General features: G+C 57.8%; 95 protein-coding genes, 4 tRNA genes and 1 riboswitch (1 of these 100 running past the window's edge). Of the genes, 36 read left to right on the top strand and 63 right to left on the bottom strand.

The window, feature by feature from the left end:
- Positions 1-185 (bottom strand): twin-arginine translocation signal domain-containing protein (locus tag ACN0RV_RS11805; RefSeq protein ID WP_417347794.1); only part of this gene is annotated, 185 nt, incomplete at its 3' end.
- 272 nt (positions 186-457) lie between these two features.
- Between ACN0RV_RS11805 and ACN0RV_RS11810 the strand changes: the two genes are divergently transcribed.
- The gene (locus ACN0RV_RS11810) at positions 458-1,384 is read left to right on the top strand and encodes a LysR family transcriptional regulator (RefSeq protein WP_417347795.1); all 927 of its coding nucleotides are present in this window, start codon (positions 458-460) and stop codon (positions 1,382-1,384) included.
- Between the two features lie 22 nt (positions 1,385-1,406).
- On the opposite strand, the gene ACN0RV_RS11815 is transcribed toward ACN0RV_RS11810, so the two are convergent.
- The 3 genes from ACN0RV_RS11815 to ACN0RV_RS11825 all read right to left on the bottom strand — a co-directional run bounded on the left by ACN0RV_RS11815 (position 1,407) and on the right by ACN0RV_RS11825 (position 5,478).
- Positions 1,407-2,045, bottom strand: coding sequence for a hypothetical protein (locus tag ACN0RV_RS11815; protein WP_417347796.1), 639 nt, complete (start codon positions 2,043-2,045; stop codon positions 1,407-1,409).
- 131 nt (positions 2,046-2,176) lie between these two features.
- Complete coding sequence (locus ACN0RV_RS11820; RefSeq protein WP_417347797.1) at positions 2,177-3,157, bottom strand: MDR family oxidoreductase; 981 nt, start codon at positions 3,155-3,157, stop codon at positions 2,177-2,179.
- A 488-nt stretch (positions 3,158-3,645) separates the two neighbouring features.
- Complete coding sequence (locus tag ACN0RV_RS11825) at positions 3,646-5,478, bottom strand: DUF885 domain-containing protein (RefSeq protein WP_417347798.1); 1,833 nt, start codon at positions 5,476-5,478, stop codon at positions 3,646-3,648.
- A gap of 311 nt (positions 5,479-5,789) precedes the next feature.
- Between ACN0RV_RS11825 and ACN0RV_RS11830 the strand changes: the two genes are divergently transcribed.
- From ACN0RV_RS11830 to ACN0RV_RS11840, 3 genes are read left to right on the top strand one after another with little or no spacing between them, the layout of a single operon-like run.
- Entirely contained in the window at positions 5,790-7,016 is a 1,227-nt protein-coding gene (locus ACN0RV_RS11830) for an efflux RND transporter periplasmic adaptor subunit (protein ID WP_417347799.1), read from the top strand.
- Complete coding sequence (locus ACN0RV_RS11835) at positions 7,016-10,156, top strand: efflux RND transporter permease subunit (protein ID WP_417347800.1); 3,141 nt, start codon at positions 7,016-7,018, stop codon at positions 10,154-10,156. The genes ACN0RV_RS11830 and ACN0RV_RS11835 overlap by 1 nt, the downstream gene beginning before the upstream one ends.
- Positions 10,153-11,553: an efflux transporter outer membrane subunit gene (locus ACN0RV_RS11840; RefSeq protein WP_417347801.1), complete on the top strand. Its 1,401-nt coding sequence runs from the start codon at positions 10,153-10,155 to the stop codon at positions 11,551-11,553. Before ACN0RV_RS11835 ends, ACN0RV_RS11840 begins: the two co-directional genes overlap by 4 nt.
- Here ACN0RV_RS11840 and ACN0RV_RS11845 read toward each other — a convergent pair.
- The 3 genes from ACN0RV_RS11845 to ACN0RV_RS11855 all read right to left on the bottom strand — a co-directional run bounded on the left by ACN0RV_RS11845 (position 11,541) and on the right by ACN0RV_RS11855 (position 14,275).
- Positions 11,541-12,752, bottom strand: a complete 1,212-nt coding sequence (locus ACN0RV_RS11845) for an MFS transporter (RefSeq protein ID WP_417347802.1) — start codon at positions 12,750-12,752, stop codon at positions 11,541-11,543. The genes ACN0RV_RS11840 and ACN0RV_RS11845 overlap by 13 nt on opposite strands.
- 22 nt (positions 12,753-12,774) lie before the next feature.
- Entirely contained in the window at positions 12,775-12,954 is a 180-nt protein-coding gene (locus ACN0RV_RS11850; RefSeq protein WP_417347803.1) for a hypothetical protein, read from the bottom strand.
- Between the two features lie 199 nt (positions 12,955-13,153).
- Positions 13,154-14,275, bottom strand: coding sequence for an endonuclease/exonuclease/phosphatase family protein (locus tag ACN0RV_RS11855; protein WP_417347804.1), 1,122 nt, complete (start codon positions 14,273-14,275; stop codon positions 13,154-13,156).
- A 148-nt stretch (positions 14,276-14,423) separates the two neighbouring features.
- Between ACN0RV_RS11855 and ACN0RV_RS11860 the strand changes: the two genes are divergently transcribed.
- Positions 14,424-16,019 (top strand): ABC-F family ATPase, encoded by a 1,596-nt coding sequence (locus tag ACN0RV_RS11860; protein WP_417347805.1) that lies wholly within the window; start codon positions 14,424-14,426, stop codon positions 16,017-16,019.
- A gap of 88 nt (positions 16,020-16,107) precedes the next feature.
- Here the strand turns inward: ACN0RV_RS11860 and ACN0RV_RS11865 are convergent, their stop codons facing one another.
- Together ACN0RV_RS11865 and ACN0RV_RS11870 are read right to left on the bottom strand one after the other, a co-directional pair.
- Entirely contained in the window at positions 16,108-16,569 is a 462-nt protein-coding gene (locus ACN0RV_RS11865) for a glycine zipper family protein (RefSeq protein ID WP_417347806.1), read from the bottom strand.
- A gap of 223 nt (positions 16,570-16,792) precedes the next feature.
- Positions 16,793-17,722, bottom strand: coding sequence for a LysR family transcriptional regulator (locus tag ACN0RV_RS11870; protein ID WP_417347807.1), 930 nt, complete (start codon positions 17,720-17,722; stop codon positions 16,793-16,795).
- Between the two features lie 84 nt (positions 17,723-17,806).
- On the opposite strand from ACN0RV_RS11870, the gene ACN0RV_RS11875 reads away from it, so the two are divergent.
- Positions 17,807-18,250: a PACE efflux transporter gene (locus ACN0RV_RS11875; protein ID WP_417347808.1), complete on the top strand. Its 444-nt coding sequence runs from the start codon at positions 17,807-17,809 to the stop codon at positions 18,248-18,250.
- A 482-nt stretch (positions 18,251-18,732) separates the two neighbouring features.
- Positions 18,733-19,344, top strand: coding sequence for a chromophore lyase CpcT/CpeT (locus ACN0RV_RS11880; protein ID WP_417347809.1), 612 nt, complete (start codon positions 18,733-18,735; stop codon positions 19,342-19,344).
- A gap of 47 nt (positions 19,345-19,391) precedes the next feature.
- Here ACN0RV_RS11880 and ACN0RV_RS11885 read toward each other — a convergent pair whose 3' ends face one another.
- Complete coding sequence (locus ACN0RV_RS11885) at positions 19,392-20,009, bottom strand: response regulator transcription factor (protein WP_417347810.1); 618 nt, start codon at positions 20,007-20,009, stop codon at positions 19,392-19,394.
- Positions 20,010-20,151: 142 nt separating this feature from the next.
- On the opposite strand from ACN0RV_RS11885, the gene ACN0RV_RS11890 reads away from it, so the two are divergent.
- Positions 20,152-21,939 carry a sensor histidine kinase gene (locus ACN0RV_RS11890; protein ID WP_417347811.1) on the top strand — a complete coding sequence of 596 codons (1,788 nt, stop codon included), beginning with the start codon at positions 20,152-20,154 and terminating at the stop codon, positions 21,937-21,939.
- A 63-nt stretch (positions 21,940-22,002) separates the two neighbouring features.
- On the opposite strand, the gene ACN0RV_RS11895 is transcribed toward ACN0RV_RS11890, so the two are convergent.
- Genes ACN0RV_RS11895 through ACN0RV_RS11915 form a run of 5 tightly spaced genes read right to left on the bottom strand, consistent with a single transcriptional unit; the run spans position 22,003 to position 26,807 of the window.
- Complete coding sequence (locus tag ACN0RV_RS11895; RefSeq protein ID WP_417347812.1) at positions 22,003-22,584, bottom strand: hypothetical protein; 582 nt, start codon at positions 22,582-22,584, stop codon at positions 22,003-22,005.
- Between the two features lie 13 nt (positions 22,585-22,597).
- Positions 22,598-23,953, bottom strand: coding sequence for a hypothetical protein (locus ACN0RV_RS11900; protein ID WP_417347813.1), 1,356 nt, complete (start codon positions 23,951-23,953; stop codon positions 22,598-22,600).
- 28 nt (positions 23,954-23,981) lie between these two features.
- On the bottom strand, positions 23,982-25,103 hold the full coding sequence (locus tag ACN0RV_RS11905) for a hypothetical protein (protein WP_417347814.1): 1,122 nt from the start codon (positions 25,101-25,103) through the stop codon (positions 23,982-23,984).
- 15 nt (positions 25,104-25,118) lie between these two features.
- Complete coding sequence (locus ACN0RV_RS11910) at positions 25,119-25,808, bottom strand: hypothetical protein (RefSeq protein ID WP_417347815.1); 690 nt, start codon at positions 25,806-25,808, stop codon at positions 25,119-25,121.
- A 12-nt stretch (positions 25,809-25,820) separates the two neighbouring features.
- Positions 25,821-26,807: a hypothetical protein gene (locus ACN0RV_RS11915; RefSeq protein ID WP_417347816.1), complete on the bottom strand. Its 987-nt coding sequence runs from the start codon at positions 26,805-26,807 to the stop codon at positions 25,821-25,823.
- Between the two features lie 208 nt (positions 26,808-27,015).
- Here ACN0RV_RS11915 and ACN0RV_RS11920 point away from each other — a divergent pair, with 208 nt between their 5' ends.
- The 6 genes from ACN0RV_RS11920 (at position 27,016) to nrfD (ending at position 33,804) form a co-directional block, all read left to right on the top strand.
- Positions 27,016-27,807 (top strand): ETEC_3214 domain-containing protein, encoded by a 792-nt coding sequence (locus ACN0RV_RS11920; protein ID WP_417347817.1) that lies wholly within the window; start codon positions 27,016-27,018, stop codon positions 27,805-27,807.
- 24 nt (positions 27,808-27,831) lie between these two features.
- Entirely contained in the window at positions 27,832-29,196 is a 1,365-nt protein-coding gene (locus tag ACN0RV_RS11925) for a transglycosylase SLT domain-containing protein (RefSeq protein WP_417347818.1), read from the top strand.
- 208 nt (positions 29,197-29,404) lie between these two features.
- Positions 29,405-29,698: a DUF3144 domain-containing protein gene (locus ACN0RV_RS11930; protein WP_417347819.1), complete on the top strand. Its 294-nt coding sequence runs from the start codon at positions 29,405-29,407 to the stop codon at positions 29,696-29,698.
- Positions 29,699-29,995: 297 nt separating this feature from the next.
- Positions 29,996-32,275, top strand: coding sequence for a thiosulfate reductase PhsA (gene phsA / locus ACN0RV_RS11935; RefSeq protein ID WP_417347820.1), 2,280 nt, complete (start codon positions 29,996-29,998; stop codon positions 32,273-32,275).
- Between the two features lie 12 nt (positions 32,276-32,287).
- Positions 32,288-32,860: a 4Fe-4S dicluster domain-containing protein gene (locus ACN0RV_RS11940; protein ID WP_417347821.1), complete on the top strand. Its 573-nt coding sequence runs from the start codon at positions 32,288-32,290 to the stop codon at positions 32,858-32,860.
- Positions 32,857-33,804: an NrfD/PsrC family molybdoenzyme membrane anchor subunit gene (nrfD, locus tag ACN0RV_RS11945; RefSeq protein WP_417347822.1), complete on the top strand. Its 948-nt coding sequence runs from the start codon at positions 32,857-32,859 to the stop codon at positions 33,802-33,804. Before ACN0RV_RS11940 ends, nrfD begins: the two co-directional genes overlap by 4 nt.
- Before the next feature lie 293 nt (positions 33,805-34,097).
- Here the strand turns inward: nrfD and ACN0RV_RS11950 are convergent, their stop codons facing one another.
- Positions 34,098-35,069, bottom strand: coding sequence for an alpha/beta hydrolase (locus tag ACN0RV_RS11950; protein ID WP_417347823.1), 972 nt, complete (start codon positions 35,067-35,069; stop codon positions 34,098-34,100).
- 73 nt (positions 35,070-35,142) lie between these two features.
- On the opposite strand from ACN0RV_RS11950, the gene ACN0RV_RS11955 reads away from it, so the two are divergent.
- Complete coding sequence (locus ACN0RV_RS11955; RefSeq protein ID WP_417347824.1) at positions 35,143-35,451, top strand: NGG1p interacting factor NIF3; 309 nt, start codon at positions 35,143-35,145, stop codon at positions 35,449-35,451.
- Positions 35,452-35,457: 6 nt separating this feature from the next.
- On the opposite strand, the gene ACN0RV_RS11960 is transcribed toward ACN0RV_RS11955, so the two are convergent.
- Positions 35,458-35,961: a CBS domain-containing protein gene (locus ACN0RV_RS11960; protein ID WP_417347825.1), complete on the bottom strand. Its 504-nt coding sequence runs from the start codon at positions 35,959-35,961 to the stop codon at positions 35,458-35,460.
- Between the two features lie 221 nt (positions 35,962-36,182).
- Between ACN0RV_RS11960 and ACN0RV_RS11965 the strand changes: the two genes are divergently transcribed.
- Together ACN0RV_RS11965 and nadE are read left to right on the top strand one after the other, a co-directional pair.
- The gene (locus ACN0RV_RS11965) at positions 36,183-37,088 is read left to right on the top strand and encodes a LysR substrate-binding domain-containing protein (protein ID WP_417347826.1); all 906 of its coding nucleotides are present in this window, start codon (positions 36,183-36,185) and stop codon (positions 37,086-37,088) included.
- Between the two features lie 249 nt (positions 37,089-37,337).
- Positions 37,338-38,168, top strand: a complete 831-nt coding sequence (gene nadE / locus ACN0RV_RS11970; RefSeq protein ID WP_417347827.1) for an ammonia-dependent NAD(+) synthetase — start codon at positions 37,338-37,340, stop codon at positions 38,166-38,168.
- Positions 38,169-38,214: 46 nt separating this feature from the next.
- On the opposite strand, the gene ACN0RV_RS11975 is transcribed toward nadE, so the two are convergent.
- The 3 genes from ACN0RV_RS11975 to ACN0RV_RS11985 all read right to left on the bottom strand — a co-directional run bounded on the left by ACN0RV_RS11975 (position 38,215) and on the right by ACN0RV_RS11985 (position 42,319).
- Positions 38,215-39,291, bottom strand: coding sequence for an alkene reductase (locus tag ACN0RV_RS11975; protein WP_417347828.1), 1,077 nt, complete (start codon positions 39,289-39,291; stop codon positions 38,215-38,217).
- Positions 39,292-39,483: 192 nt separating this feature from the next.
- Positions 39,484-40,731, bottom strand: coding sequence for a diaminopimelate decarboxylase (gene lysA, locus ACN0RV_RS11980; RefSeq protein WP_417347829.1), 1,248 nt, complete (start codon positions 40,729-40,731; stop codon positions 39,484-39,486).
- A 1-nt stretch (position 40,732) separates the two neighbouring features.
- Positions 40,733-42,319: a Na+/H+ antiporter NhaC family protein gene (locus ACN0RV_RS11985; RefSeq protein WP_417347830.1), complete on the bottom strand. Its 1,587-nt coding sequence runs from the start codon at positions 42,317-42,319 to the stop codon at positions 40,733-40,735.
- 92 nt (positions 42,320-42,411) lie between these two features.
- Positions 42,412-42,610: riboswitch (Lysine riboswitch) on the bottom strand.
- Positions 42,611-42,864: 254 nt separating this feature from the next.
- Between ACN0RV_RS11985 and ACN0RV_RS11990 the strand changes: the two genes are divergently transcribed.
- On the top strand, positions 42,865-43,806 hold the full coding sequence (locus tag ACN0RV_RS11990) for a YeiH family protein (protein WP_417347831.1): 942 nt from the start codon (positions 42,865-42,867) through the stop codon (positions 43,804-43,806).
- On the opposite strand, the gene ACN0RV_RS11995 is transcribed toward ACN0RV_RS11990, so the two are convergent.
- The gene (locus ACN0RV_RS11995; protein ID WP_417347832.1) at positions 43,783-43,935 is read right to left on the bottom strand and encodes a hypothetical protein; all 153 of its coding nucleotides are present in this window, start codon (positions 43,933-43,935) and stop codon (positions 43,783-43,785) included. The two genes, ACN0RV_RS11990 and ACN0RV_RS11995, sit on opposite strands and share 24 nt — an antisense overlap.
- A 398-nt stretch (positions 43,936-44,333) precedes the next feature.
- Between ACN0RV_RS11995 and ACN0RV_RS12000 the strand changes: the two genes are divergently transcribed.
- Positions 44,334-45,239 carry a manganese-dependent inorganic pyrophosphatase gene (locus ACN0RV_RS12000; protein ID WP_417347833.1) on the top strand — a complete coding sequence of 302 codons (906 nt, stop codon included), beginning with the start codon at positions 44,334-44,336 and terminating at the stop codon, positions 45,237-45,239.
- 64 nt (positions 45,240-45,303) lie between these two features.
- Here the strand turns inward: ACN0RV_RS12000 and ACN0RV_RS12005 are convergent, their stop codons facing one another.
- On the bottom strand, positions 45,304-46,173 hold the full coding sequence (locus ACN0RV_RS12005; RefSeq protein ID WP_417347834.1) for a hypothetical protein: 870 nt from the start codon (positions 46,171-46,173) through the stop codon (positions 45,304-45,306).
- A gap of 223 nt (positions 46,174-46,396) precedes the next feature.
- Here ACN0RV_RS12005 and ACN0RV_RS12010 point away from each other — a divergent pair, with 223 nt between their 5' ends.
- Positions 46,397-47,671: an O-acetylhomoserine aminocarboxypropyltransferase/cysteine synthase family protein gene (locus ACN0RV_RS12010; protein WP_028109490.1), complete on the top strand. Its 1,275-nt coding sequence runs from the start codon at positions 46,397-46,399 to the stop codon at positions 47,669-47,671.
- Positions 47,672-47,719: 48 nt separating this feature from the next.
- Here ACN0RV_RS12010 and ACN0RV_RS12015 read toward each other — a convergent pair whose 3' ends face one another.
- The 3 genes from ACN0RV_RS12015 to ACN0RV_RS12025 all read right to left on the bottom strand — a co-directional run bounded on the left by ACN0RV_RS12015 (position 47,720) and on the right by ACN0RV_RS12025 (position 49,298).
- On the bottom strand, positions 47,720-47,935 hold the full coding sequence (locus tag ACN0RV_RS12015) for a hypothetical protein (RefSeq protein ID WP_417347835.1): 216 nt from the start codon (positions 47,933-47,935) through the stop codon (positions 47,720-47,722).
- 149 nt (positions 47,936-48,084) lie between these two features.
- Entirely contained in the window at positions 48,085-48,828 is a 744-nt protein-coding gene (locus ACN0RV_RS12020; RefSeq protein ID WP_417347836.1) for an outer membrane protein OmpK, read from the bottom strand.
- 221 nt (positions 48,829-49,049) lie between these two features.
- Entirely contained in the window at positions 49,050-49,298 is a 249-nt protein-coding gene (locus ACN0RV_RS12025) for a hypothetical protein (protein ID WP_417347837.1), read from the bottom strand.
- A 537-nt stretch (positions 49,299-49,835) separates the two neighbouring features.
- Here ACN0RV_RS12025 and ACN0RV_RS12030 point away from each other — a divergent pair.
- Together ACN0RV_RS12030 and ACN0RV_RS12035 are read left to right on the top strand one after the other, a co-directional pair.
- Positions 49,836-50,981 (top strand): efflux RND transporter periplasmic adaptor subunit, encoded by a 1,146-nt coding sequence (locus tag ACN0RV_RS12030; protein WP_417347838.1) that lies wholly within the window; start codon positions 49,836-49,838, stop codon positions 50,979-50,981.
- Between the two features lie 12 nt (positions 50,982-50,993).
- Positions 50,994-54,143 (top strand): efflux RND transporter permease subunit, encoded by a 3,150-nt coding sequence (locus tag ACN0RV_RS12035; RefSeq protein ID WP_417347839.1) that lies wholly within the window; start codon positions 50,994-50,996, stop codon positions 54,141-54,143.
- A gap of 293 nt (positions 54,144-54,436) precedes the next feature.
- Here the strand turns inward: ACN0RV_RS12035 and ACN0RV_RS12040 are convergent, their stop codons facing one another.
- A complete protein-coding gene (locus ACN0RV_RS12040) occupies positions 54,437-55,138 on the bottom strand; it encodes a tellurite resistance TerB family protein (RefSeq protein ID WP_417347840.1) in 702 nt (233 codons plus the stop codon).
- Between the two features lie 328 nt (positions 55,139-55,466).
- On the opposite strand from ACN0RV_RS12040, the gene ACN0RV_RS12045 reads away from it, so the two are divergent.
- Positions 55,467-57,179, top strand: coding sequence for a hydrogenase maturation protein (locus tag ACN0RV_RS12045; protein WP_417347841.1), 1,713 nt, complete (start codon positions 55,467-55,469; stop codon positions 57,177-57,179).
- 124 nt (positions 57,180-57,303) lie between these two features.
- A complete protein-coding gene (locus tag ACN0RV_RS12050) occupies positions 57,304-58,032 on the top strand; it encodes a GTP pyrophosphokinase (RefSeq protein ID WP_417347842.1) in 729 nt (242 codons plus the stop codon).
- Positions 58,033-58,041: 9 nt separating this feature from the next.
- On the opposite strand, the gene ACN0RV_RS12055 is transcribed toward ACN0RV_RS12050, so the two are convergent.
- The 7 genes from ACN0RV_RS12055 to ACN0RV_RS12085 form a co-directional block, all read right to left on the bottom strand.
- The gene (locus ACN0RV_RS12055; RefSeq protein WP_417347843.1) at positions 58,042-58,521 is read right to left on the bottom strand and encodes a L,D-transpeptidase family protein; all 480 of its coding nucleotides are present in this window, start codon (positions 58,519-58,521) and stop codon (positions 58,042-58,044) included.
- 45 nt (positions 58,522-58,566) lie between these two features.
- Entirely contained in the window at positions 58,567-59,187 is a 621-nt protein-coding gene (locus tag ACN0RV_RS12060) for a PolC-type DNA polymerase III (protein ID WP_417347885.1), read from the bottom strand.
- Between the two features lie 68 nt (positions 59,188-59,255).
- Complete coding sequence (locus ACN0RV_RS12065; protein WP_417347844.1) at positions 59,256-60,155, bottom strand: YjjW family glycine radical enzyme activase; 900 nt, start codon at positions 60,153-60,155, stop codon at positions 59,256-59,258.
- Complete coding sequence (locus tag ACN0RV_RS12070) at positions 60,146-61,693, bottom strand: YjjI family glycine radical enzyme (RefSeq protein ID WP_417347845.1); 1,548 nt, start codon at positions 61,691-61,693, stop codon at positions 60,146-60,148. The genes ACN0RV_RS12065 and ACN0RV_RS12070 overlap by 10 nt, the downstream gene beginning before the upstream one ends.
- Before the next feature lie 122 nt (positions 61,694-61,815).
- Entirely contained in the window at positions 61,816-63,768 is a 1,953-nt protein-coding gene (locus tag ACN0RV_RS12075; protein WP_417347846.1) for a DNA topoisomerase III, read from the bottom strand.
- Positions 63,769-63,840: 72 nt separating this feature from the next.
- Positions 63,841-64,599, bottom strand: coding sequence for a TetR/AcrR family transcriptional regulator (locus tag ACN0RV_RS12080; RefSeq protein ID WP_417347847.1), 759 nt, complete (start codon positions 64,597-64,599; stop codon positions 63,841-63,843).
- Between the two features lie 197 nt (positions 64,600-64,796).
- Positions 64,797-66,434, bottom strand: a complete 1,638-nt coding sequence (locus ACN0RV_RS12085; RefSeq protein ID WP_417347848.1) for a methyl-accepting chemotaxis protein — start codon at positions 66,432-66,434, stop codon at positions 64,797-64,799.
- A 445-nt stretch (positions 66,435-66,879) separates the two neighbouring features.
- Here ACN0RV_RS12085 and ACN0RV_RS12090 point away from each other — a divergent pair, with 445 nt between their 5' ends.
- The 3 genes from ACN0RV_RS12090 (at position 66,880) to ACN0RV_RS12100 (ending at position 71,628) form a co-directional block, all read left to right on the top strand.
- Positions 66,880-68,283, top strand: a complete 1,404-nt coding sequence (locus ACN0RV_RS12090) for a wax ester/triacylglycerol synthase family O-acyltransferase (RefSeq protein ID WP_417347849.1) — start codon at positions 66,880-66,882, stop codon at positions 68,281-68,283.
- Positions 68,284-68,390: 107 nt separating this feature from the next.
- Positions 68,391-71,207 (top strand): hypothetical protein, encoded by a 2,817-nt coding sequence (locus tag ACN0RV_RS12095; protein WP_417347850.1) that lies wholly within the window; start codon positions 68,391-68,393, stop codon positions 71,205-71,207.
- Between the two features lie 64 nt (positions 71,208-71,271).
- Positions 71,272-71,628: a hypothetical protein gene (locus tag ACN0RV_RS12100; protein ID WP_417347851.1), complete on the top strand. Its 357-nt coding sequence runs from the start codon at positions 71,272-71,274 to the stop codon at positions 71,626-71,628.
- Positions 71,629-71,672: 44 nt separating this feature from the next.
- On the opposite strand, the gene fabV is transcribed toward ACN0RV_RS12100, so the two are convergent.
- The 8 genes from fabV to tig form a co-directional block, all read right to left on the bottom strand.
- Positions 71,673-72,875, bottom strand: a complete 1,203-nt coding sequence (gene fabV / locus ACN0RV_RS12105; RefSeq protein WP_417347852.1) for an enoyl-ACP reductase FabV — start codon at positions 72,873-72,875, stop codon at positions 71,673-71,675.
- A 201-nt stretch (positions 72,876-73,076) separates the two neighbouring features.
- Entirely contained in the window at positions 73,077-74,921 is a 1,845-nt protein-coding gene (locus tag ACN0RV_RS12110; RefSeq protein ID WP_417347853.1) for a SurA N-terminal domain-containing protein, read from the bottom strand.
- A 95-nt stretch (positions 74,922-75,016) separates the two neighbouring features.
- Positions 75,017-75,093, bottom strand: a tRNA-Asp gene (locus ACN0RV_RS12115).
- Between the two features lie 44 nt (positions 75,094-75,137).
- On the bottom strand, positions 75,138-75,410 hold the full coding sequence (hupB, locus tag ACN0RV_RS12120) for a nucleoid-associated protein HU-beta (RefSeq protein ID WP_028109509.1): 273 nt from the start codon (positions 75,408-75,410) through the stop codon (positions 75,138-75,140).
- A 294-nt stretch (positions 75,411-75,704) separates the two neighbouring features.
- Positions 75,705-78,053 carry an endopeptidase La gene (lon, locus tag ACN0RV_RS12125; RefSeq protein WP_417347854.1) on the bottom strand — a complete coding sequence of 783 codons (2,349 nt, stop codon included), beginning with the start codon at positions 78,051-78,053 and terminating at the stop codon, positions 75,705-75,707.
- A gap of 154 nt (positions 78,054-78,207) precedes the next feature.
- Positions 78,208-79,488 (bottom strand): ATP-dependent protease ATP-binding subunit ClpX, encoded by a 1,281-nt coding sequence (gene clpX / locus ACN0RV_RS12130; protein WP_286340055.1) that lies wholly within the window; start codon positions 79,486-79,488, stop codon positions 78,208-78,210.
- A gap of 72 nt (positions 79,489-79,560) precedes the next feature.
- On the bottom strand, positions 79,561-80,178 hold the full coding sequence (gene clpP / locus ACN0RV_RS12135) for an ATP-dependent Clp endopeptidase proteolytic subunit ClpP (protein ID WP_028109512.1): 618 nt from the start codon (positions 80,176-80,178) through the stop codon (positions 79,561-79,563).
- Positions 80,179-80,269: 91 nt separating this feature from the next.
- Positions 80,270-81,580 carry a trigger factor gene (tig, locus tag ACN0RV_RS12140; protein WP_417347855.1) on the bottom strand — a complete coding sequence of 437 codons (1,311 nt, stop codon included), beginning with the start codon at positions 81,578-81,580 and terminating at the stop codon, positions 80,270-80,272.
- A 407-nt stretch (positions 81,581-81,987) separates the two neighbouring features.
- Here tig and ACN0RV_RS12145 point away from each other — a divergent pair, with 407 nt between their 5' ends.
- Positions 81,988-82,281, top strand: a complete 294-nt coding sequence (locus ACN0RV_RS12145; RefSeq protein ID WP_286340058.1) for a hypothetical protein — start codon at positions 81,988-81,990, stop codon at positions 82,279-82,281.
- Between the two features lie 250 nt (positions 82,282-82,531).
- Here the strand turns inward: ACN0RV_RS12145 and ACN0RV_RS12150 are convergent.
- The 3 genes from ACN0RV_RS12150 to ACN0RV_RS12160 form a co-directional block, all read right to left on the bottom strand.
- A tRNA-His gene (locus tag ACN0RV_RS12150) sits at positions 82,532-82,607 on the bottom strand.
- Between the two features lie 8 nt (positions 82,608-82,615).
- Positions 82,616-82,692 (bottom strand) — tRNA-Arg (locus ACN0RV_RS12155).
- A gap of 167 nt (positions 82,693-82,859) precedes the next feature.
- Positions 82,860-82,936, bottom strand: a tRNA-Pro gene (locus tag ACN0RV_RS12160).
- A gap of 303 nt (positions 82,937-83,239) precedes the next feature.
- Here ACN0RV_RS12160 and folD point away from each other — a divergent pair.
- Entirely contained in the window at positions 83,240-84,094 is an 855-nt protein-coding gene (folD, locus tag ACN0RV_RS12165) for a bifunctional methylenetetrahydrofolate dehydrogenase/methenyltetrahydrofolate cyclohydrolase FolD (RefSeq protein ID WP_417347856.1), read from the top strand.
- 78 nt (positions 84,095-84,172) lie between these two features.
- Here folD and cysS read toward each other — a convergent pair whose 3' ends face one another.
- Positions 84,173-85,546 (bottom strand): cysteine--tRNA ligase, encoded by a 1,374-nt coding sequence (gene cysS, locus ACN0RV_RS12170; RefSeq protein ID WP_417347857.1) that lies wholly within the window; start codon positions 85,544-85,546, stop codon positions 84,173-84,175.
- Positions 85,547-85,712: 166 nt separating this feature from the next.
- Here cysS and ACN0RV_RS12175 point away from each other — a divergent pair, with 166 nt between their 5' ends.
- The 3 genes from ACN0RV_RS12175 (at position 85,713) to ACN0RV_RS12185 (ending at position 87,749) form a co-directional block, all read left to right on the top strand.
- Positions 85,713-86,207, top strand: coding sequence for a peptidylprolyl isomerase (locus ACN0RV_RS12175; RefSeq protein ID WP_417347858.1), 495 nt, complete (start codon positions 85,713-85,715; stop codon positions 86,205-86,207).
- Positions 86,197-86,955 carry a UDP-2,3-diacylglucosamine diphosphatase gene (locus ACN0RV_RS12180; RefSeq protein ID WP_417347859.1) on the top strand — a complete coding sequence of 253 codons (759 nt, stop codon included), beginning with the start codon at positions 86,197-86,199 and terminating at the stop codon, positions 86,953-86,955. Before ACN0RV_RS12175 ends, ACN0RV_RS12180 begins: the two co-directional genes overlap by 11 nt.
- 194 nt (positions 86,956-87,149) lie before the next feature.
- Positions 87,150-87,749 (top strand): Yip1 family protein, encoded by a 600-nt coding sequence (locus ACN0RV_RS12185; RefSeq protein ID WP_417347860.1) that lies wholly within the window; start codon positions 87,150-87,152, stop codon positions 87,747-87,749.
- Positions 87,750-87,820: 71 nt separating this feature from the next.
- On the opposite strand, the gene purF is transcribed toward ACN0RV_RS12185, so the two are convergent.
- The 10 genes from purF to fabB form a co-directional block, all read right to left on the bottom strand.
- Positions 87,821-89,335: an amidophosphoribosyltransferase gene (gene purF, locus ACN0RV_RS12190; RefSeq protein WP_417347861.1), complete on the bottom strand. Its 1,515-nt coding sequence runs from the start codon at positions 89,333-89,335 to the stop codon at positions 87,821-87,823.
- Positions 89,336-89,389: 54 nt separating this feature from the next.
- Complete coding sequence (locus ACN0RV_RS12195; protein WP_417347886.1) at positions 89,390-89,878, bottom strand: CvpA family protein; 489 nt, start codon at positions 89,876-89,878, stop codon at positions 89,390-89,392.
- 134 nt (positions 89,879-90,012) lie between these two features.
- A complete protein-coding gene (locus ACN0RV_RS12200) occupies positions 90,013-90,588 on the bottom strand; it encodes an SPOR domain-containing protein (protein WP_417347862.1) in 576 nt (191 codons plus the stop codon).
- Positions 90,589-90,591: 3 nt separating this feature from the next.
- Positions 90,592-91,845: a bifunctional tetrahydrofolate synthase/dihydrofolate synthase gene (gene folC / locus ACN0RV_RS12205; RefSeq protein WP_417347863.1), complete on the bottom strand. Its 1,254-nt coding sequence runs from the start codon at positions 91,843-91,845 to the stop codon at positions 90,592-90,594.
- Positions 91,845-92,711 (bottom strand): acetyl-CoA carboxylase, carboxyltransferase subunit beta, encoded by an 867-nt coding sequence (gene accD, locus ACN0RV_RS12210; RefSeq protein WP_028109524.1) that lies wholly within the window; start codon positions 92,709-92,711, stop codon positions 91,845-91,847. The genes folC and accD overlap by 1 nt, the downstream gene beginning before the upstream one ends.
- A 224-nt stretch (positions 92,712-92,935) precedes the next feature.
- Positions 92,936-93,727, bottom strand: coding sequence for a tRNA pseudouridine(38-40) synthase TruA (gene truA, locus ACN0RV_RS12215; protein WP_417347864.1), 792 nt, complete (start codon positions 93,725-93,727; stop codon positions 92,936-92,938).
- Between the two features lie 269 nt (positions 93,728-93,996).
- Positions 93,997-95,826 (bottom strand): FimV/HubP family polar landmark protein, encoded by a 1,830-nt coding sequence (locus ACN0RV_RS12220; RefSeq protein WP_417347865.1) that lies wholly within the window; start codon positions 95,824-95,826, stop codon positions 93,997-93,999.
- Positions 95,827-95,955: 129 nt separating this feature from the next.
- The gene (locus tag ACN0RV_RS12225) at positions 95,956-96,972 is read right to left on the bottom strand and encodes an aspartate-semialdehyde dehydrogenase (protein WP_417347866.1); all 1,017 of its coding nucleotides are present in this window, start codon (positions 96,970-96,972) and stop codon (positions 95,956-95,958) included.
- Positions 96,956-98,101: a 4-phosphoerythronate dehydrogenase gene (locus tag ACN0RV_RS12230; protein WP_417347867.1), complete on the bottom strand. Its 1,146-nt coding sequence runs from the start codon at positions 98,099-98,101 to the stop codon at positions 96,956-96,958. Before ACN0RV_RS12230 ends, ACN0RV_RS12225 begins: the two co-directional genes overlap by 17 nt.
- A gap of 103 nt (positions 98,102-98,204) precedes the next feature.
- Entirely contained in the window at positions 98,205-99,425 is a 1,221-nt protein-coding gene (fabB, locus tag ACN0RV_RS12235) for a beta-ketoacyl-ACP synthase I (protein WP_417347868.1), read from the bottom strand.
- A gap of 125 nt (positions 99,426-99,550) precedes the next feature.
- Between fabB and mnmC the strand changes: the two genes are divergently transcribed.
- Positions 99,551-101,506: a bifunctional tRNA (5-methylaminomethyl-2-thiouridine)(34)-methyltransferase MnmD/FAD-dependent 5-carboxymethylaminomethyl-2-thiouridine(34) oxidoreductase MnmC gene (mnmC, locus tag ACN0RV_RS12240; protein WP_417347869.1), complete on the top strand. Its 1,956-nt coding sequence runs from the start codon at positions 99,551-99,553 to the stop codon at positions 101,504-101,506.
- A gap of 78 nt (positions 101,507-101,584) precedes the next feature.
- On the opposite strand, the gene ACN0RV_RS12245 is transcribed toward mnmC, so the two are convergent.
- From ACN0RV_RS12245 to prmB, 7 genes are all read right to left on the bottom strand, one after another.
- Positions 101,585-101,857 (bottom strand): YfcL family protein, encoded by a 273-nt coding sequence (locus tag ACN0RV_RS12245; protein WP_417347870.1) that lies wholly within the window; start codon positions 101,855-101,857, stop codon positions 101,585-101,587.
- 9 nt (positions 101,858-101,866) lie between these two features.
- Entirely contained in the window at positions 101,867-102,979 is a 1,113-nt protein-coding gene (locus tag ACN0RV_RS12250) for an ATP-NAD kinase family protein (RefSeq protein WP_417347871.1), read from the bottom strand.
- Positions 102,980-103,232: 253 nt separating this feature from the next.
- Positions 103,233-103,760: an elongation factor P hydroxylase gene (locus ACN0RV_RS12255; protein WP_417347872.1), complete on the bottom strand. Its 528-nt coding sequence runs from the start codon at positions 103,758-103,760 to the stop codon at positions 103,233-103,235.
- Position 103,761: 1 nt separating this feature from the next.
- Positions 103,762-104,928 carry an MFS transporter gene (locus ACN0RV_RS12260; protein WP_417347873.1) on the bottom strand — a complete coding sequence of 389 codons (1,167 nt, stop codon included), beginning with the start codon at positions 104,926-104,928 and terminating at the stop codon, positions 103,762-103,764.
- A gap of 6 nt (positions 104,929-104,934) precedes the next feature.
- Positions 104,935-106,140 carry an MFS transporter gene (locus tag ACN0RV_RS12265; protein ID WP_417347874.1) on the bottom strand — a complete coding sequence of 402 codons (1,206 nt, stop codon included), beginning with the start codon at positions 106,138-106,140 and terminating at the stop codon, positions 104,935-104,937.
- Positions 106,137-107,237, bottom strand: a complete 1,101-nt coding sequence (gene aroC, locus ACN0RV_RS12270) for a chorismate synthase (RefSeq protein WP_417347875.1) — start codon at positions 107,235-107,237, stop codon at positions 106,137-106,139. Before aroC ends, ACN0RV_RS12265 begins: the two co-directional genes overlap by 4 nt.
- A 31-nt stretch (positions 107,238-107,268) precedes the next feature.
- Positions 107,269-108,192, bottom strand: coding sequence for a 50S ribosomal protein L3 N(5)-glutamine methyltransferase (gene prmB, locus ACN0RV_RS12275; protein WP_417347876.1), 924 nt, complete (start codon positions 108,190-108,192; stop codon positions 107,269-107,271).
- A gap of 207 nt (positions 108,193-108,399) precedes the next feature.
- On the opposite strand from prmB, the gene smrB reads away from it, so the two are divergent.
- On the top strand, positions 108,400-108,930 hold the full coding sequence (gene smrB, locus ACN0RV_RS12280; protein WP_417347877.1) for an endonuclease SmrB: 531 nt from the start codon (positions 108,400-108,402) through the stop codon (positions 108,928-108,930).
- Here smrB and sixA read toward each other — a convergent pair.
- A complete protein-coding gene (gene sixA, locus ACN0RV_RS12285) occupies positions 108,904-109,377 on the bottom strand; it encodes a phosphohistidine phosphatase SixA (protein ID WP_417347878.1) in 474 nt (157 codons plus the stop codon). The two genes, smrB and sixA, sit on opposite strands and share 27 nt — an antisense overlap.
- Before the next feature lie 373 nt (positions 109,378-109,750).
- On the opposite strand from sixA, the gene ACN0RV_RS12290 reads away from it, so the two are divergent.
- The gene (locus ACN0RV_RS12290; protein ID WP_417347879.1) at positions 109,751-112,534 is read left to right on the top strand and encodes an insulinase family protein; all 2,784 of its coding nucleotides are present in this window, start codon (positions 109,751-109,753) and stop codon (positions 112,532-112,534) included.
- Positions 112,535-112,674: 140 nt separating this feature from the next.
- Positions 112,675-115,343 carry the 5' portion of an EAL domain-containing protein gene (locus ACN0RV_RS12295; RefSeq protein WP_417347880.1) on the top strand. The gene runs 1,612 nt beyond the window's last position, so 2,669 of the gene's 4,281 nt are visible here — the first part of the coding sequence; its start codon is at positions 112,675-112,677; its stop codon lies beyond the right edge, outside the window.

Consider the following 115,343-nt stretch of genomic DNA (forward strand, 5'->3'; position numbering starts at 1 on the left):
GCTGCTTCGATGCCTGCGGCCAGACCGGCGAAGCCGGAGCCGATAATGGCGATTTCTACAGTCTCGTCCCACTTCACACCTTTGGCGTTGACAGAGGCCGCCATGGCAGGCGCTGCCATTACTGCACCCGCTGCACCCAGCCCTTTAATGAAGTTACGGCGTCCTAGCAGATTAACTTTACTCATCTGGTTCTCACCCTTGTTTGGTTATCTCGGGGCCAGTGTAAAAGTGGAACCAGTTCCAAAACGGGAGGATCTGTTATTTCTTACTAAAAGAGTTTGAACCTTTTGAAAAATAGAGAGACCAATCAAATTTATAAAGAGAATATATATATTCCATCCTCTTTTGGAACCCATTCCAAACTAAATTTCAGCTCATGTTTTTCCCCTTGAAAAGAATCATTACTTTCTTTCCCCTGATATTGTGTCGTCAACAACAGCCAAAATAACGGAAGACAATGGAACTAGAAGAGTTGTACCGGCGCGACCTCAGTCTGCTTGTCGCCCTTCAGGTACTGATAGAGGAGGGCAGCGTGACCCAGGCCGCCAAACGTCTGCACCTGAGCCAGTCTGCCACCAGCCGGGTGCTGGCCAGGTTAAGAGAGATGCTGGGGGATCCGCTGTTTACCCGGGTAGGAACCCGACTGCAGCCCACTCAGTTCGCCCTGGATTGCCAGCAGAAGTTGCAGGCGCCCATCGCTGAGCTGAGTCATCTGCTCTCCCCCAGGGTATTCGACCCGGCGCAGTGCCAACAGACCTTCACCATTGCGGTAACCGACTTTGCCCTGCAGGCTCTGATGCCCGCCATCCTGGAACGGCTCTACACCGAGGCGCCAGATGTGAACCTGGAAGTGCTGCCGGTACAACACAGGGATCTGAAAACCCAGCTGGGCAGTGAAGGGGTGGACCTGGCCATCTGCCGGGCGCCAGGAAAGAGCGCCCCTCTGATGAGCCGCAATTTGGGGCTGGTTGGCCTACGGGCCGTGGTGGCCAAAGAACACCCTCTGGCCGATGCCCTTCTCGAGCCGGATCATTTCAGAGAATACCCGTCCGCCGTAGTGGCAGTGAGTGACGGCGTGAAAGCTCTGATGGACGATGCCATGGCGGGCCTGAGCGACCACCGGATGCTGCTGCGTACCCCAAGTCTGGGCAATGCCCTGGTGCTGCTCAAACATCAGCCACTGCTGCTGACCCTGCCCTCTGGGCTGGCCGAACAGGCGGGGGTGCAGCATGATCTGGTGGTGAAGCCCCTGCCCTTCCCCCTGCCTCCCATCGACTACCACCTGTTCTGGCACTCCCGCACCGGTGAGGACCCGGCCCAGCGCTGGCTCAGAGAGTTGATCACCGATGCCACCTCTCCCCTGCTGGATGGCCAGCTGAGCTGATCTCCCATGCACCCTCCCGCTATCAGCGAGAGGGGCCGCTCCCCGGCTGGGTCATCATCATCAGAAAACCGCAAAACGCCGCGTTACTGGATTGAAGAGATGGGGATACCATCTGTTTCATCGCCAGTATCTGTTTTCGATAATTGAGATAAAACTCGTAAGTCGGAGCAGGCTTATATTCCAACCCCTTGAGATCAAAGTAACGGATGACCCCTTTCGCTGTGGTGGGCTTAACAAACACCTCTTCATCGGGGGCGTAATAACAGGGCAATATGGTCATCAGCGACCATTTGGCCAATTTAGCGGGCCTGAGCAGGTCCAGCATGATATTAAACCCATACTCCTTGTCCCCGTGCAGCATATCCCGTAGCGCCAGGGCATAACTCTCACGCTCCTGATGGGTCATCCCCTTCACCCAATCCCTTAGCCTGGGTTTTTCGAACACAGACACCATGGAAGAGCGGGTTATGGTCTTGACCATATTCTCTGCCACCAATTGAGGTTGAGCGAAACATTCCGGGGCGAAGAACTCCTGGGATTGTTTTACCCGAAGGGCCATCTGGTGCTTTTTCCCCAGCTTCACCAGTTCAGGCTCCGCAAACCCGTCCGGATACACCGATAGAAACTCACTCTCCACAGCTTTTAATCTCTGCTTGTTCACCGAAGTCTCCTCCCTGTTCACTGGCTTTACTCTATACCATTCAGAGCACGGAAGGCCTGGTGAGGCCCGACAATCAGGCATAAAAAATCCGCCCCAGGGGGCGGATCACGATCTCTGGACGGAGATCAAAATCAGAGGGTAATGATCACTCGACCGGTTACCTGACCACGCACAATCTTATGGGCGTAATCGGCTACCTGTCCCAGGCCAATGCTGTGGCAAGCCTGCTCGTAGAAAGACTCAGGCAGAATATCCAGGGCCTTCTTCCACGCAGCCAGTCGCTGATCATAGGGGCAGGCCACGGAGTCCACCCCCTGAAGACGCACATTGCGCAGGATGAATGGCATCACTGTGGTAGGCAACAGATGACCACCAGCCAGACCGCAGATTGCGGCGGTGCCGCCGTAATTTACCTGAGACAGGGCATGAGCCAGTACCTGACTGCCCACGGTGTCCACGACACCGGCCCAACGCTGGCGCTCCAGCGGGCGGGCCTGAACTTCCAGCTCACTGCGCTCAATAATCTCTTCGGCACCCAACTGACGCAGCAGCTTGGCGTTCTCTTCGACGCGACCGGTGGAAGCCACCACTTTGTAACCCAGCTGTGCCAGCAGGGTCACGGCCACAGAGCCCACGCCGCCACTGGCACCGGTCACCAGCACTTCGCCGTCTTCAGGCTTCACACCACCATCCAGCAGGGCCTGAACACAGAGCATGGCGGTCAGGCCGGCGGTACCGATCATCATCGCCTTGTTGGCGTCGCAGTTGGCAGGCATGGGTACCAGCCAGTCCGCCTTCACGCGCGCACGCTCCGCCATGCCGCCCCAATGGCGTTCACCCACCCCCCAGCCAGTCAAAATGACCTGATCACCCGCTTTGTAACGCTCGTCACTGGACTCGATGACCCGACCAGCAAAATCGATACCCGGCACCATGGGGAAATCCCGAATGATTTTGCCGGTGCCAGTCACAGCCAGACCATCTTTGTAATTAAGAGAAGACGCTTCCACCTCGACCAGTACATCACCTTCAGGCAGATCGCTCTCCTGTAGCTGTTGAATCTGGGCTTTGGTGGTTTTCTCCTCCTGGGTCAGGACAAGCGCATTAAACATAGTGGGATTCCTTTGAGAAATAAGATCGCTTAAGACGATGTTTGGATAAGCTTAAGACAGATATAGGTGCAAAAAAACTGAATTCACTGCATATCTCCCATGCATATAACGCCAATCTTTCAGGTCGTGATCCCGATAGCAATGGGACTTTAGCCACAGAGACATTGCTCACGGATTGAACCACATTCCATAACGCCAACTCACTCACAAATCATAGTCACCCAAGTTGAATCTGATTTTTTTCGTACAGTTTCCGACCAGGCTCTCACTTTTTGTCCCCGGCCAGCGAGCATAGATGACAAGCGTAAGCCGCACCCTGTCTGGAAATTACACATCGCAAATAAATGACATAGCCACAGGATCACCACAACAACCGTAATATCAGGTTGAAACTTTTATCGGTTAATCACGCATTGCGGCACCCTGAGCAGGTTAAGCTTCACTCAAGCCGAGTAAGGTCTGAGCCGCTGCTCGGCCGAGTTGCCAGTTCAGTTCACCGCCAGCGACCGTTCCCGGGCAATGTAGTCATTCACCAGGCGATCGAGAATGTCCAGCGGCAGGGCGCCATTACGAAGTACCACATCGTGGAACGCCGCCAGATTAAACTGCTCGCCCAGGGCCTGCTGAGCCCGATGGCGCAGCTCCAGAATCTTCATCATCCCCACCTTGTAGGCGGTGGCCTGACCGGGCATCACGATGTATCGCTCCACCTCGGCGATGACATCAGACTCTGCCATGCCGGTGTTGGCCAGCATGTAGTCAATCGCCTGCTCCCGGGTCCAGCGCTTGGCGTGCAGACCGGTGTCCACCACCAGACGCACGGCGCGGAACAGTTCGGCCTGCAGCCTGCCCAGGTTATCCAGAGGTTGCTGCTGAAAGCCCATCTCCCAGGCCAGTTGCTCAGCATAGAGGGCCCAACCCTCGACATAGGCGGTAAAGGGGGAGACACGGCGGAAAAAGGGCAGCCCCTCCAACTCCATGGCGATAGCGATCTGGAAGTGATGACCGGGAATTCCCTCATGGTAGGCCAGAGTGCGCATGGAGTAGGTGGGAGTGGCCTTGATGTCGTAGAGATTGGCGTAGAAACGCCCGGGACGACTGCCATCCAGGGCGGGCTGCTCATAGTAGGCACCCGGTGATGTCTTCTCCTTAAACGCCGGAATCCGCTTAACTTCCATCCCCACCGCAGGACGAAGGTTGAATGCCTGGGCTATGCCGGCATCGATCTCATCCAGGATGCGTTGATAGTCTTCCAGGATCTGCTGACGCCCCTGGTCAGTATCCTGGTAGTAGAAGCGAGAGTCGGAGGAGAGGGCTTCCATGGCCGCAGCAAAACCAGCCTGAGTATCGACCCCCTCAGCGGCCAGTATCGCCATCATTCGCGACTGAATGCGATCCACCTCAGACAGGCCCAGGTTATGAATCTCACCGGCACTGTAATCTGTGGTGGTAAACAGCCTCAGCGCCGCCTCATAGGCTTGCTCGCCCTGGGGGAGGCACCACAATCCAGCGTCCTCTCCCGCCTTGCCGTGCAACTGCTCGAAGTAGGCGATAAAGCCGTGGTAAGCCGGGTACACCCGATGTTCAATTCGCTCCTCGGCCCCCGCCAGCAAGCCCTGTTTCTCCTCCTGTGGCAGCCCATCCACCTTGTCCAGCTTCTCGGCCAGGGAGGTGTAGAGGATGTTCTGTGTCACCGGGGTATTCACGAAGCCGCGCATCTCCGCCAAAACCCGGTCAATCACGAAACGGGGGGGAATGATCCCCTTCTCCTCCCGCAGCTTCAGCCCCTCCAGGTACTGGAGAAACTTACGCTCCACCTGCTCCAAACGGGCCAGGTAGTGCTCCGCATCGCCACTGCTGGTCACCTGATGCTTTGACTGCATAAAGCTGGGGAAGGCGCTCTGCACCCCAAACATCTGGTTTACCGGGTAGTTGTGATGACGGAACGTCTTGGCTTCATCCATGAAGTTCAGTAGATAGAGTGCCACCTCCTTGGAAAGGCGGTCCTCATCGCTCAGATCAGCATCTTCGTAGGTCATCAGCACCCGCCGGGCATCCAGGAGGGTATTCAGTTGCTCATCGCTGTGCTCGGGGCTGGTATCATCCAGCCTGGCGTTATGCCCCTTGATACCGACGGACTCGAGAAAGCCCAGGGAGGTGAGGGTTTCCGGGCTGTCAAAGGCCATCTTTACCAGGGTACGGTCAACGAAGTTACGGAATAAGAAAGGTTTCTCGGCATACCACTCATGGGCGGCAAAGGCCCCGCCCAACAGAGTTATCGACAGCAGACCGATCCCGGCCCGCTTCAGCATTTTTTTCATGTCATCATCCCTGAACTGAACCAAGTTTATGCTCAGTCTGCAAGCTATCAGGCCAGAAGGCTCGCTACAATTTGTTTACGTTTCAAAATACTACAGAGTGTCATTAACCAAATCGGTCGCAAAATAGGACGCTGGTAAGCGAGCGGGACCCGCACGACGGACAAACTTGCGAGAGAAGCTGGGTCGAGACTTTAGACGGAATACAGGAATATCCATTGAAATAATAAGTGCTTAAGCTCTAGTATGAGGGTTACATTCTCGCCAGCGACTTTGGCTGGCGACACTCCAAAAAAAGACAGTTGCAGGATGCAATGATGGCTACTCGCTTCCCCCTTTCGCTGACGCTGCTCGCTCTCGCCGCTCTGACCCTGTCCGGCTGCCAGAAACCCCAGGTCACCATCGAACCCAAGCTGGTGGTCGTGGAGGAGGTGCAAACCGCCACGGTGCCCCTCTACGGCAACTATGTGGGGGTCACCCGGGCCTCGCTGGATGTGGAAGTACGAGCTCGAATCAACGGCTTCGTGGAGGAGCGCATCTTCGTCGAGGGCAGTGCCGTTAAGGCGGGAGACCCGCTCTATCAGATCGATGACAAGCCCTACCTGGCGGTGGTTAACCGACTCAAGGCCAAACTGGCGTCCCAGCGCAGCATCTTGGAGAAGGCCCAGCGTGACGCCGACCGGCTGCGCCCCCTCTATGAGCAGGACGCCGCCAGCCAACTGGACTACGACAACGCCCTCTCCGCTTTGTCCCAGGCTAAATCCAACCTGGCCGCCTCCAAGGCGGAGCTGGAAGAAGCCGAGCTGGAGCTGAGCTACACCAAGATCCAGGCTCCCATCGATGGTCTGGTGAGTCGCTCCGAGGTGGACATCGGTGCCCTGGTGGGCAGCCAGGGACAGTCGCTGCTGACCCGGGTGCGCCAGGTGGACCCCATCTACGTCAACTTCAACATGTCGGCCCTGGACTACCTCAACGCCCGGCGGCGCATCGTCAGTGAGCGGGCTAAGCGGGAAGCGGAAACCGAAGGCAAGACCGTCGAAGGCTTCGTGCGCATCACCCTGCCGGACAACAGCGAATACCGCTATTGGGGGGACGTCAGCTTTACCGACCCCTCGGTCAACCCGGACACCGGCACCTTCGAGGTTCGGGCGGTACTGCCCAACCCGGACCGGGAACTGCTCCCCGGCCAGTACACCAACGCCCGCATCAAGCTCTCGGAACTGGAGAACGCCATCGTCATTCCCCAGAAAGCCACCCGGGTGGACCAGGGGGGCGTCTACGTGATGGTGGTGTTGCCGGACAACAAGGTAGAGCGTCGCTTTATCGTCATCGAACATCAGGGTGAGGAGGGCGTGGTGGTCAAGAGTGGCCTGCGCGCCGGCGAGCTGGTGATCATCGAGGGGATGCATAGGGTACAGCACGGTCAGTTGGCCGAGCCCCTGACCGCCGAGGAGTACCAGTCCAGGGAGGATGCCAAGGAGAAAGCCCAGGCCCTGGAGCAGCAGCAGATTGAGCAGCAACAGGCACAGGAGCAGGAGTGATGGCCCAGTTCTTCGTCAATCGTCCGGTCTTTGCCAGCGTCATCTCCATCGTCATCGTCCTGCTGGGACTGGTGGCCATGTTCCAGCTGCCCATCGATCAATACCCCTACATCACCCCGCCCCAGGTAAAGATCTCCGCATCCTACCCGGGCGCCACCTCGGTGACCGCCGCCGAGTCAGTGGCCACCCCGCTGGAGCAGGAGGTCAACGGGGTGCCCAACATGATCTACATGAGCTCCAAGAGCACCAACTCTGGCAGCACCAACGTCACCATCACCTTCGATGTGGGCACCAGCCCGGACCTGGCGGCGGTGGATGTGCAGAACGCCACCCAACAGGCGTTCGGCAGCCTGCCCATCGATGTGCAGACCGAAGGGGTGTCGGTCTCCAAGGAAGCCTCGGTGGAGCTGCTGAAGCTGGCGCTGACCTCTGACGATGAACGCTTCGATGAGATCTACCTGAGTAACTACGCCACCATCAACATCACCTCGGCACTGAAACGGATCCCTGGGGTGGGCCGCACCCGTAACACCGGCTCGCGCAGCTACTCCATGCGCATCTGGCTCAAGCCGGACATGATGGCCGGCTACGGCCTGACCACTTCAGACGTGATTGGCGCCATCAAGGCGCAGAACAAAGAGAGCCCTGCGGGCACCATAGGCACTCAGCCCAACAGCGACCAGCTGTCACTGACCCTGCCCATCACCGCCGCCGGCCGCCTCTCCAATGTGCAACAGTTCAACGAGATCATTGTCCGCGCCGACGCCGATGGCTCACTGATCCGCCTGCGCGACATCGCCCGCATCGAGCTGGGTTCCTCCGCCTACACCCTGCAATCCCAGCTCAACGGCGCCAACGCCACCATCGTCCAGGTCTACCTGCTGCCCGGGGCCAACGCCCTGGAGGTGACCCGCAAGGTGAAGGAGACCATGGCGGAGCTGGCCACCAAGTTCCCCGCCGGAGTGGAGTGGCAGGTGTTCTATGACGCCTCGGAGTTTATCGAGGACTCCATCTCCGAGGTGGTCAAGACCCTGGTCGAGGCGCTGATCCTGGTGGTGGCCGTAGTCTATCTGTTCCTGCAGAACTGGCGCGCCACCCTGATCCCCGCCATCGCCGTACCCGTGTCCCTGATAGGCACCCTGGCAGCGATGCTGGCCTTTGGCTTTACCATCAACACCGTCAGCCTGCTGGCCCTGGTGCTGGCCATCGGCATCGTGGTGGATGACGCCATTGTGGTGGTGGAAAACGTCGAACGACTGATGAAGGAGAAGGGGCTGAGTGCCTCGGCGGCCACCAAAGTCGCCATGAAGGAGCTCTCCGGTGCCCTGGTGGCCACCAGTCTGGTACTGGCGGCGGTGTTTGTTCCCGTCTCTTTCCTGGCTGGGATCACCGGCATCATGTACCGGGAGTTCGCCGTGGCCATTACCGTGTCGGTGCTGCTCTCCACCCTGGTGGCCCTGACCCTGAGCCCAGCCCTGTGTGCCATCCTGCTCACCGCCGAAGAGAGCAAACCCAACGCTCTGTTCCGCTGGATAAACCGGGTACTGGACTCCGCCACCAACCGCTACGTCTCCCTGGTGGGGCTGACCCAGTCTCACGCCAAGCGCAGCTACCTGGCCTTCGCCATCATGGTGGGCGGGGTGTACCTGATCATGAACCAGCTGCCCGCCAGCTTCATGCCGGACGAGGATCAGGGGCGCTTCTTCATCGACATGACCCTGCCCGACGGCTCCACGGTCAACCGCACCCAGGAGGTGCTGAAGAAGGCTGAGCAATACGTGATGGCCCATCCGGCGGTGGCCTACTCCTTTACCCTGGCGGGGGAGAACCGCCGCTCCGGCTCCAACCAGGCCAACGGCCAGTTTGAGGTGATCCTCACGCCCTGGGAGCAGCGCAAAGGCGAGGGGTACACGGTCAAGAAGGTGATGCATCAACTGCAGAAGGATCTGCACCAGGTGCTGGAGGCGGAGTTCAGCCTCTACCTGCCCTCGGCGGTGCCGGGACTCGGCAACGGCTCCGGGGTGGAGATGGAGTTGCAGGACACCTCGGGCACCAACTTCGAGGGACTGATTGAGAACGCCAAGGAGCTGGTGGAGCAGCTCAAACGCCAGCCGGAAGTGTCCCGGGCCGGGCTCTCCCTGCAATCGGCCATTCCGCAGTTGAAACTGTCGGTGGATGAGGCCAAGGCGATGGCCATCGGCGTCACCGTGTCCGACATCTACAGCACCATCAAGACCTTCACCGACTCCTCCACGGTCAACGACTTCAACCTGTTTGGCCGGGTGTACCGGGTGAAGATCCAGGCGGAGCAGGAGTACCGCCAGTTCCCGGACCAGATAAAGGACTTCTATGTGCGCTCCAGCAGTGGCGCCATGGTGCCCATCGGCGTGCTGGCCGAATATGACTACAGCGTGGGGCCGGCGTCGGTCACCCACTACAACATGTTCTCCAGCGCTTCCATCAACGTCACCCCGGCACCGGGCTATGCCACCGGTGATGTGATCAAGGCTATCGAGCGGGTTGCCAAGCCCCTGCTGCCCAACACCTTCCGCTACGAGTGGAGCGGCCTGACCTACCAGGAGGTGCAATCCGCCAACCAGACCGCCGTCGCCGTCACCCTGGCCCTGGTGTTCGTGTTCCTGTTCCTGGCCGCCCTCTATGAGAGCTGGACCATCCCGGTGGCGGTGCTGCTGATCGCCCCGGTGGCCATGCTGGGGGCGGCGTCTGCCACCATGGTCAGTGGCATGGAGAGCAATCTGTTCTTCCAAATCGCCTTTATCGCCCTCATCGGCATGGCCGCCAAGAACTCCATCCTGATCGTCGAGTTTGCCAACCAGCTGCATCAGCAGGGGCGTTCCCGGGTTGAGGCTGCCCTGGAAGCGGCGGCATTGCGTTTCCGCCCCATCCTGATGACCTCCATGGCCTTCATACTTGGGGTGCTGCCACTGGTGCTCTCCACCGGCCCTGGCGCGGTCAGCCGTCAGTCTATCGCCATCCCCATTCTCGGCGGGATGATTCTGGCCACCAGCATCGGCATCGTGCTGGTGCCCCTGTTCTTTGTCACCTGCGCCGGATGGCTGAGATCCCGCAACAGGCCGCCAACGCCTGAGCAGGTACAGACAGAGGAGGCACGCCCATGAGACTGCTGCCCCTGACTCTCGCCCTGGCCCTCAGCGGCTGTGCCGTCGGCCCCGACTATCAGCGCCCGGAGCTGCCGCTGCCGGAGCACTTCGACGCGACACCTGGCGTTGGCGCCCACCTGGGCACCCTGCCCTGGCGCCAGTTCTTCCTCGATCCACAGCTGCAACAACTGATAGACCAGGCGCTGAAGGACAACCTCAGCCTGGAGATCACCCGCTCCAGGCTTCAGGCAGCCCGGGAACAGACCACGGTCACCGACGCCGCCCTCTACCCTGAGCTCAGCCTCGGCCTGTCCGCCGAGCGGGAGAGCGACAGCGGACTGACCAGCAGCGATCCGGAGATCGCCGACACCTTTAACCTGGACGGCATGGTGAGCTGGGAGGTGGATCTCTGGGGCGCCAACCGCCGCCGCAGTGACGCCAGTTACGCCCAGTTGCTCAGCAGCAAACAGCAATTGAACCTGACCACCCTGAGCCTGGTGAGCGACGTGGCCAGCCGCTACTACGAGTGGCTGGACATCGAGCAGCGCTACCGCATCTCCAAAGACACCGCCAGAGTCAGATTGGAGGAGTTGAAGCTGGCGCGGTTAAGGAAAGAGAACGGGGTGATCTCCGGACTGGAGGTGCGTCAGGCTGAGGTGGAGTATCAGTCCGCCCGAACCACCCTGCCCGCTTTGGACTTTGATCGCCACCAGAAGCAGAATCAGCTGAAGCTACTGCTGGGCAGCTACCAGCTGGAGACCCAGTATCAGATGCCACAAGGGCTGTCCGCCCTGGGGATCACCGACGTGCTGGCCATCGGGGTACCGTCGGACATGCTCAGCCAGCGACCCGATGTGGCGGTGGCCGAGCAGCAGCTGATCGCCGCCAACGCCTCTCTCGGAGTAGCGGAAGCGGCCCTGTTGCCCAGCTTCACCATCAGCGGCAGCTATGGCATCGAGAGCGAAAATTTGGGAGACATTCTCGACAGTGAAGGGGTGACCTGGAGTCTGCTTGGTGGCCTCACCCAGCCCCTGTTCAATTCAGGCAAACTCAATGCCCAGAAACGCATCGCCGCCGAAGAGCTAAGGCAAGCGGAGCTGGCCTACCGGGAAACGGTGCTGACCGCCTACACCGAGGTGAGTGATGCCCTGGCCAGTGTCCGCCGCGCTCAGAGCGCCATGGAAGCGCAGCAGGAGCTGGTCAACGCCTCACAGGAGTATGTCCGTCTGGCCAGGCTCAGGTACCTGAACGGGGTGGCCACCTCACTGGATCTGCTGGACGCCCAGCGTCAGCTGTTCAGCGCCCAGCTGGCCCTGAGCCAGCTGCAAAGGGACCAATTGCTGGCCCACATCAACCTCTACCGCGCCCTGGGGGGCGGCCTGGCCGCCGCCCCGGAGCCCACTCAGGCGGGCTGAGGCTGCAGCCTGGTGACAGGCCGGGCGTCGATGGGCAGGTGCAGCAGGGCGGCCGCAAAGGCCAGCACCACGGTGCTCCACCAGATGGGTTCATAGGTGCCGTAGTGGTCGTAGATGCAACCACCGGCCCAGGCCCCCAGGAAACTGCCCACCTGGTGGGTAAAGAACACCAGCCCATAGAGGGTGGAGAGGTAACGGGCACCGAAAATCTGCCTGACCAGGCCTGAAGTCAGCGGCACGGTGCCCAGCCAGCAGAAACCGATGGCGGCACCGAACAGCGAGGCGGTGGCATCGGTGACTGGCAGGGTCACGAAGGCGGCAATCACCACGGTGCGCGCCAGGTAAAGAGCGGTCATCACGTAGCGCTTATCGAAGTGATCCCCCATCAGGCCCCAGAAGTAGGAGCCGAAGATGTTAAAAATCCCCACATAGGCCAGTGCCAGGGCAGCCACCTGGGCCGACAACCCCTTGTCCGCCAGGTAGCTGGGCAGATGGGTGGCGATGAACATCACGTGAAAGCCGCAGACGAAAAACCCCGCATGGATAAACCAGTAACCGCGATGGCGAAACGCCTCTTTCAGGGCCTGTTTCAGGGTCTGGCTGTCCTGGGGTTCGGCCACAGCAGAACCCTCCCCAGAGGCTGGCTTGATGAAGGAGGCAAAGGCCACCATCAGGGTGCAGGCCACGGCGAACAGCTCCATGGTGACCCGCCAGTCGAAGTGGGTCAGCAACGCTTGGGCGCCGGGGATCACCGCAAACATGCCGAAGGAGCCTGCCGCCGTCGTCAGGCCAAACGCCTTGGCCGCGTGCTCGGCGGGCACCGCCCGGGCCACCGCCCCCAGGATGATCACATAGCTGGTGGCACTGAGTCCCAGGCCCACCAGCCCCCCCAGGGAGACATAGAGCCAGTCGGGCTGGGTGGTCAGGGCGGTCAGCAACAAGCCCGAGCCATACGCGATGGCGCCCGCCACAATGATGCGGCTGGGGCCGAATCGGTCTGCCGCCATCCCCACAAAGGGCTGAAAAGCGCCAAACAACAGGTTCTGCAGGGCGATGGCGAAGGAGAAGAACTCCCGGCCAGTGCCAAAATCCATCACCATCGGAGAGAGGAAGATGCCGAATGACTGGCGAATGCCCAGGCTGATGATCAGCACGCCGATGCCCATCCACACCAACAGGGGGAAACGGAAAATACTCATGGTGACTCTACTCCGGCAATGCTCAGTGGTTGTGGTGGTGGTTGGCGTGATGGCCGCTGCCACCGGTGGAGTGGCACCCTGACCCCATCGCCTGACTGGCAAACGCCTCCAGCAGGGGATCGCACCGGTTTACCACAATCAGCACCAGGACCAGCACCAGTGCCATCCGCACTAGCTGCATCAGCAGGGATTGAGAGCCCACAACACCACCTCGACCAAAAAAGTGGGCAAATTCTACGCCTCGGCGCAGGGCGGGGCCATAGGGGAAAGGGGTGAAGATTATGCAACTTAATTATGCATCAGACGCATGGTTGCGATGGTGTTAATGCATAAGTAACAACGAGTTACCTATCTAACTGAATTTGTTAAAGAGAAGGCTTGGGCCAACAGCTGGGGGCGCCTCACTCCAGGCGCAGATCCAGCCACACCAGCCGGTGGTCCGAAGACGCCCCGCGGCCTTTGACCAGATAGGCAAGTTCACTGGCGGACTCAGGCCAGAACACACCGCCGTTCACCACATCGATGCCCGCCCTGGAGGGCAACAGGTAATCCACCCTGGCGCGCCAATCGGCGGTATGACTATGGCCCTGAGGGTTATCCGGTGAGTGCTGGGCGCCCCCCAGGCTGGTGGGCTGCAGATCGCTGTTGATCGAAGGGTGGGTCAGCAGCTGCTCGATGGCCCCGGGCAGAGAGCGTCCCTCAACCGGCGAGGCGTTATAGTCGCCGGCAATGACAAAGGCCGCCTGCTGCGCCAGCCCGCCACTGAGGCCCTGGTCATCCTGCAGATAACCGCTTCGATTGGGGTCCACATAATCTGCCCACAACCGAATCTCATCGAAGTTGCGGGCAGCATTGCGCCGCTCCGGCCCGTCAAACACCGGCGGTGTCGGATGGGCTGCCAGCAGGTGCAGTCGCCTTCCCTTCACCTGGATCGGCAGGTCCCAATGACTCTTGGAGGAGAGCCTGAGCTGGCGCCAGGTCTGCTCGTCATAGAAGGGGGAGCCATCCGGGTGCATGGGCGCCAGGGCGCCTGGCATCTGGTGCCATGGGAATAATCGGAAGCTGCGCACCGAATGGGTGTCGATGGGAAAACGGGACAGCACCAACATGCCGTACTGCCCCGGATAGTGACCAAAACCCCAGGCGTCGCCGCCGGTTCCCGAGGCGGTGCCGTCCCCGTCGATGTCCAGGGGGCTGGGCTCACCGCTGTTCACCGGCGCAGTGTAATAGTGGCGGAAGTGGATGGGCCGCTGACCATTTTGCGACACCGACAGGTAGCGGCGCTGAAACGCCAATGCCCCGCGGCGGGGATCCTTGATGTAATCAAACTCATTGAGCAGCAGGATGTCGGGCCGCACCCGCTGAATGATCTCGGCAATGTTACGGATCTGGCGATGACGACCGGTGCGCAGCCGCTTCTCCAACGCCCTGGGATCAACGGCCGCCTCCCGGTGGCGGTAGTTATCCGCCTCCATGCTGACATTGAAAGTCGCCACCCTCAGGGTGGGGGTCTTAGCGCTCATAGGGTGGTTTGGCCTGCCGGGAGAAAACCCAATGGTAACAAAGTGCTGGTAAAACGATACAGCCAGAGAGGTGCAGAAAACTTGCACAATCCCCATGGGACGGGTAACCTGCGGCGTTTTTTTAATTTTTCACTGGGAAAGCAGCGCCTTGATCATCGCCTCCAACATCACCATGCAGTTCGGGGACAAACCCCTTTTCGAAGACATCAGCGCCAAGTTTGGCGGCGGTAACCGCTTTGGCCTGATCGGCGCCAACGGTGCCGGTAAGTCCACCTTTATGAAGATCCTCTCCGGCGAGCTGGAGCCATCCGCCGGCAACGTCAGCCTGGAAGCCAACACCCGCATGGCCAAGCTGGGCCAGGATCAGTGGGCCTTCGAAGAGTACACGGTAATCGACACGGTGATCATGGGCCACCAGGAGATGTGGAAGGTGAAAGCCGAGCGCGATCGCATCTACAGCCTGCCTGAGATGAGCGAAGAGGAGGGGATGCTGGTTGCCGACCTCGAGGTTCAGTTTGCCGAGATGGATGGCTACAGCGCCGAAGCCCGTGCCGGTGAACTGCTGCTGGGTCTGGGCATTCCCGAGGACCAGCACTTTGGCCTGATGAGCGCCGTTGCCCCCGGCCTGAAGGTACGAGTACTGCTGGCCCAGGTGCTGTTCGCCGACCCCGACATCATGCTGCTGGACGAACCCACCAACAACCTGGACATCCACACCATCCACTGGCTGGAGGAGGTGCTCAACGGGCGCAACTGCACCATGATCATCATCTCCCACGACCGTCACTTCCTGAACTCGGTGTGCACCCACATGGCGGACATCGACTATGGTGAGCTGCGCATGTACCACGGCAACTACGACGAGTACATGACCGCCGCCGAGCAGGCCCGTGAGCGGATGCTGGCAGACAACGCCAAGAAGAAGGCGCAGATCGCCGAGCTGCAGAGCTTCGTCAGCCGCTTCTCCGCCAACGCTTCTAAGGCGCGCCAGGCCACCTCCCGAGCCAAGCAGATCGACAAGATCCAGCTGCAGGAGGTGAAAGCCTCCAGCCGCCAATCTCCCTTCATCCGTTTCGAACAGGAGAAGAAACTGTTCCGTAACGCCCTTGAGGTGGAGAAGCTGTCCCAGGGCTTTGATGACGGCCTGCTGTTTAACAACCTGGAGCTGCGGGTGGAAGTAGGCGAGCGCATCGCCATCATCGGTGAAAACGGCATCGGCAAGTCGACCCTGCTCAACACCCTGGTGGGCCGCATGGAACCCAAATCCGGCACCGTGAAGTGGTCTGAAAACCACAACATCGGCTACTACGCCCAGGAGCATGCCGCCGACTTCGATACCGACCTGAACCTGTTCGACTGGATGGGACAATGGGCCACCGAAGGCGCCGACGAGCAGACCATCCGCTCCTTCCTGGGCCGGATGCTGTTCTCTCAGAACGAAATCAAGAAATCCACCCGCGTCATCTCAGGGGGGGAGCAGGGGCGGATGCTGTTCGGCAAGCTGATGATGCAAAAGCCCAACATCCTGGTGATGGATGAGCCCACCAACCACATGGATATGGAGTCCATCGAGGCGCTCAATCTGGCCCTGGAGAATTACGCAGGCACCCTGCTGTTCGTCTCCCACGATCGCCAGTTTGTCTCCTCCGTGGCCACCCGCATCATCGAACTGAAGGCGGACGGCATCACCGACTTCCACGGCACCTACGATGAGTACCTGCGCAGCCAGGGCGTCGAAGGCTAAAGACAGCTGCCCGGGACGCCTTGTCCCGGGCAACCCTACCCACCCACTTCGAGCATCGGCCTCAGATCCGACGAATGGCGTACCCGCACTATTTTATGGTGTAACTCCGCCCCTCCATGCAAGCCTTGAATGCCCGCTCATACTGGGCCATCTGCCCCTGTTTCTCTGCCTGTTTATCGGCCTGAGCCTGCTGATTGGCGGCTTCAGCCCTGCGTTTCTTGGCACCGCCTCGCATCACGCCCACCGCAGCGCCGATGGCCGCGCCTTCTCCGGTATCACCCGCAATAGCACCAACAGCAGCCCCCGCAGCAGCCCCGCCCAAAGCCCCCCGGGCCCTTTCACCACCCGTTTCCGCCTTGGCCGGAGCCGGCTCACTCGCCAGTTTAACCGGGTCCACGCCGGTGTTGTCGGTCGCCCAAGCCTGGCACTCCATGGTGTCTTGCTTCTGTTGTTCACCACTCTGACCAGCCGCCGGATAGATAATGTAATCCTCAGCAAGACCACCGGCAGAGGGAAGGGTCAATATCAAGACCAAAACGATGCGTTTCATGATCAGCTCCAAAAATAACCAACGCAATGAACAATGATAGCAACCCACTGAATCTGTCCTGAACCTCTATCACATGGGTGTGCTAGGGCATATCGGCCCTCGGCCGACACCCTTCCTGCAAAAGAAAGCCGCACCACACCACAAATTAAAGCATTGATTTATTGTGATTTTGCACCATGACATACGTCATCTTCCTTACCCCAAAAGCCGATATCCATATCTGTCAATTGGCAGCGGCACATCCTGGCTGACGGGCAGAACAATCCCTCCCCGAGTCGACCAATAGCCCTTGAAGCGCCTGCTTCAGCCAGTTCAGGCCCGGGCCACTTTCCGCTCCCGGGCGGGTCACCAGATCCACAGGCACCTGCCACGCCTGAGTATCAAACTCCGGCTCAAGGGGCAAAAGCCGGGAGCCAAACACCGGGTCCTGGGTCAGGTGCTGCGGAATATAGCCCCAGCCGAAGCCACGACTGGCCAGCTCGGCCACCATATAAAAGTTATTGGTGCTCCAGGTATTTGGACTGATGGCGGGAAAATCCACCATCAGGCTGCCGCCGGTGCCCCCGACCAGGATCTGCCGATGCAGACTCAACTTATCCAGAGTCAGAGGCTTCTCTGCAACCAGGGAGTGGGAGGGAGACACCACGGCCACAAAGGGGAGACTGCCGATATAGTTGGCATTGAGCTCTGTCGGATAGGGGATCTGGGAAAACATCAGCCCCAGGTGCGCCCGGCCACTGCCAACCAGCTCGACCACATCCGGGCTGACCGCCGTGAGAAACTCCAGTGAGGTTGAAGGGAAGCGCTCACTGAAACAGGCCAGCACAGACTCAAGACCCGGCATCATCAAGACTTCATCCAGGGCGATCACCAGCTGGCTCTCCTCCCCCAGGCTCAGGCTTTGGGCACTGCTTTGAAGCCGCTGATGATGCAGCATCAGCATCTGTGCCTGCTCAAACAGAGCCTGCCCCTGCTCGGTCAGCACCGGCGAGCGACCGCTGCGATCAAACAGGGTGAGGTTCAGGTCTATCTCCAGGTTGGCAATCCCCTGGCTGACCACAGATTGCGCCTTACCCAGCTTACGCGCTGCCGCAGAGAAAGAGCCCTGCTCCACCGCAGCGATAAACATGCGTAACTGCTCCAAGGTATACATATCTACAAAACCGATAGCTTATAACTTTTACCTATCATAATAAAAAATAGAATAGGCGCCATAGCCCAATTTCAGGAGCCCCATATGTCTACCAAAGAACGCATTCTCCACACCCTGCTGTTCGAAGCCTTCGCCCTGGCGATCATCGTCGGCCTGGTGCCGCTGTTTATGCAGGTGCAAACCCACACCATCGCTGGCATCTCCATCGCCATGTCACTGATTGCCATGGGGTGGAACTACGCCTACAACCTGATGTTCGACAAGATGTTCGGAGAGGATCGTAACGGCCGCTCTGCCCTGGTACGCCTGGGCCATGGGCTGGGTTTTGAGCTGGGCCTGCTGCCCCTGACCCTGCCGGTGCTGATGTGGTCACTGTCCAAAAGCCTGTGGGAAGTGCTGCTGCTGGATATCGGCTTTATCCTGTTCTTCCTGGTCTACGCCATCGTCTTCAACTGGGGTTACGATAAGACCCGCGCCGCCTTGATGACCCGAAACATCAACTGCGAAGCTGCTAAAGAAGCAAGTTAAGCGAAAGCGCCCCGTCCAAGCTCCCAGTTTTGCCGCTCAGCGTGAGCGGCATCACCCCACCCCGAAGCCAGTCAGAATGCGCCTCACAAGAACAGAAAATGACCAATTTTGGCCATTTTCTTTTGTTACTATCCAGTTGTCGTTGCCTGTTTCCAACGATTATGGGTGTCTCTATTGGACCAGGAGTTTTAAGCCTGAACCCATCGAATGACTCTCCCAGGGGCTAATGGAAGTCAGTGAGCCTGATGCCCCGGCATTTTGCCGACCACCATCCTATGTCGTAGGCCAACTTATCATCCACAGGCCGACCGCATACACCGGCAATCCCTTGTTGCTCCAAGCACAGGGGATTTTCTTTTTCTAACCACCGGGTTCTGTGCGCTAAAACTCAAAATTGCATCCAGGGCTCCTCGGCCCCTCTGCAAATTGTCGCATTTATGCAACAATCCTCTTTCATTCCGAAGCGACTCTGTTGGATGGCTATGAGGCTACTGACTTTACTGTTTCTGCTGATTCACCTGATTCAACCCGTCCAGGCCATCGAAGCCAAAGAGCAGTTGGCACAATGGATGACAGGCAGTTACAGCAGCGAGACCCAGTCAAAGGAGCTTCGCAACTACTTCAACCTCAAGCTGCATATCGTCCCCATCTGGACGGAGCGCAGCGACGGCCCCTGGCTCTACTCGGAACACGCCTCCTCCAAAAGACCCGACCGCCCCTTCCGTCAACGGGTGTTGCGTCTTGAACCTACCCCTTCCGGAGTTCTGGTTCACCTGTATGAGTTGCCCACCCCCAAGCACTTCGTCGGTGCCTGGCACTCAAAAGCGCCACTGAAATCGGTTTCCCCGGAGCAACTGCTGCCCAGGCCCGGCTGCAATGTAGCGCTGGTCTATGACCCCAATACTTTAGGCTACAAGGGACGCACCGATTCAGGCACCTGCACCAACCGCATGTATGGCGCCAGCTATGCCCAGACCGATCTGGAGATCTACCCAGATCGCATCATCCGCTGGACCAAGGGGTACGATGACAAGGGACAACAGCTGTGGGGCGCCGCCCAGGGTGGCTACCGGTTCGAAAAGAAAGTCTATTGAAAACGGACACCGCCCCAAAGGGCGGTGTTTTGTACAATTTTTGCTGACTACGACATCTGATCCAAAGAACCCAGCAGGGAGGAGTACTTCAACAGGCCGGCCATATTGCTGGCATGGAGCTTCTTCATCACGTTGGAACGGTGCACTTCGATGGTGCGCACCGACACAAACAGGGTGTCCGCCATCTGCTTGTTGGTGTAACCGTTGATCACCAGGCGGAACACCTGCTGCTCACGCTCGGTAAGATCCTGGAGTAGGGCCAGTTGAGTCAGGTCATGGTGCAGTTTATTGCTGTGGGTCAGTCCGCGCTTTACTGCCTCGAACAGCTCTTTGCCCTGAACCGGCTTTTGGAAGAAATCGAAAGCACCGTTTTTCAGCGCTTCCACCGCCATGGGCACATCCCCATGGCCAGTAAGGAAGATCACCGCCAATGGGCTGTTGGCCTCATTCAACTTCTGATGCAGCTCCTGACCGGTCAGTTCAGGCATGCGGCTGTCGAGGATGACGCACCCGGGTTGACTGAGGTCCACCGCCTCCAGAAAGGCACCACCACCGCTGAAGGCATTGACCTTCAGGCCGTAGCCCTCCATCAGGAAGGTCAGTGAGTCGAGAATCGCCTCATCGTCGTCCACCAGATAGACCATCTCTCCCTGGCTCTGGGTCATACTCTTTCCTCGAATTAGTCTTTTCTCATAGAGTGATATCTCAGATCCGACCAATAAGCGATAGCAAAGTCCCTAACTTTGAGTCGCTTCACATTGAATCCGGCGCCGACTGGCTTATGTTAAAACCATCATGAAATTGAGTTTGGATCAAGCCGTGCGCATCGCCACCCTGTGGATTGGACTACTGAGCCTGTTACTGCTGCTTCCCGGATCACTGCGGGCTGCCGAAGAGGCTGAGCAACACCTCAAGGTCGGCGTCCTGGCCAACTGGGGCTACCTGCAGGCAGAAAAACGCTGGCAGCCGATGATGGACTACCTCACCGAGAAGGTGGACGGTGCTCGCTTCAGTGTGCGCCCCGGCTCCTTCGAGGAGCTGAACGCCGCCCTCGAGGCTGGCGAGATTGAGTTCATCGTCACCAACCCCGGCCAATACCTCTATCTCTCCAACCAGTTCCCTCTCTCCTGGTTGGCCACCATGCGCTCGCGCAAGCACAATGGCGCTACCTACGCCATCGGCTCCACCATCATAGTTCGGGCCGACAGCGACTACCGAACTCTGTATGACCTCAAGGACAAGGTGGTGGCCGCCAGCGGCCGGCATGCCCTGGGTGGCTACCAGGCGACCGTTGGCCTGATGCACAAGCTGGGTATGACCCCTGAGGATTTTTTTAAGGAGGTGAAGTTTCTCGGCTTCCCCCTTGGGCCGCTGATCTTTCAGGTTCGCGACCGCAACATCGACGCCGCCATCACCCCCTTCTGCACCCTGGAGGAGATGGTGGAAAAGGGGGTGATCCGCACCGAGGATTTTCGGGTGATCAACCCCAGTCGCCCCTCCGGCTACGACTGCCAGGTGAGTACCCAGCTCTACCCCAACTGGTCTTTTGCCGCCAGCGAGGAGGTGAGCTACAACCTCACCAAGCAGATCACTCGCGCCCTGTATGAACTGACCCCGGATCACCCTGCTGCCATCCAGGCTGGTACTCTGGGCTGGACCGCACCTATCAGCCAACTCAAGGTGATTCAGCTGTTCTCCAACCTTCACTACCAGAAACAGGAGGTGAGCAAGTGGGACCTGCTGCTGGAGTGGATGGAGGCCAACCGCAAATGGGGGGTAGTATTGGCCCTGCTGTTCGTCATCGCCACCCTGTACCACTTCTGGATTGAGTTTAAGTTCCGCCAGAAGAGCGACACCCTGGTGGAGACCGAAAGGGAGTTGAAGCGTAAAGCGGTACAACTGGAACGACTCCACAGTGCCGCCGTGGTGGGGGAGATTGGTGCCGGCCTGGCCCATGAGATCAATCAGCCCATCGCCGCGATCAACAACTACAGCGAAGGCGGCCTGGTTCGCTTGCGCAGCCAAACCCAGCCGGACACCGAGATGCTGGCCCTGCTGGATAAGATCAACCAACAGTCCCAGCGAGCGGCGTCGGTGGTGCAGCGAATTCGTGGCCTGCTCAAGCGCAGGGAGACGGTACTCGAGCGAGTCAACCTGCTGACTCTGGTGGACGAAGGGCTGTCGCTGATGAAGCTGGAGCTGGAACGCCATAGAGTGCAGATCCGCACCCAGGTCAGCGGTGAACCCTACTTCGCCATGGCGGACAGAGTGGGTATGCAGCAGGTGCTTATAAATCTGCTGAAAAACAGCGTAGATGCGCTGTCTGAACTCACCGACCATGAGGGAATGATACTGGTAGAACTGCAGTTCGATGACCAACAGGTCCATCTGAGAGTGATAGACAACGGCCCCGGCTTCGCCGAAGACCCGCAAACCATGATGGCCACCTTCACCACGACAAAAAGTGACGGGCTTGGCCTAGGCCTGGCCATCTGCAGCGATCTGGTGAAAGCCCAGGACGGCGAATTCTCCATCTGTAATAACTCTGACGGTGAGGGCTGTACCGCAGAGGTGATCTTCAAGCGAGCAGTCTAACTCTACTTGCCTTTGCTGTTATGAAAAGAGCCTGGCTCATGAAGCCAGGCTCTTTTTGTCTTCTCAGGACTCACTTCCCTTTTCCGAAGACTTCAGCTCATCTTTGACGGCCTGAAGCTTAAATCTCTCGAAGATTTCCTTCTCCTCCAAAGGTTCAATGTCTGTCCCCCTTGCTTCCAACAGCTCATCAAACAACTGCTTAGTTGATGCGGCATCTATAGTCACCAAAGCACACAGCTGCTTCTTACTATCGATAGTCGCAAAACTAACCTGCTTCACCATAGCGCCATTGATGTGCGCCTTTGATAATTGCTCGGACACTTGTTCGAAACTACTGCTCGACTTTGCCTCGACGGCGGACTCCTTCTCGACCAAGATCTTCTCAATTGATGCAACTCGAATGTCCAGTTGCTGAGCCAGTGCGATTCTAGCCTGAGCCAAAGCCTCGGAACGGTCGATCTGCATATTGCCTGACCAAGGCACACAGGTTGCTGACGCGATACCATCCTTTTCTACAGGATTAAACACCCAACCGGGCACATTATCATTCTGGTTCAGCTGCTTGTTAATTTCTGGCTCTGACTCCGTAGACGCGCACCCAGATAGAAGCGCCAAGCATACTGACAAAGGTAATATTCTTTTCATATCAAACTCCATTCTAATAACTAATCCTGTAACCATCGGACACTCTTCCTGCCACAAAGTCCTCGGGATACGCTCCTTCAATCGCTACGTTCATTGAGTGGATCAACGCTTTGTTGGATCCAAGAAACCTTAATCTAAAGACGGAGCGACCTTTGTCTTGTCTTTGATCAATGATTTTTAAATCATCAATTTCCGTCAGGACTGTGGGCAGAAGTTCACTTTTTGATAGTTCAGAGGAATTAAAAAACACTTCCCGAATCGGACCTCCGACGTTCACCATTTGAAAGAGAGAGTCGATGACAGAAGCCCTAAGTTTTACAGAACCGGTGTGCGAACCAAAGTGGACTTTTATCAGCTTCAAGGTTAAATCATCACTTTCTAAAGGCAATGATATGAGGCTCGGTGTATTCCTCCAATGGCCATACACATTTCCCCACCTGTCCTTAAAGGTAACGTTCAAGTCCAATTGCCCCAGACCTTCAAAACTGACCACCCTTGAATCGACCTCATATATGAGACTCGCTTCAGCCCTGTTGTCAGTCAGTCTCAGATCCATGCTCGACAGCTGTTTAACCAATTCTAACTTTGCTGACTCTCCTTTCGAGCTTACGAAGATAGACGGATATCCAATGTAAGCGGCGATGCTTTCCTCGATGGAATCAATGTCTCTAAGTGCGATTTCAACTTGTAGGGTCACTTCTTCCTTGTTCACTCCAACCGAGTTTCTGCTGAGTGTGACCCATTGATTGACGCCGCTCAGGTTGGCACTGATGAATTGCTCGAAAAGCCACTCCTTTACCGAGTCACTTTTTCCAGACAAATAGCCCTGCATAGCCTCATCTGATGCCAAAGCTTCACCAATAGCAATACGCATCGCTCTTTGCAGTGCGTCTTTCTCAGCATTAGCTCTGGCACTGACCCCCTTTTCAGGTTGAGCTTCTCCCTCCCCGGTCACGGTGACGATGAAACTTTCGTTGTCCTGATCCCACACAAAATCCTGACTGTCTCCATCCTCTGCATCAAACAAAAGATCCACCTGAATCATTCCGGATACACAGGTCTCGTTCCCCCTGAGGAAGTAATCAGATAACGTCATTTCATCTACGTTAACTGAAACTTGGCTACTCATCCCTGCCCTGTCTAACAAGCTTTCATCAGACAAAACGAAGCCAGTCACCTTCGATTTCAGCTTTTCCAAAGCCCGTGCTTTTGCAGAGTTACCTCGGCCATTGCTGCAGCCATAGCCGACAATAGCTTTCTGATCTCCCGCATTGAGATAGCTGGGGCCATTTCCCAGCATCGCTGTTTCTTGCCAACTAGGTTTGGCAACAACCAGAAAAGGAGCTAATAGAATCAGAGCTGAACTCATCGATTTGCAGCACACTCTACTCATCCCCTTATGTACGAGAGTCAAGGAAGTCCGGTGGAGTACCAACAGATACGGCAAATACTTTGCTCGACTCAGAAGGCTGATAGATAGATTTCTTTGCAGCCTGTCGTATCTTGCGAGCAACCTCAGCCCTCTTCCACTTTATGATTCTTCCATTGGAGCTATGAGAGGATGGCGTTACTGTGGCGACTCCTATGGGTTCAACAAAACCCGCTTCATATTGGAATATAATCATCACTTCATTGGGCAAAATGCCCGCGTTACGACCTCTGTCAAGCGAGAGCCTGTCTCCCTTGAACCCGAGCACCTGAGCCGTCGACGGCATCTCAGACAACAGCCTGGTGATGAGAAGGTCGAAGCCACGTGAAGCCATATCGTTCATTACTGACAGCACATTCTCAGAATCTTCATAGTTAAAACCGGTGTAGTACCTGCCATTAACTTCGGAAAAGACAAGGTCGGTTTTTGCTCTGACATCGGTACCATTAACACGAATTTTGCCAATGTTCGGCGAACTCATTTTTTCTTTGGTGAAGGGGTCGATAACTGATGATGTCATCTCAATGGTATAATTCGCCTGCCCATTGTACTCAGCATAAAAGGTCTCGGCAGTTTTTACCGTGTCTATCTTGAGAATGTAGTCAGGGAAGAGAGGCTTAGATGATTCTGCTCGTTTTGCTACAACTTCAGCACCTTGGTCAGACAAAGCTACAGCCATCTCACTTGCAACAATATTATCTCGCGTTACGATGCGAAATCGATTCAGCCCCGCTATCTGATTTTCAAACATATGAACCATTTTCTGGTTGTTGAACTCAGACAACGCGTCTACACCCTTTCCTCTTCCACTCACTCTATTGTCATCAAAATACATCCTGATGACGGAACGCTTCAGCGGACACTGATCTGATTCGTTGGACACATCAAAAGTGCAATCTTGAAGTCCTTGAGTATCAAAATACGCAGGCACTTCAATATCACTATCCTCAAAATCCTCAGCAGCCCTTGAGATTTTTGCCGTAGAGGGACGGTTGTTAATGTCGACCTTTTTGGTCTGGATGCTTGGGGTTGACGCACAACCGGCGATGAACATCGCCGGCAGTACTACCCAATAAGGGTGAAATTTCATCTCGACTCCCAAAGATTAAAGCTTAATCGATTGCACTTCCTGGAGCTCTTGAGCGATTTTAACCACAGCCTGATCCTTGCTGATCATATCGTTTGCCTTAAGGGCCAAATCGACTCTCTTTTGCGCCGTATCCCAGGCATCATTGATTTCTCCGACTTTCAACAACAAGCTCAGTCCGCTCAGGCTCAGAAAATGACTGGCACCCTCCTCCATCATTTCCGACAGCAAGTAAGCATTTGAGGCAATGTTTGCAGCCAGCTCAATGTTCGCATTGAAGATTTCATCATTAGCCTTGGTGTATCTGACGATACGCTTTCCAATTGGCTCCTCTCCCTCCTTCAGCTGGCTGTCAAACGCCAAAATAGCAGCACTGAGCTCTTCAGGAGACCTACCTTCGTTAGCATGTAAAAATGACTGAACGTCACGATGATCTTCCGCGATGGCTCGGTACTCATCCATCACTTTGTATTGATGCTCAAATACGTCCTTGATAGACACGGTGACTTTATCTATCACAGGGTCAATGGCGGGAACCTCGAATCCCACGGCTTCCATCTCATTATGCAGTTGACCTACATATTCATTTCTATCCATCTTGGCCACTTGCTCGGCAGTTAAGCCACTCTCTGGCTCAGTGGAAGCACAGCCAGAGAGAACCAACCCAAGTGATACCGAGATCAGTAACGCAGATTTCTTAAACATCATCTTTTTTCCTTGCTAGGTTTTAGAGTTAATTTTCATTAGGTGTCTGAATGAGTCCTTGCCAATACTTTCTGTCGCCAGAGTCCAAGCTTTTTTCTTGGCTTCTTCCAAAGATGTTTTAGACTTTTCTAGATATGATTTTTGGTAAGAGCCTACTTGAGTGCCGTCATCACTTAAGAACTGAACCTGAACCCTCAATGCAGCCACATGGGATTTTGAATCACGCCCCTGTGATTGCTTTGCGCTCACCACACAGATCAATTGGTTTGCCGCTTTAGGGCTGTAAGAGAACCCTTCGTCTTTCCACTCATTTTGTAAAGCATCGGACAACGGCTTAAAGTGCTGCATACTTTTTACAGTGATGGATGTCGATGCGATCAACAAAGAAAACTCTTTGGACATCGCACTAAACTTGGCTTCTGATGCCTTCAAACTTGCAGACATCAGGACCAGCGATGGCAATAAAATGCGAATTCTTTCCTGCTGCTCCTTGGCTTCTGCCAATGCAGAAATCCGCCCCAGGCCAGTTAATATTTTGGCTCGTGCTATTTTATCTTCGAAAGTGTCAATGCTTCCGCGTACTGCCTTGGCATTCAGAGCCAGAAACTCGGCTTTATCCACACGAATAAGGAGGTAACTCTTTCCTTCAACTGTTTCCTGATTGATGACCTCTAGATTCCCAAAGTGAAATTCATCCGTTACCGCTACCGACTTTTCTTTGTAGGAACTGTTCCCTTCCCCGCCACTCTTTTCAAGCAGAGTTTCACTTTTACTTTTTACTCTCGTATAAAACTGCTTTGAAACATCAGCTAGAGCATTAACTCTTGACTCAGAAACACTGTCTCCGACACCAACTCCAAACCAGAATCTTTCATCTTGCGAGGGCGGTGAAAGATACCAATCCGGAAAGGAGAAAGCAGGATTGGAATATGAAACCAGATTCATGATCAAGGCAACAAAAATAAGCCTGGAGCATAGGGATTTTGAAGATTTAAAAGACATGCTACCGAACTACCTTCCTGTTGTTCTTGTTAGCGTCATACAACTCTTTGGAGCGCAAGTTACTCTTCCATGACCAACTTGCGTGCTAGAAGCCATGAGCTTCGTTAGATTCGAATCCTATACTTTAGAAAAATTTAAATCAACCTCTTGAACACCAACCAAAGAAGATACATGCTAGTAAAATCATTAACTTCCATCACTAACAGCTATGTCAACCACCGGCGAAGAACGCGATGAAAACGCTGTAAACCAAGGACTGACGGCCATTGGAAGAGCTCGATCAAGCTTTTTGTATCTGATTGGGCTCATGATTGCCTTTGGAAACTGGAATGATACAAAAGAGATATCCATCACAATTTACCAAGTTATTTTAAAGAGTTTTACTCACCAAGTAGAAGAAGCAAAAGTACACTCGATAAATGTAGGGAATTACCTGCCCTATATAGAAAAAAGCCTAGGTCCCCCAAGGGTAATCAAACCATCCAAAAACCACAAAGGAGTTCAGTTTCGTTACTACCACAATGATAAATATTTACTGACGTTAATGGCGCAAGGCGACCGAATCCAAGGCGTGTTAGTACAAGCGATGAATGTTGATAGCCCATTGAACTTAGCGGGCCCATTTGCGCCCACGGTGCCTTATACAAACATAAGACTGTCGACACAAAAATTGTCAGAGATTCCCTTTGAAGACCCAAGAATCAATTATGACAACCATAACCTGACCTACTACATGGAGCGTCATGAGCTGGATAAAAGTGGCATGTTCCTCGCCTTATACCTTGGCAGAACTGAGTATGGCGAAGGTGAGCAAGCACTAGGACGAGCGTTGAGTCAGTTATCCACATCAATAAGCGTCAATCCAGAAAGCAGCTATAAAGCAGTGAGGGACATTCGAGAATCGTTTTCGCCAAACTTTTACTCTATCTCAGAGTTAAGTAGTGAAACCGTTGCGGAATCACTGCTCACAACCCATGAGATTAAAACACTTTTCAAGTAAACACTTCTAGGAGCTCTATCAAGGATGAAAAGCCTATTAAGAAGCTGCCTCACCGCCTATGCCATGGCTGCCTTAGTCACTGCATCAACCGCAGTATCTGCCGATAAGCCCCAGACTTACGAGGAGTATCGTGCGCAGCAGCAAGAAGCTATTAACGCATACAAATCAAAGAGGACGGAGAGTTACAATGCATTCAGGAGTGATTACATAAAGGCCTATGATGAGTACAGGCTGAATCTTCTAAATCAGTGGGATGTAGTCAAGCAAAGCAGCCAGAAAGTACAGGTCAGCTACAGCGAGCAGAATTCAGTGAGAAGCGAAATAGACTTCGAGGGGAATGAAATTCGCATCTCTGTCGTTCACTCATCTGAAGATACACCTTCCACTGACAAGATCGTTAAAGCTTTGGAAGAGGTAGCCAGACAAAGCGTAGCGGAAGCCCTGAGTGCAGATCCAGTAGAATCCAAGCTAAGTAACTCAAAACACCCCGGAGCCACTACCATACCGAGAGCTCCGGCTCTGCATAAAGAAGTATTTGAATCGGAGCAAGCCCCCGGAAAAGCCATAAATGCCATGGTTTCTAAGGCATCAACCACAACCAGAAAAAGAGAGTATAACGCCGAGAATCTGGATGCCATGCTCACGCAAATGTCACCAGAACAACCACGAAATAGCCGAGATATAGAGAGCTCCGAAGGAACACTTACAGGCAATTCATCCGAGGAACTCGAGAAGCGAAAGAAAAAACTCGCCAAAGAGTACAGGAAGAGAGCAGCGGACCCGACAAAAAAGAGTATCACTACTTACTACATTAAAATGCCAGACAGCAATGAGCTCGAGAAAGCCCAGCCTTTCCTTGCTACCGCACAGGAGGAATCAAAGAAGTGGGGTCTGGACCTTAACTTGACCCTGGCCATCATGCGAGCAGAAAGCAGCTTCAACCCGATGGCCCGCTCACACATACCCGCATTCGGATTGATGCAAATAGTTCCTTCAAGTGCCGGGCTGGATGTTAACCAAAAAGTACACCAGCAGTCTTCAATGCCAAGTGCGGATGAACTGTATCAGGCATCTACCAACATCCATTATGGTACTGCCTACTTAAACATATTGAATAGTAGCTACTTAAAGGGCATCAAAGACCCTACCAGCAGGCTCTATTGCGTTATATCAGCCTACAACACCGGCGCAGGAAACGTCTCCAAAGCCTTCACCTACAAAGGTAGAAACGTCAGTGCCGCTGTGAAGGTCATCAATACCATGACCCCAGATGAGGTCTATGACCATTTGATGACCAACTTACCCTATAAAGAAACTCGCACCTATCTCAGGAAGGTCAATAACTATAGAAGTGAATATGCAAATTTAACCAAGGACATAAAGCTATAGTCCATAGCAGGGCAGTGCAGAGATTCCGACCTTTGCACTGCCATAGACTTACTTCAGTAGATGCATCCGCATCGGCCACAACTTGGGCATTCGAGCAGTCCAGACAAGAAAAACAGCCCTCCTCCCAGATATGGCGCTCTGCCATAGCCATTGCCCATAAAACCACGTAATGTTGGCCGTCAACGACACCAAAACGAGTGAGAGTCCCATGTCCGATTCCAACAAGGCGTTTTTCGACCGCGCCAACGCCCATATCCACCTGGCGAATGACCACAACAAGGATCCCGAAATCCAGGCTGGCGAAGTGAGCGCTTCCTTCATGTGGGCTCTGGCCCGTTACAACGCCTGGTTCGGCGCTTCCGGTTTTAACAGCGCCGAGGAGATGACCGTTCGCAAAGAGGAGATGATGGAGTACTACGTGGAAGAGTATCGCAAGATGCTGGAAGCCAACATGAAGGACTACATCGAGAACTTCGACGGCTACATGAAAAATCAGGGCTAAGAACCCTCTCTCGAAAAGCGCCCAGTCGGGCGCTTTTTTGTATCAAGAATCATTCTCTTATCTGCCCCGCTGATATTTTGTGGTTTACCACAATAGACAAACTCCCAATTACTCATCGCTCAAAAATCGAACTGCGAAAGAGATCACAAAGCGTTAACCAATCAGAGTGATATGTGGTTTACCACAATACCGACCCTTGCCTGCCCGTTCGACACTGACCCTGACAACTGAGTATCCCTCCCGCTGATCGCTGCACCCGGTGAGCGGGGAGACCCATCAAAATCCAAAAGGGGAATCATGATGAAACTCGATCGGCGAACCTTTATGAAAGGGGCCGGGGCAAGCACCGCAGGTTGTGCTCTGGCCAGTCTGCTGCCGGGCACCCTGGGCGCCCTTGAGCAGACCGAGCTCAAGGGTTCAGCAATTGAGGTGAAGAGCATCTGTGAAATGTGCTCCACCCGCTGTCCTATCTCCGCCCGCATCGTCAATGGCAAGAATGTCTCTATCCTGGGTAATGCCAACGCCAAGTCCTTCGGCGGCGCGGTCTGTGCCCGTGGCGGCGCCGGCCACAGCCTGCTGTACGATAAGCAGCGCCTGGTGAAGCCCCTGAAGCGCGTCGGTGAACGCGGTGAAGGTAAGTGGAAAGAGATCGAGTGGGATGAGGCCTACGCCCTGATCGCCGAAAAGCTTGGCGCAATCAAAGAGAAATACGGCCCGGAATCCGTCGCCTTCTCCTCCAAGTCCGGCTCCAACCACAAACACCTGTTCCACCTGGCCAAGGCGTTCGGCAGCCCGAACACCTTCAACCACGGCACCACCTGTCCTACCGCCTATAAAATCGCCGCCTTTGCCATTTTCGGCACCAAGATGAAACGGGATCTGGGCAACTCCAAGTACATCATCAACTTCGGACACAACCTCTATGAGGGGATCAACATGTCCGAGACCCGCGGCCTGATGAAAGCCCAGGCAGACCGTGGCGCCAAACTGGTGGTGTTTGAGCCTCGCTTCTCCGTGGTCGCCGACAAGGGTGACGAGTGGCACGCCATTAAGCCCGGTACTGACGTCACTGTGGCCCTGGCCCTGTGTCACGTGCTGATCAAGGACAACCTCTACGATAAGGCCTTCATCGAACGCCACGTGGTGGGCTTCGATGAATTTGCCAAAGAGATGGCCGCCTATACCCCAGAGTGGGCCGAGTCCATCAGTGATGTGCCCGCCGAGGACATTCGCCGCATCGCCCACGAGTACGCCGCCGCCGCCCCCCATGCGGTTGTAGACTTCGGTCACCGTGCCACCTTCACCACCGAGGAGTTCGAACTGCGCCGCGCCATCTTCGCCGCCAACGTACTCATCGGTAACATCGAGCGCAAAGGCGGCCTGTATGGCGGTAAGAAAGCCAAGACCTACAACAAGTTTGCCGGCGCCGATGTCACTCCAGGCCTGTCCAAGCCCAAGGTGGAGATGCCCAAGCCGACCGCCATACGCATCGACATGGTCGACAAGCAGTTCGCCATGCTGTGGTCCAACGGCGGCATCTACCAGAGCATCCTCGACTCCGCTCTGGACGGTGTGCCCTACAAGACCCGCGGCTGGGTGATGAGCCGTACCAACCCGATGCAGACCATGACCGACCGTGCCCGGGTGGTCAAAGCGATGAACGCCATGGATTTCATCGTCAGCTGTGACGTCTATGTCAGCGAAACCGCCGCCTATGCCGACGTGATTCTGCCTGAGTCCACTTACCTGGAGCGCTCCGAAGAGATCTTCGACAAGTCCGGCAAGAGCCCCGCCTACTACGTGCGTCAGCCCGTAGTCGAAACCATTGGCGATACCCGACCCTCCTGGCTGATCTGGAAGCAGGTCGCCGACTCCTTGGGCCTGGGTCAGTACTTCCCCTGGGAGAACATCGAAACCCTGCAACTGTTGCAGGTGAAAAAGGACGCCAAGCTGCTGAATCGCATCAAGCAGGAAGGCTACGTCAGCTTCGGCAAACCTCTGATGCTGCGCGAGCCGGAGATGGTGGCCAACTTCGCCGCCCAGTACGACACCGCCCGTCCGTTGGACGCCGATGGCACCTACGCCAGCGCCATGAAGTTCAAGACCCCCAGCGGCAAGATTGAACTGACCTCCGCCAAGGTGGAGGAGATGGCTCCCGGTCGCGGCATCATCAAGTACCGCGAGGTGAACCTGAAGAAGGCGGACGAGTTGTTCTTCATTCAGGGTAAGACCGCCATCCACACCAACGGCGCCACCCATAACGTGCCCTATCTGGCCAACCTGATGTCCGACAACGCCGTGTGGATCCATCCGCTGACCGCCGGCCTGCTGGGGATCAAGAGCGGCGACGCCATCCGCCTGCACAACGACGTAGGCAGTGAAGAGGGTAAGGCCCTGGTGACCCCAGGCATCCGCCCGGACACCGTGTTTGCCTACATGGGCTTTGGCTCCAAGAACAAGGAGCTGGCTCGAGCCTTTGGCAAGGGCGTCCACTGCGGCAACCTGCTGCCTCATGTCACCGCTCCGGTTGTAGGGATGAACCTGCACACCACCGGGGTGAAAGTGGAAAAGATCTAATCGGAGATGGTCATGAAAAAACGCTATGTAATGGTGCACGACGAGAACAAGTGCATCGGCTGCCAGGCCTGCAACGTGGCCTGCCGCAGTGAGAACAGCATCCCTGACTCGGTGACCCGCCTGCAGGTGCGCATCGAAGGCCCGGTGGGCAACTTCCCCAACCTGGCGTACAAGTACCACCGCGTATCCTGTCAGCAGTGTGAAGACGCTCCCTGCGTCAAGGTGTGCCCCACCGGTGCCGCCTACGTGGGCGACGATGGCATCATCACCATCAACGACAAGAAGTGCGTCGGCTGCCAGTACTGCATCGCCGCCTGTCCCTACAAGGTGCGCTTCATCAACCCGGAAACCCGGGTTCCGGACAAGTGCAACTTCTGTAAGGACACCCGTCTGTCCCGAGGTGAACAACCAGCCTGTGTCAGCGTCTGCCCCACCGATGCCCTGGTTTTCGGCGACGCCGCCGACCCAAGCAGTGAAGTGAGCCGTCTGCTGGACACCCAGCCTAACTATCAAGACAAGGTCCACCTGGGTACCAAACCCCGTGTGTACCGCATTCCCGGCAAGAAGGGAGGGATCAACGCATGAATGTACTCTGGGGATCCATGGAACAATACGATCCGGTAGTGTGGAACTGGATCATCGCGGTCTACCTGTTTATGGCCGGACTCTCCGCCGGCTCCATGCTGGTAGCCATCGGCCTGCGCTGGTACAAGCAGAGCCGCGGCCTGCCCGTTGACGGCTTGCCGGTCATCAAGGCCTCCGCCGTTATCGGTCCGCTGGCCATTGTGGTGGGCATGGCACTGCTGGTACTGGATCTGACAAAACCCTTTGAGTTTTATCTGATTCTCATCAACTACAACCTCACTTCGGTGATGGCTTGGGGTGTGTTGCTGCTGCTGGCCTACATCCCACTGGTGTTCATCTACTCCGCCCTGGTGTTTGAGAAGTCCCTGGTGTCGGCCATGCCGTCACTCAAGGGGATCATGGGCGTGTTCCGTGCCATCGAAGGTGGCCTGAACAAGTTGATCTTCGCCCTGGCCATCGGCGTCGGTGTCTACACAGGCTTCCTGCTGTCGGCCCTGATCAGCTACCCAATTTTGAACACCGCGGTTCTGCCCGGTCTGTTCCTCGCCTCCTCTCTGAGCGTAGGCTCCGCGGGTAACATTCTGGTGGCCACCCTGTTCTTCAGTAAGAAGTCCTCGGACTGCATCGAACAGGTGCACCGCATCGAGTACCCGGTTGCCTTCAACGAAGCGATGCTGCTGGTGCTGCTGTTCGTCGGCCTGAACTTCTCCGGCCCCGCGGCCCAGGCCGCCCTGGCAGCCATCAGTGACGGTACCTGGGCCCAGGTATTCTGGGTTGGTGTGGTCGGCATTGGCCTGGGGGTCCCCGTACTCTCCAGCGTCTTCGCCCCCAAATCCTGGAAACACAGCAAACCCTTCCTGGTGACTGTGGCCAGCTGCACCATCATCGGCGTACTCGCCCTGCGTCACTTCGTGGTCTACGCCGGCCAGATGTACACCAGTTAATCTTCATCCTTGCATAAGCAAAGGGGAGGCGTGAGCCTCCCCTTTTTTGTATCCGTACCGGGAGCGCTGCCTGAGGATAGACAGGCCGTGGACAGGCCGAATCTCAACGACGGCCCCCAGGCTCCAGTACCGACACCCTCTGGTAGTGCACAGAAAAAAATCAGGCTCCCGGACACCATAAAGGTAGAGACACCCAGCATAAACAGCGCTCAGAAGCCCATCCGGGAGAGCAGAACGGCCGCCACCAAAACGAGCAGAGACGCCCATCAGGACAGAGCAATATTGGTAAACAACTAAGGAGTCAAAAGCTGTCTAAGCCAAGCATCGACCACTGGCCGAACGTCCTCGGACACCACTACCCCCATGTGGCTGAGGCCGGGCAGGACCTCAATCTTCGCTTCGACCAGGGGCGCCAGGGTAGGCTGGAACTGCTCGGCAACAAAGGCTTCATCTTCACTGCCCACCAGCAGCAGGGTGGGCTGAGTGATGGCGGCCAGATCCTGTCGGTAATCTCTGGGGGCAAAACCGATCATCAACCGGTAGGAGTAGGTCAGGGTTTCAGTGCCATCACGATAGGGCTCAGGCATATCGAACGCGATGGCCGGCAGATGAGACAACCGATCAATGCCCAGCCTCTGCAACATGCTCAGTCCAATGATTCTCGCGGTATAGGGGCGAGCCCAACCGCCGGAGTTGGGCCGAACCGTTGGTGCGTCGTACCTTAAAAAGGGCGCCAGCAGCAAATAGCCGTCCACCAGGACGCCATACTGGCTCCCGGCAAAGCGAATCGCCAGGCCACCGCCGGAGGAGTGCCCCCCGAGAATCACCCTGGCCCCCGGCTGGTGCTTGCGGATCGCCGCCAGCAGGTCCGCCAGATCATCCTCCAGTTGATTCACATAATCGATGTCTCCACGGCGCATGGGCCAGTCCCCGTGGCCACGAAGGTCTGGGGTGACCACCTGGACAATGCCACTGTCACTCAGATAGCGGGCCAAGGGATAGAGGTAGCGGCTGTGCCAGCCTGAGCCGTGCAACAGCACCAGTACCAGGTCGGAGTCTGCAGGGTAATGCCTATAGCTGAGTGTGGTGCCATCTCTGGCGTCAAAGCTCTGCAACCCAGGCAGGGCAGCGTCGTCCAGCCTGAGCTCATCAAAGGCCAGGGACTCTCCTTCGGTATCAGGTGAAGAGGGCGTGCCCAAGATAACCAGCAATCCGGCCACCATCAGATAGCCACCAATGAAGGTCGCCACAATTCTCAGCGTCATGCCTGACATCTCATTGCTCCCCTGGCGTGTGCTTTACGCTAAAGTATCAAGATACCCCACAGCGAGAAAGACAATGAAGAAACTGGAGTTTTACGTTCCCAAGCCTCACCTTGAGTCAGTGCTGGAAGCGCTGTTCCATGCCGGAGCCGGACGCATCGGCAACTACGACAGCTGCTGCTGGTACACCAGTGGCACAGGCCAGTTCCGGCCCCTGGAGGGGGCCGATCCCTATGTACACAGTGGTGAGCAGGTTCACCGGGAAGAGGAATACAAGGTGGAGCTGGTGTTCCAGGCCTCACTGCAGACCGAAGTGATCTCGGCACTGAAACGAGCCCACCCCTATGAGACCCCGGCGTATCAGGTGCTCAGCATCGAAACCTGATCCCACTCAGTGGGCGGCTCTGCGATAGAGGTGGCGCAGCGCTCCCACAAGATCCCTGCGGCTTACCATCCCCACCAGGTGACCATTGTCCACCACGGGAAAGTGACGGGGGTGCCAGGAGCGCCCCTCACGAGCTCGCTCCTTCAAAGGCATGTTGCTCAGGGTGACGGCACTGCCATTGCCATCGATGGGGTAGAGGGTATTAGGGTCCACGCAGATGCGCTCTGCCAGGGCCAGCAGATCATCTTTCGGCGTCAATACGGTCACCTTACGCTGCATCAACTCGCACACCTGGGCACACTGCTCTGGCTGGTAATCGTGGAGCCACAGATCCAGCAATAGATCATGCTCACTGAGCACACCCACCAGCCGACCATGGGCATCGATAACCGGGGCAGCACCGAGGCGGGCCTCCATCAGCTTATCCAGGGCATCCCCGGCATCGGTATCGGGATGGAGCACGACTTCAGGCTCGTGCATCACATTGGCGACAGTCAGAGATTGGGACATAGGGCACCTCCTGTTGCTGGCGGCACCGCAACTCCCTGCCAGGGCGCCGCTTCCTTTACGACAAATCTCTTTCTATTAACTCTTGTTTTCCCACATATTAGCTCTCATGTGGAGGAATTTATTGATGTGACCTCCAGTTTTATTCAGTGAAATTTATAAAGCCAGTTAACTGTGGTTCAATGCTTTCTGAACTGGACTAACTTCGAACCGGAGCCATCAAGGTGCGTTTCTCTCTCAAGCAGCTGGCGGTATTCAATGCCGTTGCCGACCTCGGCAGTGTCAGTAAGGCCGCTCAGACCCTCTCTTTGACTCAGTCGGCCACCAGCATGTCCCTGTCTCAGCTTGAGAAATCTCTGGGCAGACCCCTGTTTGAGCGCCAGGGCAAACGCATGGTCCTCAGTCACTGGGGCAACTGGCTGCGCCCACGAGCCAAACAGCTGCTGCACGATGCCCGCCAGATTGAACTGGGCCTCTATGACCAGCACCTGATCAGCGGCGAGATCCAACTCGGCGCCAGTCAGACTGCCGCCGAGCACCTGGTTCCGGAGCTCATCAGCCGCATCGACGGCGATTTTCCCGAGATCCGCATCGAGCTGACGGTAAACAACACCCAGAAGGTGATCGAAGGCGTCCTCAGTTACCAGTACGACATCGGCATCATTGAGGGACGCTGCGACGACAGCCGCATCTGTCACGAGGTGTGGTGCGACGACCACTTGGTGATCATCGCCGCCAAGCACCACCCCTTTGCCCGCCAGAAGCAGATCAGCGCCGCCCAGCTGGAGCAGGCCAAGTGGGTCCTGCGTGAGCAGGGAGCCGGCACCCGGCGCATCTTCGACAGCGCCATCCATGGACTGGTCTCAGAGCTGGATGTCTGGCGTGAATATGAACACGTGCCTGTGCTGCGCACCATGGTGACCAAGGGCTACTACCTGAGCTGCCTGCCCTATCTGGACGTGGCCGCCCAACTGGAGAGCGGCGAACTGGTGGCGCTGGAGGTGCCCGGACTGGACATGACCCGAACCCTCTCCTTCGTCTGGCGTGCCGATTCCGCAGACAACCCGGTCCGTGAGTGCATCCGTCATGAGGCCAAACAGCTGCTCTCGCGCCTGCCCAGCGCCCGATAACTCAGTAAAACCCTTGATAAGGCGCATCAATTTTGCTGATGTGGTGCCGCCCACCTTTGTGATCAGCGTCACACCAAGTCATCTTGAAAATGGGCGACAGCGCCCAACAATCCGCACTTGAGCTGCGGGAAACAGAGCCGCGTTCAAGTTCATGCTGAAATCCCCCATTTACCGCGGCACTGATCTTTCACCCCCGGGGTGGCAATGTTAAATTATCTAGCTACTACCAGCCTGCCAACGGAGCACACAGTGAAAGGACAGATCCTACGAGAGATGAAAGTACTTGCGGCCATCGAACCTGAGTTTGAGGTTCAGCGCCGAGTCGCCTTTATCCAGGGGAAACTCAGGGAATCAGGATGTAAGAACATCGTTCTCGGGATCAGTGGCGGTGTGGACTCCAGCGTCACCGGACGGCTGTGTCAGCTGGCGGTTGATGGCCTTAACCAGGGCAAGGAAACCCCGGAGTATCGCTTTATCGCTGTGCGCCTGCCCTACGACATACAGAAAGATGAAGATGAGGCGCAGATGGCCTGCCGCTTTATCCAGCCCAGCAAGCAGGTGGAAGTGAACATCAAGGCCGGTGCCAACGGCATTCACGCCGAAACCCTGGCCGCGGTCACCGCAGCCGGCATCGAGCTGCCCAGCGAAGACAAGGTGGACTTTGCCAAGGGCAACGTCAAAGCCCGGATGCGCATGGTGGCCCAATATGAGATCGCCGGCCTGGTAGGCGGCCTGGTGGCCGGCACCGATCACAGCGCCGAAAACGTCACTGGCTTCTACACCAAACATGGCGATGGTGCCTGTGACCTGGTGCCGATCTTCGGCCTGAACAAACGCCAGGTCCGGCAGATGGCCAGCTACCTGGGAGCCCCGGAGCGCCTGGTGGTCAAGGCGCCCACCGCCGATCTGGAGTGCGACCGTCCCGGCCTGGAAGATGAAGTGGCCCTGGGACTGACCTATGACCAGATTGACGACTTCCTCGAGGGCAAACAGGTGGCAGCGGAGGTGGAAGCCCGCATCATCGGCATCTACAAGGCCACCCAACACAAGCGCCAACCGATTCCCACCATTTACGATTGATACAGAAAAGCCCGCGAAAGCGGGCTTTTTGATGTGCCTCATCCACTCAGGCGATGGGGTAATCGGTATACCCTTCGGCGCCACCGCCATAAAAGGTGGCTTGAGCGGCATCGTCCACCGGTGTCAGCGCCAGCCCCTCCCGGCAGCGACGAACCAAATCCGGATTGGTGATAAAGGGCTGGCCGAAGGCGATCAGATCCGCGAGCCCCCTGCTTAGCATCGCCTGACCACTCTCCAGGGTGTAGTTGCCGGCCACCATGATCGGCCGTGAGTAACGTTCTCGCAGCTGCTCACGGAAGCTGTCCGGCATACCGTTGCCGCCGCCCTCGGACAAGTGCAGATAGGCCAGCCCCAGGGGGGCTAACGCCGCCGCCAGCTTGAGGGTCAGCTCCGGGAGCTCCGGATCCAGCCCGCCACTTCCGCCGACGTAGGGGGAGAGGCGCAGGGCAGTTCGCTCTGCGCCGATCGCCGCGGTCACCGCCTTGATCACTTCCAACAGAAAGCGCTGTCGGTTCTCCTGACCGCCACCATAGCGGTCACTGCGTTGGTTGCTGGAGCGACACAAAAACTGCTCCAGCAGGTAGCCATGGGCACCATGGAGCTCCACACCGTCGAATCCGGCTTCCATGGCATTTACAGCAGCCTGGGTGAAATCGGCGATGGTGGCGTCGATGTCCTCCTGGGTCATGGCTCGCGGCTCACCGGTCTCGATCATGCCAAATCCCCCTTGCGGAAGCGGCCCATATACCCGGTCTGGCACCTTCAGCGCTGAGGGTGACACCGGCTGCTCGCCGGCAATGCTGGCGTGGGAGCGGCGCCCCACATGCCAAAGCTGGATGAAGATCTTTCCGCCTTTGGCGTGCACCTCATCGGTCACCCGCTTCCAGCCATCGATCTGTGCCTGAGTGTAGATCCCCGGGGTTAGCGAGTAACCTCGGGCCACGGTGGAGATGGGCGCCCCCTCGGTGATGATCAGCCCTGCGCCGGCCCGCTGGCCATAGTACTTCATCATCAGCTCGCTTGGCCTGTCTCCGGGCTGGTCGGTGCGGGCGCGAGTCATGGGAGCCATGACAAAGCGGTTGGCCAGCGGGAGGCTTCCCAGCATGAGGGGGGTAAATATCATCCATGTACTCCTTGGTGAGGGTGGGTGCAGCGGCGCTCCGTCATCTGCGGTGACCCTGACGATGTCGCGGCGCGTCCGGGAAAAAACCAGGAGAACGGTACCATCACCCCACTGGTTCGAACAGGGGGGCACACGATCTAAGCGGGAGGGGTTCGACACAAAGCCCGCAGAAGCGGGCTCTTAGGGTCAGCCTCAGACTGGCAGGGTGTGCTCCCCCTGCCACAGCAGCTCCAGGGGTTCCCGCTCACGAATCAGGTGCAACTGCTCGTTGTCCACCATCACCTCGGCCACCCTGGGGCGACTGTTGTAGTTGGACGCCATGGTAAAGCCGTAGGCACCGGCACCACGCACCGCCAGCAGGTCTCCTTCGGCCAGCGCCAGATGGCGCTCCTTACCGAGAAAATCGCCGGTTTCGCACACCGGGCCGACGATGTCGTAGATTCGCTCCTCGTCCGGACGGGGAATCACGGGCACTATCTGCTGGCTGGCACCATAGAGGCTGGGCCTGAGCAGGTCGTTCATGGCGGCATCGACGATGGCAAAATCGCGCTCTTCGCCCTGTTTCAGGTACTCCACCTTGGTCACCAGAATGCCGGCGTTGGCCATGATCGCCCGCCCAGGCTCCAGGATCAGCTTAAGCCGACGGTCGCCCAGGCTGGGCAACAGCGCCTTCACGTACTCGGCGGGGCTGGGCGGCGTCTCGTCGGTATAGGGCACCCCAAGGCCACCGCCGAGGTCCAGATGTTCCAGCTCAATGCCCTGCTCTGCCAACTGGTCCATCAGCCCCAGCAGGCGCTCCAGGGCTTCCACGAAGGGGCGGGCCTCGGTCAGCTGGGAGCCGATGTGGCAATCCATGCCGGTCACCTTGAGGTTGGGCAGCTCATCGGCCCGGCGATAGACCGCCACCGCGCGCTCCCAGGGAATACCGAATTTGTTCTGCTTCAACCCAGTGGAGATGTAGGGGTGGCTGTTGGCATCGATGTCGGGGTTGATCCTCAGAGACACCGGGGCCTGAAGCCCCATCTCGCCAGCCACCCTATCCAGGCGCTCCAGCTCAGATTCAGACTCCACGTTGAAGCAGAGAATGCCCGCTTCCAGCGCCTGGCGCATCTCGGTTTCGGTTTTCCCCACTCCGGAGAACACCACCTTGGCGGGATCGCCTCCGGCCTGAAGCACCCGGGCCAGCTCACCGCCGGACACAATATCGAAACCTGACCCCATGCGGGCCATCAGGTTGAGGATGGCCAGATTGGAGTTGGCCTTCACCGCATAACAGATGAGGTTATCCCGCCCACCCATGGCATCGCTGAAGGCGTGCCAGTGGCGCTCGATGGTGGCCCGGGAGTAGAGGTAACATGGCGTACCGAAACGCTCGGCGGCCTCGGACACCGAAACCGACTCTGCCATCAGCTGTCCGTCTCTGTAGTTGAAGTAGTCCATATCAAGCCCTTTCAGTTTGGTAGTGGTTCTCTCCACCCTCCCGGCGGCGCAGCAGCCCCACCAGAACCATCAGGCCCAGACAGCTGATCAGCAATCCGGCGGCCACAGAGCCAGTAAAGCCCAGTACCAGATAACCTGCCAGGGCCAGACCCGCAGCCATCACCGCATAGGGCAGCTGAGTGGCCACGTGATCCATGTGATGGCAGGCGGAGCCAGTGGAGGAGAGGATGGTGGTGTCGGAGATGGGGGAGCAGTGATCGCCAAATACCCCTCCGGCCAGAGCCGCAGACAGGGCAGGCACCAACAAGGAGGGCTCCAGGGCCAGCGCCATGTTGGCGGCAATGGGCAACATGATGGCGAAGGTGCCGTAGCTGGTGCCGGTGGAGAACGCCGCGGCGGCGGAGATCAAGAACACCAAGGCCGGCAGCAGAGGCTGAGGCAGGCTTTCAGACGCCAGACCCGCCAGGTACTTGCCGGTTTCCAGGTCGGCAATGACCCCGGCGATGCTCCAGGCCATCAACAGGATGTAGACCGCAGGCAGCATGGAGTGCATCCCCTTGATGATGGCGCGGCCAATCAGCGCCGGAGATACCCCTTGGGCAATCATCCCCAGAGCGGTGATCACTATGGTGATGCTGCCTGCGGTCGCCATGGACCAGGCACCGTCGGCATTCTCCAGGGCAGCAATCAGGGCGAAGGGTTCGCCGACGGCCTCCAGCGCCATGTCGCCGGAGAACAACATCAAACCCACCACCAGGCTCACCAGCAGCACCAATGGACCTGCCAGATTCAGCACGGTGCCGCTACGGGCCTGCTCCAGCCCCAAATCTTCTCCGGCAGGGGTACCCTTTTGTGCATCCCAGAGCTCTCCGGCCTGGGCCCGGCGCTCCGCCGCCGCCATGGGGCCGATATCCAGGCGGAAGTAGACCACGCAGAGCAGCAGGGCCAGGGCGGTCAGGGCATAGAGGTTGAAGGGGATCATCTGGGCAAACAGTGACAAGGCAGTCATCTCGGTCAGCCCATGGCTGGCCAGCAGAGCCGCCAGCAAGGACATGATGTAAGCCCCCCAGGTGGAGATGGGGGAGACGACACACACAGGCGCAGAGGTGGAGTCGATGCAGTAAGCCAGCTTTTCCCGGGAGATGCCGTATTGATCGGTCACCGGCCGGGCGACGTTGCCCACCAGCAGGGCATTGAAATAGTCATCGATGAAGATCACCGCCCCAAGGAACAGGGTCATCAGCTGGGCATCGCGACGGTCACGGATGCGGCGACGGGCCCAACGGGCAAAGGCCCGGGTACCGCCGGATACGGAGATCAGCGCCATCAGGATCCCCATGGTCATCAAAAAGCCCAGGGTATACAGGTTCCAGCTGGCGAAGCCGTCACCGTCCCACACCAGGCCGCTGGCTCGGGAGGTCAGTTCAGACAGGACCACCGAGGGAGCAAAATCCGCCAGCATGATGATTCCCAGAAGAATCCCCAGACCCAGGGAGAGCAACACTCTGCGAGTTACAATTGCCAGGCCAATGGCGGCCACGGGAGGCAGAATAGAAAGTGCCGAATCGGCGTAACTGATTAAAGCCATCGTTTCTCTTTGTCTTATAAGTACGATGGAGGCTGCTGACAGTGGCGATGTGCCACGGACGCCACCCACGGGAGAGAAAAGGGGTGACGACGTCCTTCAGTAGCGCTCCACAGTAAATTCAATCCCCAATATCCGTTTGGGATTTACCATGGCAGTGCTGCACCTGTTAGATACAGCCCCAGCGACCGGGGATGACGCCCCTGCCACTTCGGCATCGACTCCTTTCTCTCGACCTCATCGGGTGTCACCCTAATTCGAGATACTGATAGGCGATGCGCCTCTACTGTTACCCAGTGCGGGTAACGATCTGTGTGTTACAGCCTATAACAGAATCTGTTTCGAACGCCAGTAAAAAGTTAAGAAACCGGCATTTAGACCAGTTTCCCGCCCAAAACCCACAAAACAGTCACTTTTAGCCAGAGGAGGTTACATCCCGGCTTCCTGGGCAGATTGAGCATCAGGCAGGGCAAAAAGCGTGATCGGGATCTCGTCACCGTTTGGTCATCCCCTTATACTGAGCGCCTTTCACAGACGAGAGCCCGTTGATGTCACACCCAAGCCCAAAACTGTTCTCCCGGCCCCTGCACGCCCTGTTCTGGCTGACTGCCCTGGTCTGCCTGCTGCCGGTGATCAGTTCTCCCATGGCCTTGGTGTTGGGCATAGTGGCCGCCAGCCTGGGCGCCATCCCCAAGGGGGTGAACACCGGCGCCCTGGCCAAGAAGCTCCTGGCCTTCTCCATCGTCGGCCTGGGTTTCGGCATTCAGTTGGATCAGGCCATCGAAGCCACCCGGGCGGGTCTGGGCATCATCGTCGTCACCATCTTCGGAACCCTGGCCCTGGGCACCCTGATGGCCCGGGCACTGAAACTGGACAGTAAGACCGGTCACCTGATCGCATCGGGCACCGCCATCTGTGGCGGCAGTGCCATTGCGGCGGTGGCCCCTGCCATCGACGCCGACAGCAAACAGGTCTCCCTGGCCCTGGCGACCGTGTTCGTGCTCAACTCCGTCGCCCTGTTCCTGTTTCCCGTAATCGGCCATCTGGTGGGGCTGAGCCAGGAGCAGTTCGGCATCTGGAGTGCCATCGCCATCCACGACACCTCCTCAGTGGTGGGGGCCGCCGGAGCCTACGGGGATCAGGCGCTGATCACCGCCACCACCCTGAAGCTGGCACGGGCCCTGTGGATCATCCCGGTGGCCTTCCTCAGTGCCCTGGCCTTCCGCAGTCAAAGCCGCAAACTCAGTGTGCCGATGTTCATTCTCTACTACTGTGTGGCCATAGGTGTGGCCCATCTGCTGCCGCAGATGGCGCCGGTATGGGAGGGGGTCTTCTGGGCCAGCAAACGCCTGCTGGTGGTCTGTCTGTTCCTGATTGGTTGCGGCATCACTGCCCGCCGACTGAGAGAGGCGGGACCAAAACCGCTGATGTTGGGAGTGGGCCTGTGGCTGGCCATCAGTTCGGTGTCACTCCTCTACCTTCTCGCCTGAGGCACCCAGCACCACTGCGAGCACAGCAACGAAGCCCAGCAGCTCCAGTGTCGCCCTGATCATCCCTTCCGTGGTCAGGGCCACCACCGCCATCAGCGGCAACAGCAACCACAATGCCCCCTGTCTCATTACCCAATCCTCTGCGCATTTTCAGGGGATCATCATGGTATCCAGGCCAGCAGCCATCAAACGCCATTTCGACTGTTATATTCCCAAAAGCTATATAAAACTAAATATTAATAACTACGTGCCGAAGCCGATCTTCGGCTTGAAACCAGCCAGCCCTCCAACATGTTCAGCCTCAGCGCCAGTCCGTAGTCCAAGTAGAAAGGGGGCCTTACGTCATCAGGCTCACCACAACCTGGAATGCGGCGAGCCAAAACGCATCTTTACCGGCCCCAAATTCAGGGAGTCCTAGCTTTAATCCGCCACCGGGCTTTACACACCTGGCGGGGATTTTTATAGTAGCCGCCTCTCTGTCCGGAACTGGCCCGCTGTGGGGCCGAAGTAGTTAAAAGGATCCCCAAATGATCAACGTATTTGGCCATAAGAGCCCTGACAGCGATTGCGTCAGCTCTGCCGTGATTGCCGCCCACTGGCTGACCGCCCGTGGCAAAGACGCCACCCCTTTCCGCCTGGGTGAAGTCAGCCGTGAGACTCAGTTCATCTTCGATTTCGCCGGTGCTGAACTGCCTCCGCTGCTGGAGAAGCCTCTGAAAGGCGAGCAGGTATACCTGGTGGACTTCAGCGAAGCTGAGCAAGCCCCAGATGACATCAACGACGCCGACCTGGTGGGCATCGTCGATCACCACCGCCTGGGCACCCTGACCAGCGCCGCGCCTCTGGAAGCCTGGCTGATGCCTCTGGGTTCCTCCGCCTCCGTGCTGTTCGAGCTGTTCGCCATCCATCAAGTTGAGATCACCCAGCCCATCGCCCGCCTGATGCTGGGTGCCCTGCTGAGTGACACCGTAGGCCTGAAGTCCCCCACCACCACCGACCGCGACGCCGAAATCGTCGAGCTGCTGGCCCCTCTGGCCGGTGTGAATGTGGAGTCCTTCCTGGCCGACCTGCTGGCTGCCAAGACCAATGTCGAAGGCCTGTCCACCGAAGCACTGCTGGACAAGGACGTGAAGAACTACGAGATCGCCGGTAAGTCCACCACCCTGGGTCAGCTGGAGCTGGCCGACTATGGTCAGGTGGAGCACGCTCTCGAAGAGATGCAGGCGGTGATGAACCAGCGTGTGGCCGACAAGGGCCTGGATCTGGCGGCACTGATGCTGACCAACATCCGCTCCGAGGAGACCCGTCTGCTGGTTGCCGGCCCTCTGGCCGACACCCTCAAGGCTGCCAACGGCGACAGCCTGACCTTCGCCGGCTTCCTGAGCCGCAAGAAGCAGATGCTGCCCTGGGTTACCCAGGTGCTGGCCGGCTAAGCCGACCCAAAAACAGAAAACCGGCCATCAGGCCGGTTTTTTTATGCTGTCGCGAAAAGGCTGACTACTCCTTGATGGTGAAAGTCTTATAGCTGTAGTTGCCATCAGGCAGCTTGGTGGCCAGGCCATACTCGCCGTTGGTGAGCAGGGTATAAGCCGCCGGGTCCCCCAGTTGAACCTTCTCCGGGGTATTGAGCTTCCACTCCTGCTGAATCTCCTCCAGCCGTCCCTCGAAGGCCTGAGCCCCCAGCAGGGAGGTGAGCGCCCAGTAGGTGTACTCGGTCACCATGCAACTGTAGTCACAGGTGCTGTCGTCATAGGTGTACCAAGCCCCCTCCGGGTACTTGGCGGGAATGGCGGTAAAACGTCCGCCCCGGGCCTGGTCCATGGCATCGGCAATCTGACTCTCCGGTTTTTCGCCAAAGATCTTGGGGTACACCTGAGAATAACCACCATGAGTGATCAGGTGCAGCACCTCCTCCAAGGTGGCATCGAAAACGCCGGGCTTGGAACCACCGGGATGCACCTCGGCGCCATAGAGATCCTGAACGGTCCCCTGACCATCCAGCTTGTCACCCAACGCCTCCATGTCAGACTCCTTGGGCACCATCACCAGAGTCGCCTTGCTGGCCACCAGCTTCTCCACCACCGCCTCGTTATCCACCAGGCCGTTTTCATCGTTGTCCAGGTACTGGGCCATCACCTGAGCGGCGTGCAACATCTTGGTGCGATCGATGTTCGCCGTGGCCCGAATGGTCACTCCGAATACATCGATGGAGAGGGGAAGGGCTTTCTCCAGAGCAGACTCGCCTGTGGTCGGCGGCGTGGTGCCACCACTGCCGGTGTTGTTATTGCTGTTACTGTTACCACTGCTGCCGTTACAGCCAGCCAGGACCAGGGCGGTCGCCAGGGCCAGAAGGGTCGGTTGCTTCACTGGGGCTCCTTAGTGTCTTAGGTGGGGTCAAACTGAGACTAACCCGCCGCCAGTTGGCCAAGGGTAAGGAGGCGCAACCTGGGGTAAGCAACTGTAAGAAGGAGAGAATGGTTCTGTTTCACCATAATCAGATTAAATAGTTATTTAACCAAAGCGACTATTTATCTGCACCAAGTTGGTGATAAAGTAATCTGTTCATCCCGAAAAAATAGGAAGTAGAAGTATGAAGCTGGAGTCCCTTGCACTGCACCACGGCTACGAGTCGGAAGCCACCACTAAGGCGGCAGCGGTCCCCATCTACCAGACCACCTCCTACACCTTCGACGATACCCAGCATGGGGCCGATCTGTTCGATCTCAAGGTGGCGGGCAACATCTATACCCGCATCATGAACCCCACCACAGACGTATTGGAGAAGCGGGTTGCCGCCATGGAGGGGGGCATCGGCGCACTGGCCCTGGCCTCGGGCATGGCCGCCATCACCTACGCCATCCAGACCCTGTGTGAAGTGGGCTCCAACATCGTCAGCACCAGCCAGCTCTACGGCGGCACCTACAACCTGTTTGCCCACACCCTGCCCAAGCAGGGCATCGAAGTGCGTATGGTGGATGCCAATGACTTCGACGGCTTCGATGCCGCCATCGACGCCAACACCAAGGCGATCTTCTGTGAGTCCATCGGTAACCCGGCGGGCAATGTGGTGAACTTACGGGCTTTGGCGGACATCGCCGACAAACATGGGGTACCACTGATCGTGGACAACACCGTGGCCACTCCCTTCCTGTGTCGCCCCTTCGAGCATGGCGCCCACATCGTCATCCACTCCCTGACCAAGTACATCGGCGGACACGGCACCGCGGTGGGTGGCATCGTGGTCGACTCCGGTAAGTTTGACTGGGTGGCCAACAAGGAGCGATTCCCCATTCTCAATGAACCCGACCCCTCCTACCACGGAGTGGTCTATACCGAGGCCCTTGGCGAAGCCGCCTTTATCGGCCGCTGCCGGGTGGTGCCGCTGCGCAACACCGGCGCCGCCATCTCCCCCCACAACGCCTTCCTGATTTTGCAGGGGCTGGAAACCCTGGGGCTGAGGATGGAGCGTCACTGTTACAACGCCAAGAAGCTGGCGGCCTACCTGTCCGATCATTTCAAGGTGAAGTGGGTCAACTACGCCGCGCTGCCCGCCAGCCCCCATTTCGATAACTGCCAACGCTTCTGTGGTGGCCAGGCGTCAGGCATCCTCAGCTTCGGCATCCGCGGTGGCCGCGAGGCCGGCGCCCAGTTTATCGACGCCCTGCAGATGGTGCTGAGACTGGTGAACATCGGTGACGCCAAATCTCTGGCCTGCCACCCCGCGACCACCACCCACAGACAGCTAAACGAAGAGGAGCTGGCCAAGGCCGGGGTGAGTGAAGATCTGGTGAGATTGTCGGTGGGCATCGAGAACATCGACGACATCATCGCCGATATCTCCCAGGCTCTGGAAAAAGTGGAGTGATACCAAGGTCACTGCGCTGATGACAACAAAGGGGCCTTACGGCCCCTTTTAGCTTCGGAGCCTCACCCCAGGGTGACGCTCACTGGCAAATTCATGGAAAATATCATCCAGGTAACCACACAGCTCTGACTCATCCATGTCCGGCGGAAACACCACCTCATGCACCCGGCTGAGCAGGCCTGTGTCCGATTCACGAAACAACTGCCACTCTTCACCAACGCGCATCACCACGACAGGTTTGCCAAACAGATCAACCTTAACCATTGTTCCCTCCCCGACACCAAGCACAATCAAGACTCGGCCAGCTCAACTGAATGACAAGGTGCTTGATGCCCTTGGTATGAGCTCAGAATGGCCGAGCGGCGCTCAAAAGAAAAGGGGCCAGATGGCCCCTTGTCTATCGTGCAGTTCCCTTACAGGTGATACTTCACGATAAAGGAGTAGGTGCTCTGATCGATACCCTTCACGCCGTACTTGTTCTGCCAGTAATCGTACTCGATACCGATGAACAGGCTGTTGGACTTGGACTCACCGAACAGGGAGCGGCCCAGGTCATATTTGATCTGAGGGTTGATGTGCAGGTTCTCTTCGTAGGCGGCGTTGTCGGAGGAGAACACCCAGTCAATGTAACCATCAACCACCAGGGCAGCATTGCCTACCGGGATATCGAAGCGGTACACAGGGGTCAGCTGCCAACCTTCACTCAGGTTGTTGCCACTCTGAGGATCACGCTTGTAGGTGTTCAACTGCAGGTAGGTGAAACCGGGCACCTTCAGATCCACACCCACACCATAGAGCAGGGCTTCTACGGGACCGCGACCAAACTCCTGGGTCAGCGCCAGGGAGAGATCGGTCACCGGGCCAGCCGCCAGCTCTTTGCCAAAGATCTTGCCGAAGCTGAAACGGGGAGAGATCTCGCCATAGGTGGCAGACTCGTCGGTACCGTTAAAGTCGATCATGTCGTAGAAGGCGAACCAGTCGCCATAGCTGAAGCCACCGGCGGTTTCCAGGGTCACAGTGGTCTGACGGTGGGAAGGAGCCAGGTCATAGTCTTCGCCGTGAAGCAGAGTGGCACTGGCGTCCCACCACTGGATTGGGCTTTGGGCAAGGGCAGGCATGGACGCAAGCAGGGCCAGCGCCAGGGTAGTCTTTCTCATTGTAGGGTTACCTTAATACAGCAGGCAGGGTGGGCCCCGCCATTTTCTTTATAGTTAGGAATTTCCCCATGGGAAGAGTGGTCTTTTCATGGAAAAACCCGGGCAATATAGAGAACAACACTCAACAATTCAAAAACTTTGGTAACCAGCGCTTAATATATAAACACCGGCTCAAGAAAGGGACGATTTTGTGCCCTGGATCTCATCAGCCAGACCGGGGGTCAGGCGGTGGTGTCCAGCAGGTTGCCAAGCATCTCATCACTGCGGCGCAGTACCGTAGCACCTGCGGCGCCGTAGAGCGGCGCCTGGGTGGCGGACAGCAGAGCACTCTCCACCGAGGGCTTGGCGGCACTCTGCTGAGGGTTGACGCTCTCCACTTGAGCGGAGGCAATGGTGTGAGCATCCCTATCCAGTTGGGCCTGGCTCTGTTGAATCAGCTGGCTGCCGCTGTGAATGGCCGACATCGACATGGGAAACTCCTGTGGTTTGGATTCTCAGACTACCTTTATGGTCGCCAAAGAACAACAATCAACGCTTTGCTTCCCAAGAGTGACAATTTAAATGAAATAGCATGGTGACATATTGACAACCTATTTTAACTGTGTGCAATCGCCACGTCTTAACCTAAGCTGAACCAAATTTGTGTTTCCGCATAAGCAGAAGTATTTTTCTAAGGTTTCATCATGGACAAATAGGGTTTCCCATAGGCCAACATGAGTTAAAAAAGGCCAGCACCAGCCTCCAGGCGCAAGAAAAACACCAATAAAATCAAAGCACAGATCGACAACACCATTCGAGTCATCATCATTTCACCTCAAATTAATACTGTCACTTCTCCCAGTGCAATCTGCGACTTTACACTGGGCGTTTCTCTTACAATTTGTCGCACATTGTTGTCTTGTTATACAGGTGGAAAGTATGAGATAAATACCGTCTTATTCTTTTCTCTTTGCTTATTTAGCCCGCCCCCCGGGCGAGCACAGTCTATTCTAAAACTAGGAGTCCAGATGCGGCATTCGCTGAAGCTGGCCACGGCGGTGGCCGTAGCCCTGTCTCTGTCTGCCTGTGGCACAGAAGAGCCCGCAGCCAAACCCCCTGGTGGTCAACGGGCCGCCCAGGTCAATGTGGTGACCGCCACCCCACACGCCCAGGCGATCAGTGTCGAGCTGCCGGGTCGCAGCCGCGCCTACCTCAACGCCGAAGTGCGCCCTCAGGTCAGCGGGGTGATCACCGCCCGCAGCTTCATCGAAGGTGGCATGGTGGAAGCAGGCCAATCCCTGTATCAGATCGATGCGGCCCCCTATGAAGCGGCACTTATCAGCGCCAAGGCGGATCTCGAGCGTGCCAAAGCCAATGAGCTGTCCACCCGTGCCACCTACAACCGCTACAAGGAACTGATCCACACCAGCTCCATCTCCAAGCAGGATCTGGATCTGGCTCAGGCCGCCTGGATGGAGGCCAAGGCCAGCGTGGAGATGGCCAAGGCCGCCATCAACCAGGCCGAGATCAACCTGGACTACACCAAGGTCGAGGCGCCCATCTCCGGCCACATCAGCCGCTCTGCGGTGACCCCCGGCGCCCTGGTGACCGCCAACCAGGGGCAGGCACTGGCACAAATCTCCCAGCTGGACCCCATCAACGTGGACATCGTCCAGTCCAGCACCGAGATGCTCAAGCTCAAGTCTCAGCTGGCCTCAGGCAAGCTGATGCAATCTGACACCACCGAAGTCACCCTGATTCTGGAAGATGGCACCGAGTACACTCACCGCGGCACCCTGAAGTTTGCCGAAGTGACCGTGGATGAGGGCACAGGCTCAGTCAGCCTGCGCGCCGAGTTCCCCAACCCGGACGGCTTGCTGCTGCCCGGCATGTTTGTCCGCACCCGCATGGTGGTCGGCACCGATCCTCAGGCACTGATGGTGCCCCAGAAGGCGGTCACCCGTAATCCCAAGGGTGAGGGCATGGCCATGGTGGTCAACGCAGACAACCAGGTGGAAGCTCGGGTGATCACCACGGCCCAGGCCATTGATCACCAGTGGCGCGTCACCGCCGGCCTCAAACCCGGCGACAAGGTGATCACCGAGGGGCTGCAGAAGATCCGTCCCGGCGCCACCGTGGTGGCCCAGGAGATCACCCAGATGGCATCCAAATAACGGGGAGAGTTCATGGCTCGTTTCTTTATCGATCGCCCCATCTTTGCCTGGGTGATCGCCATTATCGTGATGCTGGCCGGCACCCTGGCCATCACCACTTTGCCGGTGTCCCAGTACCCCAACATCGCGCCACCCACCATCGAGATCAGTGCCAACTACCCTGGCGCCTCGGCCAAGACGGTGGAAGACACGGTCACCCAGGTGATCGAGCAGCGGATGACCGGACTGGACCACCTACGTTACATCGCGTCTCAGAGTGACAGCTTTGGTAACGCCACCATTACCCTGACCTTCAACGCCGAGGCGGATGCTGATATCGCCCAGGTGCAGGTGCAGAACAAGCTGCAGCTGGCGATGCCACTGCTGCCCCAGGAGGTGCAGGCCCAAGGGATCAGCGTCAACAAGTCCTCCAGCGGCTTCCTGATGGTACTGGGCTTCGTGTCCCAGGACGGCTCCATGGACAAGGCGGACATCGCCGATTACGTGGCCGCCAACATTCAGGACCCCATGAGCCGAGTGCCCGGGGTGGGTGACATCACCCTGTTCGGTTCCCAGTACGCCATGCGCATCTGGCTGGATCCCCTGAAGCTGAACCAGTTCAACCTGACCACCAGCGACGTGGTGGCGGCCATCCGCGAGCAGAATGCTCAGGTGTCCGCCGGACAACTCGGCGGCGCCCCCTCGGTGGCTGCCCAGGAGCTGAACGCCACCATATCGGCCCAGTCCAGGCTGCAGACTCCTGAGGAGTTCCGCAACATCGTGCTCAAGTCCGATATGGACGGTGCCAAGGTATTCCTTGGGGATGTGGGCCGGGTGGAGATCGGCGCCGAGAGCTACTCGGTGACCTCCTTCTACAACGGCCAGCCCGCCTCGGGTCTGGCGATTCAGCTGGCCACCGGCGCCAACGCCCTGGCCACCGCCGAGGCGGTGATGGCCAAGATGGATGAGATGCGCCCCTACTTCCCCGAAGGCTTGGATGTGGTGCTGCCATTTGACACCACCCCCTTCGTCGGCAAGTCCATCGAAGGCGTGGTGCACACCCTGCTGGAAGCGATCGTACTGGTGTTCCTGATCATGTACCTGTTCCTGCAGAACTTCCGCGCCACCCTGATCCCCATGATTGCGGTGCCCGTGGTGCTGCTGGGGACCTTCGGCATCCTGGCGGCCACCGGCTTCTCCATCAACACCCTGACCATGTTCGCCATGGTACTGGCCATCGGCCTGCTGGTGGATGACGCCATCGTAGTGGTGGAAAACGTGGAACGGGTGATGTCCGAAGAGGGCTGCTCGCCCCTGGAGGCCACCCGCAAGTCCATGGATCAGATCACCGGTGCCCTGGTGGGTATCGGCCTGACCCTGTCTGCGGTGTTCGTGCCCATGGCCTTTATGTCCGGCTCCACCGGGGTGATCTACCGTCAGTTCTCCATCACCATCGTCTCTGCCATGGCGCTGTCGGTGATGGTGGCCATCATCCTGACTCCGGCCCTGTGCGCCACCATGCTCAAGCCGGTGAAAAAGGGACACGCCTACACCGACAAAGGCTTCTTTGGCTGGTTCAACCGCAGTTTCAACCGCTGGACCGACCGTTATGAGGGCAGCGTTGGCGGCATCCTCAAGCGCACCGGCCGGGTGTTTGGCATCTACCTGGTGCTGGTGGTGGCCACTGGCTGGATCTTCCTGCGCATGCCCACCGCCTTCCTTCCTGATGAGGATCAGGGGGTGATGTTTGTTCAGGCGATTCTGCCCGCCAACGCCACCCAGGAGAGCACCCAGAATGTGCTGGATCAGGTGAACGACTACCTTCTGGCACAGGAAGGCGACTCGGTGGAGTCGGTGTTCACCGTATCCGGCTTCAGCTTCGCCGGCATGGGACAGAACATGGGTCTGGCCTTTGTTAACATGAAGCCCTGGGATGAGCGCACCGCGCCGGGGACCGATGTGCAGTCCGTCGCAGGACGGGCCATGGGGGCCTTCTCCCAGATCAAGGAAGCCCTGGTGTTTGCCTTCGTGCCCCCTGCGGTACTGGAGCTGGGCACCGCCAACGGTTTCGATCTCTATCTGCAGGATAAGGGCGGCAAGGGCCACGACGCCCTGATTCAGGCGCGCAACCAACTGCTGGGAATGGCCGCTCAGGAACCCAGCCTGGTGGGTGTTCGTCCCAACGGCCAGGAGGACGCCCCTCAGTACCAGTTGGACATTGACCACGGCAAACTGCGCGCCCTGGGACTGAACATCACCGAGGTGAACAGTGCCCTGGCGACCGCCTGGGGTGGCGCCTACGTCAATGACTTCATCGACCGCGGCCGGGTGAAGAAGGTGTTCGTCCAGGGTGAGGCGGAATACCGCATGCAGCCTGGGGATCTGGATACCTGGTATGTGCGCAACAACCAGGGTGAAATGGTGCCCTTCTCCGCCTTTGCCACCGGCCACTGGGAGTATGGCTCCCCCCGCCTGGAGCGTTTCGGCGGTCTGCCGGCGGTGAACATCCAGGGGGCCACCGCCCCGGGCATCAGTACCGGTGACGCCATGGAGACCATGGAGCGTCTGGCCGGTCAGTTGCCTCCAGGCTTCGGCATCGAGTGGAACGGCCTCTCCTACGAGGAGCGGCTCTCCGGCAACCAGGCTCCGGCTCTGTACGCCCTGTCCATCCTGGTGGTGTTCCTGGTGCTGGCGGCGCTGTATGAAAGCTGGTCTGTGCCCTTCGCGGTAATTCTGGTGGTGCCTCTGGGGATCATCGGCGCCCTGCTGGCCACCTATGGCCGCGGGTTGTCCAACGACGTGTTCTTCCAGGTGGGCCTGCTCACCACCGTGGGTCTGGCCACCAAGAACGCCATCCTCATCGTGGAGTTCGCCAAGGAGTACTACGAGAAAGGTGCCGGTCTCATCGAGGCCACCCTGCACGCGGTGCGGGTACGTCTGCGCCCCATCCTGATGACCTCTCTGGCCTTCGGTCTGGGCGTGGTGCCCCTGGCGATCAGTACCGGCGTGGGCTCCGGTGCCCAGAACGCCATCGGTACCGGCGTACTGGGGGGGATGATGAGCTCCACCTTCCTGGGGATCTTCTTCGTGCCGCTGTTCTTCGTGATAGTGGAACGCATCTTCAGTCCCAAGGAGCGCAAGCAGCCTGAGGCGACACCTCAACCGCTGGAAGCCGAGTCTTAGGGCGTGTTGACCTTTGCTGAGTATTTTTGCGCCGGCACCCAGCCACTGCGGCCTCGATGTATCGGCAATGTGCCTAACATGTATGGGTACCTAGAGTGAGCGAAGCGCCCTTCGGGGCCGGACTGACGACCACTACTCGTCGTCGTTCGATTTTGACGTAGAACAACTATGTCTACAATCGAACTTCTTGATTAGTCGTCGTCATCCTCGGCCAAATTCTAGACACCAAAGATAAACACGCCCTAGAACGACAAAAGCCCCGCATTGCGGGGCTTTTGTCTAGGGCGATTGACTCAGGCCAATTGCGCTTCCAGCTGGGCCACCAGCTCCGGCTGCAGCTGCAGTTGATTGGCCAGTTCCTTAAGATAAGCCTGCTCCATGAAGTTCTGCTCATCCACCATGATCACCGACGCCAGGTAGACCTCGGCGGCCTCCTCCGGGCTGGATACCGCAGCCGCCACTTCGGTGGGATCCAGGGGCTTATCCAGCTCCTGCTGAACAAAGTGGCTCACCTCGGCAGAGGCGCCCATGGCGTGCACCGCCTTGAAGATGCGCCCCTTCTCCTCGTCATCCACATGACCGTCTGACTTGGCGGCGGCGATCATCGCCTTGAGTACCACCATGGAGTGCTGTTCTGTGGGGGCGGGCAGCGCCTGAGGCTGAGCCACCGCCTGGGGCTGAGCAGTTGGCTGAGCGCTCTGCGGGCTTTCCGCCTGGCCCCCCTGATTGGCCTGCCAATCGTTAAACACCTTGTAGGCCAAGGCCCCCAGAGCGGCGGCCCCCCCGAGTTTGGCGGCCTTCTTGCCCATCTTGCGCCCCTTCTTGGAGCCCACCAGCATGGTCAGCAAGCTGCCGCCCACGGCGCCGCCAATGGCTCCCTTGGTCATGTCGGACATGCCTCCCTGACCACTGCCCTGACTCAGCCCGCTCTTGGCCTGCTTGGCCATGTCACCGCCACTGGCCATCACTTGATTAAGTAACCCTTTGAAATCCATCCATTCCCTCCAGATCTCTTTGCCTCCCCTCGCGGAGAGCGGCATTCGCTATGCCCATACCGTTGTTTTTCTGAACGTTTCCAGCATAGACGAGCTCTGAGCCCCTGTTAAGCCTGCCTTTGTAACCAGACATTGGCACCCTGCAGAGGTGACCCTGTAGCCATTCCTTTGCCGAGTTGAGAACAAAAAGTAGCAAACTTAATACCGCTTTTGTGAAGCCGCGCATCCTTTGCCCTTTTCCTTGGCCATGAAAATGATTCACCATTGGCAACCAATATGCGGCCCAGGGCCGCGCCGGAAGGACTGAAGTGGGGAGGTATCGTCTTTCATGCGGGTATTACTGCTGGTCACGGCCTTTAATGGCCTGTCTCAACGTATCTATGGTGAACTCAAAGCCCAGGGCCATACCCTGAGCGTGGTGCTCGGTGGCAATGAATCCGAGGTCCGTGACGCCGTGGAGCAGTTCGAGCCCGAGTTGATCCTCTGCCCCTTCCTGAAACACCGCATCCCCGATGATATCTGGCAGCAGCGCCTGTGCATCATCATCCACCCTGGCATTCAGGGGGACCGCGGTCCCTCCTCCCTGGACTGGGCCATCATCGACCAGAAAACCGAGTGGGGCGTGACCGCCCTGCAGGCGGATGCCGAGATGGACGCCGGTGATATCTGGTCCACAGGCAATTTCCCCATGCGGCCTGCCTCCAAGGCCAGCCTCTACCGTCGCGACGTCACCGCCATGGCCTCGAAGCTGGTCCAGGAGCTGATGACCAGGGTAGCGGACAAAGGGTTTCGCCCCGAACCTCTGGACTACAGCGACCCCAAGGTCAAGGGCGAACTCAAGCCATTGATGAAACAGCCAATGCGCAGCATTGACTGGCTGGCAGACGACAGTGACACCATCCTTCGCAAAATTCGCGCCGCCGACAGCTTCCCTGGCGTTCTCACCGAACTCTACGGTGAACTGGTCTACCTCTATGGCGCTCACCCGGAGTCGACCCTGGGCGGCGCCCTGCCCAAGACGCCCCTGGCTACCCGTGACGGCGCCCTGTGCATCGCCACCACAGATGGCGCCATCTGGGTCAGCCATATGAAGCTCAAAAGCGACACCCCTCAGTTCAAGCTGCCTGCCTCCTGGGTATTGAAGGCCCACCTGGATGGGGTACCTGAGTTGGCACCGCCGCTGCTTCCGGAGATGACCGCTCCGGGCTTTCAGGAGATCCGCTACCGTGAAGCGGATGGCGTCGGCTATCTGCACTTCGATTTTCACAACGGCGCTATGGGCACCAGCCAGTGCCATCGTCTGCTCCACGCCTATCAGGCAGCCTGCCGACAGGACACTCGTGTGCTGGTGCTGATGGGTGGAGAGGATTTCTGGAGCAATGGCATCCACCTCAATCACATTGAGGCGGCCGACAATCCCGCCGACGAGTCCTGGCGCAACATCAACGCCATCAACGATCTGGTCAAGGCGATCCTGCTGACCGACGATAAGCTCACCGTGGCCGCTTTGGGTGCCAACGCCGGTGCCGGCGGCGCCATGATGGCGCTGGCCTGCGACCAGGTGGTGGCCAGGGAGGGTATTGTCCTCAACCCCCACTACCAGAGCATGGGCCTCTATGGCTCTGAGTACTGGACCTACTCCCTACCCAAACGGGTCGGCGAAGCCAGGGCACGCCAGCTCACCCAGGCTTGTCTGCCGGTGGGGACCACCCAGGCACTCAAACTGGGGTTGGTCGACAAGGTGCTCGAGGAAACCCAGTCTCACTATGAGCGCCAATTGAGCGACTACTGCCTGACCCTGGCCAGTGATCACGAATTTCACAGCAAGTTGCAAGCCAAGACCCGGACCCGGGCCAGGCATGAAGCCCAGCACCCCTTGGCGGAGTACCGCCGCCAGGAACTGACCAAGATGCACCACTGTTTCTACGAGCCAGACAGCCACTACCACAGGCTGCGCAAGGAGTTTGTCTACAAGGTATGCCCCTGCTCCACCCCACAGAGGCTGGTCTATACCAACCCCCTGGTGAAGCGCACCGGCTGACGCCCTCGATAGGCCCCTGTCTCCCAGGGGCCAAGCTCACTCCCAAAAAGCCAGGCGACGAAAGATAACTTATTGATATAAAATAGGGATAGTTAAGGACTTGATGGATATTCACGAGGATCCCATGAATCAAGGACGTACCCTCACCCCCGAGGATCTCAAGGCCCGGGCAATCCGCTTCTACGAGCGTTATGGTAAGGATATGGAGCAGATCAGCGACCTGCTCAATATTCGATTGAGTCAGTTGGCCCAGGCTTACACCCTGGAAAACGCCCTGCCCCAGGAAGCCATCACCATCACCACCCGAGTAAAGAGCCTGGGCAGCTTTCTGAAAAAACTGGAGAAGCGTGGCTGGCCCCAGTTCTACTACCCCACGGAAGTGATACAGGACCTCATCGGCGCCCGGGTGGTGTGCTGGTTTGTGGACGACTGTCGTGGCATGGAGAAGTTTATCGCCGGCTCCAAACACCTCACCATCCACGACGAGGTCGAAGACTACATCGACGATCCCAAGCCGTCAGGCTATCGCTCCATCCATCTGCTGGCGGACGTCGGTTATGACAGGGTGCACCGCAGTGGCCGTGAGGTGGAGATTCAGGATGGCTCCATGGTGTGTGAGATTCAGATCCGCACCATGCTTCAGGATGCCTGGGGTCAGATTACCCACGAGTTCCACTACAAGGCCCAGAGCGCCGGGGTGAACAACCGCTTCTACGAGCGAATTCTGGCTGAGATCGCCAGCCGCCTGTGCAATGAGGACAACTCCCTGTTAACCCTGCGTGATGCCTACCAGGATCTTGCCAAGGAGCAGATAAAGCCCTCCTCCCATGAGGGGATAAAGGGCGGAGATTAAGCCGGGCTGCTACCAGCGAATCTCGATGGGCGTCCCCACGGGTACCAAAGCCATAAACTCGTCCATCTCGTCATTGGTCAAAGCGATGCAGCCATCGGTCCAGTTGAACCATTGTGTCAGGGGCGCCAGCCACCCCAGGCCGTTGCGCTGGCCATGCACCATGATTAGGCCTCCCGGGGAGACGCCGCGCTCTGCGGCACTCTGCCGGTCCTGCTCATTGGGATAGCTGATGTGCATCGCACGGTAGAAGCTGGAATCCTCTTTGGCGTAGTCGAGGATGTAGCGCCCCTCCGGGGTCTTCTCATCGCCCTCCTGCTGCTTATGCCCCTGGGGATTGGCGCCAAAGGCCACGGAGTAGCTGCGCACTACCTCGCCCTGTTCCACCAGTTCCATCCGACCGTCAGACTTATCTACCCTGACCAGATCCACCTGGGCCAGGGCAGGGGCGCTCATCAGAGCCATCGCCAGCAACCACAGGCCTTTATTCACTCCGGTCTCCTCCATGATCTACAAAGAGTTCAAGTTTCTTCTGGCTCAGGCCAGAGAGGCAAGCACCCTGGCAACTTGGGCCTTGGGGGTCTTGGACAGCTTCTTCAACTGAGCAAAGAGAGGGGCACTCACTCCCCAGTCTCCGTGCAGATCCGCCAGCATCGCCATCCACAGATCGGCGGTCATCTGAGCATCGGCCAGGGCACGGTGAAACACGCCATCATGGGGAATGGATTTGAAAGTCACCAGGGAGCCCAGCTTGTGGTTGGGCGCCTCGGGATAGAGACGGCGGGCCAGCAGCATGGAGCAGACAAAATCTCCGGCATAGTCCCGGCCGATGGCCGCCAGCTCGGCGTCCAGGAAGCGCTGATCGAACGACGCGTTGTGGGCCACCAAATTGGCCCCCTGAATGAAGTCGGCGAATCCATCCATTACCTCATCGCACCCAGGCGCGCCCGCCAACATGGCGTTGGTGATGCCGGTATAGCCTTCGATGAAACCACTGACCCGAAACCCGGGGTTCATCAGCTGCTGGAACCGGTCGACCACCTGCCCTTGATGCAGTTTGACCGCCCCGATCTCTATGGCCCTGTCCCCCTGATTGGGAGAGAGGCCGGTGGTTTCAAAATCGAGCACCACCAGGGTATCGGCAGGCGTTTGAGTCAAAGGAGGCATAAGCATTCCAGTAGCAGATGGGTGGCCAAGCTTACCCTAAGGTCAGCCGGGTTTACAGCTCAGAGGCGCACCAAGGGCAGCAGTGTGACACCTGCTTCAGACAGCTGGCGATACAAGGCTTCCATCCGCTCTGAGGTGGTTTCGGCCATACTCTGGCCCCGCTCGCCGACACCGTGGTGCTGATAGCGATTGAGGCGAAGCGCCGGAGGGTTGGGCAGTGAGTGGTAAAGCTCGATGAGTGCCGTCAGTTCGTCGTCGCCGTCATTGACGCCCTCCACCACCAGCCAGCGAAGCTCCGCCAGTTTACCCGCCTGAGCCAACAACCGGGCACTGGCCAGTACCTGCTGGTTATCCCGGCCGGTCAGGCGCTTGTGGATGGCCGAATCCATCCCCTTGATGTCCAGCATCACCCCATCTACCCGCTCCAACAAAGCCGGCCAGTGGCCCGCCGCCAGCAGGCCGTTGGAATCGATCAGCCGCCCCAGATGGGTGGTGCACGCCTCCCTGTCCAGGGCATCGCACAACCTGACCAGAAACTGGCGCTGCAAGGTGGCTTCTCCGCCGGAGAAGGTGACGCCATCGAGCAGAGGGGCATGACGGGCGATGCGCTCCACCAAGGAGGCCACACCAAAGCTCACCGCATTGGGGTTGCCACTTCTGGGGCAGTGAGGCAGGCAGAGATCGCAGCTCTGACACTGGCTTTCGTCACACAATCTGCGCTTGCGCTGGCCGGAGCCACGGTCAAGGGACAGCGCGTCATTGGGGCAGTGCTCGATGCAGTCGCCACAATGGTTGCACTGGCCTATGGTCTGGGGGTTGTGACAGCCCGGGCAGTCCATGTTGCACCCCTGGAAGAACACCACCAGGCGGCTGCCCGGACCATCCACACAGCTGAATGGCAGGATGCGGCTCACCACCCCGGGCCGGGGAGCCACTGGGGTCAGGGTTCTTATTTCCACAGGGAAACCGGGTGCTGCTCCTGGCTGACCACCCTGGCCTGACGCTCAAGAATCTTCACCACGTCCACCGCCTCTGCTCCCAGACAGGTGGAGTTATGCCGCTCCGCCTGATGGCGGAACTTATCGATGTCAGATCGCTTCACCATGTAGCCGGTGACCCGAACCAGATCGTTGTCCGACAGGTTGGCGGTGAACATCTTCAGGCCCATGCCAAAGCCGCCACTGACCAGCCGCTCCAAGGCCCCGGGGTTGTGGCGTATGGTGGGATCCAGACCGAAGATGTCGCTGATGCCGCCGTCAAAATACTGATGCATGGGGGCACAGGCCAGGATATGACTCAGGGGATCCGGCTCACTGCCCACGGGAATGCGGGTACCGGCGGTCTCCTCCTTGTCGCAGGAGATGCCGGACTGGGAGTGCAGCCTCATCAGCCCCCCTTCACAATGGATCATCTCCAGATGGTCCACCTGACGACGGTAGGCGGCGACAATGCGCTCACCCAGGGCGGTGGCTTCCCGATCCAGGCCATAACGCCCGGGCATGCCCTGGGCATCCATCAACTGATTCACCAGCTCCGCCAGCCCGTAGATACCAAACATGGCGGTAAAGCGGTCCAGGGAGACCAGCCCCTCCTTGCAAAGGAAGTGATGGTCAAAGAAGCCGGACTCCTCCACCAGGAAACGGATGCGGTGGGTCAAGGCGCTGGCCATCAGCTCTGAGCAATGGGGCACCACATTGTCGATGTAGTCCTGTTCGCTGCCATCACACAGCTCAAAAGAGCGCATCAGGTTCAGACGCAGCAGAGTGTGGGAACCGCCCCCCAGAGGCAGGGCGTTGTAGCAGCTGACCACCCCATAGCCCTGGTCAAACTCGGCATCGATCGCCTCATGATTGGCCACATGGGGCTTGTTGCAGGCGATGATGTTGTCGGTCACCCGGCGCAGCAGGTCGTCCGGAGTCACCCCCTCCTGGTAACGGAAGGTCAAATTGGGCACCGACTGAGCCAGCTTGGCATCCACCTTGAGGATCATCCGCCCGACCCGGCTGTCCTGGGGACCGAGATTGGCATGAACGAAGGAGTCGGGCAGGGTACGATCCAGCCGCTGCCAGAACAGGGTCAGGGCCTTCTCCAGTGCGCTGTCACTCACCCCTTCCACAAAGGGCTCCAGCAACTGGTCCAGGTGGCCGAGGAACACCGGGTAGCCGGTCACCGAAGGCACATTGAGATAGAGGATGGAGAGGAAGTTCAGCGCCTCGTCCAGATCCTGCGGTGGCGCCAGCTCCAGAAACTCACTGCCCTGGGCCATCGCCTTGGCGTAATCCGGCAAGACATACCTGGGCTTAAAGGGGCTCTGACTCTCAAACATGTCGTGGAGAATGCCCCGTTCAAACGCCTGCTCTACCTCCTCGCCATAGGGGTTTCTGGGCAGCAGAGACTCCGCCAACTGAGCCAGGGCCAGCTGTTTCTGCGGCAGGGTGAGATTGGGATTGGTGATGTGGCCGAGCACGGCCTGTTGCAACTGTTCTATCTGAGACATGGGCGATCAACCACCGGGCCGCGTCGGGCCAAGACTTCAACTGCCCCCATTTTCGCCCCTGATGGTCGAAATTGGGTGAACCCAGATCACAAATCCGCGTCGGGCCGCGCCGCTTAACCCCGCTATGCCGGGGATTTACCCTTGGTTTTACGGCCCTTAGCCGCGCGACTGCCTCGACCCGGACTGCGCGATCCCTTTCTGCCGCGCCGGCTGGGGGCCGACACCCCTCGCAGGGATTCGGGCAGATGCTCCCGGGCACCCGAGACCAGGGCCTGAAGCTGTTCGGTCAAGGGGCCCATAAACCCCTGGTAACTGAGCTGACGCTCCCGTATCGACTCCAGTGCCGACTCCCAGCGGGCGGTCATATCCGGGGTGGTGGCACTCTCGGGCAGACTGGCGATCAGCGCCCGGCCCGCCTCCGTGGCCCGTATCTGCTTGCCCTGGCGGCTAAGGAAGCCACGCTTGAACAGCAGCTCGATGATGCCGGCCCGGGTGGCCTCGGTGCCCAGTCCGTCGGTCTCCTTGAGGATGCTCTTGAGCGCCTTGTCGGTCACATGGGCAGCGATGTTGGTCATGGCCGCCAGCAGGGTGGCATCGGTGAAATGCTTAGGGGGCTGGGTCTGCTTCTCCACCACCTCACCACGCTGGCAATGAAGAGACTGACCCTCACTCAGCTGAGGCAGATTGGTGCTCACCTCGTCGTCGCTCTTCTCTTTTTTGGGGAACAGCGCCTTCCAGCCCATCTCCACCGGCACCTTGGCGGCGGCCCGGAACAGGCCCGTGCCTATGGTAACCTCCACCTTGGTTTCATCGAAGCGGTAATCAGGGTAGAACTGCAGCAGGTACTGACGGGCAATCAGCTCATAGAGTTTTCTCTCGTCGGCAGAGAGGCTGCCGGCACCGCGCTTGTCGGTGGGGATCACCGCATGGTGGGCATCCACCTTGGCATCGTTCCACGCCTTGCCCCGCCGGCTTGTGTCCGCGCCCTCCACCGCCTGTGACAGGGCATCGCTGTTGGCGGCGATGGCGGCGGCGACTCGGGGAGCGTCCCCATGCTGCTGACTGGGCAGGTGGCGACTGTCGGACCTGGGGTAGGTGATAAGCTGATGCCGTTCATAGAGCGCCTGGGCCAGGTCCAGCACCCGTTGGGCACTGAAGCCAAAACGTTTGGCCGCATCGATCTGCAGGGCGGACAGGTTGTAGGGCAGCGGCGCCCCCTGGCTCTTGCGCTTCTTCGACAACGAGGAGACACTGCCGGGCTGGTCGGTAATGCGCCCGGCCACGTTCTCCGCCAGCCCCCGCGCTAGTACCCTGCCCTCCTCGTCCATGTAAGGTTTGCAGGCCTCACTGGGCACCCACTTGGCGGTGAACGCCTCGCCCGCCTCGGTAGTGAGATGAGCCAGCACTTCATAGAAGGGCTTGGAGACGAAGGACTCGATGGCCAGATCCCGGCGCACCACCAGCCCCAGCAGCGGCGTCTGCACCCGGCCCACCGACAGCACACCGGAGTAGTTCACCTTGCGCCCCTGCAGGGTGTAGGCCCGGGTCAGGTTGATGCCATAGAGCCAGTCGGCCCGGGAGCGGGCCAGGGCGGAGACCGATAGGGAGACAAAGTCACGGTTGCTGCGCAGCTGCCCCAGGGCTCGGGTGACCGCCGCCGGGGTCAGGTCGCTGACCAGCAGCCGTTTCATCCCCTGGCGCTTGGCCTGGGCCACCTTGCAGTGATGCACCACCTCATCCACCAGCAGCTGCCCTTCCCTGTCCGGATCGCCGGCGTGCACCAGCTCATCCGCCTGCTTCATCAGCTTGCGCAACACCGTCAGTTGCTTATGACACCCCTTACGGGTTTTGAGTTGCCAGTCGCCGGGAACGATGGGCAGGTGCTGCTCCTGCCAGGAGCGCCAGCTTTCGTCATAGTCTCCCGGCTCCGCCTGCTCCAGCAGATGACCGACACACCAACTGACACAATCGCCATTGCCCAGTTCAATGTAGCCCTCATGTTTCTTGTGGGGCTTGGGCAGCACGGCAGCGATGGCCCGCCCCAGGCTGGGTTTTTCGGCGATGTAGAGTCTCATGGCGCTCACTCACTGTATGAATAGACAGTAGTGTAGCGAAAGGAGGCTCCGGTGTGAACCGGGGAAGGGGCATCAGGCCTGACGACAACTGGGCGGATTAGCTGTCAGGCAGCGGCTGCAGGAGGCAACATTACTACCATTGAGATCAATATGATTAGAGACCAGCTGGGCCAGCTTCAGGTAGAGGGGCTCATCCACGGACGAACTCCAGTTGAAAGCGTTAACTATGGTGAGGATGCTCTCCATCTGCACGCGGCTGCGCTGCTGCTCATCCAATTTGTTCACCAGTCGGCTTTCATAAGCGGTGGACTGACCATACAACTGAAAGTACACCATCTGAGCCAGGAGCCGCAGCCGCTCATCACTTTCCTGCAGTTCCCCAGCCGCTCTGGCCTGATTCGCCAATCGATGTATCAGCTCGATAAAACGGTTGGCCCGCTCACGAAGCCGGTCTACCCGCTCACAACTGGCCAACGGCCACACTTTGAAGTTGGCGGAAATGGAGTAAAGCGCCATGAAAGTGGGATTGCGGCTGACCATCTCCAGCACGGTGATCAACGGAATCAGAAAACGCTCCTGGGCACTCAGGTGAGGATAACGCCTCAGGGCCCCCTCCATATCACCGCCAGCGGCACTGCGCAGAAACAAGCACAGCAGCAGATCCTCCTTGCACTCAAACAGGGCGTTGACTGTGTCCGGGGATACCCCGGCAACCTTGGCAATATCGGGGAAATTAAAGGAGACAATGCCCTTCTCCTCAATCAGTCGTTCAACTACCTGCAATAGCGACTGGCAGAGGGCCTGGGTCTGGCGATCGACGGGACAATGCATTTTGTATTTGTATTCTCTCAACCCTAAAGGCCGAAATTAGCGGTTTCCAGAAAACTTTGTTGTGACTGCGTTCAACAATCCTAGGCGGTTAAACTGAACCACTCTCGGTTTTGAGATCCGTTTCCCCAAAATCAGGCTTGCGCCACCCTTGCCCGGTTACGCATACGAGAAGGCCCCGCGTTTGCGGGGCCCCTCATTCAGCTGAGACGGTAGCGTCCAATCAACTGCTGCAGTTCATTGGCCTGGGAGGCGATCTCCTCCCCGACCTGCTGGGCCTCGGAGGCATTGCGCTCCACCGACTCGCCCACCTCTTTGACCCGCAACACGCTCTGGCTGATCTCCTCGCTGACACGGCTCTGCTCCTCGGCAGCGGCAGCAATCTCCATATTCATCTGACTCAACTGCCCCACTTCATCGGTCACCAGGCTGAGCATCTCATCCACCTCGGTGGCCTGAGTGGCGCACACGTCGGCGAACTGCTGGCCATGCTGGATGGAAGCCACCGCCTCCTGGCTTTCTCTCTGCAGCCGCTCAATCATGGTCTGAATCTGCTGAGTGGACTCCTGGGTTCGCGACGCCAGAGAGCGCACCTCATCCGCCACCACGGCGAAGCCGCGCCCCTGCTCACCGGCCCTGGCCGCTTCGATGGCCGCATTCAGCGCCAGCAGGTTGGTCTGCTCGGCGATGGTGCGGATCACATCCAGGATCGCTCCTATCTCCTGACTCTCATGCTCCAGGCGCTGCATCACCTGACCAGAGTGACTCACCGCCCCCTGAAGCTCGATGATGTTCTGCTTGGTTTCGTTGAGGTTACGCTTACTCTCACCCAGTCGACCGTTGGTTTCCCCCACATTGTTGGCCGCCACCTGGGCACTGGAGCTGACCTGGGAGATGGACGCCACCATCTCGGTCATGGCACTGGCCATCTGATCAGTCTGCGAGTTCTGGTCATGGATGTCGGTCGCGGTCTCCCCCATCTCCCGCTGCAGGGTGTGAGACTGGCTGGTCAGTTGAGTCGACACCTGGTGCAACTGGTTGAGGATCGCCACCTGCTGCTGCTGAAGCTCTCTGGCATCCCCGGCCAGTTTGCCCAATTCATCCTTCTGCTCCAGAGTAAGCTGGGTGGTAAAGTTCCCGGACGCCAGCTCACGCAAAAACTCGCCGACACTGCGCATGGGACGAATGATGAAGCCGTTGCTCACCATGCCCCCCACCACCAGTGCCAGGGCAAAAGCCAGGGCAAGGGCCACCATGGCCAGCATCAGCTGCTGGTCCGCATGCTGCTGCTGTTCGATGACGGCCCTCTCCTGAGACTCCGCCATGGCGTCCACCAGAGCATCCAGGCTCTTGGCCGGCGCACGATCGATCCCCCGAACCAGGGTGTCTGTGCCGGCAGCATCATAGCCGTTTGCTAACTGATACTCCCTGCCTTCGCGGTACTTCTGCCCCAGCACCCTGTGCGCCTCGATAAACGCCTCCAACTTACTGGCCAGTCCGGCATCCAGTTCTCTGAGCAGAACCAGCGTAGACTCGGCGTGTTCACGTACCTTGGCCTCGACCTTCAGGTACTTACCCCAATACTTTTCCCGGTCCTGCTCCTTGTAGGTTCGCACCAGGACGTTTTTCCACTCCTGTACCTGCGCTTTGAAATCCACTTCCAGGGTGAGCACCTGCTCCCTGGCCACCACATCCCTATGCAACACCTGCTGGTAATAGCCGACCACAGTGACCTGGCTGTAGAGGGCAAAACCTGCCCCAAGGAGCAAAAGCAACATGCCCACCAGGTTGGCGAACATCAGTTTCTTGCTAATGCTGAGATGACGGAGAAGCTTCATATATCGGCCCTTAAGTAATGCTGAGACTCTTGTAATCCGTACGCGGTAAGCCCGCTTTACAGGGGTTAGCGGCAGGCTAGCATCAAGCTGTAATGGTATTTTCGGGCCAGGTTTTCACAGCTTCTCACATCCGCCAACATGGGGTTATGGGCCTGTAAAAAGCTGAGTAAATACTCTTTTTTTGCCTCCTTGTATTCATCTGATTTACCTAGCTAATCTTTCAAAGATTGGCGAAGCGGCCAAATTTGAGCCAGCTCACACATCGCAACACTCACTTCCAGCTAAAGATCTCAAATTAATTCCAGTTAATGGTAAAAAAACCTCCCTTGTTTAGATCCAGCTCATTGACCGAGCCCCTTCTCCCCCATACCTTAGGAGGACAGACCAGTGCCGAAGGAGAGGCGTTGGCCGGTAATGACCGAAGACCCACATGGAGTACGCCCCAATGGCTCGCTTGTCCCTTATCGATGCTTCCTTTGTCCTGTTTGAAACACGCGCCACCCCCATGCATGTGGGCGGGTTGATTCTGGTTGAGCCGGACAATCCGGATTACGCCGACAGGCTGTTCGACCACATGATGAGCTGTGAACAGGTCCACGCCCCCTTCAATAGAGTGCTCCACTTCGGCCCGGGGTTGTGGCCCAGTTGGAAACGCCGTTCCCGACTGGATCTGAATCAGCACCTGTTCCGCCATCATCTGGCGGATCATGGGGGAGAGCAGCAGTTGCAAAGCCTGCTGGAGGCTATCCACAGCAAACAGATGGACAGGCACAAACCTCTTTGGGAGTGTCACCTGATCGAAGGGCTGGCCGACGACATGGTCGCCATCTACGTCAAGATTCATCACGCCTGCGCCGACGGCATGAAGCTCAGTGCACTGATGCAGCAGATGCTCAGCGCCGACCCCGATGCCATCGTCAGCCCGGCCTTCTGGCAATTCTCCAAACACCGCCACCGCAGCCCAAACCCAACCCTCAAGCTGGCCTACGACTTTGCCCACTCCCTCTACCATCAGGTTCAGGAGTTGCCCAATCTGGCTAAGCTCACCGGAAAGCTGTTCTCCAGGGCCTTCTACCCCAGCATCAGCCGGCTGCCTATCCCCTTCACCGCAGAGCGCACCTTGTTCAACCAGGGGCCCCACAGCGAGCGGGTCATCACCTGGGGAAGCCTGCCTCTGAGCTCCATTCGCCGCATCAGCCAGTTTACCGGGGCATCCATCAACGAGGTGGTGCTGGCCATCTGTGACGCCGCCCTGCACCGGTACCTGATTGAACACCAGCACCCCAGTGACAAACCTCTGGTGGCCATCATGCCGGTGAACATGAAGGGGGAGGGGGACACCCGCGACAACCACTTCTCCCCAGCCCTGATAGAGCTGGGCAGGAGGCAGAACCAGCCCACAGAACGGCTCAAGGAGATCATGATCTCCAGTCGGCAGATCAAACACGAAGCCAAGAGCTTTTCGCCCACCGCCTTTATGAATCTGTCGGTGGTCACTAATGCCCTGATGCTATTGATCGGGCGCCTGGGGCTGGACACCAAGTTGCCCGCCATCAGCAACCTGATCATCTCCAATGTGCCCGGGCCCAAGGAGCAGCGTTACCTCTATGGTGCCACCATCCGCTCCATTACCCCCTTCTCACTGCTGCTGCCGGGGCAAAGCCTGAACATCACCATGTTCAGCTATGACGGTCAGCTCAACATCGGCATCGCCGCCTGCCACAGCGCCCTGGCGGATGCCGACAAGCTGATCCCCTACATCAGTAAAGCCCTGACAGCCTTGGAGCTGGACCTGCTTAACGTGACACTGGAACTGGCCAACAGAGAAAAGAACAAGCAACTTCAATAAGCTGCCTTTGCAAGCCAGAGGCCAGGCAAGATAGATTAGACAGAGTTGATCCGCAGGGGGGCGATGATTCGTCCCCCTGCGCACCTTTTAATCACAGGAAGTGTCCCATGAGATCCGCTCTGCTTGCCGCCCTGCTGTGGCTGCTGCTCACCCAGCCTGGATTGGTTGCCGCCGACCGCCACTGGCAAACGCTGGAAACCGAGTTATACCGCATTCACTATACTCCCGAGCATGAGCACTGGGCCCGGCAACTGGCCGCCGACGCCGACAGGCTGCAACAGGCGGTCTCAGACTCTGTGGGGCACCAACTGCCCGGCAAGGTCGATCTGGTGATTCGCGACCCCCTCAACCTGGCCAACGGATTTGCCTTGCCGGTAATCGGCCGGAGTCGCACCGTGTTCTACACCACGCCCCCGCTCTCTGATTCCGTGCTGTCCCATATGCCTCAGTGGTCGACCCTGCTGCTGGTGCACGAGCAGGCTCACCTGAATCATCTGGCCAGGGAGTCCCGCTCTCCCATGACTCAGCTTTGGCAATCACTCTACGTGGACTTTCTGCAGGTGCCCCGCTGGGTCTCCGAAGGTTACGCCACGGTGATCGAGCATCAGCACGATGGAAAAGGACGCCCCGCCAATGCCCTGGTGCAGGGAATTTTGATGCAGTGGGCCCGCGAGGGCTATCTTCCCAGCTATCAACAGCTGTCAGGGGATGAGGAAAGCTACCTGGGCATGAGCATGGCCTACCTGATGGGGTCCAGCTACCTGCTGTGGTTGCAGCAGGAGCACGGAGAGGAGAGCCTGAAGCAGGTATGGACCCGCATGGTGGCCAAGGAGCCACGGAGCTTCGACCAGGCCTTCAAGGGCGTGTTCGGCCAGGGGCCCGAGCAACTGTACCGCCGCTTCGTGGCGGAAACCACCTATAAGGCGATGACCCAGGAGTTCGCGGCCCAGGCAAAGACCGCCGACCTCTGGCTGAAACACCATTGGCAATTGTCGGCACCCAGCCTGTCGCCCTCGGGAGACAAGCTGGCCCTGATTGAAGGAGATCGCAAGGGCTACAACCAGAAGCTGGTGGTCTTCAGCACCCAGCCCAATGACGCCGCCCGGGACAAATGGCTGAAGCAACGTCGCGAGCGGCTCGACGCCGATCCCCAGGATATCCCCGACAAGGAGCCCGAACAGTTCAACCCCGAGGTCCTTCACTCCCTGCCCCGTCGCGACGGCATGATGACCGACCCGGTGTGGCTGGGTGAGGAGCAGTTGGTATTCAGTCAACTGAACCAGGGCCCTCAGGGAGATTGGCATTTTGACCTCTACCTCTGGCAGCTGGACACTCAACAGGTGACCCGGCTGACTCACCAGCAGAACCTGGTCCGCCCCTTCCCCCATCCCCAGGGCCAAAAACTGCTGGCCCTGCAACTCAAGGGAGGAAAAAGTGCTGTGGTGGAGTTGGAGCTGAACAGTGGCACACTCACCACCCGGGCATTAGCGGCAGACAATGAGCTCCTCGACTTTCCCAGCTACCGTCCGGGAGAGATTCAACTGAGTTATTTGAAGCACAGCGAAGGCCAGTGGGATCTCTACCTGTCCGACGGCCAACAGGAGACCCCTATAGGCCTGGCGCAGGTCAACAGCGGCAACTTCCTCAGCTACCCGAACTGGCAGAGCCCAGACAGCCTGCTGCTGAGCCTGGGCGATGACAAGGGGGTCGCCAATTACTTGTTCAATGTCGGTGACCGTTCACTGACCCGGCTCACCAGCTATCGCCAGGTAGCCACCGCCCCCCGCAGCGACGGTGAGTCACTCTACTTCGTTGCCACCACCAGCCAGGGGCAGAGCCTCTATCGTCAACCGGTGAACATGAGCCCCCTGGCCCAGACCACGCTGGCGCCCATAGGGGCGCCCCCTGCGCAGCCGACCCCGGCACAGGATCTGCGCCCGGCCACACACTACGGCGTCGGTCCCCAGTATGGCGCCCTGGCTTTCGGTGCCCAACTGACCCCCTGGCAACAGGCACTGGAGTTCGGAGTCAAAGGGGGCGACCCGGTCAACCGGCTGCGTTGGCAGCTGCTGGCCCAGGGAGACCTCTCAGGCGCCCAGCAGGGGATCCTGGGTTCACTGAGGTGGCAGGGCTGGCCCATCAGCCTCAATGCCGACCTTCTCGCCCTGGAGCAGGAACTCAATGAGCTTTCAGAGAGCCAAACCCCGCAGCTTCATGAACGCCGACTGGCCTCCCATCTGGGCGCCCAGTGGCACAGACGCTTCGACACGTCACTGACTCTGAATCTGGGTGGCGGCGCAACCCTGGGTCAGGTCGAAGCACGCCGCAGTGGATTGGATACCGACGTCAGCACCGCCTATCTGGACGCCGGCCTGGCCGGCCATTGGCGCAGGGGGCCTCTATCCCTGAGCAGCCAGGTTAGGGGCAGGCACACCTGGGGGGAAAGTCAGGATCACTGGCAGCGCAGCGACAGCCAGCTCAACCTGTCTCTGGGGTGGCAGGATTGGAGTCTGACCGGAGAGGGTATCTTGTGGGACCTGGGCGGCACTCCGTCCCCCTTCGACCAGTTGAGGCTGGGAGGCATCCAAAGCAGCCTTACCCCACACTGGCTCCCCTGGGGGCAGGTGATGGAGCCAACCCTGCCTCTTTCCGCCCTGACCGGAGAGCGGCTGGAACGACTGGGCCTCAGCCTGAGCAACGCTCCCCTGCAACTCTTCTATCGCAGCTATCAGATGGACGCAGGAGAGCGACTGCCGGTGGCTGGCGTCAATCTGGAGCTGGAGGGGCTCTCTCCTTACATCCTTGACGCCCTGCCCGAGTTTGATGGTCTGCAACTACAGATGGGCGCGGGCTGGGCGGGAGACAATGGCGTGGAAGACCCCATCGGCTGGAGTGCCTGGCTGAGCCTCTACTACCAGCTTTAACTGAGTTGGCTCCTGGCCCCCACTTAGGTATGGTGGGGGCCTGATTTCCCGGTTGACACGCCCCATGACCCCAGAACAACTGCTTGAACAACTCTTCATCCTGCCCACCCGGGAGCTGGACGCCCTTGGGGTGTCCACCGTGGTGCTCAGCCTATTGCAACACGAAGGGGAGTCCGCCCAACTGATGGAGGGGGAGTTGGCCGGCACTCCTCATCACTGGGTGCTCTGGCAGGACCGCCTGGTGGATTTCCGCTATCCCAGCATCGACGCCGCTGAAGCAGGCATCAGGCCTGTCAGTGAATGCGCACACTACAGAGGGAAGCCACTGGAAGTGGCTGCCATCCCCAAGGTGATGCTGCCCGCTTTCTGTGGTGGCGACCACGCCCATTTCGATCACCTGGCCGGTAAGGGCGAGGCATAAAAAAACCGCCCTTGGGGCGGTTTTTCTTATCTGACTGAGGCGTCTTAGATGTCGATAACGTCAAACTCAACCAGGGGGTTGACGTCGGCATCGTAGTCAATGCCTTCAACTCCAAAGCCGAACAACTTGAGGAACTCTTCCTTGTACTCGACGTAGTCGGTCAGCTCCTTCAGGTTGTCGTCGGTCAGCTGGGCCCACAGATCGCGGCAGTGCTTCTGAATGTCGTCGCGCAGCTCCCAGTCGTCCAGACGCAGACGGTTCTCTTCATCCACTTCGGCAGCGGAACCGTCGGCCTTGTAGAGGCGCTCACTGAACATGCGGTAGATCTGCTCCATGCAACCTTCATGCACACCCTCTTCACGCATCTTCTTGAACACCATGGCGATGTACAGAGGCATGACAGGAATGGCGGAGGACGCCTGGGTCACCACAGACTTGAGCACCGCCACATTGGCGCTGCCGCCATTGGCTTTCAGCTTGGTATCCAGGGCGTGGGCCGCACGGTCCAGATCCTTCTTGGCGTCACCCAGGGCACCGTGCCAGTAAATGGGCCAGGTGATCTCGGTACCAATGTAGCTGTAGGCCACGGTCTTGCAACCATCGGCCAGCACACCCGCCTCGTTCAGGGCGTTGATCCACAGCTCCCAGTCCTCGCCACCCATCACGGTCTTGGTGGCGGCGATCTCCTCCTCGGTGGCAGGCTCGATGGAGGCTTCGAACAGGGCATCCTTGTTGGTGTCCACGGCAGTGGCGGTGTAGGTCTCGCCCTTGGGCTTGAGCACGGAGCGAACCACTTCGCCGCTGTCGGGCATCTTACGCACTGGGGAGGCCAGGGAGTAAACCACCATATCCACCTGACCCAGGTCGGCTTTGATCAGGTCAATGGTTTTCTGCTTGGCGTCGTGGCTGAAGGCGTCACCGTTAAGGCTCTTGGCGTACAGACCGGCTTCGTGGGCCAGCTTGTCGAAGGCCGCGGCGTTGTGCCAGCCGGCGGTGCCGGGCTTCTTCTCGGTGGCGGGCTTCTCGAAGAACACGCCGATGGTGGCAGCACCGCAGCCAAAGGCGGAAGCGATGCGGGAGGAGAGGCCATAGCCACTGGAGGAACCGATCACCAGTACCCGCTTAGGGCCGTCGGCGATGGCACCCTTGGCCTGGGTGTAGGCGATCTGCTCACGTACATTCTGCTCACAGCCAACGGGGTGAGTGGTGGTACAGATGAAACCGCGAATCTTTGGCTTGATGATCATCAATAATTCCCTTGTTTGCTACCTGCATTTTGGCAGGAGTTCGGCCCCAAGTTTAGGCCCGATCTAAAAATTTTCCGGAAAGCTTATCCAAAACCGCCGACTACGGAAAGGAAAAACCCGCAGATCCGACCATCGCCACACAATCGCTCAGATAAGAAAAAGGCGTGGCCGGAGCCACGCCTTCACTGCCAAACGCAACCCTTACTGGGCGGCGTAGTAGCTGATCTCCGCACTGGTGCGCAGGGCAACAATCAGGGACTGATAGTTCTCCTGACCCATCACACCGGCCAGACGCAACTTCAGGGCATCGGCGGCGGCGCGCTCGGCATCACCGTCGCTCACCTTGTCCAGGGCGACGATGGCGTAGTCGCCACTGCTCAGCTTGATGCTGCCCAGGGTTGGCTTACCGGCGGGACGCGCCAGGGTAAACACCTGAGACACCAATTGAGGGTCTACGCCTGGCTTACCCATACGGCCCAGGCCAGTCTCGGTCACCATCCCCTCCAGGGCTGCTCCGGACTCCAGCTCGGCCAGCTTGGCAGCGGCGGCGGCCTCGGCCAGCTTGGAGGCCTCTTCCGCCTTCAACTGAGCCAGAATCTGGTCGCGCACCTCATCCAGAGGCTGGGTGCCGGCGGCGTGGTAATCCTTGGCACGAACCACGATCACGTGGCCACTGCCCAGCTCGATCACGTCGCTGTTCATCTGATCCAGAACCACGGCATCGGAGAAGGCCGCATTCAGGACCTTAGGATTGCTGAAGGGCTCTTGAGCATTGAAACGGTTGAACAGCTCGGTGCTCTGAACCGCTTTACCCACTTCGGCAGAAGCATCACTCAGACTCTCGGGGAACTGGAAGGCCGCATCCACCAGACGCTGCTGCATGTCGTAGAAGGCTTCCTGCGCCTTCTCCAGCTTCACGGTCTCGGCAATCTCAGCCTTAACCTCATCGAAAGGCGCCGCCACATTGGTCTCAATGTCCTTGGCCTGGATGATCTGGAAGCCAAACTCGGACTCGACAATCTCAGACACCGCACCCTTGTCCAGGGCAAACAGGGCATCATCGAAAGCCTGATCCATCATGCCACGCTGGAACCAGTCCAGTTCGCCGCCGTTCTCGGCAGAGAAGTCTTCAGACACCTCTTTGGCCACATCGGCGAACGCTTCACCGGCCTGAATGCGAGCCAGCGCCTCTTCCGCCTTGGCACGATCTTCCACCAGAATCATCGCCGCCAGACGACGTTCAGGCTTGTGATACAGGTTCTGATGGCTGTCGTAGTAGGCCAGCAGCTCGTCATCACTGACTTGCGTGTCTTTGGCCAGGTCCGCAGCGCTCAGCTCAATGTACTCCAGGCTCACCTGCTCAGGAGTAGCGAAGCGATCCAGGTTGGTGTCGTAGAAGGTCTGCACCTGCTCGTCGCTCACGTTCACCTGATCCAGGTAACCGGACTTGGCGATGGTCAGGTAACGGATATCCCGCAGCTGCTGCTGCAGAGACAGCAGGTCCTGAGCCTGCTCTGAGGTCACGATTTCGCTGCCAAACAAACTGCTCAGCAGTTGCTGACGCACCAGATCCTGGCCGATGGTGGCCGCCAGGCGGTCCGGGGTCATGTTGATCTGGCGAAGTACCGCCTGGTAACGGTCATTATCAAATGCGCCGTCTACCTGAAACTCTGGGGTCTCTACGATGGCTTGTTTGATCTGCTCATCGGAAACACGCAGACCCAGAGCACGGGCCTTCTGATCGATGAGGCGCTCGGAGACCATACGCTCCAGAACGGAACGCTCTACATTGGCCATCCAGGCAGGGTCGGCAGCCAGGGTGTCAAACATCTCGCCCATCTGGTTGCGCAGGCGGTTCTGCTCATTCTGCAGCGCAACGCTCAGGTCGTAGCGGGTGATGTCTTCACCATTGACAGTGGCGGCGTTAGCCTGACCGTTGGAGCCCAGGTAGCTGTAGATTCCGGACAGTGCAAATGAAAGAATCACGGCACCCAGGATGATCTTGGCGGCGCCTCCCTGCGATCCTTCACGAATTTTTTCTAACATCAGACGTCTCTTTTCGAACGAGCTGGAAGGGGTTGTATCCCAGTATAAGGGTACAAAATAAAAAAAAGCGCATCGGGGATGCGCCTTTGTATAGCTGGCGGAGTGGACGGGACTCGAACCCGCGACCCCCGGCGTGACAGGCCGGTATTCTAACCAACTGAACTACCACTCCGAAACTAAAAAACGCTCAGAAAGGTCGGAGCGTCTTCAGGTAACTTAGTTTACCGCGTCTTTCAGCGCTTTACCGGCCTTGAATGCAGGGATCTTCGCAGCTGCGATCTTGATCTCTTGGCCAGTTTGAGGGTTGCGACCAGTGCGCTCAGCACGCTCGCGAACTTCGAAAGTACCGAAACCAACCAGGGAGATCTTGTCGCCCTCTTTCAGAGTATCGGTGATTGCTTCAATGAAGGAATCCAGAGCGCGGCTGGCCGCTGCTTTGGAAATATCAGCACCAGAAGCGATTTGATCGATCAGTTGAGATTTGTTCATTTCATCCCCTTCAATTCTAATTTTGCGCCGCTGCCATTCCATACGCTAGCGCGGTCTGCGGAGAGTTTTATATCAAGCCTAATTTCAAAGTTCAAGCGTTCAAAGTGCCGCATGACATGGAAACCAGGATACCGCTCAAAGCCAGTCATGCCGCGCCCTTTAGCGCACTGAGCCTTGGTTCAAACCATACACTACACAGCGAAAACGAGATTGCAAAGCCCTTTTTACGGTTTTTGCCGCAAAATCAAAAATGCGCCTTAAAAAAGGCGCATTTTGGGGGGTGTTTAGCCACTTTTAGGCCACAGATTCAAACCCTTCCGGCGGATTTTCCAGAGCCAAGGTCAAAACTTCATCAATCCATTGTACCGGGTGAATGGCCAAATCCTTCTTCACGTTCTCCGGAATCTCCTCCAGGTCCCGCGCGTTCTCTTTAGGAATAAGCACAGTTTTAATGCCACCTCGGTGAGCGGCCAGCAGTTTTTCCTTCAGACCTCCGATGGGCAACACCTCGCCCCTCAGGGTGATCTCACCGGTCATGGCCACATCGGCCCTTACCGGATTGCCGGTCAAACTGGAGACCAGGGAGGTGCACATGGCGATACCCGCAGAGGGGCCATCTTTCGGGGTTGCCCCCTCAGGTACGTGCACATGGATATCCCGCTTCTCATAGAAGTCCGGATTGATGCGCAGCTTCTCTGCACGGGAGCGCACCACGGTCATCGCCGCCTGGATAGACTCCTGCATCACATCACCCAGGGAACCGGTGTAGGTGAGCTTGCCCTTTCCGGCCACGGAGGTGGCTTCGATGGTCAGCAGATCGCCGCCCACCTCGGTCCAGGCAAGGCCAACCACCTGCCCCACCTGATTGTTCTCTTCCGCCTTGCCATAGTCAAAGCGTTGAACACCCAGGAAGTCCTTGAGGTTGTCGCCGTTGACGGTCACCGACTTCTGCGACTTGTCCAACAACAGTTGCTTCACCGCCTTACGGCAGATCTTGGAGATCTCACGCTCCAGACTACGCACGCCCGCCTCGCGGGTGTAGTAGCGGATGATGCCGATGATGGCGTCATCCTCCACGGTCACCTCACCCGGCTTGAGGCCATTGCGTTTGATCTGCTTGGAGAGCAGGTGCTGCTTGGCAATGTTGAGCTTCTCATCTTCGGTGTAACCGGAGAGGCGAATCACCTCCATCCTGTCCAGCAGAGGACCGGGGATGTTCATGGAGTTGGAGGTGGCCACAAACATCACGTCCGACAGGTCGTAGTCCACTTCCAGATAGTGATCGTTGAAGGCGTTGTTCTGTTCCGGATCCAGCACTTCCAGCAGCGCCGACGCCGGATCGCCACGCATGTCGGAGCTCATCTTGTCGATCTCGTCCAGCAGGAACAGCGGGTTACGCACTTCGACCTTAGCCATCTTCTGAATCAGCTTGCCAGGCAGCGAACCGATGTAGGTACGGCGGTGACCGCGGATCTCCGCTTCATCGCGCACCCCACCCAGGGCCATACGCACATACTTGCGACCGGTGGCCCGGGCAATGGACTGACCCAGAGAGGTCTTACCCACCCCTGGAGGCCCCACCAGGCACAGAATCGGCCCTTTCAGCTGTCTGACCCTGGATTGCACCGCCAGGTACTCCAGGATCCGCTCCTTCACCTTTTCCAGACCATAGTGGTCGGCATCCAGCACGTCCTGGGCCCGGGCGATATCCTTCTTCACCTTGCTGCGCTTGGTCCAGGGCACGCTCACCATCCAGTCGATGTAGCTGCGCACCACCGTGGCCTCGGCAGACATGGGGGACATCATCTTCAGCTTGTTCAGTTCGGCTTCCGCCTTCTCCTGAGCTTCTTTAGGCATGCCCGCATCGGTAATCTTCTTGGAAAGTGCCTCAAACTCATCGGGCACATCATCCAGCTCGCCAAGCTCCTTCTGAATCGCCTTCATCTGCTCATTCAGATAGTACTCGCGCTGGCTCTTCTCCATCTGTTTCTTGACGCGGGAGCGGATCTTCTTCTCCACCTGGAGAATGTCGATCTCCGACTCCATCATCGCCATCAGGTACTCCAGGCGCTCGGCAACGTTGTCCATCTCCAGGACCGCCTGCTTCTCCTCCAGCTTCAGCGGCATGTGGGCAGCCATGGTGTCTGCCAGACGCGCCGCTTCATCGATGCCGTTGAGGGAGGTGAGCACCTCGGGGGGAATCTTCTTGTTGAGCTTGATGTAGCCTTCAAACTGGCCGATGGCGGTGCGCACCAGCACCTCCTCCTCGCGCTCCTCCATCCGCTCTGTTTCCACAAAGCGAGCGTCGGCCACCAGGAAGGGCTCCTCATCGGTAAACTGCTCAATTCGAGCACGTTGACTGCCCTCAACCAGCACCTTGACGGTACCATCGGGCAGTTTCAGCAGCTGCAGAATCGACGCCACAGTACCAAGCTGGTAAACATCATCAACTGAGGGGTCGTCCTGCTCAGCCTCCTTCTGGGCTACCAGCAGGACCTGCTTGTCCTGCTCCATGGCCGCTTCGAGGCAGTTGATCGACTTCTGCCGGCCAACAAACAGGGGGATCACCATATGGGGGTAGACCACCACATCCCGTAATGGCAAAACCGGGATCTGGACGAGGTCGGAGCGCTCTATTGTCATGGCTCTATTCCATTTCAGCTACCGGCCTGCTCCAAACGCAGGCCATCCGTAATTCAGTATATGGGGGCATTTCTGACAGTTTCAATTGTTTATTTGAATTCGAACCAATAAAAAAGGAGCCAAATAGGCTCCTTTTTTCAACACACTAGCGAAGTCACTCTGATGAAGCCGCCTGGGCATCTGAGCCATCGTAGATAAGGATGGGATCGGACTCCCCCTTGATCACCGACTCATCGATCACCACCTTGCTGACGTTCTCCGCCGAGGGGAGATCGTACATGGTATCCAGCAGCACCCCTTCAACGATGGAGCGCAGGCCGCGGGCACCGGTCTTACGGGCCATCGCTTTCTTGGCAATGGCACGCAGGGCGTCGTCACGGAACTCCAGACCCACGTCTTCCAGAGCAAACAGGGCACCGTACTGCTTGGTCAACGAGTTCTTCGGCTCCTGCAGAATCTCAATCAGTGCCGCCTCGTCCAGTTCACCCAGAGTCGCTACGACCGGCAGACGACCAATGAACTCAGGGATCAGGCCATACTTCACCAGATCTTCAGGCTCCACCTGCTGGAAGGTTTCGGTCAGAGACTGGTTGTCATTCTTTCCGCGAACCTCGGCACCAAAACCGATGCCGGTGCCGGTCAGGGCACGTTGCTCAATCACCTTGTCCAGACCGGCGAATGCACCGCCGCAGATGAACAGGATCTTGGAGGTGTCCACCTGCAGGAACTCCTGCTGGGGATGCTTACGGCCACCCTGGGGTGGAACTGCGGCAACAGTGCCTTCGATCAGCTTCAGCAGCGCCTGCTGCACACCCTCACCGGACACATCTCGGGTGATGGAGGGGTTGTCAGACTTACGGGAGATCTTGTCAATCTCATCGATGTAGACAATGCCGCGCTGCGCCTTCTCTACATCGTAATCGCACTTCTGCAGCAGCTTCTGGATGATGTTCTCCACATCCTCACCCACGTAACCGGCTTCGGTCAGGGTGGTGGCATCGGCCATGGTGAAGGGCACATCCAGGAAACGGGCCAGGGTTTCGGCCAACAGGGTCTTACCCGAACCGGTAGGACCGATCAGCAGAATGTTGCTCTTGCCCAGTTCCACTTCGGCGTTATCACCGCCGTGGCGCAGGCGCTTGTAGTGGTTGTATACCGCCACCGCCAGCACCTTCTTCGCCTGGCCCTGACCAATCACATAGTCATCCAGGTGAGAGCGGATCTCGTGAGGAGTGGGCAGGCGATCGCTGTCCCGCTTGGGCACCAGCTCCTTGACCTCTTCACGAATGATGTCGTTACAGAGATCCACACACTCATCACAGATATAAACGGAAGGACCGGCAATCAGCTTGCGTACTTCGTGCTGGCTCTTTCCGCAGAAGGAGCAGTACAGCAGCTTGCTGTTTTCGCCATCGCCCTTAGAGATATCACTCATTCAGCTACCTCATCGCTGTGCCCGCCGAAGGGAAAGTCCACCTTAGTGTACGTCACCTCCGGCTGCTTTGCTTTACTCTGCGCCGCGCTTGGTCAGTACGGAATCGACCAGTCCGTACTCGACGGCTTCCTTGGCACTCATGAAGTTATCCCGGTCGGTGTCACGCTCGATGATCTCGAGAGGCTGACCGGTATGCTCAGCCAACAGGCTGTTCAGTTTTTGTTTGATGCCGATGATCTCCTGGGCATGGATGGCTATATCGGACGCTTGGCCCTGGAAGCCGCCCAGAGGCTGGTGGATCATCACCCGGGAGTTGGGCAGTACGTGACGCTTGCCCTTGGCCCCGCCGGCCAGCAGGAAGGCGCCCATAGACGCAGCCTGACCCATGCACACAGTGCTGACGTCGGGCTTGATGAACTGCATGGTGTCATAGATGGACATGCCTGCAGTCACTGACCCACCGGGGGAGTTGATGTACAGATAGATGTCCTTGTCCGGGTTTTCGGACTCCAGGAACAGCAGTTGCGCCACCACCAGGTTGGCCATGTGATCTTCTACCGGACCGGTAAGAAAGATCACCCGCTCCTTCAGCAGGCGCGAATAGATGTCGTATGAACGTTCACCCTTGGCGGTCTGCTCAACCACCATAGGGACCAAAGCGTTGAGAGGAGATTCGAGCAAATGCTGCATATTCAATCCGTTTCCTAACAAAATGGCTCGCATGAGAACAACCCCATACGAGCCATAATATGATCGGCCACAGGGGCCAAGTCAAATCAACTTAGGCAGCAGGCTGCTGTTGATTCATGAACTCTTGGAAGTCCACTTCCTTCTCAGAAACTTTAGCATCGGCCATCAGAGCTTCTACAGCTTGCTCTTCCAGGGCAACATTGCGCATGTTCTGCATCATTTCCTGGTTGTTGTTGTAGTACTCAACAACTTCCTTAGGATCTTCGTAAGCGGAAGCCATGGATTCGATCAGAGCGGTCACGCGCTCCTCTTCCACTTTCAGGTCTTTCTGCTTGATCACTTCACCCAGCAGCAGACCGATGCGAACGCGGCGCTCGGCTTGCTCGGTGAACAGCTCAGCAGGCAGCTCAGGCATGTTGTTGCCCTGCATGCCGCCGAAGCGCTGCATCGCCTGCTGACGCAGAACGTTGATCTCACCCTCTACCAGAGGCTTAGGTACGTCGATCTCGTTGGCCTTCAGCAGACCGTCCAGAGCTTGCTCCTTCACCTTGGCTTTCAGGGCCTGGCTCAGCTCGCGCTCCATGTTCTTGCGGATCTCTGCTTTCAGAGCATCCATACCACCTTCGGTGATGCCGAACTTGGTCACGAACTCGTCGTTCAGCTCAGGCAGAACCTGGGCTTCAACGGAGTGCAGCTTGATGGCGAACTGAGCGGCTTTGCCTTTCAGGTTCTCGGCGTGGTACTCCTCAGGGAAGGTCACGTCGATGGTGAACTCGTCACCGGCTTTCTTGCCCAGCAGGCCATCTTCGAAGCCAGGGATCATGCGGCCGGAGCCCAGAACCAGCTCGAAACCTTCGGACTTGCCACCGTCGAAGGCTTCGCCATCGATGGAGCCTTCAAAGTCCAGCTTAACCTTGTCGTCGTTGGCCGCTTCGCGCTCAACGGCATCGAAAGTGGCGTGCTGCTTGCGCAGGGTCTCGATCATGTTGTCTACGTCGGCATCAGTCACGTCGCAAACAGGCTTCTCGATTGCGATGTCGCTCAGGCCAGCCAGCTCAACCTCAGGGTAAACTTCGAACAGGGCGTTGAACTGCAGGTCTTCACCTTCGTTGTCAGCAACAACCTCGAAACGAGGGGCGCCGGCAGGGTTCAGCTTCTGCTCAACGATGGCTTCGAAGAACTTCTGCTGCATCAGCTCACCCAGGGTCTCCTGACGGATGGCAGCGCCGTAGCGCTTCTTGAATACAGACACAGGCACTTTACCGGGACGGAAACCGTCCAGACGTACGCGCTTGGCTTCGGCCTTCATCTTCTCAGTTACTTTAGGCTCGAATTCGGCGCTCTCAACGGTAATGGTCAGGCGGCGCTCCAGGCCTTCCAGGGTTTCAAAAGAAACTTGCATTAGGTTACCTCAAGTACTCGTGTTCTTTGTGGCCGGTCGTTTATCCCGACCGGCGAAAAATCGTGGCGCGGCCCTGTTTCCAAACCGCGCAATTCAGGTGTGAATCAACGACTTTAGACCTCGAAGCCCGATGCGTGTCATGGCTCCAAAATCGGCCGAGGTTTCCCGTCGGCGCCTGTCACATCCTGCCTAAGCCAATAGTAGGACGCGCCATTATAGCCATAGGTCTATGCGGAGTCGAGACAGCATTGTCAATGGCTGGAGAAGATTTTCGCCAGCTCACTGTTTAACGCGCTTTTCCGGGCAAATTCTGAGGCAGATCAATAGCAGCGCCGGGTTCTGTGGCACTCCCCGGCACCAGCAACCACACTTAGTGTAAGACACAGTCCATGCCGGGGAGGACCTCCATGCGAGCCCAATACTGCCATATCGGCAATCAGATGATCGAAGTCGCGGTCATCGACGACGTAATGACCATAAAAGGACACGGCAGTCTGTCCGACGTCACTGTGGACATTCCCTATGCAGAAGCGCTCGAGGCAGCCAAGGCCTACGTTGAGCAACACGGAGGTGACCTGCCCCAACTGTATCGGGCTGGCTGGATGGCGGAGGAAAACCGCTACGAAGAGAAAGGGATCTACTCTAGCAACCCCGACCTTCAGGTCTGGCAGGACCGCAAAGCCACAGAGCAAACGAAATAGCCCGTAGGGCAGGCACTGTCCCACAACGAAAAAAGCCCTGTTTTCACAGGGCTTTTTTCTGAATATTTGGTGGAATGGCTGATGGAGATTGAATCCTCAGCAACCGAAACCTAAATTCAATCTATACATATCAGGGACTTAGTGTTCACCCTGGCTCAACCAAAATGAATCCGATTGCGGGGCCAGGCAGAGTGTGACCAGATTCCAGATACGAAAAAGCCCCTGAAAATCAGGGGCTTAATCTAAATGATGGGGTGGCTGATGGGATTTGAACCCACGACAACCGGAATCACAATCCGGGACTCTACCAACTGAGCTACAGCCACCACTGTTATGGCGCACCCGGCAGGATTCGAACCTGCGACCAGCTGCTTAGAAGGCAGCTGCTCTATCCAACTGAGCTACGGGCGCAAGAAAATGACCAATCCGGTGCATTTTTCGAGTTATCGGCAAACTAGTCAACAACTCTAAAAAGTGGTCGGTGATAGAGGATAAGGGCCTGCGGCCGTCCTCTGGTCCGCTCATTCCAACAGCTGCGATGCGCTACCAGGCTGAGCTAATCACCAATCACGAAATAGTGGTCGGTGATAGAGGATTCGAACCTCTGACCCTCTGGTCCCAAACCAGATGCGCTACCAGGCTGCGCTAATCACCGACTATTTGTTTCTTCTTTTGAGTCCGAGTTGTTTGGAACCAGCTGGTCCCTCTCTTACCCAAAACCGGGGATGCGCTAGAAGGCTGCGCTAATCACCGACTGTTTGTTGTTACGGGTTACCCCTCGACAACGGGGGCGAATATTAGCTGTGGCGGCTTCCAAGGTCAAACACTTTTTTATGCATCCATTTCTAATTGGACAATCCCTGTACTCCAACCACACTAATTTCATGACACAGCGCACTTTAGCTGGCAAAATGCGCAGCGGCGTCAACCTATTCAGCTACATAGGAAGTCTGTAGAGATGACAGCAACACTAATAGACGGCAAAGCCATTGCCGCGTCCGTTCGTCAGAACATCGCCTCACAAGTTCAATCCCGTACCCAACAGGGCCTCCGCGCCCCCGGCCTGGCCGTTATCCTGGTCGGCAGCGACCCCGCCTCCCAGGTTTATGTCGGCAACAAACGCAAAGCCTGCGAACAGGTTGGCTTTGTCTCCCGAAGTTTCGACCTGCCCGCCGATACCGCTCAGTCTGATCTGCTGACTCAGATCGACCTCCTCAATGAGGACCCCAGTATCGACGGCATTCTGGTGCAACTGCCCCTGCCTGAGCACATCGACAGTGCCACCGTCATCGAGCGCATTCGCCCCGATAAAGATGTGGATGGGTTTCACCCCTACAACGTCGGTCGCCTGGCTCAGCGCATCCCGGTGCTGCGTCCCTGCACGCCCCTGGGGATCACCCACCTCATCGAATCCACCGGTATCCGCACTCAGGGGCTGCACGCCGTGGTGGTTGGCGCCTCCAACATCGTCGGTCGCCCCATGACCCTGGAGCTGCTGCTCGGCGGTTGCACCACCACCACCTGCCATAGATTCACCAAGGACCTGCGCCACCATGTGGAGCAGGCTGACCTGCTGGTGGTGGCCGTAGGCAAGCCCGACTTCATTCCTGGCGAATGGATCAAGCCTGGCGCCATCGTCATCGATGTCGGCATCAACCGCCTGGAGGATGGCCGCCTGGTCGGAGACGTGGAGTTCGATGCGGCCAAAGAGCGCGCCGGACACATCACGCCGGTTCCCGGTGGCGTGGGTCCCATGACCATCGCCTGCCTGCTGCAGAACACCCTGTTTGCCTGCGAGCAGTACCACAGCTAGGCAACCTTGAGATAAGACCCCCAACAAAAAAGCCCGCAATTGCGGGCTTTTTTATCTTGCCGGAACAGGCCCTAACGATTACTTACGGCGCCAGGTGGTACCGCCAGCACCATCTTCCAGCACAATACCCATGGCGGTCAGGGCATCCCGGGCCTCGTCGGCCTTGCCCCAGTCCTTGGCGGCACGAGCATCGTTACGCTGCTTGATCAGGGCTTCGATGGTCGCCACCTCATCCTCATCACCGCCCCCTTGCAGGAACTGCTCTGGCTGCTGCTGCAAAATACCCAGCACTTCGCCAATCCCCTTCAGGGTCGCTGCCAGGTCTGCGGCCAGCTCAGGATTGTTCTCCTTGGCAATGTTCAGCTCCCGGGCCAGATCAAACAGCACGGATACCGCTTCCGGGGTGTTGAGGTCGTCGTTCATCGCCTCGCGGAAGGTTGCCTGATAACTCTCCAGCACCTGTCCGCCCTCCGGGGCACCACGCAGGGCGGTATAGAGCCTCTCCATGGCGGCATGGGCCTGATCCAGGTTCTCTTCGGAGTAGTTCAGCTGGCTGCGATAGTGGCTGGAGAGCAGGAAGTAGCGCACCGACTCACCCTGATACACCTTCAGCACGTCACGGATGGTGAAGAAGTTACCCAGAGACTTGGACATCTTCTCCTTGTTCACCTGCACCATGCCGGAGTGCATCCAGTAGTTCACGTAGTTGTTGTCGTTGGCACAGCAGCTCTGAGCCACCTCATTCTCATGGTGAGGGAACATCAGGTCTGACCCACCGCCATGGATGTCGAACACCTTGCCCAGGTGCTTCTCGTTCATGGCAGAGCACTCGATGTGCCAGCCAGGACGGCCCTTGCCCCATGGAGAATCCCAGGAGGGCTCACCGGGCTTGGCGCTCTTCCACAGGGCAAAGTCCATGGGGTTGCGCTTGGCCTCCTCCACGTCCACCCGGGCACCGGCCTGCAGCTGCTCCAGGTCCTGCTTGGACAGTTTGCCGTACTCGCCGAAGGTGTTCACCTCAAACCAGACATCACCATTGCCAGAGACATAGGCATGCCCCTTGTCCACCAATCGCTGGATGATGTCGATGATCTCAGCCATATGGCCGGTCACCGTTGGGGTGATGTCGGGACGCAGCAGGCCCAGGGCATCGAAGTCTTGGTACATCGCCTGGGTGAAGCGTTCCACCAGGGCGTCGCAGCTCTCACCGTTTTCCGCGGCACGGCGGATGATCTTGTCATCGACGTCGGTGATGTTGCGGACGTAGTTCACCTCCATGCCCAGGGAGCGCAGGTAACGAACGGCGATATCGAACGCGACGTAGGTGCGACCGTGACCGATGTGACAGTAGTCATAGATGGTGACCCCACACACGTACATGCCCACCTTGTTGGGGACGATTGGGGTAAAGGTCTCTTTCTGTCTGGTCAGCGTATTAAAAATCTTTAGCATTGCACCGCTCGTTATACTGTTTGACGTTAAGCGAAAATCAAAGGCGATAGTTTATCACGACTTCACCTGCTGAAAACGGGCTTTTTGGCCATGAGAGAACTACCCCTTTTCTCACACCTTTTGCTTAAGGTAAAATTTGTAAACCATTCATAATGAGGTCCCTATTATGGTGACACTGACCACCAACTTCGGCGATATCAAGCTGGAACTCTTTGCCGACAAGGCTCCTAAAACCGTTGAAAACTTCCTGAACTACGTGAAGCAGGGTTTCTACGACAACACCATCTTCCACCGCGTTATCGACGGCTTCATGGTTCAAGGTGGTGGTTTCACCGCAGACATGCAGCAGAAGCCAACCGGTGCGGGCGTCGAGAATGAAGCCAACAACGGTATCTCCAACAAGGTGGGCACCATCGCCATGGCCCGCACCCCGGATCCACACTCCGCCACCGCCCAGTTCTTCATCAATGTGAACGACAACACCTTCCTGGACTTCAAGAACGAGTCCATGCAGGGTTGGGGTTACTGCGTATTCGGCCAGGTGGTTGAAGGCATGGATGTGGTTGAGAAGATCAAGGCGGTGAAAACCGGCAACCACGGCATGCACCAGGACGTTCCCCTGGAGTCTGTGGTTATCGAGAGCGCCAAGCTTGAAGACTGATAACCTTCAGAGGGTCGCCGTTGGCGGCCCTCGCACCCTGTTTATCGGCGATCTGCACCTGAGCGCTGAGCGTCCCGACATCACCCGGGCCTTCGCCCGCTTCCTGGACACCGAACTCCCCGGTGCCGACGCCCTCTATATCCTGGGTGACCTGTTCGAGGCCTGGATAGGGGATGATGACCTGACCCCCTTCAACAGCGAAATTGCTGCCCTGCTTCATCAGGCCAGCGCCCATGCCCCCATCTTCTACATTCATGGCAACCGCGATTTTCTGGTGGGACCGGACTTCGCCAAGCGCGCTGGCATCAGCCTGCTTCCCGAAGTGGAGACTCTGACACTCTACGGAGTTCCCACGGTGATCCTCCATGGTGACAGCCTCTGCACCGCCGATCTGGAGTATCAGAAGTTTCGCCGCCTCAGGAATCGCCCCTGGTTCCGGCTGTTGATGCTCTCCCTGCCCCTGCGCATGCGCCGCGCCCTGGCTCGCCGTGCCCGTGCACGCAGCAAGGCGGCCAATGCAGACAAGGACATGACCATCATGGACGTCACCCCCTCTGCCGTCGGCCACCTGCTCGACCAGACCCAAGCCCAGCGGATGATCCATGGCCACACCCACAGACCCGCGATTCACCCGTTGCCCGACAACCGCCAACGAGTGGTGGTGGGAGACTGGTATCAACAGGACAGTGTGCTTCTGGTGACCCCGGAGGAGTGCAAACTCTCCAGCCAAGCCCTACCTAAAGCTTAACCGACTGTAATATAGAAAGTTATCCCCAACCCTCCTCCGTCCGGCTCGACCTTGGGCCGGATAAAAGCGTGATCTTATTCAAACTTCTCCTTGACTCGTGCTCGGCAATCCCTAATAACTATTCAGGAAGTAGTTGTATCGTCTGATGTTTCGACGACCATCATTGTTTGAGGTTCAAGCAGGGGATAATAACTATGATACTCAATCATTTATGGGGACTTTATGCCCATCCACGCCAGGAATGGCAGAGCATCGAGCAAACCCACGAAGGGATGGGCGCCAGCCTGACCCACATCTTTGTCATCGCACTGATCCCGGCCATCTGCGGCTTTTTTGCCAGCAGTTACATCGGCTGGAGCATCGGCGCAGGGGATCCCATCAAGTTGACCCAGGCCAGTGCCGCCAAGATGGCCATCGCCATGTACGCAGCGTTGATCGCCGGCGTATTCCTTCTGGCCTACCTGGCTCACTGGATGGCCAAAACCTTCGGCGCCAAACCCAGCTTTACCCAGGCGGTTGAGCTCTCCGCCTATACCGCCACACCGCTGTTCATGGTCGGCTTTGCCACCCTCTACCCCGAACTGTGGTTTGTGATGGTCGTGGGCCTGGCAGGCATCGCCTATTCGGTCTATCTGCTCTATTCCGGGGTGCCCATCATCATGAACATTCCTGAAGAGCGCGGGTTCATCTACGCCAGCTCTCTGGTGACTTGCGGCCTGGTGCTGCTGGTGGCCATCCTTGCCTCCTCGGTGATCCTGTGGAATGTGGGTTTCGGCCCCTCCTACATCAGTTGACCGTTCCGTCGCAGGAATGAAAAACGCGCCAGCAGGCGCGTTTTTTGTACCACAGAGATCACGTCATCACTTTAGGGGTGGCAGACGTTGTGAATCTCCAGGTTGCTGCTCTGCTCTGAGTCGCGCTTGGTCTTGGCATCATCGCTGCGATCCTCATTCAGTCGGTCCAGGTAGGCCTGGTCCACATCCTGAGTCACATACTGACCATTAAACACAGACGTATCAAAGCGGCTCACCGTCGGGTTCTCTTCACTCACGGCAGCCACCAGGTCCGGCAGATCCTGGTAGATCAGGCCATCGGCACCAATGATCTTGCACACCTCCTCCACATCCCGACCATGGGCGATCAGCTCCTGAGAACTGGGCATATCGATGCCGTAGACATTGGGGAAGCGGATCTCTGGGGCGGCTGAGGCAAAGTACACCTTGCGAGCTCCGGACTCACGGGCCATCTCGATGATCTGTTCAGAGGTGGTACCCCTGACCACGGAGTCATCCACCAGCAGGACGTTCTTACCCTTGAACTCCTGACCGATGGCGTTGAGCTTGCGGCGCACCGACTTCTTGCGCTCCTCCTGACCCGGCATGATAAAGGTCCGGCCTACGTAGCGGTTCTTCACAAAGCCCTGGCGGTAGGGAAGATCCAGCTCGTTGGCAATCTGCAGGGCGATGTCGCAGGAGGTTTCAGGGATGGGGATCACCACATCGATGTCGTGATCTTCCCATTCCCGGGCAATCTTGGCGCCCAGCTTGCGTCCCATGTTCACCCGACTGGCGTAGACAGAGATGCCGTCAATGGTGGAGTCGGGGCGAGCAAAGTAGACAAACTCGAAGATGCAGGGGTTCAGCTGGGGGGCTTCGGCGCACTGCTTGGTGAACAGTTGACCTTGGCAATCCACGTACACCGCCTCTCCGGGAGCCACGTCACGGATGTACTCAAAACCCACCGCATCCAGGGCCACACTCTCCGACGCCACCATGTACTCGTGGCCCTTGTCGGCGCTGCGTTTGCCCAGCACCAGGGGACGAATGCCGTTGGGGTCACGGAACGCCACCAGTCCCTGGCCGACAATGAGCGCCACACAGGCGTAGGCGCCGCGTACCGTGGCGTGCAGCTTGGTGACCGCCTCAAACACCTGCTCGGGGGTCAGCACATAACCAGGCTGTTGCTGGATCTCATGGGCCAGCACATTCAACAGCAACTCAGAGTCTGAATTGGTGTTGATGTGGCGGCGCATCTGAGCCATCTGTTCGCTGAGCTGGTGGGCGTTGGTGAGGTTGCCGTTGTGGGCGAGGGTGATTCCGAAGGGAGAGTTGACGTAGAAGGGTTGGGCTTCCGAGGAGCTGGAAGAGCCTGCGGTGGGATAGCGTACGTGGCCTATCCCCACATTCCCTTGTAACCGCAACATGTGCTTGCTCTGGAACACATCCTTCACCAGGCCATTTGCTTTGCGCAGACGGAAGGCTTCGCCATCCACTGTCACAATACCGGCGGCATCCTGGCCCCGGTGCTGCAACACAGTCAACGCATCATAAATGGTTTGGTTAACGGAGGAATGAGCGACAATTCCGACGATACCACACATTATGTTTGGTCCTTAGTTGGTAAGAAGTTCATAGTTTGTAGGGTCATTCTATTTTTATATTTTTGGTAAAAAGCTGGAGCTTTGCTCCAAATATTGGAAGAACCATTGGATGACGACCTTGAACTCGGGGATCAGCAGGGAGTCCTGCCACCAGTCCGAGGAGGCCGCCGGAGTAAAACTGTCGAGGAAAAACAGGGCTGCGGCCACCACCAGGGCGCCACGGGCGGCACCGAATACCACGCCAAGCAGACGATCGGTTCCCGTAAGGCCGGTGCGATCCACCATCTGGCCCACCAGATAGTTCAGCAGACCGCCAAGGATCAGGGTCGCCACAAAGAGCACGGCAATGGCTGCGCCATTGCGCAACATGGGATCATCAATCTGGGTCAGGTAGACCGCCAGATCTTCATAGAAACGGCTTGAGATCAGAAAAGCAAGCAACCACACCACCAGTGACATCGCCTCTCTGGCGAAACCACGAACCAGACTAATCAGGACCGACAGGCCCACTACGCCCAAAATGGCGTAGTCTATCCATACCATCACAGCGAGCATCGCCTCCTAGTGTTTCTTGCGCGGCAATTCTAACAGAGGGTGCAGGGTTTCTCACCAAAAATCGCCCCCCTGGGGAATCCACTAAAAAGCCCGCATGATGCGGGCTTTTACTTCGATTATGACTATATATCTGTGGCCTTATAGGGCACCAGCGCTCCTTTAAGATCCGTGGCCTTGGCCAGGCGCAACTGCTCCTTCTCCAACTTGGACCTGGAGACATCCGGGCCCACAAACACCCGATTGATCTTACCTTCTACCGGCCGTGACGGAACGCTGTAGGCCCTAAACCCCTTCTCCCGGAGCTCATTCACCAACTTGGCCACATTCTTGGCATTTCTGAAGCTGCCCACCTGTAATGTCCAGCTCGATTTCAACTTGCTGCTCTTGGCCGCAGGCTTGGGCTCGCTTTTGGCCGAGGCGGTCTGGACAGGCTCAGCTTTCTTAGCGGTCTCGGCCTTGGGTGTGGAAACCACAGACTCAGAAGCCGGCTCAGACTGGCCGCCCCCAGACTGCAGGGTAATCTCCTCGAACGCCTGCTCCGGCACGCCCTGAGGCAGAGCCACCGGTCCCAGTGGGATGGTCGCAAAGTTCTCCTCCAGCCGGCGCTTTTCGCCGTCCAGCAGGTTGGGCAGAAAAATCACCGCCAGGGCGGTCAATACCAAGGTGCCTACAATGCGGTTTTTCAGCTGATCCGACAACAGTTACTCTCCCTCAAACAGACTCTGAGCCTGGGCCACAGTGTAAAAGGAGCCAAACACAATGACCAGATCCAAATCCGAGGCCTGTTCACAGGCACGATTCACGGCACTCTCTACCGAAGACGCAACCCCCCTGGCACCGACGGCCTTGGCAATACGCCAGCCATCGGCGCCTCTGGGCACCTCAAGAGGCGCAGGAAACCAGCTGTCGACCACAGGCAACAGCGGCTCAAGAGACTCTTCAATCTCCTTGTCGTCCAACATGGCACACACCGCCAGCACCCTACCCTCTCCCTTGAGCTGCGCCAGGCGCTGGGCCAGGAGACGGGCCGCATGGGGGTTATGAGCCACGTCGGCGTAGACCCGAGGGGCCTGGCTGAGAAGCTGCATGCGACCAGGCAGAGACGCCCGGGCCAATCCGTCCCTAAGGTTGGTATCGGACAGCTCAGGCTTCAATTGCTCCAGGGCAGCCAAGGCGGTCACCGCATTGACGGCAGGGAGAGAGGGGATGGGCAGCCCGTCAACCTGACGAACGGCCCCCTTGAACTGCCAGTTGTCCCGGTGAAACTCGCCATGAAAGTCGGTGCCGGTTCGGATCAGTGGTGCACCAATTTCAGCGGCAACCTCAATCACAGAGCATGGCAGATCCGGCTCGCCGATGATGGCAGGCACACCAGGGCGGAAGATGCCCGCCTTCTCCCGGCCCACCGACTCCCGGGTATCCCCCAGGTATTCCTGGTGATCCAGGTCGATGGAGGTGATCACCGCCATGTCCGCATCGATGAGGTTGGTGGCATCCAGCCGCCCGCCCAGGCCAACCTCCAGCAGCACCACTTGTGGGCGGTGCCTGGCAAAGAGGTAGAGGGCGCCAAGGGCAGAAAACTCGAAGAAAGTCAGCTGAATATCGCCCCGGGCCAGCTCAATGGCGGCAAAGGCATCCAGGTGCGCCTGATCGTCCAGTTCCTGGCCATTGATGCGGACACGCTCATTGTATCGGTGCAAATGGGGAGAGCTGAACACCCCGGTGGTCGCTCCCCCCTCAAGGAGGATCGATTCCATCATGGCGCAGGTGGAGCCCTTGCCATTGGTGCCGGCAACGGTGACAACGGTGGAGTGCGGCAGGCTATCCAGCCCCATCAGGGCGGCGACCTTAGCCAGGCGACTGAGGCCCATGTCGATGTCGGCAGGATGCACCGACAAGATATGATTAAGCCAGTCCACAAGGGACTGGCTTTCAAATCGGGTAGAGCCGGGCATTACTCAGTCTCTTGGGGTGGAGCCTGGGTAAACTTCCCAATCACTCGAGCCAGGGTGTCACGCATCTCGCGACGATCGACGATCATGTCGATGGCGCCCTTCTCCAGCAAAAACTCACTGCGCTGGAACCCTTCAGGCAGCTGCTCGCGAACAGTCTGCTCGATCACCCGGGGACCGGCAAAGCCAATCAATGCCTTGGGTTCGCCCACGTTGATGTCACCCAGCATCGCCAAAGATGCGGACACACCACCCATGGTGGGATCGGTCAGCACCGAGATGTAGGGCAAGCCACGCTCGCTCATCTTGGCCAGGGCCGCAGAGGTCTTGGCCATCTGCATCAGGGAGAACAGAGCCTCCTGCATGCGGGCACCACCACTGGCAGAGAAACACACCAGGGGCAGGTTCTTATCCAGGCACACCTCAACGGCGCGCACAAAGCGAGCACCGACCACAGAAGCCATGGAGCCGCCCATAAAGGAAAACTCGAAGGAGCAGGCAACAACGTGCATCCCCTTCAGTTTGCCCTCTGCCGCCACCAGGGCGTCCTTCTCACCGCTGGCACGCTCGCCCTGGACGATACGGTCTTTGTACTTCTTGGAGTCGCGGAACTTCAGGATGTCCTGCGGCTCGAGATCGGCACCGATCTCTCTCAGGGTGCCCTCGTCGAAAAACTTTTCCAGCCGAGCACGGGCTCCGATACGCATGTGGTGATCGCACTTGGGACACACCTCCAGGTTGCGCTCCAATTCGGCGCGGTAGAGGATCTGGTCACACTGCTCACATTTGCTCCATACACCTTCTGGTACGGAGTGGCGACGGGCCGCGACTGTTTTACTTTTAGGCAGGATTTTCTCTAACCAACTCATCGTCGCTAGTCCTGTTTTCTGAATGGCCTGATTAGGCTGTTATCTGCTTCAATCAGGCTATTAAGTCGATAATAATAGCCTGTTTTCGAATTCTGTTTCTGGCGCTTGGGCGCAAACTGGCTAAATTAAACCACAAAGGTCACACTGGCGATACCGAAAACTGGTCTAACCCGATAATTCTCGGGGATATTGCGGCAATCTTCAGGGTTTATTAGCCGATCTTCCTACAACGGGTCGGGAAGGAAGAGAGGGCCGGGTTCAGTCCTAGGCAGGCCAAACTCCTCCGGGTAGTCCACCTCAACCAGATACAACCCCTCCGCCTTGGCGGTGGCTGCAGCCAGGGCACGATCCTTGCCCGCCAACAACTCGGCGATCCACTCCACCGGCTGCTCCCCTTTGCCCACTTCCATCAGCGAACCGATGATGTTGCGCACCATATGGTGAACAAAGGCATTGGCTTTGATATCCATAATGACGAAATGGTTCCGCCGGCTGACACTCAGGTGGTGAACATTGCGCCAGGGTGACTTGGATTGGCACTGCACCGCCCTGAACGCACTGAAGTCATTCTCGCCCAGCAGCAGCTGTCCCGCCTGGTGCATCAGCGTCTCATCCAGGTCATGATAATAGTGGCTCACCCCACGCCCCAGGATCGCCGGACGGTACCTGTGGTTGTAGATGATGTAGCGGTAGCGGCGGGCAGTGGCGGAGAATCGCGCGTGGAACTCGTCACTGACCGGCTTGGCCCAGCGCACGGCAATGTCACCGGGCAGGTTGGCGTTCAGTCCCAGGGTCCAGGCACGCTCCGGACGAACCGCATCGGTATCAAAGTGCACCACCTGTCCGGTGCCATGCACGCCGGCATCGGTGCGCCCGGCACAGCTGACCTCCACAGGGTGATTGGCAACAACGGAGATCGCTTCCTCTAACCGCTGCTGAACGCCAATCACCTCTCGCTGGCGCTGCCAGCCATAGTAGTGACTGCCGTCATACTCAATACCCAGTGCCACTCTCATAAATGGTTCAACCTGCTTTACTCAAAAAGGGGCGCATTATACCAGACTCCAGCCCGTTTGGATCCCGCTGTTGGGCCCAACCAAGGCGGGCCATTGTACGTGATTCACAGCGACGCAACAGCCGCAGTTCTGAAATCTGACGACGCCACAGCCGACATCTGTGTAGAGCAATTGCTCATACCTCGCCCCTGGCCGGTTTTGTGACGCAAAGCCGTTGATCAAGCATAAAAAACGGCGACCCAGGGCCGCCGTTTTCATTGAATACCGGATTACATTTTGTCCAACAGACTCTGGGCTTCCAGCTTCTGCGGCTCGGCGCCCTTCTCCACCACCTCTTTCAGCAGGGCCTTGGCACTGTCCTTATCGTCGATCTCAATATAGGCTCTGGCCAGATCCAGCTTGGCGCTGAAGCCGCCGTCCTCATCGTCTACATCCACGCCACTGGCGTCACCCACCAGATCGGACAGGTCGGAATCTCCGATGTCCAGGTCCAGGCCGTTGTAGGGCTCGAAGTTAGGCTCTGTGGTGCCTGACTCATCCAGCAGCTTGTCGATGTCGATGAACCCCTCCTCCTGAGCAGCTTCACTCTGAGAGGGCTCAGGCTGAGCGGCCCCCATGGAAAGGGAGGGCTCACCGGCGGTCAGATCCAGGCCACCGAGGGGCGCCTCGGGTTCCGGCATCAGAGGCTCAGGCTGCGCCTCAGGCGGCTCGGGCTGAGATTGCGGCTGGCTCTGAGGTGCAGCCTCCTCGGCGGCCCCCTTGAGCAGGGCATCAATCTCATCCTCGCCCAGGCTGGGCTCCACCTCTGGAGCCTCGTGGCTGAGCTCGACCATGTCATTGGTGTCATCCAGTGCGACCCCAAGCTCCTCCATCACGGTATCGATGTCCGGCTCCAGCTCACTCATCGCCATGTTGGCCAGCAGTTCATCGTCCCCCTGTGCCTCGGCAGCCTGAGGCGCACTGTCGGTCAGGCTGACCTCCGGCTGCTCCTCCATGCTCTGATGTTCCTGCAGCAGCTCTTCCAGGGACTGAACAGGCTCATCCTCCTCCTGTACCTGGGGATCCAGCTGGATAGCACTCTCCAGATCCATCCCTTCGGTGCCATCGGCAACCTGGGGCTGCGCCGCGGTGGCAACAGGTTCAGGAACAGGAGCCAGGTTTGGATCGGAGATCTGGGCAATGCTGGCGTCGGGCTCCGGGGAGCGACGACGCAGGAACAGCCATATCAGGGCCAGCACAAAGATGGTGGGCACCACACCGGCAATGCCCACCAACCAGGGCTTGCTCCACAACTGCTGCCAGATGCCGCTCTCCTCCATCTCCTCCACCGGCTCAAACACTTCACCTGTGGGTTCGGTTGCGATGGGCGTGCGCAGTTGCTGCTCCAATTCACGGTTCACAGCCTGCTGATCGTCCAGGGCATCCTGCAACACCTGAATCTGACCATTGAGTTCCTCCAGGCGAGCCTTGAGCAGTTCGTTCTGCTCCAGCATGGCGCCCATCTCATCGATGGACATGCCCAGGTCGCGACGCAGCTGAGCAATCTGCTCGGCAGACTGGCGTCTCTGCTCATCCAGCTGACCACTCAGCTCATCCAGCTTGGCACTGACCTCATCCGGGCCGGTGTTGCTTGCGGGAGTGAACTGGCTGGCAGGCTTGGAGGCAGGTTGGGGCTCGGGTTGAACCTTGGGCTTTGACTCCGCCTTGGGCGCAAGCTTGGCGGGCTTAGTGCTCCACTGACGGTCGTCCTGGGTGGCTTTGCGCTTGGCCTCCACCGGGTCGATGGCCAGGATGGTCTGGCTGTCGGGCAGCGTCAGCATCATCCCCTTTTCGAGGGAGTTGAGGTTGTTGGCATTGAACGCCTGAGGGTTGGCCTCATAGAGCGCCACCATGGTCTGGTAGACCGTGGCACCTTCAGGCTTGTGGGCATTCGCCAGACGCCACAGGGTGTCCTTGGGGCTGGTTGGGCCAATGGTGACCTGCTTCACCTCGCCCTTGGGCCCGGCGAGAGATACCCCTTCTGCGACAACACCCAGTGAGAGAGAGCAGCTCAGAGCGCCCCCCAGAAGAGCAGCCAATACCCTTTGCTTTCCAGTCATTTTGCAGGCCCGCATATCTCGAATTTTATCTGAATCTAATTACAGCGATTTCAACACTATATCTTATCTGATTCCAGGACGACAGTTGTTGTGAAGCCGCGCCGGGCGCGGGCTTCACAATTCGTCAACCTAGAGGTAGTCGCGCACCAGAACTTCGGCAATCTGCACCGCATTCAAGGCAGCGCCTTTGCGGATGTTGTCCGCCACCACCCAGAGGTTCAGGCCACAGGGGTGACTGAGATCCTGACGAACCCGGCCAACAAACACCTCGTCCTGACCCGTGGCGTTGCCTACCTGGGTGGGGTAATCGATGTCCTCCTCCATCAGGGTCACACCCGGGGCCTGATTCAACAGCGCTTTCACCTCCTCCACCGAGGTGGGTTGACGGGTCTCCAGGTGAATCGCTTCGCCATGACCATGGAATACCGGCACCCGTACGGCGGTGGCATTGACCATCACCGAGGCATCACCGAGGATCTTCTGGGTCTCCCACAGCATCTTCATCTCCTCCTTGGTGTAGCCATTGTCCATGAAGGCATCGATCTTGGGCAGGCAGTTGAAGGCGATCTGGTTGTCAAATACCTCACTCTTCGCCGGCAGGCCGTTGAGCAGTTGGGCACACTGCTTGGCCAGCTCCTCGATGGCACGGCGCCCGGCACCGGAGACCGACTGGTAGGTGGTCACATTGATGCGCTCAATGCCGTACTGCTGATGGATCGGGTTCAGCGCCACCAGCATCTGGATGGTGGAGCAGTTGGGGTTGGCAATGATGTTGCGGTTACGGAACTCCTCCAGGGCGTGGGGATTGATCTCCGGCACCACCAGAGGCACTTCCGGATCATTGCGGAAGTGGGAGGTGTTATCGATCACCACACAGCCCTCATCGGCCGCCACCTCAGCCCAGCGCGCAGACACCTCTCCGCCGGCGGAGAAGAACGCCAACTCAACCTGGCTCCAGTCAAACTTCTCCACGTCCTCGACGGTCAGCTCTTCGCCCTTGAAGCTGACGCTCTTGCCGGCACTGTTGGTGCTGGCCAGAGGAAACAGCTGTCCTACTGGAAAATTCCGCTCCTCCAGGATCTGAATCAGGGTTTCACCAACGGCGCCGGTGGCGCCCAGAATCGCAACATTAAAGGCCTGTGCCATGAGGGTTCTCTCTTGTGTTAAATCCGAGTTGTGACCAGAGGCCGGCCTGCTGTGCAGGTCCCTCTATGGTCAGTGACATAAATTCCCGGCGCTCGAGGTGCGCCTTGCGCTGTCGGTCAAATCCGCCAGGCTGACTGAACCAAGCGCGAAAGCGCCGGTCCTGTGCATCGATGTCGTACACCAACCGAGCCAGCCTGGCCATGTCGCCCTGGCTGCCCAGATCAGCCAAACCTACCGAGCTGATACTGGATGGCGGCACATAGGTGCTCAGCGGCGGAACCTTGCTGATTCCCAGGGTCTGCGCCAATGTGTTCAGCAACAACCAGTTCCCCCTGAGTTTTGCCTCAACGCTGTATCCGGCAATGTGGGGGGTGGCGATGTCGGCCAAAGCCACCAATTCCGCCAGGGGATTAGGCTCTCCCTCCCACACGTCCAAAATCAGCCGGCAATCGGGACAGGCGCGCTTGTGGACAACCAGCGCTTCATTGTCCACCACCTCTCCCCGGCAGGCGTTCACCAGCCAGGCGTCGGGCTTGAGCATCGCCAGCCGATGCCCATCAAGAAGATGATAGGTGCAATCTTCGCCATCCCGATTCAGCGGCACATGGCAACAGATGATGTCCGACCGTGCCAGCAGAGTGTCCAAGTCGACAAAACTGCGCGGATCCCCCTGGCGCTGCAAAGGGGGATCATTGAGCAGCACTGTCATGCCCAGCGCCTTGGCCCGCTCTGCAGTGGCGCTGCCGGTATTGCCGGCGCCAATGACCCCAAGGGTGCGACCGCTCAGGCTGACGCCCAGCCTCTCAGCCAGGGTGAGCAGCGCAGTGAGCACATACTCACCGACCGACTGGGCATTACAACCCGGCGCATTACTCCAGGGGATCCCCCGTGCCTCCAGGGCCTGGGTATCGATATGGTCAAAGCCTATGGTGGCGGTACCGACAAATTGTAACCTGGACGCGGCTGAGATAAGACTCTCATCCACCTGGGTCACACTTCGTACCAGCAGGATATCGGCATCGCGCACCTGTTCAGCGCCAATATCACGCCCGGGATAAACGCGGATCTCCGCATGGTCGCCAAACATGGCATCCAGTGCCGGCATATTCTCATCTGCAACGATAATCATCGGTCAGGGAGGGGAGTGGGGAATACAGGAGGGGGAGTGTATCAAAAGCGAAGCCGGGATTCAGTATCCCGGCTTCGTTCAAGCGCTTGGCAGCTATCGGGGATTAACCCTTGTACTTGCGAACAATCAGGGTGGCGTTGGTGCCGCCAAAGCCGAAGCTATTGCTCATGAAGGTGTTCACAGGCTGCTCGCGGGTCTCGGTAACGATGTCCAGGCCCTCGGCTTCGGGATCCAGATTGTCGATATTGATGGAAGGCGCAATGAAATCATTGTCCATCATCAGCAAGCTGTAGATCGCCTCGTGAACACCTGCGGCGCCCAGGGCGTGACCGGTCATCGCCTTGGTGGCACTGATGGCAGGGCTGTTGCTACCGAATACTTCCTGAATGGCGCCCAGCTCTTTGGTGTCACCCACTGGCGTGGAGGTACCATGGGTGTTGATGTAATCGATGGACACATCGTCACCGGCCTGCTCCAGCGCCATCTTCATGCAGCGCACGGCGCCTTCGCCACTGGGAGCAACCATGTCATAGCCATCAGAGTTGGCACCGTAGCCGACGATTTCGCCATAAATCTTGGCACCGCGGGCCAGAGCATGCTCCAGCTCTTCAACCACAACCATGCCGCCGCCACCGGAGATGACAAAACCATCACGGTCAGCATCATAGGTACGGGACGCCTTGGTGGGGTCTTCATTGTACTTGGTGGACAGGGCGCCCATGCCGTCGAAGCCCATGGCCAGGGTCCAGTGCAGCTCCTCGGAACCACCGGCAAACACGATGTCCTGCTTGCCCAGCTGAATCTGCTCAACCGCGTTGCCGATGCAGTGCGCACTGGTGGCACAGGCGGAGCTGATGGAGTAGTTCACACCCTTGATCTTGAAGGGGGTGGCCAGACAGGCGGAAGCGGTGGAAGACATGATGCGAGGCACCAGGTAGGGGCCCACGCGGCGAACGCCCTTGCTGCGAAGCGTGTCGGCTGCCTGCACCTGGTTCAGGGAGGAGGCACCACCACAGCCGGCGATGATGCCGGTACGCAGGTTACTCACCTGATCCTCTTCGAGACCAGCGTCGTCGATGGCTTCCTTCATGGCGATGTAGGCGTAGGCAGCAGCGTCGCCCATAAAGCGCAGGGTCTTGCGGTCAACGTGCTCGGAGGTGTCGATCTTCAGATCGCCCCACACGCGGCTACGCAGGCCCAGTTCCTCAAATTGTTCTGAGTAGCTCAGGCCACTCTTACCAGCCTTAAGGGAAGCTTTCACTTCCTCGGCGTTGTTGCCAATACTGGAAACGATGCCCAGTCCGGTAATTACAACTCGCTTCATCGTTGTATCCTGTGTATGAAGATCTTTAAACCGCCGTCATCTTAGCCTGTTTTACAAGCTGAACTGGTCGGCTTTCCCCCCTCGGGGTTAGAATGGCGTCTCAAAATGCAACAGTGAGTACCCCAGTGAATTCCATCAGCCACGCCAAACTGGATTGGCGCGACTCCGACACCCCGGTCTCCATCGAATTCGATGATGTTTACTTCTCCACCGTCGACGGTATCGACGAGACCCGGTATGTATTTATGCAACATAACGGGTTTCCGGAGCGATTTACAGAGCACCCCCATGACACTTTGGTCGTGGCTGAAACCGGTTTCGGCACCGGCCTGAACCTGATGGTGCTGTGGCACAGCTTTCGTCAGTTCCGCCAACGCCACCCCGACGCCCCCTGCAAACGGCTGCACTTTGTCACCATGGAGAAGTATCCGGTCACTGGGGCGGATCTAGCCAGGGCCCACCGTTACTGGCCGGAGTTTGCCGACCAGAGCCGCCAGCTTAAAGCCGCCTACCCCATGCCGCTGCCGGGCTGCCACCGTATGGAGTTTGACCAGGGTCAGGTGGTGGTGGATCTGTGGCTCGGTGACGTCAATGAGTGTCTGGAACAGATGCACGCACCCGCCCAGGGCATCGTCGATGTATGGTTCCTCGACGGATTCACCCCCAGTCGCAACCCCAAGATGTGGCAGGAGCAGTTGTACCTGGAGATGGCCAGGCTCAGCCGCAAAGGGGCGAGCTACGCCACCTTCACCGCCGCCGGACACGTTCGCCGGGGCCTGGAGAAGCAGGGTTTTAGCGTAGTCAAAGATCAGGGATATGGCATCAAACGGGAGATGATCTCCGGCCACTTCGCCACAGAGAAGCCAGAGACTCGCACGCCACAGGAGGTGGCGATTATCGGCGCTGGCGTGGCCGCCGCCCACACCGCACTCAGCCTGGTCCAGCGGGGCATCAAGGTGACCCTCTACAGCCAGGGGGCCCAATCCGCCGACGGTGCCTCCGGCAACCGGCAGGGTGCCCTGTACCCCTTGATGAACCTGGCAGAGGATGGCCTCAGCACCATCTACCAGCAAGGGTTTCTGCTCGCCCGCCAGCGCCTGAACCGACTGGTGGAGGCTGGCCACAGTATCGACCATGACTGGTGCGGCGTGCTGCAACTGAGCCAGAATGAAAAGGATGCCGAGAAGCTCAACCGCATCGGCGCCGCGGGTTTTCCCACCGAACTGGTGCACCCGGTGGATCAGCAGACAGCCAGTCACATCGCCGATCTGCCTCTGGACCGGGGGGGGCTTTACTTCCCCTACGGAGGATGGCTGGCCCCAGAGCAACTGATCCCTGCCCTGATTAACCAGGCCCAGGAGACCGGGCTGCTGAACTGCCACTGGAATCACCAGTTGATCAGCCTAAGCCGTGAAGCCGGGGAGTGGCAGCTTGATTTTGGCGACACCCTCGCCCGCCACCCGCATCTGGTGATCTGCATGGGCCACGCCAGTGCAGACCTGTCCCAGACGGCCCCTTTACCCCTGCAACCGGTCAGAGGCCAGATCAGCGCCCCTGTGGCAGATGACACCCTGTCCAAGCTGAAGACGGTGCTCTGTGCCGATGGGTATCTGGTGCCAGCCCTGGACGGCCGTCTGACCAGTGGGGCCAGCTTCGTCAAGAACAGCCGGGATACTCAGTGGCACCAAGAGGACGTTGAGGAGATTGTCGGTCGCATGAGCAACAGCTTCGGCGGCAGCAACTGGTTGCCAAAACTGCAGTTGGATGACAGCGGCCGCGCCGCCATTCGCGGCTCGGTACGAGACCACTTCCCCCTGATGGGCCCCCTGCCAAATTGGTCTCTGATAGAGAGCACTCCTGCACATTGGCGTCACAAGTCTCTGCCAAACCAGCCGGGTCTGCATCTGGTGTCTGGCCTGGGGTCCCGGGGCCTGTGCAGCGGTGCCCTGATGGCCGAATCCGTGGTGTCGCAGATCTGCGGAGAACCTCTGCCCCTGTCCGAGCAGCAGTTGCAGCGTCTGCTGCCGGGACGGTTCTGGCAAAGACGCATCAATAAGGGCCACCCACCGGTTCCCCAATAGCCCTATCTTCAACGACTTTCAGATAGAAACAGAAAAGGCTCCCAAGGGAGCCTCTTCGGTTTCGGCACACGACAGTGCCTAGTTCTGGGCCAGTCGCTCCAGCAGTTGCTGCCAGGCGTTGCGCACCAGCGCCAGATCTTCCGGGGCCAGTTCGCTGCTGGCGTCATCCAGACGGGTGCCCATGTCCTGAGCCAGCACCTCAAGCAGCCCCTGCTGGCTGTCTTCCAGAGTGCTCAGGCTCAGTGCCAGGTGTCCCTGCAGGTAGCCACTGGCAAACACCTGGTCATCACTGCCCTGCTCCACCATCTCGGTCATCCACTGGTTCGCCAGCAGTTCAATTTGGTCTAACATCCACCCTTCCTACGCTAATGGGTACAACACTTCATCGTGATAACCGGTGATAACGGGGTACCAACCGGCCAGCTGGGCATCCAGCTCCGGGTCGCCAGTATCGGCGATCATCGGCCTTCCCTCAAGCGCTTCGAGCTTGGCTTTGGTGGCCAGCACCAGGATATTCTCCCGGCCTACGGCGCGAATCAGCTGCGGGCTCAGCTGTTGGTTGCCCCGGCCAAACAGGTGCCCTTGCCCACCAATCAGGGTCACCACCAGTTTGGTGGGCCGGCCTTTGACCTGGCTAATAAGCTGATCTGCTGTCATATCCTGCCCCAGCACCTGATCTTCAACGATCAGATCTACCCCGAGCAGGGTGTTCTCCAATCCCAGGTGCTCCATCACCGCGGCCACGGTCGAGCCTGAACCCATGATGTACTGCCACTGGTCATCCAGCCGCTCCTGAAACTCTGCACTGATGTCATCCAGCACCAGGGCTTCCACCTCAACGCCCCCCATCTTAACCGCCTGCACATAATGCAGCGCCTGGGGAATACGCATCTCACCATAGTGACGGGCCCGGACCTGGCCCTGGCGAAACGCCTCCTCGTCGATGTCCCTCACCTCCGCAAGCTCGGTGGAGAGCAACTCACCGCGGATCATCTTGGCCACCACCTCACCGCTGGCCTTGGGGGTAATGCCATAGACCCCGGAGTGGATTTTCACTCCGGCTGGCACACCCAGCACAGGCTGACGGTCGTGCACCTGGGCACAGATATCCCGGGCAGTGCCGTCGCCTCCGGAAAAGAGGATCAGGTCGACCCCTTTGTCCATCAGGGCCTGAGCCGCCAGCTTGGTGTCTGTATCCCGGGTGATGTCACTGCATCTGTGCACCACTTGTGGGCGATAACCCAGGCTCTCCAACAGCGTCTGGCCCATGGGACCGGAGGCGGTCAAGAGCTCCACTGTGTCACTGAGCGCCTCTATCTGCTCCAGGGCGGTGGCCATTCTCAGGTGCGCCTTTGGCTTGGCGCCCAGCGCCAGTGCCTGCTCGGCCATGCCATCGCTGCCCTTGAGAGCAACGCTGCCCCCCAGGCCCGCCAACGGATTGATGATCACCCCGAGTCTGAATTTTCTGTTCATCCTTGCCTTCAGGTTTGTTGACCTTTACTGATTGTTTTTGTCCTAACATTTGACGGTTATGGGTTCAAAGCGCTTGGTGTTTGCTCAAGACAGCAATGAACTCTGATAACTCGCTGCGCCCGGCGGGGCTGGCCTGACTACCGCCACTCTGCGTTGTTCGATTCTGACGTAGAACCACTATGGCTGCAATCGAATGCCTTGATTGCTGGCCGGCATGCTCAATTCAGTTCCAACCCGCAAAGATTACCAAGCCTTAAAAACTGAACTGCCCCGGCGTCAGGGGCGCGGTGCCGTACTCGTTGCCAAGGTCATCAATCAGTGCCTGGGCCCGCACCGGAAAGCCCTGCTGCAGATAGATCAGGGCCTGCTGCTGCACCCTCGACTGAAATCCTGAACGGTCCACCTCTGCGCCCCCCAGGTTGTCCACACTGACATTGAAATGGCGCCCGGCAGCCAGATGAAATGCCCACTCGATGGCCTGGGGCTTTACTTCCACCTTCTCAAACGCCAGCTGCTGCGCCTCACTGCGCCCATCAGGGTGATACCAATAGCCGTAATCCAGCAACTGGCGGCGAGCGTTTCCGGCCAGAGTCCAGTGAGCCAACTCATGAAGGGCACTGGCATAAAAGCCGTGGGCGAAATAGATCCGATGACAGGGGCAGTATGGGTCCGCCGGCAGATAGAGAGGTTCACTGCCCTGATCGATAAGCAGGGTGTTGTATCTTTTGCCCAGCCCCTGATTAAACAACCGGGTCAGGCGTCTGTTCTCTTTGCGTGTCACCTCAATGCATCATCCTGTTGTTGTAGTGCAGCGCCTTGGAGACCAGGGCAGCCAGCAGAGAGGTCAACGCCAGCCCCATGGCCAGCCACCAGATCTGCTCAGGGTGGCTCTGCCACAGATGGCCACTGATGTAGATGCCCAATGCCCCACCGCCACTGAACGACAAACTGCGGTACAGCGCCTGGGCCCGACCCTGAATGCCTGCTCTGAACTCATGATGGATAAACTGCATAGCACACACATGGGCCAGAGAGAAGCTGGCAGCATGCAGCAGGTTGGCCAGCAACTGTCCCCAGGGGGAGTCCATCTCTGCGGTAAGGAGCCAACGCAGCAGGGCCAGCATACCACAGGCGATCATCAGCCAGTCCAAAGGCACCCGTCGAAGCAACCTGGGAGTAAGGGCAAACAGTACCACCTCTGCCACCACTCCGGAGGCCACCAGAACTCCGGCCAGGGATTCGTTGATCCCCAGAGTTTGCAGGTAGAGCACATAGAAGCCGTAGAAGGGACCGTGACTGGCGTTGAGGCAGAAGGCAAACAGCATAAACAGAGCAACCCGGGGCCAATGGATCCCTCCCCAGTTTCCCCCCGCTGGTGCCTGATGGGTATCGCCCCCACTGCGCAGCGGCAGGGCGAAGAGCAACATCAGCACCAGCAGACCACTGCCTATCCAGGGCATCAGGGCGACGCTCCAGCGCTCGAACAACCACCCTGCCAGGGCAACCATCACCAGAAAACCGAGGCTGCCCCAGGTACGAACCCTGCTATAGCGCTCGACTCTGGGACTGAGCGCCGTCAGCGTCAGTACCTCGAGTTGGGACAAGATGCTGCTCCAACTGAAGCCAAACAGCAGCAGGGCTGCCGCGGTCGACCAGAAGCCCTGGGCCAGAAACAGGCTGGCAAACCCCAACAGCGATAGCACCACGCCCAATTTGGTCACCAATGCTCGCCTGCCCGGACGGTCCGCCAGTGTCGCCCACAGGTAGGGTGACACCATGGCCATGACCATCTGTGCCGCCATCAGGGTGCCAATCTCCGGAGCCGAAAACCCCCTCAGTTTCAAAAACACCGCCATGAAGGGCACGGTCAGTGCCTGCATGGCAAAGTAGAACAGGTAGTTTGCCGCCAGCAACTGTCGTTGCGGCTGCCAGAAACGGCTCTCGTTCATGGTTCTCTAACTGGCTGCGGACTCCGCACAGGCACGTTCCGGGATGCCGGGCTCGGCCGTCCGAAGGTTGTATCTGCACGAGCGTGACACACCGGCCGCCAGCAAAGAGACCAGAGCCAGAGCCATGGCCAGTTGCCAGACTCTCTCAGGCTGCTGCGCCCAAAGGTGGCCACTCAGGTAGATGCCCAGGGCGCCTCCGCCACTGAACGCCAGGCTGCCGTAGAGCGCCTGAACCCGCCCCTGAATCCCCGGATGAAACTCATGATGAATAAACTGCATGGCACAGGCGTGGGCCAAAGCAAAACTGGCGGCGTGGAGAAGTTGAGCCGGCAACTGCCCCAGGGGCGTCATCATCTGAGAGGTCATGAACCACCTGAGCAGGGCCAGCAGGGCGCAGGCGATCATCAGTCGGTCCAGAGAGACCCGCCGAAGCAAACGGGGCATCAGGGCAAACAGAGCCACCTCGGCAAGAACACCGGAGGCAACCAGCAGGCCGGCCACAGACTCACCGATCCCCAGAGTCTGCAGGTAAAGCACATAGAAGCCATAGTAGGCGCCATGACTGGCATTGAGACTGAAAGCGAACAGCAGATAGAGCAGCACCTTGGGCCAGTGAACCCCCTGCCAACTGCCTTGGGACGCCTCAGCGGCTTCACTATTGCCATTGCTCAGCGCCAGGGTGAACCAGAACATGGCTCCCAGAACGGCCACCCCAATCCAGGGCAAAAGACCGGCATCCCACTGATCAAAGGCCCAACCTGCGGCGATCACCATCGCCAGGTAACCCACACTTCCCCAGCTGCGTACCTTGCTGTACAGCTCGGTTCGAGGTTTCAGCGAAGATAGGGTCAGCACCTCCAACTGGGCCAGGATTCCGCTCCAGCTGAAACTGAAGGCCACCAGGGCGGCGGCGGTGGACCAGAAATCCTGGGCCAGAAACAGCCCTGAGAACCCTAACAGTGCCAACGCCAGGCCGGCTTTGGCGACCAGGGCCCTGCGACCGGTGGCGTCCGCCAGAGAAGCCCACAGATAGGGCGAGATCATGGCAGTGGCCATCTGCACCGCCATCAGGGTGCCAATCTCCGGTGCGTGGAATCCGCGAAGGTCCAGATAGATCCCCATGAAGGGGACGGTCAGCCCTTGAATGGCAAAGTAAAACAGGTAGTTGGCAGCCAACAGCTGACGCTGTGGCTGCCAGAATCCAGTGGTCATTTGGTTGTCATGGTCAGGGTGGGGGTGGATACGGACACATCGGCGTTCTGAGCACGATGACGCAGCAGATGATCCATCAGGGTGATGGCCATCATCGCTTCGGCAATGGGCACGGCACGAATCCCCACGCAGGGATCATGGCGTCCACGAGTCACCATTTCGGTGGGGTTGCCCTCGAGATCGATGCTCTTGCCCGGCACCATGATGGAGGAGGTCGGTTTCAGCGCCAGGTGAGCCACCACAGGCTGACCGCTGCTGATCCCACCCAACACACCGCCGGCGTGGTTAGAAGTAAAGCCTTGTGGAGTCAGCTCATCCCGATGTTCACTGCCGCGCTGCTCAACCACATCGAAGCCGTCACCCATGGCCACCGCCTTCACCGCATTGATGCTCATCAGGCTGTGGGCCAGATCCGCATCCAGACGATCGAAGATGGGCTCACCCAGTCCAACGGGAACACCGTTGGCCACGACGGTCACCTTGGCACCGATGGAATCGCCGCTTTTCTTCAGGTCCCGCATAAACTGATCCAGAGCATCAAGTTTGGAGACATCGGGGAAGAAAAAGGCGTTTTGCTCCACCTGGGCCAGATCCACCTGCTCCGCCTTGATGGGACCCAGTTGAGACAGGTAACCACGAATCTCGATACCGTGGACCTGAGCCAGATATTTCTTGGCAATGGCACCGGCCGCCACACGCATGGCGGTCTCCCGGGCGGAGCTGCGGCCTCCGCCACGGTAATCGCGAATGCCATACTTGTGATGGTAGGTGTAATCCGCATGGCCGGGGCGGAAAGTCTTGGCGATCTCCGAATAATCCTTGGAGCGCTGATCCGTGTTCTGAATCAACAAGCCGATGGGGGTGCCCGTCGTCTTGCCCTCAAACACTCCGGACTGGATGGAAACCTCATCGGCCTCCCGCCGCGCCGTAGTATAACGGGAGCTTCCTGGGCGACGGCGGTCCAGATCATGCTGCAGATCCGCCTCGCTCAACTCAATGCCGGGGGGACAGCCATCCACGATGGCGCCCAGAGAAAGACCGTGACTCTCACCCCAGGTGGTCACAGTAAAAAGTTTACCTATCGTATTACCAGCCATTCCCCAGCGGCACTCCCATATTTAATGATGACTACTTGAAGCTTTCTTGGTGCTCCACCAACTGCTCTCGAGTGAGCACAAACACCCCGTCGCCGCCGTTTTCAAACTCAAGCCAGGTAAAGGGAACCTCTGACAACTGCTCGGCCAGGGCGACCCAGGAGTTACCCACTTCCACCACCAGCACACCGTTGTCATTCAAATGATCCGCGGCTTCGCGCAGGATGCGGCGAGTCAGATCCAGACCATCGTTACCCGATGCCAGCCCCAATTCGGGTTCGTGATGGAACTCCTCAGGCAAGTCAGCCATATCATCGGCGTCGACATAAGGGGGATTGGACACAATAAGATCATACTTCTGACCTGGCAAGGCATCGAAGCAATCGGACTGGATTGGGAATACGCTGTGCAGCATCCCATGACGCTCAATGTTGATTTGAGCCACGTCCAATGCGTCGGTGCTGATGTCCACAGCATCCACCTCTGCCTCGGGAAATGCGTAGGCACAGGCGATGGCGATGCAGCCGGAGCCGGTGCACATATCCAGCACACGATGCACCGGCTTGTTGTACATCCAGGGAGTGAACCCCTTGTCTATCAGCTCGGCAATGGGCGAACGTGGCACCAGCACCCGCTCGTCGCAGAAGAACTCCAGGCCGGCAAACCAGGCGCTGTTGGTCAGGTAGGGCACGGGAGTACGATCCCGGACGCGACGGATCACCATCTCGGCGATCTTGTGCTTTTCACTGCTGGTGAGTCGGGCACGGCGCACCTCATTGCCCAGTTCCAGGGGCAGATGCAGACAGTGCAGCACCAGGGCTACCGCCTCGTCCCAGGGGTTGTCGGTGCCATGGCCATAATAGATGCCGGCGTCGTTGAAGCGGCTGACGGACCAGCGCAACATATCTTCAATGGTCTGCAGTTCAGTCACTGCTTCGTCGATAAAAATCTTATCCACCAGGAAAACCCTAAACTTGAGGAAACCGGCACATTGTAACCCGCCCCATGACGGATTACGATTGCATCCTTTATCCCTAGGGGGTGTTGACCGGTATCAGGGGACGTGGCGCTTATTCTGATTCGGAACGCCACTGGACGATTTTCAACGCCCTTAAACAACCAACACCAACGACCAACACGCCTAGCAGGCCTGAGCGGAGACTTTATGAGCCAGGAGAAAGACGACCAGCTGTTTTCCGAAATGATGCAAGGGATCAAACCCCTCAGTCAGGACAAGCACCACCATAGGAAAACAGCCAAGTCTCGGGTTGTGGTCGAAGAGAAGCAGCAGCGCCAGATGGCAGACACCTTCTTCTCTGACGAGTACCAGCCCGCCATGCCGGACAGCGGCCCAACCCGTTTCGTTCGCGAAGGCGCGGACCCCTTCGAGTTAAAGAAGCTGCGCAGGGGAGATTACCCGCCGGAATTGATGCTGGATCTTCATGGTTACCGTGCCCAGGAAGCCAGATTTGAGCTCATTGCCCTGATAGAGGAGTGCAAAAAGCAGCATATCGACTGTGCCTGCATCATGCATGGAATCGGAGGGGGAGTGCTCAAGCAGCAGGTGCCCGCCTGGTTGGCGCAGCACCCGGACGTCATCGCCTATCACCAGGCGCCCCTGGAGTGGGGGGGAGACGGGTCACTGCTGGTTCTGGTGGATATCGGTCAGTCAGAGGAGAACTGGCATCGTCGGTGACTTGAGCCACTTCAGTTCGGCGCCAGGGTCACTTGTTACCGATGCCACCGCGGCGGTGGCGAACAAGGGTGGCTCAATCCCCGGAACAAACTCCCGCACCAGGTAAGCCAGAAGCGGCATATGAGCCACTGCCAACACCCGCTCAGCACCATGGGTGTCAGCGTAAGCCATAATGACATCGTGACTGAGCGCGGGATCGGCATTGGGCACCAATTCGTCCAGGGTTTCCACCTGGACCTCCTCCGGCAGGACCGACTGCAGGCAGATCCAGCTCTGTTGGGCACGGACATAGGGACTCACCAGAACCAGGTCGCACTGAGACAGCTCCTGGGCCAATTTGGCCCCCATATGCATCACCTCCCTCTGGCCGAGATCGGTCAGGGTTCTCTGACTGTCCACCGAGGCATCAAACCCCGCTTCGCCATGACGCATCAGATATAGCTGCATAGATACCCCAAAAATCGCTCGCCGCCAAAGGCCTGCTGGCCCCAGCGAATTCGTGGCTTCTGTCTACTATGACCGGCGATCTCAATCCCGATGCTTATGACAGATCAAGAGGGGCATTCTATAGAAAGCCCGCACTATTGTTAACTCTAACTCTCACCCTGGACAAAAAGCGCCCACTCACCCCAAAAACCGACCAATTACAAAGTGATTCATTTTGGTTTTCCCTCCGTAAAGGGTATAAGCTAACAAAAATGCCACGTTCGCAGTCAGCTTTAACTAGGCTTATCACTAATAGAACCAGCATGCGCATTGCCCTTGTTGTCTCCGGCGCAATACTTAAAGCACTGCGGTAGGCCCATAGGACTCAACATCAATGCCAGAACTGATCGTCAGCCCTAACGATAACAAGAAATACGCTCAGCTTACCCTAGACAATGGCCTAAGAGTCCTCCTTATTCAGGACCCGGCTGCCAATAAATCCGCCGCCGCCATGGCAGTCAACGTCGGCCACTTTGATGATCCCGAAGACCGGGAGGGGATGGCTCACTTCCTCGAACATATGCTGTTCCTGGGAACAGAAAAGTACCCCCCCCCGGGAGATTATCAGCGCTTCATCAGCAGGCATGGCGGCAGCCACAACGCCTGGACCGGCCCAGAGTTCACCAGCTACTTCTTTGACATCAACCACGACAGCTATGAAGAGGGGCTGGACCGATTCAGTCAGTTTTTCACCGCGCCCCTGTTTGACGCCCATCTGGCGGACAAGGAGCGTCAATCCGTGGACTCTGAGTTCAAGATGAAACTCAGGGATGATGTAAGGCGCCTCTACCAGGTTCACAAGCAGACCGTCAATCCAGAGCACCCCTTTGCCAAGTTTTCCGTGGGTAATCTGCAGACCCTGGAAGACAGAGGTGGCAGACCGGTTCGGGAGGAGTTGCTGGAGTTCTATCAGCACCACTACTCTGCCAACCTCATGACCCTGGTTATGGTCAGTCTGGCCCCGTTGGACCTGCAGGAAACCTGGGCCCGTGAACGCTTTTCCCAAATAGAAAACCGCAACATCACCAAGCAATATCCGAACATCGAGCTCTACACCGATGATCAGCTCAATATCGAAGTCAAAGTCACACCGCTTAAGGCCCAAAGGCGTCTCACCGCCACCTTCCCATTGCCCGGCGTAGACCAATGGTATCACCTCAAGCCCCTCACCTTTCTTGCCCACATGCTGGGTTATGAGGGGCGCGGCAGCCTGCTCTCCCTGCTGAAGCGCCGAGGGCTGGCCACCAACCTGTCCGCCGGGGGAGGCATCAACGGTTATAACTTCAAAGACTTCAACATCAGCTTCCAGTTAACCGAAAAGGGCAGTAACGAACAGGACACCATTCTCGGACTGATGTTTCAGTACATAGAGATGGCCAAGGAGCAGTGCCTTGAACCCTGGCGTTATGACGAGCGAAAAACCCTGTTGGATCTGGCCTTCCGCTATCAGGAAGCCAGCAAGCCCATGGATCTCGCCAGTCACCTGGCCATCAATCTGCACCACTACCCTGAGCACGACATCATCTATGGCGATTACCGCATGGATCAGCTGGATATCCAGCTGGCCAGGGATCTCCTGGGCATGATGCACCCCGGCAGGCTCAGGCTGCAATTGGTGTTACCTGAGCTTGAGACCGATCAACTTGCCAAGTGGTACAACACTCCCTATTCGGTGCACCCCATCACCCAGGAGAGGCGCGCCAGTTGGGCCGCGGTTCCCGAGTCCGACGAGCTCAGCCTTCCCGGGCCAAACCCCTATATCGTTAAAGAGATTCAGGCTCGTCATGAGGAGCCGGACTCATCGGTGCCCCAGGTGGTATTCGAAAAGCAGGGATTTAGGTTGTGGCACTTCAAGGACAGCGAATTCAACGTTCCCAAGGGGCACTTGTTTATCGCTCTGGACAGCGATGAAGCGCACCGAACGACCCGGGCCGCGGCGCTGACACGCCTCTACATAGCCATGCTGCTCGATGATCTCAGCGAACGTACCTACGCCGCTGAGATTGCAGGGCTCAGTTACAACATCTATCCCCACCAAGGGGGACTGACCCTGCACCTCACAGGGTTTACCGGCAAACAGCAGGAGCTGCTCAACCTGCTGTTAACCCAGATCAGAAAGCCCAACTTCCTGCCAAGGCGTTTCAACGACACCAAAGCAAGGCTGATGCGCAACTGGCACGCGGTACGAAACGCCCGTCCCATATCCAAGCTGTTTAACAGCCTGACCGCCACCCTTCAGCACCGCAGTTTCGAACCATTGCGACTGGCAGCGGGGCTGGAAACCGCCACCCTGGAAGAGCTTCACGAGCACATCAGCCACATCTATCGCCAGATCAGCATCGAGGCTTTTGTCTACGGAGACTGGCTGCGCTCCGAAGCAGATACCCTGGCCGAAGATCTGCACAATCAGTTGATCAAGTTCAGTGCTCCGGGGCCAGAGGTGATCCGCGAACTGGTGAGCATCGAGAAACGAGGCACCATCTTACGGGAGTTGCCGGCAGAGCATCAGGACAGCGCCATCCTGGTATACTACCAGTCCCGTCAGCACACTCCGGAAAAGGCGGCCATGTTCAGCCTGCTGAATCATGCCATGAGCTCCAATTTCTTCCACGAGCTCAGAACCAAGCAACAACTGGGTTACATGGTGGGCACCAGCTATGTGCCGCTCAATCACTATCCAGGCCTGATGTTCTACATCCAGAGCCCTGTGGCCAGCCCGTTGCAGCTCATTGAAGCCATTGATCAGTTTATCGCCGATTTCAGCTATGCCCTGATGCAGATTACTCATGACCAGTGGCAGGCAACCAAACAGGGGCTGATACGTCAGATCCTCGAACCGGACGCCAACATCAATGCCAGGGCACAACGGCTGTGGACCAGCATAGGAAACCACGACAACGACTTCGGACTGCGCCAAAGGATAGCCGAGGAGATCGATACCCTGGAGCGGGCAGACATGATTCGTTTTATCGTCAGTCGTATGAAAGCCAAAGTGCCCGACAGGCTGATCCTGTTCAGCTGCGGGAATCAGCATCAGGGCCAGTCTGTGATTGAGGGTTCAAGCAATATTGAAGATCTGAATCGATTTAAGTCGGAAACCGGTCGCTTTTCTATCTAGCAACAGACGCGCACGGAGGTCATGGCCATGGATGAGGCCTTAAAACCCTTGCTTACAGATGCCCCCTGTTCATTCAGAGTGGGTCATGCTAGGTTCGATACACTGCTCTTACATAAGATAAATACACAATAAATACAGACATGACTTTAAAATCAGTTATTGCTCTGGGCCTCTCTTTGTTACTTTTGTCGCTCCCTATGAGAGCCGACTCACTGCAGCCCGTTACCAAATTCCAGCACCTCTCTACTGCGCAGGGTTTAAGCCAGTCTGTAGTTACTTCCATTGCCCAAGACAGACTCGGCATGCTTTGGGTAGGAACCCTCGAAGGCCTCAATCGATTCGATGGACACCAATTCAGAACATTTCGCCACCAGCAAGAGGATGGTAACAGCCTAAGCTCCAACACAATTTTGGATCTGATTTATCTAAATGATAGCGATACCTTGGTCATCGCCACGCAAACGACTCTTGATACCTATAACATCCTAGAAGATCGATTTAGAACACTAGACACTCCCAAAGGGATGAAAGTTAGCCACCTTCATAAGGAAGGAGATACGGTTTGGGTAGCTTCTAACATCGGAATATTCAGCTTAAACACGAAAACAATGAAGCTGGAAAAGATGATCGACAGTATTAATGCTGTTAAATTTATCCCATTTAAAAGTGGTGGTATTGCCCTGCTATATGATGGAAGCTTAGTCGTTCAAGGAGTGGACATAGAGCTTCCAGAAGGAACTTCATTCACCGATATTGAAAAATCTAATTCACATCTTCTACTTCTGAGTGAAGAAAACATTTTCATTATTGATGACAATGAAAAACCAAATAAAATTCATCTTGGAAAGGGTTTCCAAAAGATCAAGCATAACCCTCAAGATAATAGTGTTTACGCCGTATCAAGAAATGAGATATTTTCTTTCGACCTTAACACTAAGAACAACCAGGAAAGACATTACCAAAATCAGAGTGAGGCAATGGCTATTACTGTCGTCCAGTTTGATAATGACAGCAATTTACTCATAGGGACTAATGGTAATGGTGTTTTTCGAAAAAGCAGCAAAGATAAAATGGTGGAAAAGCTGTCTAACTCCGAACTTAGTGATATCTGGGGCGCACACCAGTTCGGCGAAAATCTACTTCTGGTTGAAAACGACCCTATAATCAACCTGTATGATCAATCATTCAAATTAGTTCAAAGTATTGACACTGGCATATCCGGACCTAAGGGGATCAACGAGTTTTCTGGTCGACTCCTTATCAGTGGCAGGAATAAGATGCTGATTGTTAAGGAAGACCTCTCGATGGAAGTCTTGCATCATCCCGCGACTTTCAGCGCTATTATCCCTGACCCTTATTCTGGTCAGTTGTACTTAGGCACAGTAGAACATGGTCTAATGATGCTGATCGATATAGAGGGGAACCCAAGAGTTGAAAAAGCGCCAGTAGATCGCCAAATCAATATGCCAATCCTAAATGGACTGGCCACGAAAAAAGCTCTTTTTATTGGCACTCAAACTGGCGCGGTACAATTAACCAAGCTTAATGACGCCTTAATTAGAAATGGCGAATTCCTTAAAGGAAAAATTGTATCAGGTATCAAGCACTCTGAAGGAAGAGTACTTGCACAATCTTTGGATAGTGGAATTTTCAATATTTCCAGCAATGGTCAAGCCAAGCTGTTTAGCGACCTTAACAATCACATAGCTTACTCTTTTGAGGTAACGAAAGATCGCATTATTAGTGCTACTTCCGGTGGCTTAGTTGTAATCGATAAAAATCGTGGTGAGATCCTAAAAATATTCGGCACAAAACAGGGTTCACTGAATGACTTTAACGGCATGGCTTCGGGAAAGTTCTACGAGACCTTGATTTTTGGTGGTAGCGAAGGCATTAACCTGGTATCTGACATCAACAAGTATAGAGAACAAAGAATAGCTCCAGTACTAACTTCATTTAGGGTATTCAACAAGGATGTCAATGTTGGGACCAGCCTGTCTCAATCAATTCCTTTCGCAAACTCCGTTCACTTAAAGTACAGCGATTATCCCTTCTCTTTTGCTTTCTCATCTCCTCGAGAAGCCATGGATCACGATCTTCAGTACTTTTATCGTCTTCAGGGGTTGGACGATCACTGGCTTGAGGCCAATGGCAACGCCCGGGTAGCCACTTACACCAATGTGCCTTATGGAAAGTACACCTTCGAAGTAAAGAGCTCAGATGAGCTCGGCCATGAAAGTCCTGTGCGCAGCCTGGAGGTGATTATTCTGCCCCCCTGGTGGCTGTCTAACGTCGCCAAGGGCCTGTACGCCTTACTTATTCTGGCCATGATCTATCTGGCATTGCGCTCTATACAGCAGCGGCGCATGGTGCAGCTGCGAATTGCCCAGAGTGAAGAGCGCCTCAAACTCTCCTTGTGGGGCAGCGGCGACGAGATGTGGGACTGGGACATCCGCTCCGGCAGAATCTACCGTTCCAATATCTGGGGCACACTGGACTTCCCTCAGGACGGCCAACGCAGCACTCCAACAGACAATGGCAACATCCACCCCAACGACAGGGAGAGGGTAAAGAGCGCCCTGGATGCACACTTTAACGGCAAGCTGGATCACTTCGAAGCGACCTACAGAGTCAGAGACAAGCAGCACAATTGGGTGTGGATCCTTGACCGGGCCAAAATCGTAGAGCGAGACGGAGAGGACAAACCGACCCGTATGACGGGGACCATCAAGGACATCAGCAAGCTCAAGGAAGCCGAGGAGCGACTCACCATCTTTGCCCGGGCACTGACCAACATCTCCGAGGGGAT

The sequence above is a fragment of the Ferrimonas sp. genome (genome assembly GCF_048263965.1).
Classification (GTDB): domain Bacteria; phylum Pseudomonadota; class Gammaproteobacteria; order Enterobacterales; family Shewanellaceae; genus Ferrimonas.

What these genes read in the sequence shown, in the direction of transcription:
- ACN0RV_RS11895 (WP_417347812.1), bottom strand. Translation starts at nt 22,584, where the DNA reads ATGAAAAGAATATTACCTTTGTCAGTATGCTTGGCGCTTCTATCTGGG.
- ACN0RV_RS11955 (WP_417347824.1), top strand. Translation starts at nt 35,143, where the DNA reads ATGAAGAAACTGGAGTTTTACGTTCCCAAGCCTCACCTTGAGTCAGTG.
- ACN0RV_RS11990 (WP_417347831.1), top strand. Translation starts at nt 42,865, where the DNA reads ATGTCACACCCAAGCCCAAAACTGTTCTCCCGGCCCCTGCACGCCCTG.
- ACN0RV_RS12185 (WP_417347860.1), top strand. Translation starts at nt 87,150, where the DNA reads ATGATACTCAATCATTTATGGGGACTTTATGCCCATCCACGCCAGGAA.
- ACN0RV_RS12080 (WP_417347847.1), bottom strand. Translation starts at nt 64,599, where the DNA reads ATGCATTGTCCCGTCGATCGCCAGACCCAGGCCCTCTGCCAGTCGCTA.
- ACN0RV_RS11905 (WP_417347814.1), bottom strand. Translation starts at nt 25,103, where the DNA reads ATGAAATTTCACCCTTATTGGGTAGTACTGCCGGCGATGTTCATCGCC.
- ACN0RV_RS11870 (WP_417347807.1), bottom strand. Translation starts at nt 17,722, where the DNA reads ATGTATACCTTGGAGCAGTTACGCATGTTTATCGCTGCGGTGGAGCAG.
- ACN0RV_RS11825 (WP_417347798.1), bottom strand. Translation starts at nt 5,478, where the DNA reads ATGAAAAAAATGCTGAAGCGGGCCGGGATCGGTCTGCTGTCGATAACT.
- ACN0RV_RS12195 (WP_417347886.1), bottom strand. Translation starts at nt 89,878, where the DNA reads ATGGTATGGATAGACTACGCCATTTTGGGCGTAGTGGGCCTGTCGGTC.
- ACN0RV_RS11865 (WP_417347806.1), bottom strand. Translation starts at nt 16,569, where the DNA reads ATGAAACGCATCGTTTTGGTCTTGATATTGACCCTTCCCTCTGCCGGT.
- ACN0RV_RS12250 (WP_417347871.1), bottom strand. Translation starts at nt 102,979, where the DNA reads ATGAACAGAAAATTCAGACTCGGGGTGATCATCAATCCGTTGGCGGGC.
- ACN0RV_RS12110 (WP_417347853.1), bottom strand. Translation starts at nt 74,921, where the DNA reads ATGTTAGAAAAAATTCGTGAAGGATCGCAGGGAGGCGCCGCCAAGATC.
- lysA (WP_417347829.1), bottom strand. Translation starts at nt 40,731, where the DNA reads ATGGACTACTTCAACTACAGAGACGGACAGCTGATGGCAGAGTCGGTT.
- ACN0RV_RS12040 (WP_417347840.1), bottom strand. Translation starts at nt 55,138, where the DNA reads ATGGATTTCAAAGGGTTACTTAATCAAGTGATGGCCAGTGGCGGTGAC.
- ACN0RV_RS11920 (WP_417347817.1), top strand. Translation starts at nt 27,016, where the DNA reads ATGTCAACCACCGGCGAAGAACGCGATGAAAACGCTGTAAACCAAGGA.
- fabV (WP_417347852.1), bottom strand. Translation starts at nt 72,875, where the DNA reads ATGATCATCAAGCCAAAGATTCGCGGTTTCATCTGTACCACCACTCAC.
- ACN0RV_RS11930 (WP_417347819.1), top strand. Translation starts at nt 29,405, where the DNA reads ATGTCCGATTCCAACAAGGCGTTTTTCGACCGCGCCAACGCCCATATC.
- accD (WP_028109524.1), bottom strand. Translation starts at nt 92,711, where the DNA reads ATGAGTTGGTTAGAGAAAATCCTGCCTAAAAGTAAAACAGTCGCGGCC.
- ACN0RV_RS11830 (WP_417347799.1), top strand. Translation starts at nt 5,790, where the DNA reads ATGATGGCTACTCGCTTCCCCCTTTCGCTGACGCTGCTCGCTCTCGCC.
- phsA (WP_417347820.1), top strand. Translation starts at nt 29,996, where the DNA reads ATGATGAAACTCGATCGGCGAACCTTTATGAAAGGGGCCGGGGCAAGC.
- ACN0RV_RS12050 (WP_417347842.1), top strand. Translation starts at nt 57,304, where the DNA reads ATGAATCAAGGACGTACCCTCACCCCCGAGGATCTCAAGGCCCGGGCA.
- ACN0RV_RS11940 (WP_417347821.1), top strand. Translation starts at nt 32,288, where the DNA reads ATGAAAAAACGCTATGTAATGGTGCACGACGAGAACAAGTGCATCGGC.
- tig (WP_417347855.1), bottom strand. Translation starts at nt 81,580, where the DNA reads ATGCAAGTTTCTTTTGAAACCCTGGAAGGCCTGGAGCGCCGCCTGACC.
- ACN0RV_RS12100 (WP_417347851.1), top strand. Translation starts at nt 71,272, where the DNA reads ATGACCCCAGAACAACTGCTTGAACAACTCTTCATCCTGCCCACCCGG.
- folD (WP_417347856.1), top strand. Translation starts at nt 83,240, where the DNA reads ATGACAGCAACACTAATAGACGGCAAAGCCATTGCCGCGTCCGTTCGT.
- ACN0RV_RS11845 (WP_417347802.1), bottom strand. Translation starts at nt 12,752, where the DNA reads ATGAGTATTTTCCGTTTCCCCCTGTTGGTGTGGATGGGCATCGGCGTG.
- ACN0RV_RS11875 (WP_417347808.1), top strand. Translation starts at nt 17,807, where the DNA reads ATGTCTACCAAAGAACGCATTCTCCACACCCTGCTGTTCGAAGCCTTC.
- smrB (WP_417347877.1), top strand. Translation starts at nt 108,400, where the DNA reads ATGAGCCAGGAGAAAGACGACCAGCTGTTTTCCGAAATGATGCAAGGG.
- ACN0RV_RS12225 (WP_417347866.1), bottom strand. Translation starts at nt 96,972, where the DNA reads ATGGCACAGGCCTTTAATGTTGCGATTCTGGGCGCCACCGGCGCCGTT.
- ACN0RV_RS12265 (WP_417347874.1), bottom strand. Translation starts at nt 106,140, where the DNA reads ATGACCACTGGATTCTGGCAGCCACAGCGTCAGCTGTTGGCTGCCAAC.
- ACN0RV_RS12095 (WP_417347850.1), top strand. Translation starts at nt 68,391, where the DNA reads ATGAGATCCGCTCTGCTTGCCGCCCTGCTGTGGCTGCTGCTCACCCAG.
- ACN0RV_RS12245 (WP_417347870.1), bottom strand. Translation starts at nt 101,857, where the DNA reads ATGTTAGACCAAATTGAACTGCTGGCGAACCAGTGGATGACCGAGATG.
- folC (WP_417347863.1), bottom strand. Translation starts at nt 91,845, where the DNA reads ATGCCCGGCTCTACCCGATTTGAAAGCCAGTCCCTTGTGGACTGGCTT.
- ACN0RV_RS11995 (WP_417347832.1), bottom strand. Translation starts at nt 43,935, where the DNA reads ATGAGACAGGGGGCATTGTGGTTGCTGTTGCCGCTGATGGCGGTGGTG.
- ACN0RV_RS12025 (WP_417347837.1), bottom strand. Translation starts at nt 49,298, where the DNA reads ATGTCGATGTCGGCCATTCACAGCGGCAGCCAGCTGATTCAACAGAGC.
- ACN0RV_RS12070 (WP_417347845.1), bottom strand. Translation starts at nt 61,693, where the DNA reads ATGTCTCAGATAGAACAGTTGCAACAGGCCGTGCTCGGCCACATCACC.
- ACN0RV_RS11855 (WP_417347804.1), bottom strand. Translation starts at nt 14,275, where the DNA reads ATGAGCGCTAAGACCCCCACCCTGAGGGTGGCGACTTTCAATGTCAGC.
- aroC (WP_417347875.1), bottom strand. Translation starts at nt 107,237, where the DNA reads ATGGCTGGTAATACGATAGGTAAACTTTTTACTGTGACCACCTGGGGT.
- ACN0RV_RS11880 (WP_417347809.1), top strand. Translation starts at nt 18,733, where the DNA reads ATGAGGCTACTGACTTTACTGTTTCTGCTGATTCACCTGATTCAACCC.
- hupB (WP_028109509.1), bottom strand. Translation starts at nt 75,410, where the DNA reads ATGAACAAATCTCAACTGATCGATCAAATCGCTTCTGGTGCTGATATT.
- ACN0RV_RS11975 (WP_417347828.1), bottom strand. Translation starts at nt 39,291, where the DNA reads ATGATATTTACCCCCCTCATGCTGGGAAGCCTCCCGCTGGCCAACCGC.
- ACN0RV_RS12010 (WP_028109490.1), top strand. Translation starts at nt 46,397, where the DNA reads ATGAAGCTGGAGTCCCTTGCACTGCACCACGGCTACGAGTCGGAAGCC.
- ACN0RV_RS12045 (WP_417347841.1), top strand. Translation starts at nt 55,467, where the DNA reads ATGCGGGTATTACTGCTGGTCACGGCCTTTAATGGCCTGTCTCAACGT.
- ACN0RV_RS12020 (WP_417347836.1), bottom strand. Translation starts at nt 48,828, where the DNA reads ATGAGAAAGACTACCCTGGCGCTGGCCCTGCTTGCGTCCATGCCTGCC.
- ACN0RV_RS11840 (WP_417347801.1), top strand. Translation starts at nt 10,153, where the DNA reads ATGAGACTGCTGCCCCTGACTCTCGCCCTGGCCCTCAGCGGCTGTGCC.
- ACN0RV_RS11820 (WP_417347797.1), bottom strand. Translation starts at nt 3,157, where the DNA reads ATGTTTAATGCGCTTGTCCTGACCCAGGAGGAGAAAACCACCAAAGCC.
- ACN0RV_RS11960 (WP_417347825.1), bottom strand. Translation starts at nt 35,961, where the DNA reads ATGTCCCAATCTCTGACTGTCGCCAATGTGATGCACGAGCCTGAAGTC.
- ACN0RV_RS12085 (WP_417347848.1), bottom strand. Translation starts at nt 66,434, where the DNA reads ATGAAGCTTCTCCGTCATCTCAGCATTAGCAAGAAACTGATGTTCGCC.
- ACN0RV_RS11985 (WP_417347830.1), bottom strand. Translation starts at nt 42,319, where the DNA reads ATGGCTTTAATCAGTTACGCCGATTCGGCACTTTCTATTCTGCCTCCC.
- ACN0RV_RS12030 (WP_417347838.1), top strand. Translation starts at nt 49,836, where the DNA reads ATGCGGCATTCGCTGAAGCTGGCCACGGCGGTGGCCGTAGCCCTGTCT.
- ACN0RV_RS12290 (WP_417347879.1), top strand. Translation starts at nt 109,751, where the DNA reads ATGCCAGAACTGATCGTCAGCCCTAACGATAACAAGAAATACGCTCAG.
- ACN0RV_RS11925 (WP_417347818.1), top strand. Translation starts at nt 27,832, where the DNA reads ATGAAAAGCCTATTAAGAAGCTGCCTCACCGCCTATGCCATGGCTGCC.
- purF (WP_417347861.1), bottom strand. Translation starts at nt 89,335, where the DNA reads ATGTGTGGTATCGTCGGAATTGTCGCTCATTCCTCCGTTAACCAAACC.
- ACN0RV_RS12260 (WP_417347873.1), bottom strand. Translation starts at nt 104,928, where the DNA reads ATGAACGAGAGCCGTTTCTGGCAGCCGCAACGACAGTTGCTGGCGGCA.
- ACN0RV_RS11835 (WP_417347800.1), top strand. Translation starts at nt 7,016, where the DNA reads ATGGCCCAGTTCTTCGTCAATCGTCCGGTCTTTGCCAGCGTCATCTCC.
- ACN0RV_RS11885 (WP_417347810.1), bottom strand. Translation starts at nt 20,009, where the DNA reads ATGACCCAGAGCCAGGGAGAGATGGTCTATCTGGTGGACGACGATGAG.
- ACN0RV_RS12000 (WP_417347833.1), top strand. Translation starts at nt 44,334, where the DNA reads ATGATCAACGTATTTGGCCATAAGAGCCCTGACAGCGATTGCGTCAGC.
- ACN0RV_RS12015 (WP_417347835.1), bottom strand. Translation starts at nt 47,935, where the DNA reads ATGGTTAAGGTTGATCTGTTTGGCAAACCTGTCGTGGTGATGCGCGTT.
- clpX (WP_286340055.1), bottom strand. Translation starts at nt 79,488, where the DNA reads ATGAGTGATATCTCTAAGGGCGATGGCGAAAACAGCAAGCTGCTGTAC.
- sixA (WP_417347878.1), bottom strand. Translation starts at nt 109,377, where the DNA reads ATGCAGCTATATCTGATGCGTCATGGCGAAGCGGGGTTTGATGCCTCG.
- cysS (WP_417347857.1), bottom strand. Translation starts at nt 85,546, where the DNA reads ATGCTAAAGATTTTTAATACGCTGACCAGACAGAAAGAGACCTTTACC.
- ACN0RV_RS12075 (WP_417347846.1), bottom strand. Translation starts at nt 63,768, where the DNA reads ATGAGACTCTACATCGCCGAAAAACCCAGCCTGGGGCGGGCCATCGCT.
- fabB (WP_417347868.1), bottom strand. Translation starts at nt 99,425, where the DNA reads ATGAAGCGAGTTGTAATTACCGGACTGGGCATCGTTTCCAGTATTGGC.
- clpP (WP_028109512.1), bottom strand. Translation starts at nt 80,178, where the DNA reads ATGCAGCATTTGCTCGAATCTCCTCTCAACGCTTTGGTCCCTATGGTG.
- ACN0RV_RS11810 (WP_417347795.1), top strand. Translation starts at nt 458, where the DNA reads ATGGAACTAGAAGAGTTGTACCGGCGCGACCTCAGTCTGCTTGTCGCC.
- ACN0RV_RS12145 (WP_286340058.1), top strand. Translation starts at nt 81,988, where the DNA reads ATGCGAGCCCAATACTGCCATATCGGCAATCAGATGATCGAAGTCGCG.
- truA (WP_417347864.1), bottom strand. Translation starts at nt 93,727, where the DNA reads ATGAGAGTGGCACTGGGTATTGAGTATGACGGCAGTCACTACTATGGC.
- ACN0RV_RS12175 (WP_417347858.1), top strand. Translation starts at nt 85,713, where the DNA reads ATGGTGACACTGACCACCAACTTCGGCGATATCAAGCTGGAACTCTTT.
- ACN0RV_RS12220 (WP_417347865.1), bottom strand. Translation starts at nt 95,826, where the DNA reads ATGACTGGAAAGCAAAGGGTATTGGCTGCTCTTCTGGGGGGCGCTCTG.
- ACN0RV_RS12230 (WP_417347867.1), bottom strand. Translation starts at nt 98,101, where the DNA reads ATGATTATCGTTGCAGATGAGAATATGCCGGCACTGGATGCCATGTTT.
- ACN0RV_RS11910 (WP_417347815.1), bottom strand. Translation starts at nt 25,808, where the DNA reads ATGATGTTTAAGAAATCTGCGTTACTGATCTCGGTATCACTTGGGTTG.
- ACN0RV_RS12090 (WP_417347849.1), top strand. Translation starts at nt 66,880, where the DNA reads ATGGCTCGCTTGTCCCTTATCGATGCTTCCTTTGTCCTGTTTGAAACA.
- nrfD (WP_417347822.1), top strand. Translation starts at nt 32,857, where the DNA reads ATGAATGTACTCTGGGGATCCATGGAACAATACGATCCGGTAGTGTGG.
- lon (WP_417347854.1), bottom strand. Translation starts at nt 78,053, where the DNA reads ATGACAATAGAGCGCTCCGACCTCGTCCAGATCCCGGTTTTGCCATTA.
- ACN0RV_RS11950 (WP_417347823.1), bottom strand. Translation starts at nt 35,069, where the DNA reads ATGACGCTGAGAATTGTGGCGACCTTCATTGGTGGCTATCTGATGGTG.
- ACN0RV_RS12035 (WP_417347839.1), top strand. Translation starts at nt 50,994, where the DNA reads ATGGCTCGTTTCTTTATCGATCGCCCCATCTTTGCCTGGGTGATCGCC.
- ACN0RV_RS11900 (WP_417347813.1), bottom strand. Translation starts at nt 23,953, where the DNA reads ATGAGTTCAGCTCTGATTCTATTAGCTCCTTTTCTGGTTGTTGCCAAA.
- ACN0RV_RS11915 (WP_417347816.1), bottom strand. Translation starts at nt 26,807, where the DNA reads ATGTCTTTTAAATCTTCAAAATCCCTATGCTCCAGGCTTATTTTTGTT.